Raw genomic sequence first — 115343 nt, 5'->3', positions numbered from 1 at the left:
CACCAAATGCCGAAAATGGAAAGCTTGTTTTAAAGGTGAACAGCGTGCATTTAGGAAGAATGCCGATTCCTATGTCCCTTGTATGGGATCGCTTAAATATTGACGAGTCTTCTGATGTCACAGTCGATAAAGACATGAACGAAATTACTTTACTCAATAACTTGCCAGATTCCATTTCGTTTGAACAAGCGGATACAACGGATGAATATATAAATTTATCTGCCTCTGTAACCATTGATTCATTACGAGATATTATAAATATAGCACCATACCTTATTCCTAAGGATATTCAAAGAAATTTATCTCAGAAACTAAACTTGTTTGGCCAATAATAAAAAGCTCACTTATTGTAGGAAAATAAGTGAGCTTTTTCTATCTTGCACCATTTGACCTATGAAAATTTGTTTTGTTTCACCGATACAAAATAGAGAAGCGGTAAACCTATATTCTAATAGAAAGCTTTCATACAATACACTCAAATTTTATAACGAACAGTTAATGAATAGATAAATAAAAAACGGTGGTGATGATAAGTGGTAAGAGTAAGTGGGTTAGCAAGCGGAATGGATATTGATCAAATCGTCAGTGATTTAATGAAGGCCGAACGACTGCCTATTGATAAAATGAAAAAACAAAAGCAAACGTTAGAGTGGCAGCGAGATGATTATCGCTCAATGAACTTGCTTCTATCAGACTTTAATAATCTTGCTTTTAATATGACCTTGCAGTCTTCTTATTCATCCAAAACGGTATCTTCAGCAGATGAAACGAAAGTAAAAGCAACTGCAACTTCCTCAGCAGTAAACGCGTCTTATACCCTTTCAAACGTGACAATGGCGACTGCTGCGCAAAATATTAGTAGTGGGAAAATTTCAGAGGGCACTATTGACCCTACTAAAAGTTTATGGGAGCAAAAAACCTTGCTTGGCAGTGCGTGGAGTGAAAAAGAGGTCAAGCAACCTGATATTACAATAAGTGCTGATACAAAGACTGCCAAGCTATCCGAAGGAGCCATTTTTGAGGGGAGCCTGCCTTCTTCTATTGAAGTGAAAAATGGAGAATCTTCTCAAGAGTTTAATATAAAAACTACAGGCGATCCTACTTTAATAGGAGAGAATGATGTATTCGTTAATATGAATACAGGAGAAATGACATTCGGTACCACGTTAGCAAACGGTAGCACTATTCAAGGATTTACGTATAAGCAAAATGTCCTTCAGTTTTCTATTACAACGTATGATAGCAATGGAAAAGCAACAGGAGATAATGAAGACGGCAGTATGTCATTTGAATTTGATGGTTCAGCGTCATTAAATACTGTTTTGACCCAACTCAGTAATTCAAAAGTAGGTATTTCAGCCTTTTACGACGAAGGAACAGATAAAGTTGTTTTTACTCGCAAAGACACAGGAGATTTATCAAAATCCGGTGGTGCAGGCGGTCAAAAGATGGTTTTTTCAGGAGCGTTTTTAACAAATTTCTTAAAATTAGATACCCAAGAGGAAACCGGCGGAACAGATGCAACATTTACGCTAAACGGTCTAGAAACAACTCGTAAATCCAATACGTTTACAACGGGAGGTGTGACTTATACCCTCCAAAATAATTTCACAGGAGATGTGCGCGTTAACGTAAGCAATGATACGCAAAAAGTATTTGATACAATTAAAGATTTTGTGACCAAATATAATGAGCTGATTGAGAAGATTAATGGAAAGGTTACGGAAGAAAGGGACCGGAACTATCAGCCTTTGACGGATCAAGAAAGAGAAAAGCTAACGGACAAACAAGCTGAGCAGTGGGATGATAAAGCAAAAAGCGGTTTGTTAAAAGGAGACACAATTTTATCAAGCGGGCTAAATCAAATGCGTTCTAACTGGTATGCCTCTGTATCAGGAGTGAGCGGAGCATTTTCACAGCTAACGGACATCGGTATTTCAACTAGCGCAAACTATAGTGATCGAGGCAAGCTAGTGATTGAAGGTGACGGGACTAAATTAAAAGAAGCAATTGAAAAAGACCCGCAGTCTGTTATGGATTTATTTATGAAAAGTGGAAGTACAACAAGTGAAAAAGGAATTGTACGACGTTTACGAGATACGATTACTCAAACCGTATCCAAAGTCGAACAGCGCGCTGGCCGTTCAACATGGACAAGCGAACAATTTTTGCTTGGGCGTAATTTAAAAAGCGTAAATAGCCAAATCACTAGTTTTGAAAGCAGGCTCACACAAATAGAGGACCGGTATTATCGCCAGTTTACAGCAATGGAGAAAGCTATTCAAAATGCAAATGCCCAAAGCGCGCAGTTATCGCAATATTTTAGTTAAGAAGGAGTGAACGTTTATGGCAGCAAATAATCCGTATCAGGCGTATCAGCAAGGAGCTGTTCAGACTGCCTCTCCAGGAGAGTTAACGCTTATGCTGTATAACGGGTGTTTAAAATTTATCAAGCTTGCACGAACAGGCATACAGGAAAAAAATATGGAGCTAAAAAATATGAATTTGTTAAAAGCACAAAATATTATTCAAGAATTAATGATTACCCTTGATACAAACGTGCAAGTTGCTAAGTCTATGATGACTATGTATGACTATATCAACCAGTGTTTAATTGAAGCTAACACAAAAAATGACATAGAGAGCTTGGATGAAGCCGAACAATATGTAACAGAATTCCGCGATACATGGAAGCAAGTTGTGCAGCTTCACCGCCAGCAAGTCCATGGAAGCGGCGGCCAAGCATAAATATGATAAACGAACTGTATCAGATAACTGATGAGATTTACCAGCTTACTCAAACATTTTCTGACAAAAATCGAGAAGAAGACATTCAGAAATTAGAGTATCTTCTATTAAAAAGACGTGACCTCATGGAGAAGCTGCCCCCAAAAAGTAGAGATCATGAATGGATGGGTAAGAAAATTGTCGAAATGAATAAGACGATTGATCAAAAGCTGATCTTCATTCGGCATCGAATCATGGAGGATCTCCGTTTGCTAAAAGCGAAAAAAAAGCATAATAACAGCTATGTAAACCCTTACGAAATGAAATCGTTTGATGGGATGTTTTACGATAAAAAAAATTAATTTTGCGTAAAAAATACAACCCTTCTTCTTATGAAGAAGGTCTATTTTTTTGGTTTTTTCATAAACTTTTCTCAGGTTCCAAAAATTTTCACTAAATTTTCAAAAAATTTTAATAGTTTAGGAAGGGATTGTGTCGGGTATTGTAGAATTGTAGAAGTATAGCAATGGATTAAAGGAGGAGTTCGAACATGATGTATAACATTCGCGGTGAAAACATTGAGGTGACTCCAGCAATTAGGGAATACGTAGAGAAAAAGCTTGGTAAGTTAGAGCGTTATTTCGACGAGACACCAACTGCTGACGTAAATGTAAACTTAAAAGTCTACAATAACGATCAAAAAATAGAAGTCACAATCCCAATGAATGATCTCGTATTGAGAGCTGAAGAGACCCACAGTGATTTATACGCAGCTGTCGATCTTGTCCTAGATAAATTAGAGCGTCAAATTCGTAAGCATAAAACAAAAGTGAATCGAAAAATGCGTGAAAAAGGTGCTGAGAAGTATCTATTTGCAGCATTAGAAAGCGAAGCGAACGTAGCTGTTGCAACTGAAGAAGATGAATTAGAGCTAGTTCGTACAAAACGATTTAATTTAAAACCAATGGATAGCGAAGAGGCTATTTTACAAATGAATATGTTAGGACATAGTTTTTTTGTATTTACAAACGCTGAGACAAACATTACAAATGTCGTGTACCGAAGAAAAGATGGACGATATGGATTGATTGAACCAAACTAAAGGTTAAAGTCTTTCTTAAATAAGAGCAGTAAAATAAAAGCAGCGTGCTTCCGCACGCTGCTTTTTTAGCTGTTTAAAAAAATAGTTCCATGACTACATAGCGCGTAGAAGATTTGGTGAATATACGCGTGGTTTCTTTCATTTTGAATGCCTGATAAAAAGATACTTTATTTTCTCTTGCGTTACACCAGACCCTTCGTATCCCAAGATTCTTGGCTTTGAACAAAACCTCTTTTAGCAAATGACTACCGTACCCTTTTCCCTGTTCTTCTTTGAGAGTAGCAAATTTCCGAAATTGAGCTTCATCACCTGTTATAAATAAGGAAACAACTGATTTTAACTCTCCTTTTTCAAACAGTCCATAGTGCATTCCTGATGGATCATCTTTCAGCTGAACATAGCTGAAATCTTTATCAGGCCACATGACGATATGTCGGACTTCCCAAGCTTGTTCTTTCGTAATCATTTGAACGTTCATTCTACATTCCCCTTTTTTATTGTAAGAGTGAGGCAGGGCAAATCACAATAGAAAATAACTCGTTAATAGAGTAGCACTAGTAAAGAGACAGACGAAAAAGGGTACAAGTTGCTACTTGTTTAGCTGCAATGTTACAATTTTACTCAGAATGTTTTATAATGAAAGATACAGATATGAATGAAAATAGTATAAAATGTACTGATTATAAATAGAGGAGCGTTTTAATATGCTTGGATTATTTAAAAAAGTGTTTGACGGCAATCAGCGCCAAATCGGCCGTTTAGAAAAAATGGCGGACCAAATTGATGCGTTAGGTCCTGAAATAGCGTCTTTAACGGACGATCAGCTTCGTGAAAAAACAGCTGAATTTCAACAGCGCTACCAAAATGGCGAATCGCTCGATAACCTATTAGATGAAGCTTTTGCGGTTGTACGTGAAGCAGCGAAACGTGTGTTAGGCATGTATCCGTACAAAGTTCAGCTAATGGGGGGTATTTCTCTGCATGAAGGGAATATCTCAGAAATGAAAACGGGTGAAGGTAAAACGTTGACAGCTACTATGCCTGTATACTTAAACGCCATTACAGGCAAAGGTGTACATGTAGTAACAGTCAATGAATACTTAGCGAGCCGTGATGCTAGTGAAATGGGTCGTTTATATGAATTCTTAGGCTTGAAAGTAGGGTTAAACTTAAAACCATTTGACGCGTGAAGAAAAACAAGAAGCATATGCAGCGGATATTACGTATAGTACAAATAATGAATTAGGATTTGACTATTTACGTGATAACATGGTGCTTTATAAAGAACAAATGGTTCAACGTCCGCTTCATTTTGCTGTAATCGATGAAGTTGACTCTATCTTAATCGATGAAGCACGTACGCCGCTTATTATATCCGGCAGCGCACAGAAATCAACTGCGCTTTATATTCAAGCTAATGCATTCGTTCGCACGCTTGATAAAGAAACCGATTTTACTTTTGATATCAAAACAAAAAGCGTTCAGCTAACCGAAGAAGGTATGTCAAAAGCCGAGCGCGCATTTGGCATTGAAAACTTATTTGATATTTCACACGTAGCACTAAACCATCACATCAACCAAGCGCTTAAAGCACATGTAACGATGCAAAACGATGTGGATTACGTAATTGATGAAGATCAAGTCGTAATCGTTGACCAATTTACTGGTCGTTTAATGAAAGGAAGACGTTTTAGTGACGGCTTGCATCAAGCTATCGAAGCTAAAGAGAACGTTGAGATTCAAAATGAAAGCATGACGTTAGCTACAATTACATTCCAAAACTACTTCCGTATGTATGAAAAATTATCAGGTATGACGGGTACAGCTAAAACGGAAGAAGAAGAATTCCGTAATATCTACAACATGCACGTTGTTGTTATTCCGACAAACAAGCCAATTTCACGTGATGATAAAGCGGATTTAATTTACAAGTCAATGGAAGGCAAGTTTAATGCGGTAGTGGAAGATATTGCCGAGCGCCACGCAAAAGGACAGCCTGTTCTTGTTGGTACAGTTGCGATCGAAACATCTGAAGTTTTATCAGCTTTATTAAAGAAAAAAGGCATTCGCCATCACGTTTTAAATGCAAAACAGCATGAGCGTGAAGCGGATATTATCGAGAATGCGGGTCACAAAGGTGCGGTAACAATCGCAACAAATATGGCCGGTCGTGGTACGGATATCAAACTAGGTGAAGGTGTCGTTGAAGCTGGAGGTCTTGCTGTAATTGGTACAGAGCGTCATGAATCACGCCGTATTGATAATCAGCTCCGCGGACGTGCTGGACGTCAAGGGGACCCAGGGGTATCTCAATTCTATCTATCCATGGAAGATGAATTAATGCGCCGATTTGGTTCTGATAATATGATGGCCATGATGGATCGTCTTGGCATGGATGATTCACAGCCAATTCAAAGTAAAATTGTAACAAGAGCTGTTGAATCCGCTCAAAAACGTGTTGAAGGTAATAACTTTGATGCGCGTAAACAATTGCTTCAATATGATGATGTTCTTCGTCAGCAGCGTGAAGTTATTTACAAACAGCGCTTTGAAGTGCTTGATTCAGACAACTTACGTGCAATTGTAGAACGTATGATTGAATCAACGCTACAGCGTGTGGTTGAGGTAAATACACCGCGTGAAGAATTAGAAGAAGAATGGAATTTACAAGCGATTATTGATTACGTAAATGCTAATGTTCTTGAGGAAGGTGAAGTCACAGAAGAAGATCTTCGCCGTAAAGAGCCTGAAGAAATGGTAGAACTGCTGGTAGATCATGCAAAAGCTCGTTATAATGAAAAAGAAGAGCAGCTCCCTGAAGAACAAATGCGTGAATTTGAAAAAGTAGTTGTTCTTAGAGCAGTTGATTCTAAATGGATGGATCATATCGATACGATGGATCAGCTTCGCCAAGGTATCCACCTTCGTGCGTACGGCCAAACAGATCCTCTTCGCGAATACCAAATGGAAGGTTTTGCGATGTTCGAAAATATGATTGCAACCATTGAAGAAGAAGTGACGAAGTATATCATGAAAGCAGAAATTAACAACAACCTTGAGCGTCAAGAAGTAGCACAAGGCCAGGCGGCTGTTCATCCAAAAGAAGGAGACGCGCCGGCTAAGAAGAAGCCAAAAGTAAATGCGATAGAAGTTGGCCGAAATGATCCTTGTATCTGCGGAAGTGGCAAAAAGTATAAAAACTGCTGCGGTAAAGAATCATAAAATAAGAGTCAATTAGTATAGAATGAACTAGTACAGGAAGGAAATGAGTCTTCTCATTTCCTTCCTGTGCGTCAAAAATAAAATAGAGGTGTTTAACTCATGGATTTAGTAGAAATTAAGCAAGAACTTGACAAAACAGCTAAGCGATTAGCGGACTTTAGGGGGTCTCTTTGACCTCGATACAAAACAAGCTCGTATCGATGAATTAGATGAGACTATGGCTGATCCAAATTTTTGGAATGACCAGCAGGCAGCTCAGACTGTTATTAATGAAGCCAATGGTTTAAAAGATGCAGTAAATCAATTTAACCACTTAGATGAAACATATGAAAATTTACAGATATCTCATGAACTTGTAAAAGAAGAATACGATGAAGATTTAGCAGAAGAACTAGTTAGTGAACTAAAAGAGCTTATTTCAGGCATGAACGACTTTGAATTACAGCTGCTTTTAAGCGAGCCGTATGATAAAAATAACGCCATTTTAGAATTGCACCCAGGTGCTGGTGGAACAGAATCACAGGATTGGGGTTCAATGTTACTACGTATGTATACGCGCTGGGCGGAGAAAAAAGGTTTCAAAGTAGAAACACTTGATTACTTACCTGGGGATGAAGCTGGTATTAAAAGTGTAACGCTTTTAATTAAAGGCCATAATGCGTACGGGTATTTAAAAGCTGAAAAAGGCGTTCATCGTCTCGTTCGTATTTCTCCGTTTGATTCATCAGGCCGTCGTCATACGTCATTCGTATCGTGCGACATAATGCCGGAATTTAACGATGAAATTTCAATTGATATTCGTACGGAAGATTTGAAGGTTGATACGTACCGTGCAAGCGGTGCCGGAGGTCAGCATATCAATACAACAGATTCAGCTGTTCGTATTACTCACCTCCCAACTAATGTAGTCGTATCTTGTCAGACGGAACGTTCACAAATTAAAAACCGTGAGCAAGCAATGAAGATGTTAAAATCTAAGTTGTATCAGTTAGAAATTGAGAAGCAGCAAGAACAGCTAGCTGAAATCCGCGGAGAACAAAAAGATATTGGATGGGGAAGTCAAATTCGTTCTTACGTATTCCATCCGTATTCGTTAGTAAAAGATCACCGCACAAATACGGAAGTCGGAAACACGCAAAGTGTAATGGATGGAGATCTAGATCCGTTTATTGATGCGTATTTACGTTCTCATATTTAATCAAAAGGCAGTATACCTCGGTATGCTGCCTTTTTTTAGTTGTTAGGACTTTGTAAAATTTGAATGAAGAAAAACGAGCGTAAAGAACTATTTGTAGATAGAAAATTAAGAAAATGCAGAAATTTAAAGGTTGCTGTCGTCTGTTCGCTTATTTTGTCAATGAAATAAAATGGTTTAAAATACCTATTTTATGGTAAATGCTTCTTTACAATCCTTTATACCTCTTTTACAAACAGCTTTTATAATTTGAGTTAAATCAAGAGGAAGGGGCATGTGCAGTGGCAAATAAATCGTTACACGAATTAATAGAGCAAGTAAAACAGAACAGTTTTTCTTCGAGTAAAGGGTTTGATAGAAGGCGTTTTTTACAAGGAGCTGGAAAAGTAGCAGGAGTATCACTTGGCTTAACAATTGCTCAGTCTATCGGTTTAAATGCAGTAGAAGTTTCAGCGGCAGCGCCTAAATTTTCAAGTTACCCGTTCACTTTAGGCGTCGCATCGGGAGATCCTTTAGCAGACAGTATTGTTCTTTGGACAAGATTAGCACCAGACCCATTGAATGGCGGGAGAATGCCTAATCAACCCGTTCCAGTAAAATGGGAGCTTGCCGAAGATGAAGACTTTCATCGAATTGTCAAACGAGGAACAGAAATAGCTAGACCTGAACTTGCTCACTCTGTTCACGTTGATGTAAAAGGATTAAAGCCAGGCCGTATTTATTATTATCGATTTAAAAGCGGTCATGAGTTAAGCCCGGTTGGAAAAACAAAAACACTTCCTTCAGCAAATGCAGAAATAGCCAGCATGACGTTTGCATTCGCTTCGTGTCAACAGTATGAACATGGTTACTTTACAGCTTATGAACACATGGTTAAAGAACAATTGGATTTTGTGGTTCATTTGGGCGATTACATCTATGAATATGGACCAAACGAGTATGTGGCTGCAAGCGGAAATGTTCGTACTCACAGCAGCGCAGAAATTCAAACGCTTCAAGACTATCGAAACAGGCATGCTCAGTACAGGTCAGATGCCAATTTGAAGTCTGCTCATGCTGCCTTTCCGTGGATTGTGACGTGGGATGATCATGAAGTAGAAAACAATTATGCAAATGTAATTCCTGAAAAAGGCCAATCAGTAGAAGCATTTATTCAACGCCGCGCGGCAGCTTATCAAGCTTATTACGAACATATGCCTTTGCGTCAAACATCCTTGCCTCACGGAACGGATATGAGATTGTATCGTGACTTTTCATATGGGAAACTAGCTTCCTTTCAAGTGTTGGATACGCGTCAATACAGAGACGATCAGGCAAACGGAGACGGAACAAAGCCGCAAACGCCAGAATCTCTTGATCCTAAACGTACGCTATTAGGGATTGAACAAGAAAAATGGCTTTTTACTAATCTTGAAAAATCAGCGTGTCACTGGAACGTACTAGCTCAACAAATTTTCTTTGCTCCCAGAAAATTTGGAACGGCGGCTAAGCCTACATACAGCATGGATGCATGGGATGGGTATACGGCGAATCGTCAGCGTGTTATTGATTTTATTGAAAAGAAAAAGTTGGACAACGTCATTGTACTAACTGGAGATGTGCACGCTAACTGGGCTTCTAATTTACACACGGATTTCTCCAATCTTAATTCAAAAATTATTGGTGCAGAGTTCGTGGGCACCTCCATCACTTCCGGAGGGAACGGGGCAGATAAACGAGCTGATACGGATAAAATTTTAAGTCAAAATCCACACCTCACATTCTTTAATGATTATAGAGGATATGTAAGGTGTACGGTAACTCCTGATATATGGCAAGCCGATTATCGCGTTGTGCCTTTTGTAACAGAACCTGGTGCGGAAATTTCAACTCGAGCTTCCTTTCAATATAAAAAAGATGGAAAAGGTATGACGGAAGTTGAAGTGAATAACGTGCCGCGCGGGCTAAAGATTTCTAAGGAAGTAGAGGAAGATCGTATGCGGGCACACGGGAAAGCACATGAAAAACAAGAGTTGAAAAAGAAAGAAAAAGTACGGCAGTAAACTGAGTAAGGGAAAGGAGGTCAAGTATGTTTTCTAATATTGGAATTCCTGGTTTAGTTATTATTTTGGTCATTGCGTTAATTATTTTTGGGCCGTCTAAGCTGCCGGAAGTTGGACGAGCGTTTGGGAGAACACTAACTGAATTTAAAGGAGCTGCAAAAGGGCTTGTATCAGATGATGAAAGTATCAAAGAAAAGCAGGCAGCAACCGTTTCTGAACAAAAAGAGAATGAATCGACATTGTAAGTAAAGAAATAGACGAGGAAACTCGTCTATTTCTACTTGTCGGAAAGGAGAGGAATATGATGGGGGAAATGAGTTTGATGGAGCACCTTGAAGAATTGCGAATTCGTATTATAAAAACACTTTGTGCGTTTGTAGTATTACTTATTTTTAGTTTTGTATTTGTACAAGACATTTATCAGTGGCTGGTGAAAGATTTGGAAGGCAAGCTTGCTGTACTTGGACCAAGTGAAATTGTATGGATTTATATGGTGATTGCATTTGTCTTTGCGCTTGCTTTTACGCTTCCGGTAGCTGCTTATCAAGTATTTCGGTTTGTTTCACCGGGGTTAAAAAAGGAAGAATACAAGGTTATGATTACCTTCATTCCATTCTTTTTTCTCTTGTTTGTAAGCGGATTGGGGTTCGGTTATTTTGTTCTGTTTCCAATGGTTTTAGCGTTTTTAACAGGCCTGTCGAATGATCAGTTTTCACTGATGTTTACGGCTGAGCATTATTTTCGTTTTATGCTTAATCTGTGTTTACCATTTGGTTTTTTATTTGAAATGCCTTTAGTTGTCTTATTTTTAACGCGTTTAGGGGTTCTAAATCCATTGAGGTTAGCTAAAGCAAGGAAGCTATCTTATTTTGCTTTAATTGTGATATCCGTACTTATTACTCCTCCTGATTTTATTTCGGATATTTTAGTCATTGTTCCGCTGCTTCTTTTATATGAACTCAGTGTGACAATTTCGCGCGTAGTATACAAAAAACGTTTAGGAAACGAATTAATTGCTTAATCGTATACATAAATGTGATGAGAGAATTCATGAAATTGAAACAAAGTCCTTGTAAACAGAGTGTTTTAAACATTCTGGAGTAGGTTATAATAGAGTGAAAACTCTACAGCAAGGGGGAGAAGGCTTGAAAAAAGTATTACTGACGTTAACAATCGGTCTAGCGCTTGTATTGTCCGCATGCGGAGGAGGAGGCAGCTCTAAAAATGAATCTGCTGGTGAATCTTCAGCGAGTGCAGAAGATATTGTGAAGAAAAACTGTACGGGCTGTCACGGAGTAGATTTAGGAGGAGCCAATGGACCAAGCCTGCAGCATGTAGGCAGCAAGCACTCGGAAGCTGAAATTGAAAACATTATTAATAATGGTCAAGGCGGTATGCCAAAAGGACTGATTAATGAAGAAGATGCAAAAAAAGTTGCTGCTTGGCTGGCAAAGAAAAAATAAGACGGATATCCGTCTTATTTTTGTGTTAAAGCTGCTTTAATTCTTCGTTTAAGACAATGGCTTGCTGTTGGGCTTTGACATCTTTAACAATGTCTCCAGGTGCATTTGCTTCTCCAATAATGTACCCGCTAAAGGAAGAACCGATAAAATCGACAATATATTGAAATTGCATAATAAGAGGAAGGGCCTTTACAGATGCGCCTGTGCCTCCGACTACTAATACATAAACGCGCTTATTTTTCATTTGTTCTTTAAAATTAATGGTTGAATCTCTAAGGCTTTCAGACCAACGATCCACAAAGTTCTTCATCAATCCGCTCATAGCGTACCAGTAGAGAGGTGTAACAAATAAAATAGTATCGTGTGCTGCCATTTTCTCCGCTATGTCATAATAATCATCTTGTTGATTAGTAAACCCATGTTCATCGTGACGCATATCAGTAATAGGGTGAATGGTATGCTGACGTAAGTAAACTTCTTCCGTATTGATATCTTTTAAGACTGCTTTAGCCAATTCTTCCGTATTTCCGTTTTCCCGTGAACTTCCATAAATAGTGATCATGTTATCTCTCCTCATCTTTTTCTTATTTATCATACCTTGTTTGTACAAAAGTAGACATGAATGTGCTCTGCCTAACGCTATTCATAAGAAGCAAATGAACAGTCAAAAACAACAAAATTAAAAATAAGGATAAATTCTCATCCCTTACTAAAAATATCCTACTTATGTCATATTTGAAATAAAAATGTAATATTTTTGGGGCTTATTTTCACGAAGAGTGATGTTATAATGAGAAAGCGCGTGAGAAGAGTCGAATTTTTGGTTTGAATTGTAGAGTTTTGTCGTATTTTGACAAGTTTTACATAGTATTAAAATAACACACTTGATTAGGTGATTACTTATGATTGAAATGCAAAATGTATATAAAACGTATCCGAACGGTGTAAAAGCAATCAATGGCATTAGCATCAAGATTAATCAAGGTGAGTTTGCTTATATCGTAGGACCAAGTGGAGCAGGAAAATCCACTTTTATTAAAATGATGTATCGTGAAGAAAAGCCTTCTTCAGGAAATATCATTGTAAACGGTGCAAATGTAGCAAAAATAAAAGATAGCAAAGTTCCTATCTTTAGACGTCATATTGGTGTAGTCTTTCAAGATTTCAAGCTGCTTCCAAAATTAACAGTCTATGAAAACATTGCTTTTGCACTAGAAGTAATTGAGCAAAGTCCCGAAGAAATTAAAAAGCGAGTGCTAGAAGTGCTAGAGCTTGTTAAGTTAAAGGGTAAAATGGATTCTTTCCCCGATGAACTATCTGGAGGAGAGCAGCAGCGTGTGTCTATTGCGCGTTCGATTGTGAATAGTCCTAAGGTTGTCATCGCCGACGAACCGACAGGAAATCTTGATCCGGAGACTTCTTGGGAAATTATGGATATATTTGAGGAGATTAATAAACGCGGTACGACTATTTTAATGGCAACGCATAACCGTGAAATTGTAAATACAATTAGAAAGCGTGTAATTGCGATTGAAAATGGGAATGTTGTGCGCGATGAAGTAAGAGGTGAATACGGATATGAAGGCTAGAACATTCGGTCGCCACTTACGTGAAGGATCTAAAAGTTTAGGAAGAAACGGCTGGATGACATTCGCATCTGCAAGTGCGGTTACCGTAACGCTCTTGCTTGTAGGCGTGTTTTTTATGTTGATGATGAATTTAAATCATATTGCTAAATTGATTGAAAATGATGTGGAAATTCGTGTTCACGTTGATGCTGCAGCGACAGCAGATGATCGCAAAGCAATGAAAGAAAAGCTAGATGCAATTAAGCAAGTTGATACGGTAACGTTTTCTTCTAAAGATAAAGAGTTAAAAGATTTAATTAATAGTATGGGTGATGAAGGACAAGCTTTTGAACCGTTTGAACAGCAAAACCCATTAAATGATGTATTTGTTGTTAAAACAAAAGAGCCGACTGATGTCGCAAAAGTAGCTAAACAAATTGAGAAATATCCGTATGCAGCAAAAGTTCAATACGGACAAGATCAAGTTGAAAAGTTATTTAAAGTGCTGAAAGTAGCTCGTAATATCGGAGCAGTACTGATTTTAGGGCTTCTATTTACAGCGATGTTCCTAATTTCAAATACGATTAAAATTACGATTGTAGCTCGCCGTGAAGAGATCGAAATTATGCGCTTAGTTGGAGCCACAAACTCCTTTATTCGCTGGCCGTTCTTTATTGAAGGTCTGTTTTTAGGAGTACTTGGTTCTATTGTGCCAATTGCTGTTATTATCGGCATGTACAGCGTTTTATATAATGAAGTTCAACCTAAATTTGATGGATTCTTTGAACTTTTACCTGCCTTTCCATTCGTGCTTCAAGTATCGCTATTGTTACTGGTAATCGGCGGTCTAATTGGAATGTGGGGAAGTACATTATCCATTCGTAAGTTTTTGCGAAAATAAGAATAGATTTTTAACATAATAGATTATAACAACCTCACATTTGATGTTTATCAGATGTGAGGTTGTTGTGTAATTAAAGATAAAAATAGAAAAAAGTGCTAATGGGGGTCTTGCTAATGCCCGTTTTTTATACGGGGAAATATGTGCAAATGGGGAGAAACAAATGACACGTAAGACATTAGTAACGACAGCAGCAGTTTTAGTTGGACTAAGTGCGGCTTGGATAGGTAATGAAAAAATTGCTTATGCAGAAAGTGCCAGCACTACTAAACTCAGTGATTTAGAGAAAAAAAGTAACGATGTGAACCAAAATATTAATGAAAATAAAGAGAAATTAAAAGAAGTTCAAGAAAAGCAAAAAAACGAAGAAGCTGAGCTTGCGCGTTTGGATTCAGAAGTCGGGCAAACAAATGCAGACATCCGAAGTCGTGAAGCTGAAGTAGAAAAAGCAAAGCAAGACATCGAAAAGCTGAAAAACGAAATTGGCGTTGTCAAAAAACGAATTGAAAAACGAAATGAGCTATTAAAAAAGCGTGCTCGTGCTTTACAAGAAAACGGCGGGTCTGTGGATTACATAGATGTACTGCTAGGCTCTGAAAGCTTCGGAGACTTTATTAGCAGGGTGAGTGCGGTTTCGACAATTGTAGGGGCTGACCGCGATTTGTTAATGCAGCATGAAGCCGATAAAAAAGCAAAAGAAGAGAAAGAAACAAAAGTACAAAACAAGCTAACGGAAGTAAATCAAGCGCTTGAAGAGCTTAAAAACCTTCGCTCGCAGCTGAAAAAGCAAGTCGATGAAAAGAATCAGCTCATGCAAACACTCAAAGATCAGGAAAAAGAATTTAATGAAGAAGCTGTTGGATTAGAAGAGCAAGCTTCTATTTTAGCTGATCAAAAAAATGCAGCGCAAGCTCAACAGGAAGAAGTTGAAGAAGCCGGATCAGGGGAAGAGGCCCCCCCTGTTACAAGCGGGTCGTTTATGAGGCCGGCAAAGGGCCCGGTAACGTCTCATTTTGGATATCGAGAAACGTTTGGAAGAGGACATTACGGTATTGATATTGGAAAGCGAGGAGAAAGTGTGCCAGTTGTAGCCGCAGCAAGCGGAAAGGTAATTAGAGCATACCATTCTTCTTCTTTTGGTAATGCCGTATTTATTCGTCACAATGTAGAAGGTCAGACGTGGGTTACAGTTTATGCTCATTTAGAGAGCTACAGCGTTTCGAATGGTCAATCTATCAATAAAGGTCAACAATTAGGTTATATAGGGAACACAGGGCGTTCGTTTGGTGCTCACTTGCATTTTGAATTGCATAAAGGCGATTGGAAAGGCAAAAGTTCCGCTGTAAACCCCGAAAGTTATATTAAATTTTAAGTTCCTAGCATACGTGGTACAAGCTCAACATATAGTTTAACAAAAAGGCATCGCACTTGATTTGTGTGGTGCCTTTTGCTACAAATAACACATGCATCCTTTTTATTACATAGTTTTGATTGTATCTATTATAATAAGAAGAGATGGCTTAAGGTTGAGGAGGATGAAAGAACTTGAATCGGAAAATCGTTGCACTATTAATGGCACTCTCCTTAGTTGTTGGAGCAGCAGGTACATATTTTGGCATTCAGTATGCAAATGCTGGAACGGTCAGTACCCCGCTTACAACTTCTTCAAATGATAGTAAAGTGGAAAAGGAAGAGCTAGACAAAATCAAGCAAGCTTATGAACTGATATCTTCAAAATATTACAAAGATGTAGATGACAAAAAATTATTAGATGGCGCAATCCAAGGAATGGTACAAACCTTAGGAGACCCTCACTCATCTTACATGGATAAGAAAACAGCACAGCAATTCACGCAGTCTCTTGACTCATCGTTTGAGGGAATTGGCGCTGAAGTAAGCATGGTAGATGGAAAGGTAACAATCGTAGCTCCGTTTAAACAATCTCCTGCGGAAAAAGCAGGATTAAAACCAAATGATCAGATTTTAAAGATCGATGGTAAAAGTATTGCGGGTCTTGAATTGAATGAAGCGGTATTAAAAATTCGCGGTAAAAAAGGCTCTACCGTGACATTGGATGTTCAACGACCAGGCGTGAAAGAAACGATGAAAGTAAAAGTTGTAAGAGATGAGATTCCAATTGAAACCGTCTATTCTTCTGTTAAAAATGTAAACAATAAAAAAATTGGCTACATGGAAATTACGTCATTCTCTGAGTCAACGGGAGACGAATTTACGAAACAGTTGAAAAAACTTGAAAATAAAAATATTGATGGCTTAGTTCTAGACGTTCGTGGAAATCCTGGTGGCTATTTAACGAGCGTTGAAAAAATGCTCGATAAATTAGTAACGAATAAAAAGCCATATATCCAAATTGAAGATCGTAACGGTGAACGTCAAAAAGTGGTTTCTTCAATGAAAAAGCAAAAGGATTATCCAATTGTGGCCTTGATTGATGGAGGAAGTGCATCTGCTTCTGAAATTCTTGCCGGGGCTTTAAAAGAAGCAGGAGGATACAAGCTAGTCGGTGAAAAATCCTATGGGAAAGGAACGGTTCAACAAGCTGTTCCAATGGAAGACGGCAGTAATTTAAAATTAACGTTCTATAAATGGCTAACGCCTGATGGAAACTGGATTAACGAAAAAGGTATAAAACCAACAGTAGAAGTCAAGCAGCCGGATTATTATTATGCAAATCCAATTCAAGTTGATAAAAAGCCATTAACACGTGATATGACAGGTGACCAAGTGAAAAATGCTCAAGTGATGCTAAAAGGTCTTGGGTTTGAACCTGGACGTACAGACGGATATTTTAGTAAAGAGACAGAAACAGCTGTAACAGCATTCCAAAAAGCCAATAAGCAAAAAGCCACAGGTGAAATTGATGAAGATACAGCAGCGCTTTTACAAACAAAACTATTAGAAAAAATCAAATCCAAAGATGAAGATCGTCAGCTTCAAACGGCTTTAAAGCTAGCTAGTCAATAAGAAGCAGAAAAAGTTCCGTGCTTTTCCAAAGCACGGAACTTTTTTTAGTAAAAACAACATTGTCGGTTAGTGATGCATTTTGATAAAATAAAGAAGCCTATGATACATAACAATCAATTGTAAATGTTGTAATACAAATGTGAAAAATACAGGTGGTGAAAAAATGGATTTTGCATTAGAGCTTTTAAAAGGTATCGGGCGTTTATTTTTGCACCCGCTAACTTATTTATTTCTGCTCGTCTCGTTTTTTGTAGGTCTTTCTCGCGTCAAGAGAGAGCGTCAGAATTTTCATGTTCGCGTGTTTGATTTTATTTTAGAAGCAAAATATTTATTTTTTCCAGGTATCATTATTGGGTTGATTTTATCCGTTGTTACCGTGTTGCTAGGTGTCTATGTATCTATAGGAACGATTGTACTTGTAGCTGTTTTAACTTTTATCATAAGCGGCCCGTGGACGTTTAAATGGCTTTCTCCTTCTTATACGGTAGGACTGGCTGTGCTTGCGACCTTGCTTATTCCTGCAGATGGTTTCGGTGAAGGATTTATTCAAACGTGGTCTGCGCAAGCTCATAACGCAGATTTACCTTCTCTTACTATTTTAATGTCGCTGCTTGTATTAGCAGAAGGATATTTAATTTGGAAATTTGGAGCAAAAGGTACGTCTCCAGCCATTGTGAAAAGTAAAAGAGGACAGGAAATTGGGGCTCATTACTCTCAAAAATTATGGGTTGTTCCGCTTTTTGTCTTAATTCCAGGCAGCGCCATTACGTCTGTGTTTCCATGGTGGCCTGTGTTGTCTATTGACGGAACATCATTTAGCCTGTTTTTTGTTCCTTTTGCTATTGGTTTTTATCAGCGAATTCAAAGTATGGTTCCGTTTAAATCTATTGAATTTACCGGTAAGCGCGTATTAGCATTAGGCGTGGGATTAACGATCATTACGATTGCTGCTATTTTTTATCCTCCTGCCGCTGTAGCTGTTGTTATTCTAGCGATCATAGGAAGAGAGTGGATTCGTTTGCAGCAGCGTCGAAGCGATGAAAAAGCGCCCGCACTATTTACTAAGCGTACACAAGGTTTGGTTGTATTAGGAATCATCCCTCATTCTCCGGCAGAGAAAATGGGTTTGAAAGTAGGAGAAGTGATTATTAAGGTAAATGGAATCGCTATATCTGAAGTCCATAAATTTTATGAAGCATTACAAGTTAATAACCGTGCTTTTTGTAAGCTAGAAGTTATTGACGAAAATGGAGAAGTTCGCTTTACTCAGCGAGCATTGTATGACAACGAACATCATGAACTAGGTATTTTGTTTGTACACAATTATACAAAACGTGATTCACAAGCTGGTTAAAAGACGGATAAAAAGGAGAAATGTTTGTGGAAGTCAAAACGATTGCCGCGATTTTTCTACCCGCCATATTGCTTGTTCTGTTTGCTAGAGTAACATATAACCTATATGTTGCCACAGCGCTGACGCTTTTGTTGATAGCTGTTTCTGTATATAAAGGGTACGCAGATTATCCGCTTATTATTTTAATAGATTTACTTTCAGCAGCCGTTGGTTTTATATATGCAAAAAGCATGCTAGCAGCTGGAAAATAAAGATTGTTGCTTTGATGATAAGTTAATCGCTTATTATTAAATTGTACACAAAAGCTCTCTACACAACGTGGAGAGCTTTTTTATGTGAAAAAATGAGTTAGAACTTATAACAATATTGTTTCGGTTCATTTAATGAACGAGTATAATCAAGTTAATTACACAAATATGTTTATATACAGAGTATTTTAAACAATTATGTATAAATTTATTTAAATAAGTGTACAGAAATGTGAGAAGGGTATAGAAAAATAACATTATTAATCTGAAAATTTAGTTTATTTTTTAATCTAAAAAATAAAAGGAGGTTTAGGATTGATGGAAGTATTAATGAGAACGATGTTTCAGTCGCTTGGCAAAAATCATTCAATGAACAAATTAGCTAAAAAGTATGGATTGAGGATGGGGGCAGCTCGTTTTGTTGCTGGAGACTCAACCGAATCAGCAATTCAAACATCCAAGGAGCTTAACAATAGTGGGAAAGTTGTTACACTCGATCATTTAGGAGAATTTGTTTTTACAGAAGAGGAAGCCAGGTTGTCTACTGCCATGTGCATTCAGACACTAGAAGCCATTGCAGAATCGGGCGTTCAATCAAATTTATCATTAAAGATGACTTCTTTAGGATTGGATATTAGCAAAGAGCTTTGTATGGAAAATATGCGCAGAATTCTACACACGGCCAGAATGAATGATATTTTTGTTCGAATTGATATGGAAGACTACTTGCACTGCCAAATCTCCCTTGATATATATAAAGAATTACGCAAAGAATTCGATAATGTTGGAATTGTGATTCAAGCGTATCTTTATCGTACAGAACAAGATATGAATGACTTACATCACTATCAAGCCAATTTGCGTCTGGTAAAAGGAGCTTATAAAGAATCACCAGAAGTATCATTTCCGGAAAAGAAAGACGTAGATGAAAACTATAGAAAAATCATTAAAATGCATATATTAAATGGGCACTATACAGCTGTAGCGAGTCACGATGAAGAAATGATTCAGTACACAAAACGATTAGTAAGAGAAAATGGTATTTCAAATGATCAATTTGAGTTCCAAATGCTTTATGGAATTTGCGTAGAGCTGCAGGATCGTCTGGTGAAAGAAGGATATAAAGTCAGGGTTTATGTTCCTTACGGTATTGATTGGTTTGGGTATTTCATGAGACGCCTAGCCGAGCGTCCCGCCAACGTATGGTTCGTGTTGAAAAACTTCTCCAAATAAGTTCAGTCTAAAAAAAATCAAAAAAATTCGACACGAAGCTAAAATGCTTGTGTCGAATTTTTTGATTAGTTTAATCCGTATTCTTTGATTTTGTTATAAAGGGTGCCGCGCGAAATGCCAAGCAGATCTGCTGCTGCACTTTTGTTTCCATAGGTTTTTTGAAGAGTCTCTTCTATTAGCCTAGCTTCTTGGAGAGAATCTTCTTCTTTTTGAACTTCTGTGAAAGAACTTGCATCCTTCAGATTGTCAGGAAGGTGCGTAAGGGTAATCAACGACTGATCACTTAGAAAAATCATTCGTTCAATCGTATTTCTCAGCTCGCGAATATTACCTGGCCAATCGTATTGCATAAAGGCTTCAAGAACTTCAGAGCTGATGAAAGGAGCCTTCTTTTTATACTTTTTACTAAATTCCTGTACAAATTGCTGAGTTAATGCTTCAATGTCTTCTTTATGGTCTCGAAGCGGCGGAATGATAATATTAATGACGGTCAGCAAATAGTAAAGATTTTCATGGAATTCACCGGCTTTTAGCAACTCTTCCAAAGGCGTCGTGGTAGAGGCTACAATTCGAGTTTGGACTTGAATTTCTTCCGTGCCTCCAACGTGATAAAAGGATCGTTCTTCCAAGTAACGGAGAAACTTAACTTGAATTTCAAGAGGCATTTTATCAATTTCTTCAATAAATAACGTCCCGTTATGAGCCTGCTCGAGTTTTCCTGCAATGGTCGTTGGATCTTCTGAAAAGACATCTTTTTGATGACCAAAGAGCTCAATTTCCAGAAGTCCGGATGGAATAGTGGCGCAATTTAAAGATAAAAAAGGTTCTTTATGTTTGGATCCCCCATAGTGGATGGCCTGAGCCAGCATTTCTTTTCCAGAACCAGCTTCTCCTGTTAATAGAATAGGCATATCTGTAGATGCCACTTTTTTGGCAATATCAACGGCTTGCTTAATTTCAGGACTGATACCCGCAAAAGAAGAAAATGGATTATCTTTCGGAATGAGAAGAGACACATCAATTTCTTCATTTAATCTTACAATATTGGTAATGTCATGTTCGGTTGCGACTCCACCTATGACTCGGTTATTTCTTATAATAGGAGATGCATTGATGAGCACGTGAGTTTGTTCATTAGGACGATGATACGTTCCGCGCACAGGACGCCCTTCATTTAGAATCGTATGTAGAATGATGGATTCATCTTTGAAATGCTCTCCGATTTTTCTACCAATAATATCATCTCTCTGAATCTTATACGTATGTTCCGCAGCAGTATTCCACAAGATTACATTTCCTTCATTATCGACCGCTGTCACTGCATCATTAATGGTTTCTGCCAATGTATCAAAATAGGAAGCTAATATCTCATTTTGGCTATGCAAATGTGTAATCCACTGTGAAGGTGTTACAAGTCCTATTATGGTTTCTTGGTTTTCTGCTTGAATGAGGACTGGTCTATTCCAGTTTGTGTTGGCTTGTAAATTGGCTAACGTAGAAGTAGAAGATGAAGGCCAATTTGTGTCCGCTATTACTTTTTTAATGGACGATGCCCCGTCATGACCTGTTAAAAGGTATCGTTCATCTTTTTGTATTACATAAAAGGTACTTGCTGTGACTACAACGAAATCATAGTTAGAAAGTTCCGATTTCACTTTAGCTAAAGAAGTTGATTCTTCAACTGTTATAAAGGAGTTATTTATAAGAACTTGATCAACGCTTGCCATACTAAACCCCTCTCAGTACATATTTTTTATACTGTATCATAATTTAGAAATTGGCGCAAAAGCCTATCCTTTTCAAACAATTAAGCAGCTTACTCTCTTTTAATGCTTTCATCCAAAGAGTTGTATTCCTTTCGATAAGGGTAGCATAAGAATTTAGTGGGTAATAAAGTAACAGGGTAAAAAATAAAAACAAACAAACACTATATAAGATTAATACTCATTAGTTTCATTTATGAGTATAAAGTGATAAAATACGAATATCAGTTCGTGTTTTTCGGTTTTTACATATCGTAATAAAAATAGATAAAACAAGAAAATAGAAACGGAGGCCTTCATTTGAAAGATCAGTTTGAATTAGTATCCCCATATCAACCGCAAGGTGATCAGCCAAAGGCAATTGAAAAGATTGTGAAAGGAATTAAAGAAGGTAAGCAGCATCAAGTTTTGTTAGGTGCTACAGGAACGGGAAAAACCTTCACCATGTCTAATGTTATTAAGGAAATAAATAAGCCGACACTAATTATGGCTCATAATAAAACGCTTGCTGGTCAATTGTACAGTGAGTTTAAAGAGTTTTTTCCTAATAATGCAGTCGAATACTTTGTCAGTTACTATGATTACTATCAGCCTGAAGCTTATGTACCTCAAACAGATACATTTATTGAAAAAGATGCAAGCATTAATGACGAGATTGATAAACTTCGTCACTCGGCAACTTCCGCTCTTTTTGAACGAAAAGACGTCATTATTATTGCCAGCGTGTCCTGTATTTATGGATTAGGGTCTCCGGAAGAATACAAAGAAATGGTCGTATCTCTTCGAGTAGGAATGGAAAAAGAACGCAATCAGCTGCTTCGTACGCTAGTGGATGTCCAGTACGAAAGAAACGATATTGACTTCAAGCGCGGAACGTTTCGCGTTCGCGGTGATGTTGTTGAGATTTTTCCTGTGTCTCGAGATGAACATTGTATTCGCGTGGAATTTTTCGGGGATGAAATTGACCGCATCCGAGAAGTCGACGCCTTAACAGGAGAAATTATTGGAGATCGTGAACACGTGGCTATCTTCCCGGCATCTCACTTCGTCACGAGGGAAGAAAAAATGCGTGTGGCCATTCAAAATATTGAAAAAGAACTAGAAGAACAGCTAGAAAAGTTAAAAGAAGCAGGAAAGCTTTTAGAAGCGCAGCGATTGGAGCAGCGCACGCGCTACGACCTAGAAATGATGAGAGAAATGGGGTTTTGTTCGGGAATCGAGAATTACTCTCGTCATTTAACGCTTCGTCCGGCTGGTTCTACACCTTATACACTGCTGGATTTCTTCCCGGAAGATTTCCTCCTTGTGGTGGATGAATCCCACGTTACGATTCCTCAAGTTAGAGGAATGTATAATGGAGACCAAGCGCGTAAACAAGTGTTGGTGGACCATGGTTTCCGCCTGCCGTCTGCATTAGATAACCGTCCGCTTAAATTTGATGAATTTGAACAGCATATTAAACAAATCGTCCATGTTTCAGCAACACCAGGTCCTTACGAACTTGAGAAGGCGCCTGAGGTGATTGAACAAATTATCCGTCCAACGGGATTACTAGATCCAAATATTGAAGTTCGACCAATTGAAGGGCAGATTGATGATTTAATTGGAGAAATTCATGACCGGATTAAGCGAAATGAACGAGTGCTTGTTACGACGTTAACAAAGAAAATGTCTGAGGATTTAACGAACTACTTAAAAGAAATTGGCATTAAAGTTCAATATCTTCACTCTGAAGTGAAGACGCTCGAGCGCATTGAAATCATCCGAGAGCTGCGTCTTGGAAAATATGATGTGCTTATAGGGATTAACTTACTCCGTGAAGGTTTAGATATTCCGGAAGTTTCGTTAGTAACCATATTAGACGCGGATAAAGAAGGATTCTTGCGTTCAGAACGATCGCTTATTCAAACCATTGGACGTGCCGCGCGAAATGCTAATGGACATGTCATTATGTATGCAGATCGCATCACAAACTCCATGGACATTGCAATCAATGAGACAAAGCGTCGTAGAAGTATTCAAGAAGCTTACAATGAAGAGCACGGCATTACGCCGACAACGATTCAAAAAGAAGTTCGAGGTTCAATTCGTGCAACAGTAGTGGCAGAAGATACAGAAACGTATGAAGAAGCACCGGCATTTGATAAGCTCAACAAAAAAGAAAAAGCAAAGCTCATAGAAGAAATGGAACAAGAAATGAAAGAAGCAGCCAAAGCGCTTAACTTTGAGCGCGCAGCTGAGCTTCGTGACTTGATTCTAGAATTAAAAGCGGAAGGGTGATCAAACATGGCGATGGAAAAAATCGTGGTAAAAGGTGCACGAGCTCACAACTTGAAAAATATCGATATTGAAATACCGCGGGACAAATTAGTGGTGTTAACAGGGTTATCAGGTTCTGGTAAATCTTCTTTAGCTTTCGATACAATCTATGCAGAAGGACAAAGACGTTATGTTGAATCGCTTTCGGCGTATGCAAGACAGTTTTTAGGTCAAATGGATAAGCCCGATGTAGATTCGATCGAAGGGTTGTCGCCTGCTATTTCAATCGATCAAAAAACAACGAGCCGAAACCCTCGTTCCACCGTCGGAACTGTGACCGAAATCTATGACTATTTGCGCCTTTTGTTTGCTCGTGTAGGAAAGCCTATTTGTCCTAATCATGGAATTGAAATCACGTCTCAAACGATTGAGCAAATGGTAGATAGAATTTTAGAGTACCCTGAACGGACAAAACTTCAAGTACTGGCCCCTGTGGTATCTGGCCGAAAAGGCACCCATGTAAAAGTATTAGAAGATATTAAAAAGGAAGGGTACGTTCGCATTCGAGTAGACGGAGAAATGCGTGAAATAACAGAAGAAATTGAACTGGAAAAAAACAAAAAGCACTCCATTGAAGTAGTGATTGATCGCGTTGTTGTAAAAGAAGGTGTAGCCGCTCGCTTGTCGGACTCTTTGGAATCAGCTCTTCGCCTTGGAGATGGGAAAGTAATTATTGATGTAATAGGTGAGGAAGAACTGCTTTTTAGCGAGCATCATGCTTGTCCAAAATGTGGCTTCTCAATTGGAGAACTTGAGCCCCGCATGTTTTCATTTAATAGTCCGTACGGGGCGTGTCCAACGTGTGACGGGTTAGGAACGAAATTGGAAGTGGATAAAGATTTAGTGATTCCTAACTATGACTTAACACTTCATCAGCACGCAATTGCACCTTGGGAGCCAACAAGTTCTCAATACTATCCGCAGCTGCTTGAAGCCGTATGTACACATTACGGCATTGATATGGATGTGCCGGTTCGAGATATTCCGGAACATTTATTTGATAAAGTATTATATGGCAGCGGTAAAGAAAAAATTTACTTTCGCTATGAAAATGACTTTGGCCAAGTAAGAGAAAATCATATCGAATTTGAAGGCGTGCTTCGGAACGTAGAGCGTCGCTATCATGAAACAAGTTCAGATTATATCCGAGAGCAAATGGAAAAATATATGGCTCAGCAGGCTTGTCCAAAATGTAAAGGAAATCGCTTGAAACGCGAAAGCTTAGCGGTGCTTATTGACGAAAAGCATATAGGAGATACAACGCGTTTTTCAGTAAAAGAAGCATATGACTTTTTTGAAAGTCTCAGTTTATCTGAAAAAGACATGAAGATTGCGGATATGATACTGCGTGAAATTCGTGAGCGTCTAAGCTTTCTCATTAACGTGGGACTTGATTACTTAACTTTGAACCGCTCTGCTGGAACTCTTTCAGGAGGAGAAGCGCAGCGCATTCGCTTGGCTACTCAAATCGGTTCTCGTTTGACCGGGGTTCTTTATATTTTAGATGAACCTTCTATCGGTCTTCATCAACGTGACAATGATCGCTTAATTCGCACAATGCAAGACATGCGCGATATTGGGAATACGTTGATTGTTGTAGAGCATGATGAAGATACGATGATGGCAGCTGATTATTTAATTGATATCGGACCAGGAGCCGGCGTACACGGGGGTGCCGTGGTTTCTCAAGGCACCCCTCAGGAAGTGATGGATGATGAAAATTCCTTAACGGGTCAATATCTATCAGGAGAGAAGTTTATTCCACTTCCAGCCGAAAGACGTTCGATAGATAAAGATCGGATGATTGAAATTATAGGAGCAAAAGAAAACAATTTAAAAAATGTAAAAGCAAGGCTTCCGTTAGGTGTATTCACGGCTGTTACAGGTGTATCTGGATCAGGTAAGAGTACGCTTGTAAATGATATTCTTCACAAGTCATTGGCGCAAAAGCTGCATAAAGCAAAAAGCAAAGCAGGAGAACATAAAGAAATCAAAGGCATTGAACATTTAGATAAAGTCATTGATATTGACCAGTCTCCAATAGGTCGTACGCCTCGTTCAAACCCTGCAACCTATACAGGTGTATTTGATGACATTCGAGATGTATTTGCACAAACAAACGAAGCAAAAGTGCGCGGATATAAAAAAGGCCGTTTTAGCTTTAACGTGAAAGGCGGCCGCTGTGAAGCTTGTCGAGGAGACGGTATTATTAAAATCGAAATGCATTTCCTGCCAGATGTATACGTCCCTTGCGAAGTCTGCCACGGCAAACGATATAATCGTGAAACTTTAGAAGTAAAATACAAAGATAAAAACATTTCAGATGTGTTGGATATGACGGTTGAAGACGCGCTTCACTTCTTTGAAAACATTCCAAAGATCAAGCGGAAGCTGCAGACCATTTACGATGTAGGACTTGGCTATATCACGCTTGGACAGCCGGCCACTACTTTATCCGGTGGAGAGGCACAGCGTGTAAAGTTAGCTTCAGAGCTTCACCGTCGCTCAACAGGAAGAACGCTGTACATTTTAGACGAACCGACTACCGGTCTTCATGTCGATGATATCGCACGGTTATTAAAAGTGCTCCAGCGTTTAGTTGAAAATGGAGATACAGTTCTAGTGATCGAACATAATTTAGACGTGATCAAAGCAGCTGATTATCTACTTGATTTAGGGCCTGAAGGTGGAGATAAAGGCGGACAAATCGTGGCTACGGGTACGCCGGAAGAAGTGGCAAAAGTAAAAGAATCCTATACGGGTCATTATTTGAAGCCAATTTTAGAACGTGACCGTAAGCGTATGGAGAAAAAAGTTGAAAAAGCAGAGGCATTAACTCGTTAAAAGACACCAGCACTGGTGTCTTTTTTATAAAGAATGAAACTTTTTAACTCATTAAACCGTAATACATGATATAAGGAGTTGATTATCATGGAAGGAAATCGCGTACTATCTTCCTTAAATTATTTCAGCGTTTTCTTTGCACCATTTTTATTACCTATTATTATTTATTTTGTTGTTCATAACATAGAAGTAAAGAAACATGCAAAAACTGCATTTTTGTCACATTTATTACCTATCGCTACAGCGATCTTGTTCTTATTCTTCTTGCTTCCTGCTCTTACTGGCTCTAGTGGAACGGTATTTATTCTTTTAATTGTAGCTTTAGTTGTTGTTTCTTTAGTTAATGTTGTTGTGTTTGTATGGAATATTGTAAAAGGGATACAAATATTAAGTAGATAAAAAATTAAATGACTAAAACGTAAAGAGGAGATGGAACGTATGAGTGAAAAGCGCAAACAAATTTTACAGATGGTAGAAGAAGGAAAGCTTAGCGTAGATGAGGCTTTAACTTTGCTAAATTCACTGGAAAAAGACTCAGCTAATGATTCTTCCTCTGCTACGCCTGATAAAGCTGAGCTTTCCCCTTATGTAGGAGGAAAACAGAAAAAAACGTACGCTTCTAAGTCATCTCAAAGCTCTTTAAAAGAAAAATTATTTACATTTGTAGATCAAACGGTAAAAAAGTAAAAGAAGGAGATTTAGATTTTAACTTTGGTCCTTCGATTGACGTTCAGCACATCTTTCAACAATCAGAAGCATATATTCAAGAGATTGACGTAGATTTAGCAAATGGAAGCGTCCAACTCCGACCATGGGGGAGTACAGAAGTAAGAATAGAGTGTGAAGCTGCTATCTACAAAGTAGAGAATTCGGATGAAGCGCGCCGCACTTTTTTGCAGCATACGGCATTTTCCATTGAAAATGGCAAACTGCGCTTTGCAATTCAGCAAAAGCAAATGAAGGTGAAAGCAATTATTTATATTCCAGAAATGGAATATGAACACGTTAAACTCCGTATGTTTAATGGTTCAATCGATGGGGAAAGACTAAGCGTACGAGACCTGAAAGCCAAAACAGCTAATGGCACCATCCGCTTTTACGATGTGAATAGCCATTCTCTTGAAATGGAGACGTCAAATGGGCATATGGAACTTTCTCGAATACTCGCTTCAAAATGTGAGCTTGAAACAATCAATGGAACGGTTAAATTTGATGGGGACACAAAGAAAATTGACGTTCAAACATTTAACGGAGATATTGATACGTATTTAAAAGGAGAGCGCATTGAAAAAGCATTTTTCAAAACGACTACGGGGAGCATTACGCTCTATACGCCGCCCCACCTCTCCGTTGATGGAGATTTGAAATCTAACTTTGGGAATTTTACATGTACCCTTCCTGAGATGGAAATAGTAGATGAGAAAAAAGAAACAGTGATGAAACAACTTCGTTTCAAAGCCAATGTCGCTTCGCCTAAAGGCTATAAATTGTTAGCGGAATCCAAAACGGGCTCAATTGTTATAAAATAGAAAACGCTTGTTTTAGTAAAAAAGCAAAGGAGATGATTAACGTGCGAAAGTTGTATCGTTCGCGAACAAATCGCAAGCTTGCGGGTGTTATCGGCGGTATTTCTCAGTATATCGGACTAGACGCTTCGCTACTGCGCGTATTGTTTATCATCAGTTTATTTTTTACAGTAGGTACCCCGGTCATTTTATATATGATTTTTGTGTTTTTAGTTCCAAATGAAGAAGGAGATTTCTAAAAATGTTATTGCGTGGAATCATTAGTATTTTAATCAATGCCCTCGTATTAATCGTAATCGCAGGTTATATTGACACCTTTCACTTGGAATCAGTCAGTGCAGCTATTATCGCAAGCTTGATTCTATCGATTTTGAATGTGTTTGTTAAGCCGATTTTAATTTTACTCACCCTGCCGGTGACATTTCTTACGCTTGGCCTATTCTTATTCGTCATTAATGCCATTACGCTGATGATTACACAAAGTGTTATGGGAGATTCTTTTAATATTGACGGGTTTGGTACAGCGCTTTTAGCCTCGGTAATCATGTCGCTTCTAAATGCGCTTATTCAACGAGTGATTGTTGAACCGCTTCAAAATAAAAGATAACTTTCTTGCAATATTTAATTTTCTAAAAAAGATGGTAAGGCGATGCAGCCTATGCCATCTTTTTTTCTTTTCTTTCCGTATTAATGATAAAATAAAGTGGCTAGTAGAACCAAACGCGACATAAAAGCGAGAGTTGGATATACTGTAGACATGAACAGGTATATGACTGTTCATAAAAGGAGGATGCACGGTGGTTAAAGTACGTACAAAAGACATCATTGAGAAATTTAAATTAGAGCTTATTAGCGGAGAAGAAGGAATCGACCGCCCGATTTCAACGAGTGATATTTCACGTCCAGGTATTGAAATGGCAGGTTATTTTACATATTACCCAGCAGAACGTATCCAGCTGTTAGGTAAAACAGAACTATCATTTTTTAAACAGTTAGATGATGAACAAAAAAAAGTTCGAATGGAAAAAATGTGTACAGATATCACGCCGGCTATCATTGTTTCCCGCGAAATGGATGTACCGAAAGAACTTATTGAAGCTTCAGAGCGTGAATCAGTTCCTGTGCTGCGTTCAAGCTTTAAAACAACGCGACTTTCCAGCCATTTAACGAATTTTCTTGAAAGCCGGCTAGCACCTACTACTGCCCTGCACGGCGTATTAGTTGATATATACGGAATTGGTGTATTAATCATGGGAAAAAGCGGCGTTGGTAAAAGTGAAACAGCTCTAGAGCTTGTTAAGAGGGGACATCGCCTAGTAGCTGATGACTGTGTGGAAATCCGTCAAGAAGATCAAGACACGCTTGTAGGAAATGCACCTGGCTTAATCGAGCATTTGCTTGAAATTCGAGGACTAGGGATCATCAATGTGATGACGCTATTCGGCGCAGGAGCTGTACGAAGCTATAAGCGAATTTCACTTGTTATTCAGTTAGAGACATGGGATCAGCAGAAACATTATGATCGCCTTGGTTTAGAGGAAGATAAAATGAAAATTATTGATACAGACGTTACAAAAATTACATTGCCAGTACGTCCGGGACGAAACTTAGCTGTTATTATTGAAGTGGCAGCAATGAACTTCCGCTTAAAGCGTATGGGTATTAACGCAGCAGAACAATTTTCTGCACGTCTAACAGATGTAATTGAAGAAGGAGACCGTGAAGATTTATAAGAAAGGGTGTTAACTTGTGGAAGCAACTATTCAGCCGTTAGATCGCGTTTTCCTTGAAATTGGCCCTCTAACGGTCTACTGGTACGGTGTAATTATCGGTGCAGGTGTTCTGTTAGGTCTTTATATTGCGACAAGAGAAAGTGTAAGAAGAGGCTTATCAAAAGATACATTTGTTGATCTTATTCTATTTGCTGTGCCAATAGCTATTATTTGTGCACGAATTTATTATGTATCCTTTGAATGGGGATACTATTCAAAGCATTTAAATGAAATACCTCAGATTTGGCAAGGTGGGATCGCCATTCATGGTGGCTTAATCGGAGGCGTATTAACTGCCATTGTGTATTCGAGAGTAAAAAAGATTTCATTCTGGAAGTTGGCTGATATTGCTGCGCCTAGTTTAATCCTTGGCCAAGCCATTGGGCGCTGGGGCAACTTTATGAATCAAGAGGCACATGGGGGGCCGGTTACCCGTGCTTTTTTAGAAGGGTTGCACCTTCCAAATTTTATTATTAACCAAATGTATATTAACGGTACATATTATCACCCTACATTTTTATACGAATCATTATGGGATTTTGCCGGATTTATCCTGTTGATGGTACTTCGCCGCACCAGTCTGCGAAAAGGAGAAATCTTCTTATCTTATTTAATCTGGTACTCAGTTGGACGCTTCTTTGTAGAAGGGCTTCGCACGGATAGCTTAATGCTGACGCATACACTCAGAATCGCTCAAGTTGTTTCACTTGCACTGATTGTCATAGCCATTATCTTAATTATTATCCGCCGCGTGACGGGAATGAGTAAACAGAAATACTTAGAGAATGAAGAAGCACAATCTAAGGCGTAAATGAAGAAAAGCTACAAGGTTTACAAAAACTTGATTTGACGCAAGGGAAGGAAATGAATAATGACGATTAATACGGTTTTGTTTGATTTAGACGGTACGTTAATTGATACAAATGAATTAATTATTGCCTCATTTACTCATACGCTTAATCACTATTATCCTGAACAATATACTCGTGAAGATATTTTACAGTTCATGGGTCCGCCTTTATACGACACGTTTGTAGAAATGGATAAAACGAAAGTAAACGAAATGATTGAGATGTATCGCACGCATAATCTAGCCAATCATGATTTGCTTGTTAAAGAATTTGAAGGTGTAATTGAAACAGTTAAATGGCTGCACGAGAAGAATTATAAATTAGGTATTGTCACAACAAAGCAAAGAAATACGGTTATGATGGGGCTTAAGTTAACAAAGTTAGATCAGTTCTTTGATACGATTGTCGCAATTGAAGACGTAACAAATGCAAAGCCGCATCCTGAGCCGGTAGAAAAAGCACTGAAGCTGCTTGATGCTAAACCTGAAGAAGCCCTGATGGTGGGAGATAACCATCACGACATCGTTTCTGGCCAAAGAGCTTATACGAAAACAGCTGGAGTTGCTTGGAGTGCAAAAGGAAGAGACCATATCGCTTCTTATAATCCTGATATTATTTTAGAAAATATGACGGATTTAATTGATATATTAAAAGGAGAACGTCAGTGAGAAAAACGACGCGCTATCCGGTTAAAGGGGCTAACTCCCTTTGGCATGTCTATAAGACCGTGCCTTTTTGGAAAGTAGTGCGCAACTTCCTTATCATTCAATGCGCTCGCTATACGCCGTTTCTTTCGATGAAAAACTGGCTGTATAAAGCGTGCTTAGGGATGAAAGTAGGACCTCAAACATCCTTTGCCCTTATGGTGATGCTCGATATTATGTTTCCTGAAAAAATACAAGTGGGACGCAATACGGTCATTGGATACAATACAACTATTCTCGCTCATGAATATCTGATAACGGAATATCGTCTTGGAGATGTCATCATTGGAGATGAAGTGATGATTGGAGCAAATAGCACCATCCTTCCAGGTGTAACAATCGGCAACGAAGCGGTTGTAGCGGCTGGAACGGTGGTTCATAAAGATGTAGCACCCGGTTTCTTTGTTGGAGGTAACCCTATGCGTGTCATCTATACAAAAGAAGAAATGGAAAAGCGCAGGGAAGCAGAACCTAAAGCCACAACTTAGCAAGAACTAAGCTGTGGCTTTTTTTGTAAATTTGAACAGCTGGCGGTTGACGGCTGACTTTATCGGGTGTAAACTATCAATAACTTTAATTTGTTATTTCGCTAATACATTAGTGTGATAAAGTAAAATCAACCTATCAATGGTTCCTTAATAGATAAAATCAAGCTTAAAGGACGTGTCGGAATGTCAAAGTTATTTATGTTTGAAAAACCCCTTGGAATGAGAGATACCCTGCCAGCTCTTTTTGAAAGAAAAAAACAAGTTCGCAGTCAGCTGGCAGATGAAATCAGCAGCTGGGGCTATCAATATATGGCAACGCCTACTGTGGAATACTACGAGACGGTAGGAAGCGCATCAGCTATTTTAGATCAACAATTGTTTAAACTTTTAGATAAAGAAGGGCATACACTTGTGTTGCGACCGGATGTAACAACGCCATTTGCACGTGTGGCCGCTTCAAAACTTTTAAATAATTCTCCTTTGCGCTTAGCTTATGAAGCAAATGTATTCCGAGCTCAGCAGCGTGAGGGTGGCCGCCCGGCGGAGTTTGAACAAATAGGCGTTGAGCTAATTGGAGACGCTACGATGAGCAGCGATGCTGAAGTCATTGCTCTCATGATCGGCGCGTTAAAAAGAGCCGGACTTAAATCATTTAAAGTGGCAATTGGCCACATCGGTTTCGTTAATTCGCTTTTTTTAGAAATTGTCGGAAATGAAGAACGTGCTAACGTGCTTCGCCGCTTTTTATATGAGAAAAATTACGTGGGCTATCGTAATCATGTAAAAGATTTGAATCTATCTTCTATTGATAAACAGCGTCTCCTTCAGCTGCTTAATCTGCGCGGAGATGAAAAGAAGATTGAAGAAGCGGTTGAACTAGTTGAAAACGAAGCCGGTAAAAAAGCAGCAGGTGATTTGAAAAAGCTATGGAATATGCTTGATGCGTACGGTGTAACGGATGAAATTAAAATTGATTTTAACTTAGTCAGTCATATGAGCTATTACACAGGTATTTTATTTGAGGTTTTTGCTGAAAATGTTGGTTTCCATATTGGTAATGGAGGACGTTATGACCAGCTTCTTGAAAAATTCGCATCTAAAACGCCAGCTACAGGATTTGGAATTCAGCTCGACCGCTTAATTGAAGCGCTGGGCGAAGAAGTATATGAGCCTTCAGCAATATACGGGATATTATATAGTCAAGAGCGTTTAGATGAGGCATTAGCTTTAGCTGCTGAACAGCGCAAGCAAGGATACCGGGTAGTGACTCAGGAAATTGCAGGCGTTGATGATGTTGATGTATTTACTGCACAGTTTGAAGAAGTCACGTTTCTAATTGGAAAACGAGGCAAGGGGGGACAATAATGAGTGAATTATTAACAATTGCAATGCCAAAAGGACGTATTTTTGAAGAAGCAGCTGAACTTTTGCGTCAAGCAGACTTTCAATTGCCGCCAGAATTTGACGATTCGCGCAAGCTTATTGTAGACATTCCTGAAGAGAACATGCGCTTTATTTTAGCGAAACCAATGGACGTTACTACTTATGTAGAATACGGAGTAGCGGATCTTGGTATTGCAGGTAAAGACGTAATGTTAGAAGAAGAACGAGATGTCTATGAGCTGTTGGATTTAAATATTAGTAAATGTCACCTGGCCGTTGCCGGTTTGCCTAATGCTAAAAAATCAGAAATTGCTCAAAAAGTGGCAACCAAATATCCAAATGTAGCATCCACTTATTTCAGGGAGCAAGGAGAGCAAGTAGAAATTATTAAATTGAATGGTTCGATTGAATTAGCGCCTTTAATCGGCCTTGCTGATCGGATCGTTGATATTGTATCAACGGGACAAACACTAAAAGAGAACGGACTTGTTGAATTGGAGCATATTGAAGATATTACATCGCGTTTGATTGTGAACCCTGTGAGCTATCGTTTAAAAGACGAACGAATTGATGATTTAGTGAATCGTTTAGCCCAAGTGGTTCAACCTGTATAAAAGAGGTGACATACATTGAAAATTACACGTGTAACAGAACAAGTGAGCTTAAAGCGTACAATTGATCAAGGGACGAGTGCTCAAAGAGAAATTGTCGTAAATATTTTAAAGCAGGTGCAAGAGCAAAAAGACGAAGCTTTAAAAGGTTATACAGCCCAATTTGACGGCGTTAAGCTTTCTTCTTTGCTTGTGACAGAAGAAGAAAAGAAGCGTGCTTATGAGCTGGTTGATTCAGATATGCTGTCAATTATTCGTGAAGCTGCTGACAACATTCGTGATTACCACGAAAGAATGATCGAGCAGTCTTGGATGACAACAAAAGAAGACGGCACCATTTTAGGGCAGAAAGTAACGCCTTTAGATGCAGTAGGTGTTTATGTACCGGGAGGCCTTGCAGCGTATCCTTCCTCCGTTTTAATGAATGTCATTCCTGCTCAAGTGGCAGGTGTAAAACGTATCGTGATGGTTTCACCTCCAGGAAAAGACGGTGCGCTTCCTGCTGGAGTAGTTGTAGCAGCGAGTGAGCTTGGGGTCGAAGAAATTTATAAAGTAGGGGGAGCTCAGGCAGTAGGAGCCCTTGCCTATGGAACAGAAACAATTCAACCTGTCGATAAAATTGTAGGGCCTGGTAATATCTTTGTAGCATTAGCAAAAAGAGAAGTATATGGCTTAGTAGACATTGACTCAATTGCTGGACCTAGTGAAATTGTCGTACTAGCAGACGATACGGCTAAGCCGAACGAAGTGGCAGCTGATTTATTGTCTCAAGCAGAACATGACAAATTAGCTTCAAGTATTTTAGTTACGCCTTCTATGAAGTTAGCCGAAGCTGTTAAAGAAGAAGTGGAAAGACAAGTAGAATCTTTACCACGTAAAGAAATTGCAAAACCTTCTATTGATAACCATGGCGCTATTTATGTGACCGGTTCATTAGAAGAAGCGCTTGAAGCTGTTAATCAATTAGCTCCCGAGCATTTAGAAATTATGACTGAAAGTCCGCTTGAACTTTTAGGTTCCATTCGTCATGCCGGTGCTATTTTTCTAGGAAGATATAGCTCAGAACCTGTTGGTGATTATTTCGCTGGACCAAACCATGTTCTTCCAACCAATGGGACAGCGAAATTCTCAAGTCCTTTATCAGTTGATTCATTTGTGAAGAAGTCTAGCATTATTTCATACAGCCAACAAGCCCTGCAGAAAAATGTCTCGAAAATCGCAGCGTTTGCTCGTTTAGAAGGGCTAGAAGCACATGCAAGGGCAGTTGAAGAACGCTTTAAAAAATAAGGTGGAGATTAAAAGAAAAGAGTAGAAATGTGCTTTTCTTTACTTATTACATGCACAGTTGAAAGGAGTTTCACAATGAGAGAGTCAAGTATTAAACGTACAACAAACGAAACGGATATTGCATTAGCGATTGGAATCGATGGAGAAGGAAAAGCGAACATTGATACAGGCGTTCCTTTTTTGAATCATATGCTCGATTTATTTACAAAACACGGACAGTTTAACCTCGATGTAAAAGCAGATGGAGACACCGAGATTGATGATCACCATACAACGGAAGATATCGGTATTTGCCTTGGTCAAACGTTCAAAGAAGCGCTCGGTGATAAAAAAGGAATTAAACGCTATGGAAATGCTTTTGTACCAATGGATGACGCGTTGGCTCAAGTCGTAGTAGATTTAAGCAATCGTCCTCATTTTGAATTTAAAGGTGACATTCCCGCGTCGCGCGTCGGTACATTTGATACAGAGCTTGTGTATGAATTTTTATGGAAATTTGCATTAGAATCTCGCATGAATGTACATGTAATCGTACACTACGGTAAAAATACACACCACATTATTGAAGCGGTATTTAAGGCATTAGCACGTGCTTTGGACGAAGCGACAACCATCGATCCGCGTGTCAAAGGTGTGCCTTCGACGAAAGGGATGTTGTAAATGATTGGGATTATTGACTATGGGATGGGAAACTTGTACAGCGTAAGTAAAGCTCTTGAACGATTAAACTATGACTATATTATCTCCGCAGATCCTGCAGAACTAAGAAAGGCAAAAGGGCTGATTCTTCCTGGAGTTGGAGCATTTAAAGATGCGATGGAACAGCTGAATCAAACAAAGCTGACGGACTTTATTAAAGAAGAAGTAGCAACAGGAATGCCTTTGCTTGGAATTTGTTTAGGTATGCAGCTTTTATTTGAAGAAAGCGATGAGAACGGCGTAACAAAAGGGTTGGAACTGTTAAAAGGGAGAGTAGAGCGTATTCCCGGCATTACTGCCGAAGGACAGACATATAAAGTGCCGCATATGGGCTGGAACTCTTTAGATTTTCATCAGCAGTCTCCTCTGCTTGATGGAATCAGTGAAGGTCACGTTTACTTTGTTCACTCTTATTACGTAAAAACAAATGACCAAGACGTGCTTTTAGCAACAAGTCCTTATGATGTTGAAGTTCCAGCGGTTGTTGGAAAAGAACACGTATTTGGCACTCAATTCCATCCTGAAAAAAGCAGTGCAATCGGAATGCAAATGCTGCAAAATTATGCAAACTTCGTAGAGAAAAGGAGCCCATCGTATGAGCAAATTTGAAATATATCCAGCCATTGATATGCGCGGAGGAAAGTGCGTCCGTTTACTTCAAGGAGATTACACAAAAGAAACGGTATACGGTGATTCTCCGGTAGATATGGCCACACAATTCGCAAGTGAAGGCGCTCAGTGGATTCATATGGTTGATTTGGACGGGGCAAAAGCGGCCAAGCGCGTGAATGATGAATTTGTGCTAGGCGTGAAAAAGAAATTAGGTGTACGTGTGCAAATTGGAGGAGGCATTCGCTCAGAAGCTGACGTTGCTTACTATTTAGAACACGGAATTGACCGCGTTATTTTAGGAAGTGCAGCTATTTCTAATCCTGAATTTGTGAAAAAAATGCTGAAGGAATATGGTGCGCGTATTGCTATTGGTATCGATGCACGTGATGGCTATGTGGCGACGGAAGGCTGGGTGGAAACATCTACAATCAAAGCAACAGAACTAGGAAAAGAATTGGCTAATGCTGGTGCGGAAACATTTATTTTCACGGATATCTCTACGGATGGTATGCTGTCTGGTCCTAATGTGGAAGGAATTGTTGAAATGGCTAAGGCTACTGGAAAAGGTGTTATTGCATCAGGGGGAGTTAGTAAACTTGCTGATTTAGATGCACTAAAGAAATATGAAGCTGACGGCGTTATTGGTGCGATTGTAGGGAAAGCACTTTATACAAATAAGTTTACAGTAGCTGAAGCACTTCAAGAGGTGAAAGCGTAATGATTACAAAACGAATCATTCCTTGTTTAGATGTAAAGGACGGCCGTGTGGTAAAAGGAGTTCAGTTTGTGGAACTTCGAGATGCAGGAGATCCTGTAGAGTTGGCGAAATTTTACGATGAGGAAGGCGCAGATGAATTAGTCTTTTTAGATATTTCTGCTTCTCATGAAGGACGCAAAACGATGGTACATGTTGTAGAAGAAGTAGCATCTCAGCTAGCGATTCCTTTTACGGTGGGCGGAGGAATTAATGCATTAGAAGATATGAAGAGAATGCTTCGTGCTGGTGCAGACAAAGTGTCATTAAATACAGCGGCCGTACTCAATCCAGCACTGATTACAGAAGGATCCGACTTTTTTGGAGCTCAGTGTATTGTGGTAGCCATCGATGCTAAGTACGATGAAAGCTTACAATCATGGCGAGTCTATACACACGGAGGCCGCAACGCAACGGACTGGGAAGTAATCGACTGGGCAAGAGAAGCAGTGAAGCGCGGTGCTGGTGAGATCTTGTTAACGAGTATGGATAAAGACGGCGAAAAGTCAGGGTTTGATTTAGCGTTAACCAAAGCAGTCAGTCAAGCGGTGAGCGTTCCCGTTATTGCTTCTGGCGGCGCAGGGAATGGTCAAGATTTTGTCGATGCGTTTGAAAAAGGAGCAGCTGACGCGGCTCTGGCGGCTTCGATCTTTCACTATAAAGAAACATCTGTAAAAGAAATTAAAAGCTATGCAAAACAACAAGGAGTGAGCATTCGATGACGATTGAAAACATTAAATTCAACAGTGATGGACTTGTGCCAGCTATTGTACAAGATGCTGTGAGCAAAGAAGTCTTAACATTGGCTTATATGAACGAAGAATCACTTCAAAAATCAATTGATACACGTGAAACTTGGTTTTACAGCCGTTCTCGACAAGAGTTGTGGCACAAGGGCGCAACCTCTGGTAATACACAAAAAATTGTGAGCATGGCATATGACTGTGATGCTGATTCTCTTGTTGTAAAAGTGGAGCCTCAAGGTCCCGCTTGTCATACGGGGGCTTACAGCTGTTTTAATGAAACAATTCTTGGCGAAAATAAACAAAACGATAATCGGTTTGCAATTATTAATGAGCTAGAAGAAGTAATCGCTAAGCGTGAAGCTGAAATGCCAGAAGGAGCTTATACGACGTACTTATTCGATAAAGGCGTAGATAAAATCCTCAAAAAAGTAGGAGAAGAAGCTGGTGAAGTGATTATTGCAGCAAAAAATCGTGACCATGATGAGCTGAAGTGGGAAGTTGCAGATTTACTGTACCACGTACTTGTTTTACTTCGTGAGCAAAAGCTGCCTTTAGACGATGTCCTATCAGTATTAAAGGAACGTCACACTAGCTAATAGCTACATAGTAAAAGGAGAGAAGGAGTTGTCTCATTTTAGATAAAAGAGGCAAAACCTTCTCTTATTTGCGTCAAGAAACGACTGCTTGCAGGCTCCTTTTTTGAATAGAGGTATTAAACTTCTTGGCAAATGTGATATACTACGAACGTCGAAATTATCAACTTATTTGGAGGGCTTAATGGAAAAACACTCAAAAGTAATTCAAAAAATGGCACAAGTAATTCCATTTTCGCAAACGGGTGACTTCTATTTCGAAAAAGCGCTGCAGGCGTTTGAAGAAGAGGAGTCAGATAAAGCGCTCAAGTATTTAACGCGTGCAAACAAAGAAAATGCCCGTAATCCACAGCTTCTTACAAACGTTGGAGTAGCTTTAACGGAGCGGGGAGATTATCAAGATGCCAACGAGCTTTTTCTCCATGTGATTCATCATATGGACGATACATTAGGAAGCTGTTACTACTATATAGCCAACAGCTATGCGCATCTTGGACTGTTTGAAGAATCAAAAAAATACGCGATGTATTACATTGAGCATTTTCCAAATGGTGACCTCTTTCGATCGGCTACAGATCTGTTAGATTTACTATCAATTGATGTGGATGAAGAAGATGAAGAGCCTAAAAATCAGCTAGGCGACATGCTGATTATAAAACAAGAACAAGCAAAAAGACTGCTTGAAGCAACGAATTTTGAAGAAGCAGTGGATTTGTTAACTGAAATAATTGATGAGTATCCAGAATTCTGGTCTGCATATAATAATTTAGCGTTAGCTTATTTTTATTTAAATAAAATTGATGAGGCAATGGATTTGCTGAATGAAGTATTGGAGAAAAACCCTGGAAATCTTCATGCGTTATGCAATCAGCTGATTTTCTATTATTATTGCCATAAGCATAAAGAAGTTGAGGAGCTTACAGACGGGCTTAGCCGCGTTTATCCGATGTCATTTGAACACCGCTATAAGCTTGGAGCAACATTTGCGTTGATTGGTCAATACAGACTATCATACAGATGGTTAAAAAAGCTTTATACACAAGGTTTTCAAGGAGACAACTCATTTCATTATTGGCTTTCATACGCCTCTTACTATACTGGACATGAAGCCTTCGCTAAAGAAATGTGGAAGCTGGCATTGGAAGACGTTCCTGATAAAGAAGGAGAGGAGCCTTGGCGCATCAGTCAAAAAGCTGCGAAGGTTTTTCAATCGAAAGTGGATGTTACAGCGAAAAAGAAGTGTGCAACAAACAATGTTCACGATCAGCTTTACAGCTTGTATATGGCAAAAAAGCTTCCTGAACAGCAGCGTCTGCTTCTTTTAGAAGAAATCAAGTCGTCCATACATATGAGTACACTTTTGGATGAAGTATATACGTATGTATGGCAGGATAAACAACATGTGATTTTTGAGGTGGCAGATGTTATTGAACTGGAGATGGAATCGCAGACTGAAAGTGATACCCAGGATCTTTTAAGCTTTTGGTTTTATGTATATGTACAGGTATATAAACAATCCTATGATTTTCAGCATGTGAACGTAAATGCATGGGCTGCAGCTGTCACATATATATGGGCGAAAGAAAAAAGCCAGGCTATTACTCAAGCCGATGCGGCAAAACAATATTCCATTTCCGCTGCAACAGTTAGAAAGTACAGTAAAATTGTGAATACGTTATTAAATTGAGCAAAAAAATAGACGATAATAGGAAGAACATATTAGGATAGTGGTAACGAAATAATTATCCATAAATTTGGAATCAACTACGAAGGAATTTCCTAAAAGGAGTGTAAAGCAATGACAGAAGAAAAAATTTATGATGTCATTATTATTGGAGCAGGTCCAGCAGGTATGACTGCTGCTGTATATACATCTCGTGCAGATTTATCAACACTAATGATTGAACGCGGAATTCCAGGCGGTCAAATGGCTAATACGGAAGATGTAGAAAACTATCCAGGTTATGATCATATCCTTGGTCCAGACCTTTCTAACAAAATGTTTGAGCATGCAAAAAAATTCGGTGCGGAATATGCGTACGGTGATATTAAAGAAATCATCGACGGAGAAGAATACAAGACAGTTCGTGCAGGCAGCAAAGAATATAAAACACGTTCAGTAATCGTTGCTACTGGTGCTGAATATAAAAAATTAGGCGCGCCAGGAGAAAAAGAACTAGGCGGCCGCGGCGTATCTTATTGTGCTGTATGTGACGGCGCATTTTTTAAAGGTAAAGAGCTAGTCGTTGTAGGCGGTGGAGACTCTGCGGTTGAAGAAGGCGTATATTTAACACGCTTCGCAACAAAAGTAACAATTATTCACCGACGCGATGAGCTTCGCGCGCAGAAAATCCTACAGCAGCGTGCATTCGACAACGAAAAAGTTGATTTTATTTGGAATACAACGGTCAAAGAAGTAAATGAAAAAGACGGTAAAGTAGGCAGCGTAACGTTAGTAGACACAAAAACAGGTGAAGAGCGCGAGTTCGGTGCGGACGGCGTATTCATTTATGTTGGAATGGTTCCACTAACAAAACCATTCGAAAGCCTAAACATCACGAATAAAGAAGGATATATTGAAACGAACGAGCAAATGGAAACAAAAGTACCAGGTGTGTTCGCAGCTGGAGACGTTCGTGAAAAAGCTCTTCGTCAAATTGTAACAGCTACAGGTGATGGCAGCATTGCTGCTCAAGCGGCTCAGCACTATGTAGAAGAGTTAAAAGAAAAGTTAAAAGCTATTCAGCAATAAGGCTGAAATCAATCTTTTACAAAACGTAATTCGGTTTTAACTGTTCTGTAACACCTGTGAAACATTGATGGGGTACTATATAGATAGTAATTGACCCCCTTTTATAAAATATATGTATGTCGGGCATAGGACGTGTTCCTATGCCTCTTTTTTGTGACTATAACAGATTGAATTTACGTATATAACAGCACTGTTTTATTTTCAGAAAATTTAGTAATAGTTAGTTCATCTCCGTTGTGAGAGAAGTTTGTTTCGTAGTATAATAAAAGAAAATGTCAGTATACATATGATGAGGTGGAAAACATGCAAAGGGTCACAAATTGTGTATTAATGAAAGACGATAAAGTATTGTTGCTTCAAAAGCCACGAAGAAACTGGTGGGTGGCCCCTGGTGGGAAAATGGAGCAAGGAGAATCTGTAAAAGACTCTGTTGTAAGAGAATTTCGTGAAGAAACAGGAATTTATTTGAAAAATCCCACTGTAAAAGGTATCTTTACTTTTACGATGAAAGAAAACGATCAAATTTCATCTGAGTGGATGATGTTTACTTTTTTTGCTACAGATTTTGATGGGACAAATGTGCTAGAATCAGAAGAAGGCAAACTCGGTTGGCATAATTTGAGTGAAGTAAGTGAATTGCCGATGGCACCGGGAGATCATCACATTATCGATTATGTAGCAAAAGGGTCGGGTGTTATTTATGGCAACTTTACGTATACAACGGATTTCGAGTTATTATCTTATCGAATTGATCCTTGTTAATGATAAATAGACATGTATGCATAGATTGAGGGGGATGGAAAATGAGTACTGGGTCTGTAAGCGATATTCAATTAGTGATTATTACTGGAATGTCAGGTGCAGGAAAAACAGTAGCAATTCAGAGTTTTGAAGATTTAGGGTTCTTTTGTGTAGATAATTTACCCCCTACATTGCTACCGAAATTTTTAGAACTCATGAAAGAGTCAGGGAATAAAATGAATAAAGTTGCTCTTGTTATGGATTTGCGAGGCAGAGAGTTTTTTGAAAGCCTATTTGAAGCATTGGATAACATGAGTGAAACAACGTGGGTCACGCCACAAATTTTATTTTTAGATGCAAAAGATTCTGTACTGGTGACGCGCTACAAAGAAACGAGACGTTCACATCCGCTAGCTCCTTCGGGGTTACCGTTAGAAGGAATTGGTATGGAACGGGAGCTGCTTGAGGAGTTAAAAGGAAGAGCTCAGCTTATTTACGAGACATCAGAGTTAAAGCCAAGAGAGCTTAGAGAAAAGATTTTAACTCAGTTTTCTTCCCACGCTTCACAAGTTTTTACTGTTAATGTGATGTCATTTGGTTTTAAATACGGGGTGCCTATTGACGCTGATTTAGTCTTTGATGTGCGCTTTTTGCCGAACCCTCACTACATTGACCATATGCGTCCTAAAACAGGGCTTGAAGAAGAGGTTTCTTCTTACGTATTAAAATGGACGGAAACTCAAAAGTTCATTGAAAAAGTAGTAGACCTACTTTCGTTTATGCTTCCACAGTACAAGCGAGAAGGTAAAAGCCAGCTAGTCATCGCTATAGGATGTACAGGCGGACAGCATCGCTCCGTCACATTAGCTGAATATTTAGGTCACCATTTCCAGAATGAATACAAAACTCATATTTCTCATCGTGACATTGAGAGGAGAAAGGAAAATCATAGATGAGCAGTGAACAGCTTCCAAAAGTTGTCGTCATTGGGGGAGGAACGGGTTTACCAGTGCTGTTAAGAGGGTTGAAGGAATACCCTCTTGATCTTACAGCCATCGTAACCGTAGCAGACGACGGGGGAAGTTCTGGCCGATTGCGCGATGAACTTGAAATCCCTGCTCCTGGTGATATTCGAAATGTGCTAGTTGCTTTATCTGATGTAGAGCCACTAGTTGAAGAGCTTTTTCAGCATCGATTTGATACAGGAAATGAGCTTACAGGCCATTCTCTTGGTAATTTGTTGCTTGCAGCTATGACGTCTATTACTGGCGATTTTGTGCATGCTATACGAGAAATGAGCAAAGTACTAAACGTCAGAGGGAAAGTGCTTCCGGCAGCTAATCAAAGCGTTGTGCTGCATGCGGAGATGCAAGATGGATCCATCGTAACAGGTGAATCTAAAATTCCAGAAGTTAATAAAAAAATTAATAAAGTGTTTTTATCGCCTGCCGATGTGAAACCGCTTGTCGAGACAATAAAAGCTATTCGACGCGCTGATTTAATTGTATTGGGGCCCGGAAGTCTTTATACAAGTATTTTGCCGAATTTACTGGTGCAAGATATTTGTAATGAGCTTTGTTCGACAAAAGCAAAGAAAGTATACGTGTGCAACGTGATGACACAGCCGGGTGAGACATTGGGTTTTAAGGCAAGTGATCATATTAAAGCGCTTTACAACCATATGCCATGTGCGTTTTTAGATGCGATTATCGTCAATAATGCACCTATTCCAGCACCCTTAAAAAAGAAATATCAAGTAGAGCAGGCTCAGCCTGTAGAATATGACCGTGAAGTATTGCTAAAATTAGGGTTAGAAGTGATTGAAGATCAAATTATTCAGTATGACGGCAGCGTAATTAGGCATGATACAAAAAAAGTAGCAAAGCTTGTGTATTCTATGCTGACATCGCTGCAAGGTAAAGCGAATACGGGTGTTTAACACTATTTCCGTATGTAGATTGGAGGTGAAGTTATGTCATTTGCATCAGAAACAAAAAAAGAGTTAACGAATTTAGAAGTCAAAGATTGCTGTGCAAAAGCAGAGCTCTCTGCATTAATTCGAATGAATGGTTCACTTTCTTTTTCGAATAAAAAATTCACAGTTGATGTTCAAACTGAAAACGCAGCGATTGCTCGACGCATTTATGTCTTGCTTAAGAAAAATTATGATGTGTCAGTAGAACTGCTTGTGCGTAAGAAAATGCGGCTGAAAAAAAACAATGTGTATATTGTTCGATTAGTAGAGAAAACGAGAATGCTTTTGGAAGACTTAAAAATTGTAGAAGAAGGATTCACATTTACACATCGTATTTCATCAGAGTTAGTACAAAAGAAATGCTGTAAGCGATCCTACTTAAGAGGCGCATTTTTAGCCGGCGGCTCTATTAATAACCCGGAGACATCATCTTACCATCTTGAAATTTTTTCATTGTATGAAGAGCACAATGAAGCTTTATGCAATTTAATGAACGAATTTCAACTGAATAGTAAAACATTAGAACGGAAAAAAGGCTATATTAACTATTTGAAAGAAGCTGAGAAAATTACGGAGTTTCTAAATATCATTGGAGCCCATAACGCTCTTTTACGGTTTGAGGATGTAAGAATCGTCCGAGATATGCGAAATTCCGTTAATCGCTTAGTTAATTGTGAAACAGCTAACTTAAATAAAACGATCGGAGCGGCCATTCGTCAAGTGGAAAACATCCGTTATATTGATGAAACAGCTGGATTAGATATCTTACCAGAAAAGCTAAGAGAAATTGCTCGTTTGCGTGTGGAATATCAAGACGTTACGTTAAAGGAGCTTGGCGAGATGGTATCTGGAGGTCAAATTAGCAAATCGGGCATTAACCATCGGTTGCGTAAAATTGACCAAATAGCAGACAAGCTTCGCGCCGGTCAGCCAGTCACATAAGGGGAATTGCAAGGGGGAGGATTTTATCATGGAAAAACAAGTAGAAGTAAAATTAAAAACGGGATTACAAGCTCGTGTTGCGGCACTATTCGTGCAAGAAGCAACTCGTTTTACATCTGATGTGTACTTGAAGAAAGATGAGAAAGTAGTCAACGCTAAAAGTATCATGGGGTTAATGAGCTTAGCGATTAATAACGGTTCTCTTATTACGCTCATTGTTGAAGGGGTAGATGAAAAAGAAGCAATGGATGCGTTAGTCGCTTACGTAGAGAACGATGCATAAAAAAGCCTTTCCCAAAGTGGGAAAGGCTTTTTTCTTATTTAGGATCGTTTTCTAATACTTTGTCAATTAGACCGTATTCTAAAGCGCGTTCAGCAGTCATGAAATTATCACGATCTGTATCACGTTGTAGCACTTCTAACGGTTGACCTGTACGCTCAGCTAAAATTGAATTTAGTTTTTCACGTAAGAATAGAATACGTTTTGCCGCAATTTCGATTTCAGTAGCTTGTCCTTGAGCACCACCAAGAGGTTGATGAATCATTACTTCGCTGTTTGGAAGAGCAAAACGTTTGCCCTTTTCACCAGCAGCCAGTAAGAAAGCACCCATTGATGCAGCCATACCGATACAAATTGTAGAAACTTTTGGCTTAATGAATTGCATCGTATCATAGATAGCCATTCCAGCTGTAATAGAGCCACCTGGGCTGTTGATATAAAGTGAGATATCTTTTTCTGGGTCTTCAGCAGCTAAGAATAGAAGCTGAGAAACGATTGAGTTAGCTACGTTATCGTCAATAGCACTACCTAAAATAATAATGCGGTCTTTTAATAAACGTGAATAAATGTCATAAGCACGTTCACCACGGTTTGTTTGTTCAATAACTGTAGGAATTAAGTTCATATTAAATTCCTCCTTAACAAGAATAATTTGTTATGTACCTATAATACACGTATGGTCAATAAAGGTCAAACAAAAGAACCTCTACTACACATATTCGCTTAAAAGACTATGTATTCCTCTTTGACATTATTAAAATTTTTCCCCCTTCTAAAAAAAATAAACGTAGTATTCTATTGAAAAGAGAAGTTTTCTCTCCTATAATGGAAGTTGTGACAAATATGCCCTCGTAGTGTAGTGGATAGCACAAGAGATTCCGGTTCTCTTAGGGTGGGTTCGAATCCTGTCGAGGGCGTCTTAAAACGTTGCGGATTATGCAACGTTTTTTATTTTGAGTAAAAAGACTCATCTTCTCAAAAAATAATATTTATTTTTCTCCTATAACCCTTTATACGCGTAAGGAAGCAAGAAATTAATTCCATTGTACCGGTTGCGGAATTTGTCAGAATACTATAAAACAGTATATAAGGAAAAGAAACACGGAGGAGGAATAAATATGAAATACATGAACAAACTTTTCATTGTCAGTGCATCGGTAGCACTATTGCTGTCTGCATGCGGGACGAACGACGATTCTGCTCAGCCGAAGTCTAATGATCAAGCAGAAAATGTTCAGCAGGATACAGCTTCTAAATCTGATCAAACATCAGGCGTTGCAAAAGAAGAGTCGAAAAAAGATGTGGATTCTTCTGAGGTCTCAGCCAAACCTTCAGGAAGTCAATCATCAACTAGCGAAACAGCGAAAGATGGAGAGTCAACGTCTTCTTCAAAAACAAAACTAACAAAAAGCCCACAACAGGATTATGCTGTTCAAGTAATGGACGGTTATAAACTAACGGGTGAAGAACCAGGAAAAGATGCGTTAGTATTAACTTCAGATGATTCTCAATTTATGCGTATTGAAATGCTTTCATCAGAAGCATCGCTGGACGACGCTGCTCAATCTGTTAAACAAACGGCAACAGCAGTTAATAAAAATGCAGCAGAGAAAAAGAATCTTGAAGAGAATGGGATCTTCAAAGATTCTGTTTGGTATGAAGCCACATCTGGCGATCATACGGTAAACGCCGTGTTAGTTAAAGGAAAGAAACCAATGAAGCTAACCATTTTTACGAAAAATGACGAAGAAAACTTAGACAAGTTTATGCAAATGGCACAGACTATTCAATAAGCAATTCTTCTATATATTATACAAATGCAGAAAATTCGACATGATGAAGAAAACGTCATGTCGGATTATTACTCGAATCATGTGGTTGGTGCGAATTATAATGAAAAGTTATAAAGGTGTATAGCTCTATTACTTTTTTGATGATTAGTAATTAAAAATAGGATGAACCGCTTCGTTAACAAAGGTTGACGGAGATTTTTTGATGAAAAAATTACATATAAAAAATAGTTACATGCTCTTTGAAAGCGTTTTTATAGTAAAATAGATGAAGGGGAGGGGAGAAATAATGGAAATTGGATTATTTCAGCAGCAGTCGTTAAAGCTGACGATGTCAAAAGAATTATCACAAGCTATTTCTCTTTTACAATATTCATCAATGGATATTGTAGCGTTTTTACATGAGCAGGCGCTTCAAAATCCGCTTATAGATTTTTCAGAGCTGCCCGTCTATACATCTCACAATCAAAAAAATCATGCAACTTCTGATTCAACAGATTATATGAGCAGTATACCAGCTCCTAAAGAAACGCTGTACGAACATTTAATGAATCAATCCGCATTATTAAAATTAGATGAATGTGAGCAGGCAGCCGTTGAGTTTGTTATTCATAGTCTGGATGATGCTGGCTATTTGCACGATGAGTTAATCATACTTGCTAACCAGCTTGGGCAAGGTCAAGAGCAGGTTGAAAAGGCTCTTCAACTTGTGCAGCAGATGGACCCGGCAGGAGTAGGGGCGAGAAGTTTACAAGAGTGCTTAATGCTTCAATTAAAAAGAAGTAATCAATGGACAGAAAAAATAGAGCAAATTTTGACATATCACTTTGAAGAATTTGCGTATAAAAAATGGATGAAAATCTCAAAGTTATGTCAAATCTCACTTGAAGCTCTTCAACAATTACATGAACAGATTAAGAAATTAAATCCTCGTCCTGGATCATTTTATATGAAGTCCAATGAACGATTCATTGTACCGGATTTTATTGTAAAAGTTGAAGATGGAAATGTCGTTGCTTATGCAAATGAGGATTTGGAACCTCGTCTTTCAGTGAATGAACAATACAAACTTCAGCTGAAAAATAGGCAGAACCAAGAAATGTTTTCTTATTTGCAAGAGAAATATCGTGAATTTCAATGGATTATGAAAAGTTTACACACACGCAAAGACACATTAAACGCGTTAATGAATACCTTACTCGTTGAACAAGAAGCATTTTTTAAGAAGGGTCCGTCGTATTTGAAGCCGTTAACAATGAAGGAAGTAGCAGAGCAAACGTCTGTGCATGAATCAACGATTAGCCGTGCTACTCGGCACAAATATATTCAAACGCCTTTTGGCACCTTTTCAATGAAATCTTTTTTCTCAACTAGTATTCAACTGGGCAACAATGAAGCGACTTCTACAACTCACGTAAAAGAACTGCTTAAAAAGCTAGTATCAGAAGAAAACAAACAGCGTCCGCTTTCAGATCAGCAGTTGGCTAACGTCTTGCAAAGCAATTATAACGTTACTATTTCAAGAAGAACGGTAGCCAAATATCGAGACCAATTAAATGTTTTACCATCCAGTCAACGAAAACTTTTTGTCACGCAGTAAAGGAGTGGGAATGTGGAAGTCGTACTGTATACCAAAAATGGCTGTCACTTATGCGATGATGCAAAGAAGCTGCTTGCAGAGATGCAGTCTGAGTTTCCCTTTCAGCTTATTGAACGAGATATTTACAAAAACGATGAGTGGCTGGAAAAGTATCATCTTGCGATTCCTGTAGTAGAAATGGACGGAGAAGAAGTGGAATATGGAAAAATAACAGGTATTCCACTAAGAAAACGCTTACTTTTAAAAATAGGCAACACATGAGTTGAATAAAGGATTCACTCCTGTTAGAATAGATTTTGTAGCAGGGTGAATTTTTTTTGCGCAAGGTGGGACATAATATGTCTATACGGGACAAAATATGTCCAGCGAGTTTATGCCTTAAGGGGATTTTAACATGCGTTCTTTAATAGAAGTACAACGAAAATTATTACCTGAACTTCTCTCAGTTATGCAAAAGCGCTATCAAATCTTGCAATACATACGTTTAATGCAGCCGATTGGTCGCAGAAACTTAGCTGTAAGCCTTGGGCTCACAGAGCGTGTGTTACGAAGCGAAGTAACATTCTTAAAAGAACAAGATTTGATTGACATTTACCCTAGTGGGATGACGCTTACAAACGAGGGAGAACTACTTCTAGCTGAATTAGAAGAAGTAATGAAGGAAGTTTCAGGACTTCGATTATTGGAAACAACATTAAAAGAGGCGTTTTCTTTATCAGAAGTTGTTGTTGTATCTGGAGATAGTGATCAGTCTCCTTGGGTTAAAAATGAAATGGGTCGAGCATCTGTTTCATGTATCAAGGAGCGCCTTGTTGGTGAAAAAAATACCGTTGCTGTTACAGGTGGTACAACGCTTGCCGCCGTTGCCGAAATGATGACACCTGATTCAAAACACCCTGATGTACTTTTTGTACCTGCTCGCGGAGGGCTAGGTGAAAATGTACAAAACCAAGCAAACACGATTTGTGCTAAGATGGCTGAAAAGTCCATGAGTCACTATCGCTTGCTTCATGTTCCAGATCAGCTTAGTGATGAAGCATACCGATCCATTATCGGCGAGCCATCTATTAAAGATATGCTTCATTTAATCAAGTCCGCTGGTATGGTTGTTCACGGAATAGGAGACGCTATGACAATGGCAGAACGCCGTAAAACACCACAAGCTGACTTAGAAAAAGTGAAAAATGGACATGCTGTAGGTGAGGCATTTGGATACTATTTTAATCATCAAGGCGAAGTTGTTCATAAAGTTAAAACAGTTGGCATACAACTCGATGATTTAAAGAACAATAAATGTGTTATTGCTGTTGCAGGAGGTTCATCAAAAGCAAAGGCAATTAAAGCGTTTATGCAACAAGCGCATGATTCGATTCTCATTACAGATGAAGGCGCCGCAAAAGAGTTAGTAAGGGATTTTAATTAATCCCTCATATAAAAAATACTTTTTACATTCAAGGAGGAAATACCCATGGCAGTAAAAATTGGTATTAACGGATTTGGTCGTATCGGCCGTAATGTATTCCGCGCAGCTTTAAAAAATGATAACGTTGAAGTAGTAGCAATCAATGATTTAACAGATGCTAACATGCTTGCTCACCTTCTAAAATATGATTCTGTACACGGAAAATTAGATGCAGAAGTAGTAGTAGATGGTAGCAACTTAGTAGTAAACGGTAAAACAATCGAAATTTCTGCTGAACGTGACCCAGCTCAATTATCTTGGGGCAAACAAGGCGTAGAAATCGTTGTTGAATCTACTGGATTCTTCACAAAACGCGCTGACGCTGCAAAACATTTAGAAGCAGGAGCTAAAAAAGTAATTATCTCTGCTCCAGCATCTGATGAAGACATCACAATCGTAATGGGTGTTAACGAAGACAAATACGATGCAGCTAACCACAACGTAATTTCAAATGCTTCTTGTACGACTAACTGCTTAGCGCCATTTGCTAAAGTGTTAAACGACAAGTTCGGTCTTAAACGCGGAATGATGACAACAGTTCACTCTTACACAAACGACCAACAAATCTTAGACTTACCACACAAAGATTACCGTCGTGCTCGTGCAGCTGCTGAAAACATCATCCCAACTTCAACTGGTGCTGCTAAAGCTGTATCTCTAGTATTACCTGAATTAAAAGGTAAATTAAACGGTGGAGCTATGCGTGTTCCAACTCCAAACGTTTCTTTAGTAGACTTAGTTGCTGAACTTGACAAAGAAGTAACTGTTGAAGATGTAAACAACGCTCTTAAAGAAGCTGCTGAAGGCGATCTTAAAGGCATCCTTGGTTACAGCGAAGAGCCACTAGTATCTGGTGACTACAACGGTAACATCAACTCTTCTACAATCGATGCATTATCTACAATGGTAATGGAAGGTAACATGGTTAAAGTTATCTCTTGGTACGATAACGAGAGCGGATATTCTAACCGTGTAGTAGACCTTGCTCAATACATCGCTGCTAAAGGACTATAAGAATAACTTAAAATTCGCTTCTATTTTATTCAATAAGACAGAAATCGACTAGACTTTCCTTTTTTATTGGATATCTGAAAATAGAACGACTATAATAAGACTTGCTAAGGAAGAGAGGGGCATACCCCCTCTTCCTTGATTTATGTATTGGCTTCTACATGAAAAAGCGTCATAAACAGCTAACTGGAGTTTCACTTTATATAGAAAGGCGCCAATATATAAAATGAAATGTACGGTGGTTTGTGGATTGATGATTACATAGAAGCCTACTTGCTTAGTACCATAAATACTTAAGGAGGCCTTTTAACGATGAACAAAAAAACGTTGAAAGACATCGATGTAAAAGGAAAGCGAGTATTTTGTCGCGTAGACTTTAACGTACCAATGAAAGACGGAAAAGTAACAGACGAAACTCGTATTCGTGCAGCTGTTCCTACTATTCAATATTTAGTAGAACAAGGTGCAAAAGTAATTTTAGCTAGCCATCTTGGACGTCCAAAAGGCGAAGTTGTTGAAGAATTACGTCTAAATGCTGTTGCAGAACGTTTACAAGCTCTTCTTGGTAAAGACGTTGCAAAAGCTGACGAAGCTTTTGGTGAAGAAGTAAAGAAAACAATCGACGGCATGAGCGAAGGCGATGTTTTAGTACTTGAAAACGTACGTTTTTACCCAGGCGAAGAGAAAAACGATCCTGAATTAGCAAAAGCGTTTGCTGAATTAGCAGATGTATACGTAAACGATGCATTCGGTGCAGCTCACCGTGCGCATGCTTCAACAGAAGGAATTGCTCAACACATTCCAGCAGTAGCAGGTTTCTTAATGGAAAAAGAGCTTGATGTGCTTTCAAAAGCATTGTCAAACCCAGAACGTCCATTTACTGCAATCGTTGGTGGAGCAAAAGTTAAAGACAAAATCGGTGTAATTGACCACTTACTTGATAAAGTAGATAACTTAATCATCGGTGGAGGACTTTCTTACACATTTATTAAGGCACTAGGCCATGAAGTAGGTAAATCACTTCTTGAAGAAGACAAGATTGAACTTGCAAAATCTTTCATGGAAAAAGCTAAGAAAAATGGAGTAAACTTCTACATGCCAGTGGACGTGGTAGTAGCAGATGACTTCTCAAATGATGCTAATATTCAAGTTGTATCAATTGAAGACATTCCAAGCGATTGGGAAGGCTTAGATGCAGGACCGAAAACGCGTGAAATCTATGCTGACGTAATCAAAAACTCTAAGTTAGTTATTTGGAACGGACCAATGGGTGTGTTTGAATTAGACGCATTTGCTAACGGAACAAAAGCAGTAGCGGAAGCTTTAGCAGAAGCAACTGACACATATTCAGTAATTGGCGGAGGAGACTCTGCAGCAGCTGTTGAAAAATTCAACCTAGCTGATAAAATGAGCCATATTTCTACAGGTGGCGGTGCGTCACTAGAGTTTATGGAAGGTAAAGAACTTCCAGGCGTAGTTGCACTAAACGATAAGTAAGTTTATGTTTCAGTAAGACGGAGGACCGACCTGACGACTGATAATATAAATAATTATCAAGCAGCGAAGAAGGATGACCAAGAGATAAAAGGGACCGAATCACTTTTAACAGCACCCTCTTGGACATCTAACGCGTGAAGGGAAAACCCACAATAAACAAAGGACGGTGTTACACATGCGTAAACCAATTATTGCAGGAAACTGGAAAATGAACAAAGTACTTTCTGAAGCAACTAGCTTTGTTGAAGAAGTAAAAGGAGCAGTACCATCTCCTGAAAGCGTAGATTCAGTAGTATGTGCACCTGCACTATTTTTAGATCGTTTAGTAGAAGCGACTAAAGGCACAGACTTAAAAATTGGTGCACAAAACATGCATTTCGAAGAAAACGGTGCGTTCACTGGAGAAGTGAGCCCTGTTGCATTAGCAGACCTAGGTGTGAACTACGTAATTTTAGGACACTCTGAACGTCGTGAAATGTTTGCTGAAACGGACGAAACAGTAAACCAAAAAACAATTGCTGCATTCAAACACGGTTTAACACCAATCGTTTGCTGCGGTGAAACAAACGAAGAGTATGAGCAAGACCAAACAAAAACAGTTGTAGCTAATCAAGTACAAAAAGCATTAGCTGGTCTAACTGATGAGCAAGTAAAACAAACGGTTATCGCCTATGAGCCAATCTGGGCCATCGGTACAGGTAAATCTTCAACTGCTGAAGGTGCAAACGAAGTTTGTGCATACATCCGTAGCGTTGTTGCAGAACAATTCTCTCAAGATGTTGCAGATGCTGTACGTATTCAATACGGCGGTAGCGTAAAGCCTGCTAATATTAAAGAATATATGTCTCAATCAGACATTGACGGAGCTTTAGTAGGTGGAGCAAGCTTAGAAGCAGATTCTTTCTTACAGCTTTTGGAGGCTGGTAAGTAATGAGTAAAAAGCCAGTAGCATTAATCATCTTAGATGGTTTTGCATTACGCGATGAAGATAAAGGTAATGCGGTAACACATGCAAAAAAACCAAACTTCGACCGTTTCTGGAACGAGTATCCTCATGCTACACTTCAGGCGTCTGGAGAAGCTGTAGGCTTACCAGAAGGCCAAATGGGTAACTCTGAAGTAGGTCACTTAAACATCGGCGCAGGCCGAATTGTGTACCAAAGCTTAACTCGTGTAAACGTAGCAATTCGTGAAGGCGAGTTTGAACAAAATGAAACGCTTGTAGCAGCTGTAAAGCACGCAAAAGAAAAGGGTACAAACCTTCATCTTTTCGGACTTTTATCTGATGGCGGTGTACACAGTCATATCGAACATCTTTATGCATTATTGCGTCTAGCTAAGAGTGAAGGCTTAGAAAAAGTCTACATTCATGGCTTCTTAGATGGTCGTGACGTAGCACCTCAATCTGCTGAAACGTATTTAAAAGAACTTAATGAAAAAATTGAAGAGTACGGCGTTGGTGAAATTGCAACACTTTCAGGACGTTACTACTCAATGGACCGCGACAAACGCTGGGAGCGCGTAGAGAAATCATACCGCGCAATGGTGTACGGTGAAGGTCCATCATATACAAGCGCTGAAGAGTGCGTAAAAGATTCATATGAAAATGGAATCTATGACGAATTCGTTTTACCTTCTGTTATTACAAAAGAAGACGGATCGCCAGTTGCGACAATTCAAGACGAAGATGCAGTCATTTTCTACAACTTCCGTCCTGATCGCGCAATTCAAATTTCAAATACGTTCGCAAACGAAGATTTCCGCTCATTTGATCGCGGTGAAAAACATCCGAAAAACTTACATTTTGTATGTTTAACTCACTTCAGCGAAACAGTTGACGGATATGTAGCCTTTAAGCCAATTAACTTAGATAATACGCTTGGTGAAGTATTATCTCAAAATAACTTAAAGCAGCTTCGTATTGCTGAAACGGAAAAATATCCTCACGTAACGTTCTTTATGAGCGGTGGACGTGAAGCAGAATTTCCTGGTGAAACACGTATCTTAATCGATTCACCAAAAGTAGCAACATATGACTTGAAACCTGAGATGAGTGCTTATGAAGTGACGGACGCGTTGCTTGCAGAAATCGAGGGCGATAAGCAGGACGCTATTTTATTAAACTTTGCAAACCCTGATATGGTAGGTCATTCAGGTATGTTAGAACCAACGGTAAAAGCGATTGAAACAGTAGATGAGTGCTTAGGCAAAATTGTAGATGCAATTTTAGCTAAAGGCGGTACAGCAATTATCACAGCAGACCATGGTAATGCTGATGAAGTGATTACACTTGAAGGTAATCCAATGACGGCTCATACAACGAATCCTGTTCCAGTAATTGTAACCAAACAAGGCTTAGAGCTTCGTGAAGACGGTATTCTAGGGGATCTAGCTCCTACAATGCTTACTCTTCTAGATGTAGCACAGCCAAAAGAAATGACAGGTAAAACATTAATTAAATAATTAATTATAAAGGAGAGTTTTAAAATGCCAACAATTCTTGACATTTATGCACGCGAAGTATTAGATTCTCGCGGTAACCCAACAGTTGAAGTAGAAGTATATACTGAATCAGGCGCTTTCGGACGCGCAATCGTACCAAGTGGTGCTTCTACTGGTGAACACGAAGCAGTAGAATTACGCGATGGTGACAAATCTCGCTACCTAGGTAAAGGTGTATTAAAAGCAGTAGAAAACGTAAACGAAATTATCGCTCCTGAATTAGTAGGTATGGACGCAACTGATCAAATCGGTATCGACCGCCTTATGATTGAGCTAGATGGTACGGAAAACAAAGGTAAATTAGGTGCTAACGCTATTCTTGGTGTATCTATGGCAGTAGCTCACGCAGCAGCTGACTTCGTAGGTCTTCCATTATATCGTTACCTTGGTGGATTCAACGCGAAGCAATTACCAACTCCAATGATGAACATCATCAACGGTGGTTCTCATGCTGATAACAACGTTGACTTCCAAGAGTTCATGATTTTACCTGTAGGAGCTCCTACATTCAAAGAAGCAATCCGTATGGGTGCTGAAGTATTCCACGCGTTAAAATCTGTTTTATCTGCAAAAGGCTTAAACACAGCTGTAGGTGACGAAGGTGGATTCGCTCCAAACCTTGGTTCTAACCGTGAAGCATTAGAAGTAATTGTTGAAGCAATCGAAAAAGCTGGCTACAAAGCTGGTCAAGACATCCAATTAGGTATGGACGTTGCTTCTTCTGAATTCTTCAACAAAGAAACTGGTAAATATGACTTAGCAGGCGAAGGCCGTACAGGCGTAACTTCTGCTGAAATGGTAGATTTCTACGAGCAGTTAGTTAACGAGTTCCCAATCGTTTCAATCGAAGACGGTTTAGACGAAAATGACTGGGATGGTCACAAGCTATTAACTGAGCGCATTGGCGGCAAAGTACAGCTTGTTGGTGACGATTTATTTGTAACAAACACGAAAAAACTTTCTCAAGGTATCGAACAAGGCGTAGGTAACTCTATCCTTATCAAAGTTAACCAAATCGGTACATTAACTGAAACGTTCGAAGCTATTGAAATGGCTAAACGTGCTGGTTACACAGCAGTAGTTTCTCACCGTTCTGGTGAAACTGAAGATGCAACAATCGCTGATATCGCTGTTGCAACAAATGCTGGCCAAATCAAAACTGGTTCTATGAGCCGTACAGACCGTATTGCGAAATATAACCAATTACTACGCATCGAAGACGAGCTAGGTGTTCTAGCTGTATACGATGGCGCTAAATCTTTCTACAACTTAAAAAAATAAGTTGAAATCATAAAAAACGGATGACGATTGTCATCCGTTTTTTTATGTTAAAATCCGGTGTATTTCGCTGTCATTACTTGTATGAGGGGGGTTTTTGTGATAAATTAACCTTAGCGTAGTGCGCGTACTTTATCCCCGGTAATGCCAATCAGAAGGGATGAAGAAACCCCGCTGATTGACTATTACTTGGTGTAGGAGGTGTGTCTTAGTGCATACATTGCTGATTACTTTACTAGTGATTGTTTCAATTGCATTGATTGTTGTGGTCGTTTTACAATCAAGCAAAACTACTGGATTATCTGGAGCTATTTCCGGTGGAGCTGAAACGTTATTTGGAAAACAAAAAGCACGTGGAATTGACTTAGTTTTACACCGTTTGACAGTAGTGTTATCTATCTTATTCTTTGCGTTAACACTTGCTGTATCTTATTTCAAACTTTAATATGTTACTGGATAGACTGCCACCTAATGCATACGTACTTGGTGTATACCAACTTATGTATGCATTAGGTGGCTTTTTTAATGGGCGTGTTGAATACTTTAATTTCATTTTTAAGTAATGATATAATATAGCTTTAGAAAAAAGTACTAAATATAGTATAAAAGCGTAAAAGCTGACGGTCACATCTCTTTTTATGTGATGACCGTCACATAAATACATGTTTTTTTCTATTATGACTGCAGATATTATAACTAAAAGGAGTTAAATGATATATGAAAATTGCACAACCAAAGCCATTTACATTTGAAGGCGGCGAAAAAGCTGTTTTATTACTTCACGGTTTTACCGGAAATTCTGCTGATGTTCGTATGTTAGGTCGTTTTTTAGAGAAAAAAGGATACACATGCCACGCACCTCACTATAAAGGACACGGTGTAGCGCCTGAAGAGCTTGTTCATACTGGTCCAGAAGATTGGTGGAAAGATGTCATGGAAGGCTATGAGTTTTTGAAAAGCAAAGGCCATGAAAGTATTGCCGCTGTAGGTCTTTCACTAGGTGGCGTATTTTCACTGAAATTAGGTTACACTGTACCTATAAAGGGTATTGTGCCTATGTGCGCGCCTATGTATATAAAGAGTGAAGAAGTCATGTATGAAGGTGTTTTAGCGTATGCACGCGAATATAAAAAGCGTGAAGGTAAATCGTCTGAACAGATTGAACAAGAAATGGAAGAGTTCAAACAAACACCAATGAACACATTAAAGTCTTTACAGGAATTAATCGCTGAAGTGCGAAATTCAGTTGATATGATTTATGCACCGACATTTGTTGTACAAGGTCGTCATGATCATATGATTAATACAGACAGCGCCAATATTATTTATAATAGCGTCGAGTCTCCTATAAAAGATATAAAATGGTACGAAGAATCTGGTCATACCATTACCTTTGATAAAGAGCGTGATCAGCTTCACGAGGATGTATATGCATTTTTGGAATCACTTGATTGGTAATAGAGATAATACGAATAAAGAAAAAGGAGGGACATGATGTGAAAGAAGAAAATCAGCCCTATATGAATGAAATATTGGATTTTATGAAAAGGGATAATTATAAACCTTTGACTGTCCAAGAGCTTGCAAAAGAATTTAATACTGAGGATGCAGAGTCATTCAAAGAGTTTGTTAAGGCACTTGTTATTATGGAAGAGAAGGGTTTAATTATCCGAGCAAGAAATGACCGCTACGGGCTGCCGGAACAAATGAATTTTGTCAAAGGGAAAGTAAGCGGACATGCAAAAGGGTTTGCGTTTGTAGTTCCTGAAGAAAAAGATGCGGGTGATGTATTTATTCCGCCTACTGAAACAAACAATGCTATGCACGGAGATATTGTGCTTGCAAGAGTGTTATCAGAATCATCAGGTGCTCGTCGTGAAGGAACCATTGTAAAAATCTTAGAACGAGGTACCCAGCAAATTGTAGGTACGTATACGCAAAGCAAAAATTTTGGCTTTGTGATTGCGGATGACAAAAAAATTGCAGGTGATATTTTTATTCCCAAAGCAGCAAGAAACGGTGCCGTTGAAGGCCATAAAGTAGTAGTAGAGCTGACAACCTATCCGGAAGGCCGCATGAATGCAGAAGGAAAAGTTGTTCAAATTCTTGGACATAAAAACGATCCGGGGATCGATATCATTTCTGTTATCCATAAGCACGGTCTTCCTCAAGAATTTCCTGCTGACGCTTTAACGCAAGCAATTGATACACCTGAGACAATTGATGAAAAAGATATCGGTAACCGCCGCGATCTTCGTGATCAAGTTATTGTAACCATTGACGGAGCAGATGCAAAAGATTTGGATGACGCTGTAACGGTTACAGAGCTTGAAAACGGAAACTACAAATTAGGCGTTCATATTGCAGATGTAAGTCACTACGTTAAAGAAGGTTCTCCGATTGATGTAGAAGCAGCAGAGCGCGGAACAAGCGTCTATTTAGTAGACCGAGTTATTCCGATGATTCCTCACCGTTTATCTAACGGAATCTGTTCATTAAATCCAAAAGTTAACCGTTTTACGCTTTCTTGTGAGATGGAAATTAATCCACAAGGTGAAGTAGTCAAACATGAGATTTTTGAAAGTGTCATCAAAACGACAGAACGAATGACGTATTCAGACGTGAACAAAATCTTAGTGGATAAAGATGAAGAAGTATTAGAACGCTACGAGCCAATCGTTCCGATGTTTGAGCGTATGGAAAAGCTGGCGGCTATTCTTCGTAAAAAGAGAATGGATCGCGGTGCCATTGATTTTGATTTCAAAGAAGCAAAAGTATTGGTAGACGATGATGGCCATCCGCACGATGTTATTTTGCGTGAACGCTCAGTTGCTGAAAAGCTAATCGAAGAATTTATGCTGGCGGCGAATGAAACAGTAGCAGAACATTTTCACTGGATGAACGTACCGTTTATTTATCGTATTCATGAAGATCCAGATGCAGAGAAGCTTACTCGTTTCTTAGAGTTTATTACAAACTTTGGTTATACAGTGAAAGGGACAGGCAACGATATTCATCCGCGTGCGCTGCAAGATATTTTAGAAGAAGTAAAGGGTACGCCTGAAGAGATGGTTATTTCAACTGTTATGCTTCGTTCGATGAAACAAGCGAAATATGAAGCAGAAAGTTTAGGCCACTTTGGTTTATCAGCTGAGTTCTATACGCATTTTACGTCTCCAATCCGTCGTTATCCGGATTTAATCGTTCATCGTCTCATTCGTACGTATTTAATTGAAGGAAAAACAAATCAGCAAACGCAAGAAAAATGGCGCGAGCTTCTGCCTGATATTGCTGAGCATTCTTCTAATATGGAACGTCGTTCAGTTGACGCTGAGCGAGAAACGGACGATATGAAAAAAGCTGAGTTTATGGCTGATAAAGTTGGGGAAGTATTTAATGGTATTATTAGCTCTGTTACAAACTTTGGAATGTTCGTGGAGCTAGAAAATACGATTGAAGGGTTAGTTCATGTTAGTGACTTAACGGATGACTATTATCGTTACGACGAACATCACTATGCGATGATTGGAGAAAGAACGGGCAACGTCTTCCGAATTGGAGACGAAATTGAAGTGAAAGTTGCCGATGTGAATAAAGACGAGCGTTCAGTGGACTTTGTTATTGTGGGAATGAAAGAAGGCCGCAAACGCTTATCTAAAGATCGTCCTAAAGTGATTAAAGCAAAACAAAAGTCACGCAAAGATGATAAAGGAAAAGGTCGAGAGGGCAGTCGAAGCAAAAATGAAGAGTGGTCTACTCAAAAACCAAAGAAGAAAAAGAAAAAAAGATTCTTCGAAGGCGCTCCAAACGTTAAGCGCAAAAAGAAAAAGCGCAAATAATCGACAGCAGTGAAGCAGAAGGGTAGCCCTTCTGCTTCAAAACAGCTCTATTAAACGTTTTAGTTGTTGTTTAGATTTCCATACAGTAAAATGATACATAATATCATACATATACGTAAGTACGGCTGAAGGGAAGGAACGTTTTATGCCAAAAGGTGAAGGGAAATTAATTGCACAAAACAAAAAAGCCCGCCACGACTTTTTTATTGAAGAAACATATGAGACGGGTATTGTTCTACAAGGAACGGAAATCAAATCAATTCGTAATGGCCGTGTGAATTTAAAGGACTCTTTTGCTCGTGTGCAAAATGGAGAAGTATTTTTACACAATATGCACGTTAGTCCTTACGAACAAGGCAATCGATACAATCATGAGCCACTTCGTACACGAAAGCTATTACTGCATAAACGCGAAATCAGCAAGCTAATTGGCTATTCAAAAGAAACAGGTTATTCACTAGTTCCTTTAAAAGTGTATTTGAAAAACGGATACGCAAAGGTTTTACTAGGGCTTGGTAAGGGTAAAAAGAAATATGATAAGCGTGAAGACTTAAAGCGCAAAGAAGCCAAGCGCGATATCGAACGAGCATTTCGTGATCGCCAAAAGATGTGATATTACAAAATCTTACAATTGCAAAATGCTCATTTTGTGATATAATAAATATTGTTATCAGTTAGATTTCATTTTGCACACTGAAGTCGCTATCTGATGTAAGGATTTTTCTTACACATTCCGACTCCCTTTTATATGGGGACGTTACGGATTCGACAGGGGTAGTTCGAGCTTAGGTTGCGAGTCGAGGAGATGGCCTCGTTAAAACATCAACGCCAATAATAACTGGCAAATCTAACAATAACTTCGCTTTAGCTGCATAATAGTAGCTTAGCGGTTCCTCCCTCCATCGCCCATGTGGTAGGGTAAGGGACTCACTTTAAGTGGGCTACGCCGGAGTTCGCCGTCTGAGGACGAAGGAAGAGAATAATCAGACTAGCGACTGGGACGCCTGTTGGTAGGCAGAACAGCTCGCGAATTATCAATATGCCAACTACACTCGTAGACGCTTAAGTGGCGATATTTCTGGACGTGGGTTCGACTCCCACCGTCTCCACCAAATACATATTTTTGGTGGCTTACCTTACTTATACCAGGAGCTAATCAAATGTATGATCTGCATTTGATTAGCTCCTTTTTAATTTATGATGGATGTAAAATTGAAAAAGCGGTACAAAAGTAAAAGGATGCCTCTTACACAAAGAGGCATCCTTTTACTTTTGTTTAAGCTGAACAAAAAGCAGCATAAGAAAGGAAAGAAAGACGATCGAGATAACCCATAGCCAAGCGAGATTCATGTTTCCAGAGTCAATCGCGACGTAGATAGCGGTAGGAACAGTTTGAGTTTCACCTGGAATATTGCCAGCAAACATCAAAGTGGCTCCAAATTCTCCGAGTGCTCTTGCCAGACTTAACACACCTCCTGTTACAATAGCTTTAGAAGCTAAAGGAATGGAAATAAAGAAAAAGACTTTCCATTCGCTTGCACCATCTACTCGAGCCGCATCTTCAATTTCATGATCAACGCCTTGGAAGCCCGTTTTGGCAGATTGATACATAAGGGGGAATGCAACGACAACGGATGCAATAACAGCTGCCCACCACGTAAAAATAACGGGTTGTTGAAAGACCCATTCAATTGCTCGGCCGAGCAGGCTGTGTTTTCCGAATATGACAATCAATAAAAATCCAACAACGGACGGAGGTAGGACCAACGGTAGCATCAACACCGTTTCAACTATCACTTTTCCTTTAAAATGTTTCCTGGATAACAGTTTTCCTATAACAGTGCCTAGAATAATTACGACAAATCCCGCTACTAATGCAATTTTGAGCGATAGCTGAAGAGGAGATAAAAACTCTTGAATCATAGCAATCTCAATTCGCAGTGAAACCGTAATTTTTTAACGTGTTAAGAGCCGTCTTACTTTGTAAAAATTGATAAAAATCCTTTGCTTCTTGTGGATGTTTCGAATCCTTAATAACGCCTACAGGATATACAATTGGTTTGTGAGTGCTATGATCTGCAGTGGCTACAATCTTCACTTTTTTTGAAATCAACGCATCGGTTTTATAAACAACTCCAGCTTCAACGTTTCCTGTCTCCACATAGGAAAGCACCTGGCGTACGTCTTTTGCATAGACGGTTTTAGGCTCAATGTTTTTCCACAGATTCATGTGTTCAAAAGTCTCTTTTGCATACTGTCCAGCAGGAACGGATTCCGGTATGCCAAGTGCAATTTTTTGAACAGCAGGCTTTGATAGATCTTCAAAATTTTTGATAGCAGCCGAATTATTCTTTGGGACGATAAGCACAAGGTCGTTGCCAACCAAGTCAGTTCCATTTTCTTTAGAAATAGCTCCTGACTTTACCAGTGCATCAAACTTATCTTCCGCTGCTGAAAAAAACAAATCAGCCGGTGCGCCGTTTTCGATTTGCTGTTGCAGCGAGCCTGAAGCTCCAAAATTAAATTTTAAGTCGATATTCGAATGCTTTGTTTCATATTGCTTTTGAATATCAGTAAGCGCATCTTTTAAGCTGGCCGCAGCGGATATCGTTAAGCTGACGTTTTGGTGCTGAGCCGCTGATTGACTCGTATTTGTTCCGTTCGAACAAGCAGCAGTAAACATAATTAAAAATAATAGTGCGAATAAGGGTTTAAAGTATTGTTGCATCGTGTCACCTCAATTAGTTGTAGTAAAGCAATTTAGTATAACTATATCACGTTCACTTAGAAATGGACTTCCTAAAAAGAAAACAGCGACTTGAAAGGGGAAAAAACTTTCAAGTCGCTGCCTTATTTACTCTTCCAACGCTTTGCCCATTCCTTTTAAAAAGTGAAGTCCAAATCCAATTGCACGATTAACATCTGGATCGTTTAGCGCTTTTATAAGAGCTAATGCACTTACTTTTTTTCCTGTTTTTACATACTCATTTGCTTCGTTCATACCAACTGTTGCACTGTTCACAAGTTTAGCGGTTACCTCTGGGTCTGCCTTCATCAAACCGCTGCTTGCACCCATAAGGGTATTAATTAAATTGGTTACCGGTTCTCTAGAAATTTGATGAAGCGCAATTTTTGAGATTTTTTCTTTTGCTTGAATCATTGAATCAGCAGCTTCAAGAACACCCATGTCGTTAAGTTCTCCGACAATACCGAGAATACGATTCAGCGCTTCTTCATTATCTGCCAGAAGAGAAGTCAAGTCTTCTAATTTTTGCTGTTTTTTTTCTTCCTCGCTTAGAAGAGGCTTTTTAATTTCTGTAATAGGTTGTGCCATCTTTTCTCCTCCTATTTACTTGTTAAATGGACGTAGCCAGGACGGTTCCATTTACGCTGAACCTCGACCCCATTTTGAGGATGACGTTTTTTGTTGCGCGGATTTGTAGACGGTAAAGGCGTTTCTCCACCTTTGCTTAATACTTCCATCCGTACTTTTGTTTGTTTGTAAGCCGGCGTATTTGTTCGTTGGTCGACTGCAGGTCCCGTCAAGAAGTTAATAGCCGAATCTTTATGAACGGAGTGCATCGGAAGATACAGCTCATTTGCTTTTACCCGCTCTGTAATTAATGCCTGTACTTTTACTGCTCCAAACGGTGAGATTAATCTGACAAGCGAACCTTCTTCAATTTCACGCTCCTTGGCAAGCTGAGGTGAAATTTCTACAAATACTTCCGGTACTTTTGATTGAATACCGCTCGATTTATTGGTCATATTCCCTTCATGAAAATGTTCTAACATTCGTCCGTTATTAATGTGCAAATCATATTCCTCTGGAAATTCAGCAGGAAGCACCCAATCTGATAAAGCAAAGCGCGCTTTTTTATCTGGGAAATTAAACCCATCGACGTAAAGTAAAGGCGTGCTTTCCCCCTCTAAGCTCCCCCATAAGAAGCTATTCCAGCCTTCAAGGTTTTCATAGCTGGCTTGGCTGAATAGAGGTGATAGACTAGCTATTTCTGAAAAGATGTCACCCGGGTGTGTATACGTCCAATTTGCACCTAAGCGATTTGCAATCTCTTGAACAATCCACCAATCCGGCTTTGAATCACCAAGCGTTGGCAATGCTTGATACAATCTTTGTACACGTCGCTCCGTATTGGTAAACGTTCCGTCTTTTTCAAGAGAAGGAACAGCAGGGAATACAACATCAGCATATTGAGCCGTTCTTGAAAGGAAAATATCTTGGACGACAAAAAAGTCTAGATTTGATAATATTTCATGTACGTGATTAGCATTCGAATCGACAAGAGCCATATCTTCTCCTACAAGGTACATGGCTTTCATTTTTCCTTCATCAATTGAATGAAGCATTTGGATATTATCAAGACCCGGCTTGTCTTTAATTTTTACGCCGTATGCTTTTTCAAATTTTTCTCGAGCGACTGAGTCCGTGACGTGCTGATAGCCTGGCAGCCAAGCAGGAAGAGTTCCCATATCGCATGCTCCTTGCACGTTATTGTGGCCTCGGAGCGGATAAGCGCCTGCACCAGGGCGTCGATAGTTTCCAGTAGCAAGCAACAGGTTTGAGATAGCCGCTGATGTATCAGAGCCTCCTGTATTTTGCGTCACGCCCATGCCCCACAGCACACAGGTTCCATCGGCGTCTCGAATCATTTCAGCTATTTGAATGAGTGTTGCTGCTGGAATACTCGTAATTTGTTCAGCATATTCAAGCGTGTACTTTTCAAGCAAAGAGTTAAAGTCTTCAAAATAGTTGACGTTTTCTTGGATAAATTTTTCGTTGTGCCATCCTTGATCAATCATGTATTTTGTTACAGCCATTAGCCATACTTGGTCCGTACCTTGTTTTGGACTGATAAAAATGTCAGAGCGTTCAGCCATTTCGTTTTTACGCAAATCTGCGACGATTAGTTTTTGGTTATGAAGCTTATGCGCTCGTTTGATGCGAGTTGCTAATACAGGGTGACCTTCAGCAGGGTTAGCTCCAACGATGATAACCAGTCCAGCTTTTGCGATGTCTTTTATCGTGCCGGCATCGCCTCCCATTCCGACTGTTCGAAATAATCCATCGGTTGCAGGAGACTGACAGTAGCGAGAGCAGTTGTCTACGTCATTTGTTTCAAACATTTGGCGAGCCAGCTTTTGAATAACATAGTTTTCTTCGTTTGTAATTTTAGAAGAAGAGATAAAACCAACTGACCCATGTCCATACTGCTGATTGATAGAGCTTAACCTGCTTGCTACTAAATCGAGCGCTTCTTCCCATGACGACTCTACAAATGCGCCATTTTTTCGGATTAAAGGCTTAGTAATACGTTTTTCAGAGTTTACAAAATCCCAGCCGAATTTTCCTTTCACACAGGTTGAAATAGCATTTGCGGGAGCATCTGAGCTAGGCTGAACTTTAAGGATTTCGCGGCCTTTTGTCCACACTTCAAACGAACATCCAACTCCACAAAATGTACAGACGGTTTTTGTTTTTTTCGTCCGAGTTTCGCGCATAGCTGCTTCCACTTCTGAAACAGCAAATATTCCGCTGTACCCCGGTTCCACTTCTTTAACTAGATCAATCATTGGATTCAAAACGCCTTTTGGAAGTCCAGTCATGAATCCAGCTTCTCCGAGCATAGATTTTTCCATTAAGGCATTACAAGGGCATACGGTTACACATTGACCGCAGCTCACACAAGAAGATTCATTGATTGCTACACCATCATCCCAGAGAACGCGGGGACGTTTCGCTTCCCAGTCGATAGAGAGCGTTTCATTAACTTGAAGATTTTGACAAACCTCTACACATTGTCCACAAGCAATGCATTGGTTAGGGTCATAACGGTAGAACGGATGAGACATATCGACTTCATCCTCTGAGGCCTTTGGCGTATAGGGGTATTTTTGATATTCAATCTCCATCATTTCGGTTGTGTTATGTAATTTACAGTTTCCGTTGTTATTATCGCAAACGGTGCAGTATAGCAAATGATTCTCTAATAAACGATCCATTGCTTCCGTTTGTGCCGCTTTTGCGGGTGCTGATTGTAATTCAATCTTCATGCCGTTTTCAGCTTTGGTAGAACAAGAACGGATTAACTCGCCATTCATTTCAACAATACACGTGTCACAAGTTTGAATAGGGTCGACTTCAGGCACATAACAAATCTGAGGATGCTCAATGCTTTGCTGGTTAATAATTTCAAGTATGGTAGAACCTGAAGCTGCCTTGTATTCGTTGCCATTTATATGAACAGTGATGGTTTCACGACTCATTTGTTTTCCTCCTTTATATAAAACAAAAAACCACCATGAATACACACGCCTAATTAAATAAGGGAAGTGCAATCATGGTGGAATAGTTTACTAGCAGGTCTTACTAATATGCCAATCCGGCCCATTTATATCGTTAAGAAAAAGTGATAGAGTAATAACAATTCATTATTATTATTATTATTCCATCTCGGTTATTTATAATTATATCGCTACGTTTTTAAATGCACAACTTTTTTAAATACTGAACTCTCTTCAAAAATTTTGCTGCAAAGATTTTAGGCTTTTATTTTTCGAAGTGTTGATTTATGATAAAAAAACTGTAGGAATAAAATGCACAATTTAATTTTAATCGGTGGGAGAGCGTTGATTATGTCAAAAACTATTCATGAATTTAATGATATTATTCGGAAGCTTCGAAAAGATTTATTTGGAAAAGGGCCGGAAAGAATACATACGGTTTTTGTTGAAAATATGGCTGTCTCAACACTGTATGGAAATTTAACTCCGACAGAAACATTTATTGCAAGCACTTCTGAAGGATGTGACATGGTTCATCTAGCTCGAACAAAAATGATCCAAGATGTATATGCATCGAATCCGCCGGAAGGGCTAGAAGAATTGGTAGGAGCAAAGCTGATTAATTTATTTTCAGATATGAAAATAAAAGAAAATATAGCGGTTTCCGTATTCGTTTTTGATAAAAACATTATTTAAAAAAGGAGACATCACATGAATTCAACCGTTAAGAAGCGTACAGTTCTTAAATTTAAAAATGGTGAAATGGAAAGCGTGGAAGATAAAATTGTAACGGAGTTTCCTGTGACTGTGAAAATTAACGAAGAAGAGTTTGTCACGATGGTATGTAGCCCTCAATACATTGAAGATATGGTAATTGGCTATTTAGCATCTGAAGGGGTTATTCGAGAATACAAAGACATTAAAAACATATGGGTTCAAGAAAAAGAAGGGTATGTTCATGTTACAATAGATAAATTAAACCCTTATTTTCAAAACCTTCAAAATAAACGATATATCACGTCTTGCTGCGGGGCGAGCAGACAAGGGTTTGTCTTTATAAATGATGCGCTGACTGCTAAAAAAATGAATGATATATTGGTCGAACTTTCAATTAAGGATTGTTTTCAATTGATGAATAAGCTGCAGCAATCTGCTGCTACGTTTCAAGAAACGGGTGGCGTTCATAACGCTGCCATTTGTGATAAGAATGGTTTCATGCTTAGCAGAATGGACATTGGTAGGCATAATGCTTTAGATAAACTATACGGGTATTGCTTAAAAAACCATATTTCAATTAGGGATAAAGTAGTCGTTTTCAGCGGCCGAATTTCTTCAGAAATTTTGTTGAAAGTAGCGAAAATCGGGTGTGAAATCGTTCTTTCAAAATCCGCTCCGACTGAACTTGCTTTAAATCTAGCAGAAGAATTGAGAATTACAACGGTAGGATTTATTCGAAATGATTCGTTGAATATTTATACATGTCCGGAAAGAATTTTAAGAGAAAGTTAATCTGCTGTGGAGAAGCTGACAGCTAGAGAGAGGAGAGATGAGGCAGATGTCATACGACGCTATAGTTGATACGTTAAAGCGTCCTTTGCGAGACTTGCGTTTGTCCGTAACAGACCGCTGTAACTTTCGCTGTCGATATTGTATGCCTGAAGAGATTTTTGGGGCAGACTATCCATTTTTACCTGCCGAAAACATTCTTTCGTTTGATGAATTAGAGAGACTCACTAGATTATTCGCATCGCTAGGAGTAAAAAAAGTGCGTATAACTGGAGGAGAGCCACTGCTAAGAAAAGGCTTGCCAGATCTAATCAATCGTCTGAAGCAAATTGAGGGGATAGATGATATTGCCATCACAACAAACGGCTCACTGTTAAAGAAGCATGCAGAAGCCTTATCAAAAGCGGGGTTATCAAGAGTAACCGTCAGCCTAGACTCGCTTGATGAAGTGAGATTTCAAGAGTTGAATGGAAACCGAGGAAGCGTAAAGCGAGTATTAGAAGGAATAGAGGCAGCAGCTCTTGTGGGAATTTCAGTCAAAATAAACATGGTTGTCCAAAAAGGCAAGAACGAGCAGGATATCCTTCCGATGGCTCAATATTTTAAAGGCAAAAAACATATGCTGCGCTTTATTGAATACATGGATGTGGGAAATTCAAACGGATGGAAAATGGATGAGGTTATAACAAAGAAACAAATTCTTGATATAGTTGGACAAGAAATGCCTCTTGAAGAAATTCCGCCTCATTATAAGGGAGAAGTAGCCACCAGGTATCGGTACGTCGGAACAGAAGAGGAAATTGGTATCATTTCATCTGTCACAGATTCATTCTGTTCCACTTGTTCACGCGCAAGAGTATCGGCTGAAGGAAAGCTCTATACCTGTTTGTTTGCGTCAAAAGGGTACGACCTCCGGAAACTGATACGATCAGAAGCATCTGATCATACTGTTTGTGACACCATTTCTGATATCTGGAATCATCGGAAAGATCGTTATTCAGATGAGCGAGCTAACGGAAGACAAGTCCAAGGTGCTGAGAAAGTGGAAATGTCTCATATTGGTGGATAATTCAAAAAAGCTTTATAAATGCCAATCACTGCGGTGATTCACATTTATAAAAGTGGGATCTTCTGCTGAAAAAGGCACGCGAAGGACGTTTGCTTGGTTTAACAATTGTGTAAGCCTTCTTTCACCTTGTGTAACGAGTTGTTCAATAAGAGGAAGCGTTCTACGGTGATAGAGTGCTAGAAGCGGGTGAATGTGATCAGGCTGAACAGGAAGAACAATGTCAGGTGAGTCCGTTTGAGTCAGTGTGATCATGTGATGAACAAACTCAGCATTAATAAAAGGAATATCACAAGAAAGAATAAAGAACCATTCAGCGCAGCAATCGATGGCAGTTAAAGCATGATGAATTGCATACAAAGGTCCTTGATACGGGCATTTTTCAACTGCAAATGCAACATCTTTTCTTTGAAAATAAGGGAGTAAATCTTGGTTGGTAGACACAAGTATAGGTGTGACGTGATTTTCTTTTAATGCATCTATACTATATTCGTAAAATGATTTCTTGTTATAGGTTTCAAACATTTTTGGTTGACCATAGCGAGAAGATTTTCCTCCTGCTAATACAATGCCGGCAATGGACATTTATTAAATACCTCCATCAAAATATATTTGTATATTTATGCACGTAAGCGTCCGTAAAGCAGCTTAGCTTTATGTGTATAATAGCATGTTTTTAAAGAAATATCTTTGACGAAGGAATAGATAGTGAAGTCAGAGATTGAATGAGAAAGGGAGAGAAAAGAGTGACAGAACGTTATTCACGTCAGAAGCTTTTCCAGCCCGTTGGAAACAAAGGGCAGCAGCAAATTAGAAGTAAGCATGTTTTAGTTGTAGGTGCAGGGGCTCTAGGCAGCGCCAGCGCAGAAGCTCTCGTGCGTGCTGGAATTGGAAAATTGACGCTGGTAGATCGCGATTATGTAGAATGGAGTAATCTACAGCGTCAGCAGCTTTATACAGAACAAGATGCGCAAAACAAACTACCTAAAGCTGTAGCAGCAAAAAATCGTTTGCGTCAAATAAACACAGAAGTGAAGATCGAAGCGCTGGTGATGGATGCTCAGCCTGCTAATTTAGAAAGTATCGTCCAAACAGCTGATGTGATCATTGATGCAACAGACAATTTCGATATTCGCTTTATTTTAAATGATTTGTCACATAAGCATGAGGTGCCTTGGATATATGGCTCATGTGTCGGCAGCTATGGCACCACTTATACGATTATCCCAAATGTAACGCCTTGCCTGCACTGTATACTAAAAAAGATCCCTGTGGGAGGAGAAACGTGTGAGACAGCAGGAATTATCAGTCCAGCTGTTCAAATCGTGGCAGCCTATCAAATAACCGAAGCATTAAAAATTTTAGTCGGAGATGTTGAAGCTTTGCGACAGACATTCCTAACTTTTGACGTCTGGAATAATCAGCACGCTGAATTTAAGACGGGTAAAATGAAAAGTCATGAATGTTCTTCTTGCGGATCGACCCGAACATATCCGTACTTAGCATATGAAAATCAGCTTAAAACAGAAGTTCTGTGCGGCAGAGAAACGGTTCAAATCAGACCCTCGCAGCGTCATTCGTACAACTTCGATGAATTGGAAAAACGATTAAAAAACCAAGGGAAAGTAGACCGCAATCCATATCTTCTGTCATGTCAGCTTCCAGAGCAGCGCTTTGTTATTTTTCAAGATGGCCGTGTGTTTATTCATGGAACGAATGATATTCAATTTGCGAGAAGCTTATATTATCGTTTATTAGGTTGAGTAAAGGAGTGAAAAAAATGAGAGAAAAGCGAACTCCTATCCCTGTCGGAGAATGCGTTGGGCGAGTGATGCAGTATGTCAAAAGCGGAAAGCAAGAAATTATTGCGCTTGAAGAAGCTCACGGCAGATTTTTAGCAGAAGATTTAATGGCAGATCATGATATTCCTGCTTTTAATCGTTCTCCATACGATGGTTTTGCCATTCGGTCACAAGATACAAAGAAAGCATCATCACTTCATCCAATAGAACTGGATGTTCGAGGAGAAATAGGAGCGGGTTCTGTTTTTGAACATACAGTCAACGCGATGCAGGCTGTGCGTATTATGACAGGAGCTCCTATTCCAAAAGGCTGCGATGCGGTGGCAATGCTTGAAGTAACAAAAGAATATACAAAAGACAACCAGCCGATCGTTCAAATCAAGCGTTCGTTTAACAGCGGAGATAACATTTCTTTTCAAGGGGAAGAAACAACAAAAGGGACCGTGTTAGCTTCAAAAGGAACGTATATCACTCCAGGAGTAGCTGCTCTTTTAGCCACGTTTGGCTATAGTAACGTAGCTGTCTTCAAAAAGCCTGTAGTTGGATTACTTGCAACGGGAAGTGAACTAGTGGAAGTACGTGATCCTGTTCAGCGAGGAAAAATTCGTAATAGCAATGCTCATATGCTTCGTGCGCAAATTGAAAAAGCCGGAGGAGAAGTAAACTATTTTGGTATTATGCCCGATGATTTAAGTCAGTGCTACAGCGCGGTAAAAGCTGCGCTATCAGAAGTGGACATGCTGATTACAACGGGCGGTGTTTCAGTAGGAGACTATGATTATCTACCAGAGGTGTATAAGCAATTAAAAGCGGAAGTTCTTTTTAACAAAATAGCGATGAGACCAGGAAGTGTAACAACGGTTGCTCGTATGGAAGAGAAGCTTCTATTTGGCCTATCGGGAAATCCTACAGCGTGCTATGTCGGTTTTGAACTTCTGGCTCGTCCGGTAATTAGTACATATGCGGGTAAAAAAACCCCTCATCTTCGGAAAGAAAAAGCTTTATTAGGAAAAGACTTCTTAAAGCCAAATCCTTTTATGCGCTTTGTATCTGGCAGGCTTTCATACAGAAAAGGACAGCTGATTGCTTCTCCATTAAGCTTTACAAAATCTAGTGCTGTTTCTTCCTTAGCTCATGCGGATACGTTAATTATATTTCCCGGAGGGACGAGAGGGTACAAAGAAGGAATGCTGGTTGACGTCTTATTGCTAGATGACGTGCGGGGAAGTGAATGGCCTTGGTAGCACGTTGCACTGTTTTACAAGTAGTTGGATTTCAAAACAGCGGAAAAACTACTTTAGTGGAAAAGCTAATTAAAAAAGCGAAACAATTCGATCTACGTGTAGGTTCTATTAAGCACCATGGACACGGCGGACTTCCAGATAGCAGCAGTGAGCTAAAAGACAGTCATCGCCACCAGCAAGCAGGTGCCGATGTGGCGGGTGTAGAAGGAGGTGGAATCCTTCAGCTTACGGCAAACAGTAAAGACTGGAGCTTAAAAAAGCTGATTGATTTTTATCAATTTTTCTCGCCAGATGTCATTTTTGTTGAAGGATATAAAAAAGAATCCTATCCAAAAGCAGTCTTGATTCGAAGTGAAGAAGATCTTTTTCTGCTTTCCTCTCTAACCAATATTATATGCGTGATTAGTCACGTTCCGCTTAAAAAAGAAGTGCAGCAAGCATATCCAATGTTTCACTTACAAGAAGACGAGCTTTATCTTAATTTTTTATTGAAAGAAGTGGGGGAAATAAGATGAACCATCACTTATTTGAAGTAGTAAATCAGCCAATTGCCGTAGATGAAATAATTAAAAAAGTTTCTAGAAGAGACGCGGGAGCTATTACGACATTTATTGGAACAGTAAGAGAATTTACAAAAGGCAAGAAGACGCTCTCTCTTGAATATCAAGCTTATGTGCCAATGGCAGTGAAAATGCTTAGCCAAATTGGTGACGAAATTCAGGAAAAGTGGCCCGATGCTTTGACAGCTATTACTCATCGAATCGGAAAGCTTGATATAACAGAAGTTGCAGTAGTTATTGCTGTTTCTTCTCCGCACCGCAAAACAGCTTATGAAGCAAACGAGTATGCTATTGAACGTATTAAGCAAATTGTGCCGATTTGGAAAAAGGAATTTTGGGAAGACGGAACAAAATGGATTGGAGATCAGTTAGAAACGAAAGAATATCCTGAAGGAAAGCCATTAAAGGAGATGTAAAAATGATTAACGTCTTATTTTTCGCTGCTATACGTGAAGAGGCTGGAGTGGAACAAGTAACAGTTGATAAGCAAGATATAACAGTGAAGGAATTAAAGGAATATGTGCAAAAAACATATAAGCTATCCTCTCTGAATCAAACGATGACAGCAGTCAACGAAGAGTTTGTAACAGATGAAGAAACCATTGGAGCGGGAGATACCGTTGCATTTATTCCGCCCGTTAGTGGAGGGTAAAAAAGGTGCTGAATACACAGCACCTTTTTTTATTATCTAAATTGAGCTACTTTTTCGATTGGTAAACGTACAGACGGGTAACCGCTATTTGCTGCTTTGCCGATTGAAAGCAACATAACCGGTGCATAGCGCTCTTTGTCTAAACCGAATGCTTCAGCAATTTGGTCTTTTTCATAACCGCCGATAGCATTTGTATCGTAACCGTGAGCACGTGCAGCTAGCATTAACTGCATAGATACTAAACCGCCGTCAATTAATACTGTTTCTTTATTTAATTCTTCAGAAGCAGCTGCGTAGTGCGCTTTGATTTTAGGAATTTGCATGTCTCTAATTTCTTGTGGCATATAGCCTAGTTCAACAGCTTTATCGTAAATTTCATCTAAATTTTCTTCACTTTTTAAATCGCCGAATATCGCAATAACAGCTGCTGATGTTTCTACTTGTGATTGATTAAATTTAGCAAGCGGAGCTAATGTTGCTTTTCCTTCAGGGCTATCAATTACTAGAAAGCGCCAAGGCTGTGCATTAACAGAAGATGGAGCTAGCGTCGCTTCTGTTAAAATTTCTTTCATTTCTTCACGGCTGATTTTGACAGATGGATCGTAATAACGAATAGATCTGCGCCCTGTAATAATATCTTGGAAATCATTGTTTAGTGTTTTTGTTTGTGTCATGATGAACTCTCCTTTATGTTAAAAATGTTATGACCGTTCAATGGCCGAAATGTTTACTTTTAAACGCTCAAGCATTTTTGAAAGCAGCAGCTGTTCTTCTTCGCTGAAATCTTTAAATGCTTCATCAATAAAGCGAGCTTTTTCGTTTCGAAATGCACCGATTTTTTCATGTCCGCTTTTCGTAAGCTTTACAAATGTTACGCGGTTGTCATCAGGATTTTTACGGCGTGATACAACATCTCTTTCTTCGAGCTGCTTTAAATGCCTTGTAATTGCAGCATTGTCAATGTTTACTTGCTGTTGAAGCGCCTTTTGACTCATTTCACCTGTTTCATAAAGCTGATGTAAAATATCAAGACGTGATTGGCTAACACCGGTACAATGCTCAAACTTTTGATTAATTTGTTTATTAACTTCTTGCAGAGCATACAGAACATTTGCTTTTTCAGAACATGAATGTGACAAGAAAGTCGCTCCCTTTTTTCTATAATATTTATTGATGAATATTAATTGATACATCAATGTTTGATACATCAACTAATATAAAATAAATAAAAGTGAAAGTCAAGAAAGTGAACGCTCTTTTTTTACAAATAATAAAGAGAGATTGAGACATAACGAAATCAATTCAATGTAAAGACGAACATATGGGATAAATGAGCCCGTATGGACCGCTTGTGGCACATCAGTTGATTTCCGTGCAAGGCTCCGCTTTCTGCGAGCGGCCGGTGAGCCTCCTCGTTGCTTGCGCTCCAATCAACTGCTGGAAGGAACGAAACAGATAAAATCTACGTTCACCGTAACAAAAAAAACGAACCACTAATCAAACAGTTTGATTAGTGGTTCGTTTTTCACTTCAGCTAAACTATTTTTTTCTCAGCTTTTTAAGCTGAATGATTTTTTTTACTGATTTGTTCATGCGTATAAGGAGACAGAAAGGGAATACGCTTGATAATCACATCGTGAATCCAGAATAATCGCTGGATAAGAGGAGCTGTTTTATCTGAAAGATAGATAACAAAGCAGCTGATAGCTCCCGCAATTACCATGCCTCCAAGTACATCTGCTGGATAGTGGACACCTACGTAAATGCGTGAAAGGCCCGAGATGACAGCCCATATAAAAATGACGCTTCTCCATTTGTTTTTTCGTAACCACATGATCCAAGCAGCAGAAAAGACTAAAATCGAATGATCACTGACAAAAGATGAATTAGCCGGATGCGGAATCAGCTTATGAACATGATGAGTCACAAACGGACGCGGGTGGTAATACACCAGGTGAATGACTTCATTGATACATAGAGAAAGTACAATTGTAAACAACATGTATAAAGCCGTATAACGGTGATAAATTGTTCTTTCTGTTTTTCCGCTAAACCAAAGCAAAAGCAAACAAGCCATTATAAAATAAGGAACGCTATTCGTAATCATAACCATTACAGAATCCATTGCGCTGGATTTACCAGCAAATGAGTTAATCCATTGAAATACTTCGTAATTAAGGTTCATTTGTTTTCTCCTTATGCAGTACTTTTCACTCTTAGTTTAGATTGACACTCTAAAAAAACAATGAATTTCACATTAAAAATCAATTAAAATCCGAAATTCAAGGGGATTTAATGATATAAAAAAAGAGAGGAAGAAACTGCTTTTAGAACAGGAGATGAAACAGTTGAAAAAAGTTTTATTTTTACCTCTTCTAAAAATGCCTTCTGGCCATCATCAAGTGGCAGAGGCGTTAATGGATATATTGGAAAGAAGAACAACAAATATTTGTTATAAAAAAATAGATTTATTAAGTTATACAAACGAACTATTAGAAAAAGTGGTCACAGGCACGTATTTGAAATGGATTCGTTATGCTCCAGAAACGTATAATATGGCATACAAACATCTCTTTTATGAACCGCCTGTTCATTCATTCAAATGGTATCATCACGTATTCGCAAAAAAAATGGAGCACTTAGTTAAAGAAGAAAATCCGGATTTAATTATATGCACACATGGATTTCCTTCTTATTTGCTCAGCCAATTAAAAGCAAAAGGCAAGTGCAATGTTCCTATTATAAATGTCTACACGGATTTCTTTATTAATAATTTATGGGGAAAAGAAGAGATTGACTTTCACTTTCTTCCTAGTGAAGAAGTAAAAAGAGGGCTTCGTGCTCAAAGTGAAATTCCACTTCAAAATATGATGGTTACAGGGATACCGATACATGAAGAAATAACAAGAACAAGAACTGTTAAGCATCATGGTAACGGAAATATTTTAATTGCTGGAGGCAGCAGCGGCTTAGGCAATATTATGGATTTCTACAATGATTTAAAAGACGCGCACCATTTTCATTACTTTGTCTTATGCGGCAAAAATCAAAAGTTATATGAAGAAATCAAAGGGTGGGAACTACAGCACGTTACACCAATTCCGTACATTTCATCACGTACAGAAATGAATGAACTGTATGAACGAGTGGATGCTATTGTAACAAAGCCAGGTGGTATCACGGTTAGTGAAGCTCTTCGTAAGAGTTTACCAATTTTTGTTCACTCCGCTTTACCAGGTCAAGAAGAAGTGAATTTACGCTATTTAACAGAACGAAACTTAGTTCAAGAACTAAAGGCGGATCAATCCTTAGAAAACCAGTTGCAGACAGTGCTGCAGGATGCTGATAAAATGAGCACATTATATAACGCGATTGCTGCTTACCATAAAGAAATCGAAGCACAAACGCCTGAAGAACTTTTAGCAGTAGTCAATTGGATTCTAGGTGAAAAGCAAACGATTGGTCTTCATGCGTAAAACATTCATGTTTACAAACAATAAGGATAAGCTAAAGAACAAGTATGTTGAAAAAGTAGGGTTTAGATAAAAAAACAAACATCTTTTGAAAAAGGTGTTGTTTTTTTATCTAAAGAAGCTATTCTTTCACTTAAGACACGTGGTGAGAGGTGCATAATATGAAAGAGAAAATTTTAATTGTGGAAGATGAAGCGCAAATTGCGAAAGTGTTAAAGATTGAATTGGAATTTGAAGATTATGAAGTAGATATTGAGTACGACGGGAAAGCGGGGTTAGAGACGGCAATATCCTCTCAATATGACCTCATTTTACTCGACGTGATGCTTCCAAGTCTGAGCGGTATTGAGGTGTTAAGAAGACTTCGGAAAGCGGAAGTATTTACCCCAGTTATTTTATTAACTGCCCGAAATACGACGCTAGATAAGGTAATGGGATTAGACCAAGGGGCTAATGATTATGTGACAAAACCGTTTGAAATTGAAGAGCTGTTAGCGCGAGTTCGCTCTTGTATTCGCTATCGTTCGCTCGTAGAAGCATCAGGAACGAAAGAAGCTGAAGCAGAGCTCTTAACGATCAGTGATTTGACCATTAATCTTGAAACACGGGAAGTCCTAAGAAACAATGAATCCATTACGTTGACACCGAAAGAGTATGATTTAGTCGTGTATTTGCTTACCAATAAAAATAAAATTGTCACAAGAGAAGGAATTCTCACAAACGTTTGGGGCTATGAATATGAAGGAGAAACCAACGTAATTGATGTGTATATTCGCCACTTAAGAAAAAAAGTAGATGAAGGTTTTTCTACTTCTCTCATTCATACGGTGCGGGGCGTAGGATATATGATGAAAGAGGAGAAACATGAAGATCACGACGAAGATTAATTTGCTGACAACAGCATGGCTAGTGGTTATTTTATTAATCATGAACATCGTTGTTTTTTTCTCCTTTACTAAATCTACGGTGAATATGGAACAGGACATTTTATTCGAAAAAGCACGCGAGATTATTCAAAAAGGTCAGCAAGATCATTCCGTGGAGCTCTCGCCGGAGTTACTAAAATTTTATTTGACCAACCATTCATTTATCCGAACAGTCTCAGAAAATTCTACCGTCATTAACCAGGTATCAAATGATCCTCATCTGGTGAAAATTAAGCCCGAGTTTTCAAAGAAAAAAAAGGTGAAGCTTCGCAAAATTAGAGAAAAGCAAGTATTGGTTATTCGCATGCCTGTCAAAGTCAATAATCAAGTCGTTGAAACGCTTGAGATTGGTGAGCTCCTGACTGGTTTTGAAACCCGTAAAGATATTTTGCTATCAATTTTGATTTTTTGTTCGCTTGTGTCCATTTTACTGTCTCTTTTAGGAGGAAGATGGTTATCACGCGTCATTATGCATCCTATTAAAAATATGGTCACAACGATGAAAGAGATCGAAGAGAGCGGTGTTCCTAAAAAAGTCCTCATTCAAACGGAAACGAGAGATGAACTGCAGGGTATGACCGTTACTTTTAATCATATGATTGACCGCTTGCGAGAAAATATTGAAAAGCAAAACCAGTTTGTTTCCGACGCTTCTCACGAATTAAAAACCCCTCTAACCGTTATTCGCAGTTATTCTAATTTATTAAGAAGAAGAGGGATTAAAAATGAAGAAATTACGCTCGATGCGATCGACACCATCTATGCAGAAGCAACCAAAATGCAAAAAATGATTGAAACGCTGCTTGATCTGGCAAGTGTGGAAAAAGAACAAACGCTTGATATGAAGCAAACAGATCTTGTTCTTATTTTTGAACAAATCGTTAAGCAGCTGCAGCAGGTATACAAAAGAGAATTAGTTCTTCACTATGATCAAACGCCCATTATGATTGAAGTGGATGAACTAAAAATGAAGCAAGTGTTGATTATTTTGCTTGATAATGCAATTAAATACAGTACGGATAAAATCGAAGTGACCGTTGAAAAAAAGCAGGAAGATGTCATTATCAAAGTAAAAGACTATGGAATCGGCATTCCAAAAGAAGATCTTGCACATATTTTTGAACGCTTCTATCGAGTTGATAAAGCTAGAAGCAGAGCCACGGGAGGAACGGGGCTTGGACTATCGATTGCGCAAACTATTGTTCGTCAGCATAAAGGCGAGATTTTTATTAAAAGCGAAGAAGAACAAGGGACGGAAGTTGTGATTCATCTTCCCGTTTCATCTATAAACTGAAAAAGCCGCCATTAGGCGGCTTTTGTGTGATTATGATGCTGATTTTTCTCAGACTAAAGTATGAAAGTATTTCATTATAAAGTCGTTCGAAACGCAAGGACAAAGCGAATAAAATAAGAGTATCAACAATCAGTGGAGGTTTTAGTATGAGTTATACTCTTTTTATAAAAGCAAATGACAGATCGGCAAGTGAAGCGGTCAGCGTAAAATTATATGATGCGTTTTTAGAAAGCTATCAACAATCGCACCAAGGTGAAGAAATAATAGAGCTGAATTTGTTCAAAGAAGAACTTCCTTATTTAGGTGCTGACATGATAAACGGTCAGTTTAAATTAGCAAGAGGGCTAGAAGTGACGGCAGCGGAAAACAAAGCAGCAGAAATTGCTAATCGTTACCTAGAACAATTTGTGAAAGCTGATAAAATTGTCATTGCCTTTCCGCTTTGGAATTTTACCGTGCCGGCCGTGCTTCATACGTACTTTGATTATTTAAATCAAGCAGGCAAAACGTTTAAGTATACGCCAGAAGGCCCTGTGGGATTACTAGGCGATAAAAAAGTGATGTTATTAAACGCGCGAGGCGGAGTGTATTCAGAAGGTCCAGCAGCTGCGGTCGAAATGGCCGTTAAATATGTCAGCAGCGTACTTCAATTTTTCGGGGTCACGGATGTGAACTCTATTATTATTGAAGGACACAATCAGTTTCCAGAGCGTGCTCAAGAAATTATTGAAAGTGGCTTAAAGCAAGCAGCACAAGCAGCTAAAACATTTTAAATAATAGTAGTAAAAGAAGACGAGACAGAAGTATTTTAGGTGAAGGTATATCCGAACGATGAATCGTTCGGATTTTTTGCTGTATATCTTAAAAATTAATAGGTAAAATGAATAAATAAGATAAAAGATATTCGCTTTATCTATAGGAGGAGCAGAGATGGATGTTCGTCAGCTTAATTATTTTTTAGAAGTCGCTAAATTAAGGAGCTTTACTAAAGCATCTCAAAGTCTTCATATTTCACAGCCGACCTTGAGCAAAATGGTGAAAAACTTAGAAGAAGAATTGGAAGTAGAATTAATTGATCGATCCGCAAGACAGATTGATTTAACGGATGCCGGGGAAGTTGTGTATGCGCAAGGACAAAAAGTTATGGCATCAATTGATGAGCTATCGACTTATTTATATGATGTGATGAATTTGAAAAAAGGGATGATTAAAATTGGAATTCCTCCATTGATTGGAGTACTGTTCTTTCCAAAGATTATTAAAGGGTTTCAGCAGCTCTATCCAGATATCACAATTAAACTTATTGAATACGGAGCCAATCGTGTTCAAAAAGCAGTAGAAAAAGGAGAGTCAGACTTAGGTGTAGCGGTGCTTCCGGTAAATGAACATCTTTTTGATATTAATCCTTTTATCTCTGAAAAGATGCTTTTATATGTTCACCATTCTCATCCTTTGGCCTCTAAAACTCATGTGGAAATTAATGAACTAGCTCAAGAGAAATTTATTTTATTTAATGAAGATTTTACGCTTCGCGACCGGCTTATTCAGGCGTGTCAACAAGCCGGGTTTGAACCTAACGTAGCTTACGAGAGCTCTCAATGGGATTTTATTGGTGAGATGATTGCGGAAAACTTAGGTGTATCTATCTTTCCACAGTCCATTGCAGCAAAAGTGGATTCTGCTATCGTAAAAGCAGTTCCTATTACTAATCCTTCAATTTCATGGGATTTAGGATTGATTTTTAAAAAAGATAAATATATTTCATATGCCTCTAAACAATTCCTCCACTACATGAATGAACAGCATTCTGTTTTATATAGATAAAATGCATATGTTGTATTGAATATATGTATTTTACGAAAGAAAGAATGTGCGTTAAAGTAGATAGTGTAGAAAACATACAAGAAAACAAACATTGATTCCGCGCGGTGTCAGTAAAAAACACGGAGGCTGATTTTACATGGCACAAGATAGTTATCAAAAAGGTTTAGATAAATTAATGGAATATACGTTAACGAGTAACGATGATATTTCGACTCATTTAAAAATTACGGAAGACTTAAAAGACCTAGCTCCTGACGTTGGGAAATATATTATTGAATTTGCCTATGGAGACATTTATTCACGACCAGGTTTAACGAATAAGCAGCGAGCATTAGTTACCATTTCGTCATTGGTTACTCAGGGTACAGAGCCTCAGCTTGAGCTGCATTTAAACACAGGTTTAACAGCTGGACTAGAGCCGAATGAAATTGTGGAAAGCATCATTCAATTAATTCCATATACAGGTTTCCCTCGCGTGTTAAATGCTTTAAGCGTAGTCAAGAAAGTATTCGCTCAGCGCGACGTGGAAGTAGAGACAGGCGAAAAAGAACTAGTAGAAAATAAATAATAAGCACAAAAAAGACGCTCTAAAAGAGCGTCTTTGTTTATGCGAGCTGCTTTTGTTTGGTTTCTTTTCCTAGAAAAACAACCGAACCAACACCGATTAAAATAGCTGCACAAAAGATTGAGAACGTAATGGTTAAAGACGCACCTTGGGTTGACATATACCCAACTAACAGCGGTCCTAAAATTCCTCCAATTCGTCCAAAAGAAGCTGCCATTCCAGCTCCTGTGCCTCGAATAGATGTCGGATATTGCTCAGGTGTATACGCGTATAAAGCTCCCCAAGCCCCTAAGTTGAAGAAAGACAACAGCATACCTGCTGTTAGCAGCAGCCAAAGTGACTCCGCATTTCCGAAGATATATGCGCTGGCAGCCGTACCTAACAAGTATGTGACCAATACGAATTTTCGGCCCATGCGTTCAATAAACCAAGCAGCCGTATAATAGCCAGGCAGTTGAGCTAATGTCATAATCAATACGTATTCAAAGCTTTTGATTAAGCTAAATCCTTTAATGACCATGACGCTAGGTAGCCATAAAAACATGCCGTAATATGAAAATACAACGCAAAACCACAGAACCCACAGCATAATGGTAGATTGACGATAAGGCTTAGACCACACGCTTCTTACATTGTCTGCAATCGACGATTTCTTTTCCTTTGTCGCTTCCACAAACTTGGGAGAATCGGGCAGTTTAATGCGCAAATAAATGGCATAAAACGCTGGAATAGCCGTTAGGATAAGCGCTAGCTGCCACCCGTAAGCTGGGATTACAAAATAAGAAATAAGCGCTGCCAGTAGCCAGCCGAACGCCCAAAAACTTTCTAACAAGACGACCACTTTACCGCGCTTTTCCGGCGCCACGGTCTCAGACACAAGTGTAGAAGCAACAGGCAGCTCTCCTCCTAAACCCATTCCAATTAAAAATCGAAATACTAAAAAAGCAGCAAGGGTAGTAGTAAGAGCGGAAAGGCCGCTTGCCACTGAAAAAAGAACAAGAGTCACAATAAAAACGGTTTTTCGCCCAATTCGATCAGCCAGCAACCCGAACACCAGAGCTCCGACGGCCATTCCGATCGAGTTAACGCTGCCTATCCAACTCATTTCAGTAGGGGAAAGCCCCCATTCAGCGTGAAGAGCTGCAATGATAAAAGACAAAATGCCAACATCCATTGCATCGAAGAGCCATCCGAGTCCTGCGATGCCAAGCAGCTGACGTTCTGATAATTGTTTTGTTTTCATGTCTTCCTCCTAGAAGCAAAGAATTTTGCTTTAAGTTTACACCTGTCTTGACATAATGTCACGTCTATTTTAAAGAAAAAGTTCAAACGGAAAAGCTCTATACCTTATGGTATAGAGTTAATTTTATTCTCACATTTTATCGTAAAGCATTTTTCCAGGCCATGTATATGCCATATGACCGCCGTCTACCGTAATGCAATCACCCGTTACATATGAGCTGTCATCAGATGCTAAAAATAATACAGCGCCAGCTACTTCTTCGGGTTTGCCTAAACGGCCCATCGGATCGACCCATTCATATGCTTTTCTGAATTTTTTTCCTTCTTCAGCGCCTGATAAATCATCAAGAAGAGGTGTTTCGATTGTCCCAGGAGCAATTGAGTTAACGCGAATACCTTCACGAGCGTAGTCAATTGCCATAGTTCTTGTTAAGTTGGTAATAGCGCCTTTTGCCGCATTATAGCCAGAACGGTCTAAGTCTGCTGCCAGTCCGGATACGGATGAATTATTGATAATCGATCCGCCATTTTCTAACATCAGCGGAATAACGTATTTGCTTACAAGAAATGTTCCGCGTAAATCTACCGACATTAAGCGATCCCAGAGTTCTACTGGATATTCGTGAAGCTTGCCGCCTTCTGTGTCTGTCCCCGCATTATTAAAAAGAATGTCCACTTTTCCAAATTTCTTTTCAATTTGCGCTGTGAACTCTTTTACTTTTTCTTCTTCAGCTACATCGATATAGTAGGCGTATGCTTCACCGCCAGCGTCTTTAATTTCTTGTGCTACTTTTTTTACACCGTCTAAATTAATATCGGCACAAATAACAACCGCTCCTTCTTTCGCAAAGCGCTCAGCAGTTGCTTTTCCTATGCCAGAGCTTGACCCTGTAATAACAGCAATTTTTGATTCTAAACGTCCCAATTGTATCCCTCCGAAAAAATAAATATATAAGTATGTATGTTCATGTACCCATCTATTATTTTGATAAAACGTTGCTAGTTTATACGTATATGAATAGAAATAAAGAGAGGCAGCAAAACAAATCCATTGTATAATGAACAGCAGTATGTCAGAAAAAATGAGGTGTTTGCATGAAAGCAATCATAAAAAGCTTTATTAATGGACTCTTAACGATTGTCCCTATTATCCTTGTTATTTATATTTTGGTAAGAGTGTTTAATTTTTTAGACAGCATTTTAGGAAACGTATTGAAGCCCTATATGAAGCAGGATTATATACCTGGTATTGGAATCTTAGCAACGCTTGTCTTAATTACGTTCTTAGGGTGGTTATCCACCCGTTTTTTCGCTGGGAAAATCATTAACTTAATTGATCGATTGTTAGAAAAAATACCGCTTGTTAAAACGCTATATAGTGTCATTAAAGATACATTTCAATCTTTTCTTAGAGAGAAAAAGTCTTTTTCAAAAGTAGCTTTAGTGTCAATGCCCGGCACGTCAATGAAAGTCATTGGATTTGTGACCTCTGAAGAAGTAGAAGAGGTGATTCACTCGTTAAAAGACCACGTCGCTGTCTATGTTCCACAAACTTTTCAAGTGGCTGGTTTTACTTTTTTGATTCCAAAAGAAGAAATTGAATGGTTAGATATTAAGCCGGAAGAAGCAATGAAGTTCGTGTTATCTGGGGGAGTATCTAGTTCAAAAGCAGAAAAATAACAGAAGGCTTATTGAAGCCTTCTGTTATTTTTGTTGGAGTAAGGCTGTTAAAAGATTAAGCGGTTCTTCCAACGGTTTAAGTTCCGTTAAATTTCCAAGCATGCCTTTTACAATAGCAGCGGTAGGCTGCTCTTTTTTTAGCTCCGTTTGTAAAATGTAAAAGCTGTCTGCGTGTTCATCAGAAATATGATTGCTGGTGTCTAGCAAATGTTGAATTTCCTCAAGAGCTTGTTTTACCTGCTCATTTTTACTGAGAAAAGTCGTTCGTTCTTTTCCGTATATATCTTCACCAAAAGAAGCGGGAATAAGGGGACGAGGTTTTCTAACTAATAAATCTTCTACTAATACATCAACTCGGTCCATTATGTACTGCGCTACTTCTTTAAAGGTAAGCTCGTATTGATTGAAGATAATAATTTCTAAAAAGGAATGATGAATACCTTCAATCATTTTCGTTAAATCCGAGATATAAGGAGTTACGTCTTCTCCGTATACGCTAATGAGGCTTTTGCGATGAAAGTAAAACGTTTCTCGCTGCATTTTATGAACAAAAGTCTCCACTTCTTTGTTAAATGGAATAGATTTTTCACGGATTTGCATGATAATAAAATCTCTGTGCTCCGTAATAAATTCATAAAAATAGATGAGCTGATTCATATAGCGGATGCGGGCATCGTTTACTTCCTCGTCGAGAGCATAAACAGAGCTAAAGAGCTTTTCATAGTAAAAGTTTAGAATTGATAATAAAAGTGCATCCTTAGATTTGAAGTGCAGGTAAAACGCGCCTTTAGAAATATTGCATTCATCTACAATTTCTTGTACAGAGGTAGCATTAAACCCTTTCTTTGCAAAAAGCTTAATGGAAGCTTCAATTATTCTTTTTTCTTTTTCTTTCACGTATTCTACCTCCTTTATTGAACAATTTGGCCATTCATTTCGTTAGATAATAGTATCATACACTAAAAAAGATAAAGGTATATATCAAAGTTAAGACCGGGATTCAGTTCCTTTAAAAAACGATTTATCGTAAATATGTCTTTATTATGAACATGTTAGGAGAGAGCCTGCTTAGGGTTGACACTGACCGGTTAGTCATTTATATTTTAAGTTGTTGTGACCGATCAGTCAATTTTATTAGTATACATATATTTTAAGGAGGATATGCATTGGGGAAGTTTATTAAATTTTCATTGAAAAATAAATTTGCAGTATGGCTGTTAACGCTCTTTGTCATTATTGCAGGGCTGTATTCAGGGTTTAATATGAAGCTAGAGACCATTCCTGATATTTCAACGCCTGTTGTAACAGTCAGTGCAACTTATCCGGGAGCCACTCCGGAACAAGTGGCAGATAAGGTGAGTAAGCCGATTGAACAAAAGCTTCAGGGACTGAGCGGCGTTGATACAGTTAGCTCATCTTCTTATGAAAATATGGCTACCATTCAAGTTGAATATAGTTTTAGTAAAGATATGGAAAAGGCAGAAGACGAAGTTAGGCGAGCTCTTTCAAACGTAGATCTGCCAGATGATGTAGAGGAACCAAATGTTTCAAGACAAAGCATCAGTGATTTTCCGATTATTTCATTAAGTGTTTCAGATGATAAAAAATCATTAGAAGACTTAACGAAGTATGTAAAAAATACCGTTGTTCCACAAGTTGAAAAAGTGCAAGGGATTTCTTCGGTCAGCGTGTCAGGAGAACAAGTTGAAGAAGCAGAACTTGTATTCAAACAAGACAAGCTCAAGCAGCTAGGACTTGATGAAGATACGGTGAAAAAGCTTATTCAAGCATCCGATGCAAAAGTGCCGGCTGGCACGTATACGATGGATGGATCTCAAAAATCTGTTGTGGTAGACGGAAAGATGACAACAGAAAAAGATTTAGAAAACTTAGAGATTCCAGCTGTGCCTAGTCAAGGAGCTGCTCAAGGTCAGCAACAAGGAATGAGCCAGCAGCAGACACAAGGCGCCGTGCAGCAGGCGCCGTCCGCAGCTTCGATTCCAACTGTGAAATTAAAAGAAATTGCGGATGTTAAAGTGACGGGGAAAGCAGAATCCATTTCTCGCACGAACGGAAAACCTTCAATTGCTGTACAAGTTGTCAAAGCGAAGGATGCGAACACAGTAAATGTTGTAAATGATATTAAAGAAAAAATGAATAGCCTAGAAAAGAAAAATAAAGACCTTCACGTTGACAATATTTTTGATCAAGGTAAACCAATTGAAGATTCTGTTCATACGATGCTAAATAAAGCTATTATCGGTGCGGTCTTTGCGGTTATTATTATTCTTTTATTTTTACGTGATATTCGTTCAACGATTATTGCCGTTATTTCAATTCCGCTTTCGCTATTAATCGCCATTTTAGCGCTCAAATCAATGGATATCTCTTTAAATATTATGACGCTTGGAGCGATGACTGTAGCCATCGGAAGGGTTGTAGATGATTCCATTGTCGTTATTGAAAATATTTACCGCCGCATGGCTTATCAGGAAGAAAAGCTTAAAGGAAAAGATTTAATTGTCGCGGCGACGAAAGAAATGTTTGTTCCAATTTTCTCTTCTACAATCGTAACCGTGGCCGTATTCTTACCGTTAGGTCTCGTAGAAGGACCGGTAGGAGAGCTATTCTTACCGTTTGCGTTAACGGTTGTTTTTGCACTGTTAGCATCACTGCTAGTAGCGGTAACACTCGTGCCAATGCTTGCTCATTCGTTATTTAAAACAAATGTAAAAGTCAAAGAAGAAAAGCCAAGCAAACTAGCGCACGGATATAAGCGAATTTTGAACTGGACGCTAAACCATAAGCTTATTTCCTTTGGGTTAGCCGTACTACTGTTAGTAGGAAGTTTATTTTTAGTTCCTTCTATTGGGGTTAGCTTTTTATCATCCGATCAAGAAAAAACGCTGACGCTTACGTATACACCGAAAGCCGGACAGTCTCAAAGCGACGTAGAAAAAGCAGCGAATCGTGCAGAAGCGTACTTGATGAAGCGAGATGGTGTCAAAACGGTTCAGTATTCGTTCGGTGAAGGCAACTCTTTTAATCCGGGAAGCAAAAATAACGTTTTAACATTCGTGCAATATGACGAGGATACACAAAACTTTGATAAAGAGCAGGACAAAGTATTAAAAGCTCTTAACAAACAAGCGAATCAAGGTGAATGGGGCTCAATGAATACGGCGTCTAGCGGCAGCAATAATTCATTAAACGTCCTTATTTACGGAGATAGCTTAGACGAAATCAAACCTTATGCTGATAAAGTTCAGCATGTTTTAGAAAAGCATAAAGAACTGAAAAATGTCGATTCTACGCTTTCAGATACGTTTGATGAATATACGCTAGTACCGAACCAAAAGAAAGCCGCTGAACTCGGCTTGTCTGCTAGTCAAATCGGCATGCAAATTTCGAACCTTGGACAGCGTGAAGTATTAACAACTATCCAAAAAGACGGAAACGAAATTAACGTGTACCTTCCAAAAGAAAAAGAGGATTTCTCTACTTTTGCCGAACTTTCAAGCACAAAAGTAACCTCTCAAACTGGACAGGAAGTCACATTAAATGAAGTTGTCGACATTAAAAAAGGGAAAACGTCGAATACGGTAACGCGCCGTGATAATAAAATTTATGCAGAGGTAAGTGCCGATATTAAGAGTGACGATGTAGGCGGTGTTTCTTCTAACGTCCAAAAAGAAGTGAAGAAAATTGATTTGCCAAGTGATATGGACATTAACTTTGGCGGAGCATCAGAGCAAATTAATGACTCATTTAGTCAATTAGGAATTGCTATGCTCGCCGCCATCGGTATTGTGTACTTCGTACTAGTACTGACATTTGGTGGAGGTTTAGCGCCATTTGCTATCTTATTCTCACTTCCATTTACACTTATTGGTGCGCTAGTGGCGCTTTTAATCTCTGGGGAAACGATCAGTATTTCTTCGATGATTGGAGCTCTTATGCTAATTGGAATCGTGGTAACAAATGCGATTGTTCTGATTGACCGCGTGATTCATAAAGAGCAAGAGGGTCTTTCAACGCGTGAAGCTTTACTAGAAGCTGGAATGACACGTCTTCGCCCAATCTTAATGACGGCTATTGCAACGATTGGTGCACTGCTTCCATTAGCTTTTGGATTTGAAGGTGGAGGCCTTATTTCAAAAGGGCTAGGGGTTACCGTGATTGGAGGACTAACAAGTTCTACGCTGCTTACGCTCATTATCGTTCCAATTGTCTATGAGTTTTTTATGAAGTTTAAGCGCAAAAAAGTAAAAGAGTAGAAGCAAAACAAATTTCCGCTTTTGAGGTGAATAGCGATGAAGTCAATTGATAAACTAATGAAACAGCTGATCCAACAAGGAATTAAAGCAAAGAAAGTGACGATTGATAAATCAAAGCGCCAGCAGTGGATGTCCATGTCATTGCCTAAAACGGCATGGCAGCATTCAAAATAAAAAAGAGCTGACTTAGAGTCAGCTCTTTTTTTATTAACGATCTGTATCTTCAAATGATCCTTCTTGATAGGCGTCGCTTACTTGCTCATGTGTTTCTGCTAGACCTTGCGAGAGTGCATCTTGTCGGTTATAATCTTCTGTTTCGAACTGGCGGTCAGCCATTTCATTTGTATCTGGCTGCTTTTTAGGCTGTTTTTTTGAATTCATTTTCACCACTCCTATTTAATAAAGTGAGACCACGTTTAGTGTGCGATGAAAGGAAATACATTATACATGAAAGAAAGAGCTTCGATTCGTCGAAGCTCTTTCTTTCATATTATTGTTGTTTTTTATCTAAGAAGATTTTTTCAATATCATCAAGGACGATATTAGCTGCTAAAACACCGCCTGCTGTATTCCAAGTAGCATCATCTACTTTATGAACATGATTTTCTTGAGCCACTTTTAGCTTTTTAAAGAGAGGATCGTTTATCCATTCTTTTTCAAGCTTTGTTGCTTCACCGTCTCCTGTTTCATAAGAGAAGTAGAATAGCTGATCACCGTCCATTGCCGGAATGCGTTCTTTTGTTGCATTCATTTCCGCAAAATCATCCTTGTCTTGAGATTCAGGGCGAGCAAAGCCAAGCTGATCTAAAATAACGCCTGAGAACGAATCTTTATGATAGATACGAACGTCTCCGGCTGTAAAGCGTACAACTGAGATTTTTTGTTTTAACTGATCACCAAGGCGTTTCTTTAAATCCGCTACGCGGTTGTCGTAGTCCGCTAATACTTCCTTGCCTTTTTCTTCTTTATTTACCGCTTTTGCATATAGCTTAAAGTTTGATTTCCAGTCTCCGCGCAGCTCGTCAGAAAATACAGTCGGAGCAATTTGACTTAGCTGATCGTAAACTTTTTCTTGGCGCATCTTATTTCCGATAATCAAGTCAGGCTTTAAAGCAGCAATTGCTTCTAAGCTCGGCTCGCTTTCTGTACCTACACTTTTAACGCCTTTCATTTGACCTTTAATATGGTCATACCACGGATTTCCTAACCATGATTGAACAGCACCAACAGGCTTTACACCCATTGCAAGAAGAGCTTCAGTACCTTCGTTTGTTAAAACGACCACTCGTTTAGGTGTTCCTTTAATGTCTGTTTTATCCATTGCGTGTTTTACTGTATAAGTTTCGCCAGAACCCTCAGTTTTTTCTTTTTTATCACCGTCAGCGCTGTTTGAATTACCGCAGGCTGCCAGCACAAGCAGTGTCATAATGGTAAGAATGGATAACAAATATGACAACTTGTTTTTACGATATGTATTCACGTCTTTTCCCCCTTGTGAGTGATAATGATTTTCATTAACAATTAAGATAATATTCTAACTTTTAAGCGGTGTCAATTAAAAAATGAAAATGATTCTCAAAATCATTGACACTTTTTTCAATGTTTCCTAAACTAAAGGTTAGATATATATAGGAATCATCTTAGAGGAGAGCAATGAAAATGATGCTACGCAGTGTTCAAATGAAAGTAATGGGGCTCATCATTGGAATCATGCTGCTTTTAATCTGTATTGGATTAAGTATCGTACTGGGATACACAGATACAAGTATCAAAACAGCATTTGAAGCTTTTCAAGCGTTTAACGGTTCGAATGAGCACATAGTTATTCAAAATATTCGATTGCCGCGCGCTATAATCGGTGCTGTGGTAGGTATTTGTTTAGGAATTGCAGGAGCAATGATGCAGGCGTTAACGAAAAACCCACTTGCTTCACCGGATATTATTGGTGTGAACGCTGGGGCCAGCTTTTTTATTGTTGTTGCAGTGATGATTTTTTCGGTCAATTCACTTCAAGCTTTTACATGGATTGCATTTGTAGGAGCGGCATTAACCGTAGTGGTTGTCTATTTTCTTGGGTCCATCGGAAAAGAAGGATTAACGCCTATTAAACTGACGCTCGCAGGAGCGGCTATTGCAGCCTTTTTCTCTTCTTTAACACAAGGACTGCTGGCTGTGGATGAATCTTCGCTTGATCAAGTCCTTTTTTGGCTGGCTGGGTCTGTGCAAGGACGCAAGGTGGAAATGCTGTATGGCATACTGCCTTATGTAGTGCCAGCAATTATTGTTACTTTTTTTATCGCTTCAAAAATTAATATTTTAACGATTGGTGAAGATGTAGCTAAAGGATTAGGTCAAAGAACGGCTCTTGTCAAAATTATAAGCGGGATCATTATTGCGATCTTAGCCGGGGGAGCCGTTGCAGTAGCCGGTCCGATTAGCTTTGTAGGAATCATTGTTCCTCACGTTGTAAGAGCAATTGTAGGACAAGATTATCGCTGGGTATTTCCCTATAGTGCGGTTGTCGGCGGGATTTTAATTTTATTAGCTGATGTTGGCGCAAGGTACGTCATTATGCCTCAAGAAATCCCTGTTGGAGTCATGACTGCTGTTATTGGTACACCTTTCTTTATCTATATGGCAAGGAAAGGGGCGAAGGCGTCATGAAAACATACTTATCTCTTCGTTTAAAGAGAATTTCATTTTTAGTTAATATAAAAGCTGCTCTAATCATTATCGGATTTTCAGCTGTCCTTGTTGCACTCTTTTTGGTAAGTGCAGGTACGGGTGACTTATTTATCAATCCTTTTCGTGTGATTAAAATTTTAGCGGGGCATGGATTGGAGTTTGAACGGTTAGTTGTTACCTCCTTTAGACTTCCGCGCATTATCGTTGCCATTTGTGCCGGTATTTGTTTAGCCATTGCCGGTGCTATCTTGCAGGGGCTTGTGAGAAATCCGCTTGCTTCACCAGATTTAATCGGATTAACAGGAGGAGCGTCAGTCGGTGTGGTGTTATTTTTGGCACTATTTAGTGATAAAAGCAACTCGTTAACCGTAAGTATTAATTGGATGCCTGTTAGCGCATTTTTAGGTGCGGTGGCAGTGGCGCTTTTACTTTATGTGTTTGCCTGGAAAAATGGCGTCTCTCCTATTACACTAGTATTAATAGGAATTGGATTAACAGCGCTAACGAAAGCTATGACCACGCTGTTTATGATTATGGGTCCTATCTATCGCGCCAGTCAGGCAAATATTTGGATTACGGGAACGGTGTATGGCTCAAACTGGGCCAGTGTTTCCGTACTAGTTCCTGTTACAATAGGGCTGGTTATAATCACGATTTTAATGATTCGAAATTTAAATGTTCAAGAATTAGGTGAAGAAATTGCGACTAACGTTGGAAGTCGCGTTCAAAAAAATCGATTGGCACTATTGCTAATGAGCACAGCTTTAACAGGAAGCGCCGTTGCATTTGCAGGCGGAATTAGCTTTGTAGGATTACTTGCTCCACATATTGCCCGAAAGCTTGTAGGTTCATCATTCGGAGCTTTAATACCGCTATCGGCACTAATCGGAGCGATTTTAATCACAGCAGCAGATTTAATTGGCCGAACATTCTTCTTACCAATCGAAGTGCCAGCAGGTGTATTTACAGCTGCAATTGGTGCACCGTACTTCATTTATTTACTATATAAACAAAGAAACGTATAGCATTCTTTGTAGAAGGAGCGATTCGCATGCATTCATTAGAAACAAAATCGCTAACATTATCATATGGAGAAGCGATGATTATAGATGAGCTTGACGTTACCATCCCAAAGGGTGAGATTACGGTTTTTATCGGCAGTAATGGATGCGGAAAATCTACGCTGCTGCGTTCACTAGCAAGATTATTAAAGCCACATGCCGGCTCTATTTTACTAGAAGGCTCTAAAATTTCTTCTCTTCCTACAAAGGAAATTGCAAAGCAGCTAGCAATCCTTCCGCAAGGTCCTGTTGCACCTGAAGGGCTGACAGTGCTGCAGCTTGTTAAGCAAGGGCGCTATCCGTATCAAAATTGGTTCCGTCAGTGGTCTCAAGAAGATGAAGAGAAAGTACAAAACGCGCTTGAAGCCACAGGTTTAGCAGACTTGGCTGACCGTCAAGTTGATTCGCTTTCCGGAGGACAGCGTCAGCGCGCATGGATTGCCATGACATTAGCGCAAGATACGGATATTATTTTACTTGATGAACCGACAACGTATTTAGATATGACGCATCAAATTGAGATCTTGGACTTGTTGTTTGAACTGAATGAAAAAGAAAATCGTACCATCGTAATGGTGCTGCATGATTTAAACCTAGCCTGCCGCTATGCTCATCATATTGTGGCGCTTCAAGATAAAAAAATCTATGCACAAGGAAGACCAGAAGAAGTCATTAACTGCGATTTAGTGCAGCGAGTTTTTAATATGAACTGTGAAGTGACGGTGGATCCGTTATTTGGAACACCTCTTTGTATTCCTCATGGGCGCGGACGATGTATTGTGAATAAGCTGCGAGTTGAAACACAGCATGCTCAGTAGGAATGAGCAAAGCGAGTTAGCAGAAAAATTCCGCTGTACGTTTAAAGATAACTCGCTGTACAGGTTGTCTCCCTCCAGCTGCATGGATGGAAGTGCGCTGAGGGTGCAGCTGCTATGGATTCAACAGACGATGGAGGCTGCTAACTTGAGAGCAGCGGCTTCCATGCTAGCGAAGCGATATAGCTTTGTTGCGGTGGCGGCTTTGTATTCATTTATTGTGTTTCAAAAAAAGATAAACGCATCGATTAAAAATATTTCGTTGCATACAGAAGACGCTGAAACGATGTGGCTTCCAAAAGTATTTATCTCAGAAATTGAGACAATAGAAGTAACAGAGGACAATCGGAAAATTCTTCTTGATGAACTTCTTGATGAATTGTTTGCTCATCAAATTGAGCCGATATGGTCAGCACTGCGTAAAGTAACAAAAATTTCAAAGCTGACGCTGTGGGAAAACGTAGCTGTTTATATCCACTGGCTTTATGATTTGCTTTTAGCAAAGGAAGAAATAGACAATGTGGAAGTGAAAAAAGATTTACGATACGTGTTGGAAGAAGCTGAGGGTCATCACTTTGGTTCATATCATCATAATCCGCTTGCTCGGTACAGTTCACTTCCTCAATATGTAGAGAAGCAAAAGCAGGAGATAAGAGTTCGGCAAACGTGCTGTCTGTCTTACCAGACAGGAGATAAAGAGACTTATTGTCGAACGTGTCCGGTTATTTGTAAACCAAAGAAAGGAGTGATTGTGCATGAATAAAACCTTTCAAGAGCAATTCGACGGTTTGATTGAAAAGTATACGGAACTAATGGTTGGTAAAAGTGACGAGCAGCTGCAGGAAAAAGTGAAAATGTGGGCACTTTACAACCATATCTCAAAATCTATGCCGCCTTTAACAAAGCATTGGAATCAATTATATCCAGAAGCAAAAGCGGAGATGGTCGAGATTGTGAAGGAAATAAAAGAGCTGAATGAAGCGCATCGAGCGTCACAGCGAAAACCAGAATAAAAAACATTCATCACGAAGCTGATGGATGTTTTTTTATCAAAAAAGCCCCAGGTCGCTTTTTGATCTAGTGTGCATATGTTAATTAAGGGTGCCTATCTATCTGATTGATAAAATGGTAAAATTAATGATAATTGGATAAAATTTGTGAGGTGTATGACAAGTGAAGGCGGGGGGTTGCTTTGGAACAAACGATAAGAAACTTTTTTTTATTGTTATCAAAAAGCAAAAAGTTAACAAAGCTGGCTAAGCGCTATGGCTTACGTTTTGGAGCAGCACGTTTTGTTGCAGGGGAAACCATCGACGAAGCGGTTAGTGTGATAAAAAGGCTAAATGAAAAGGGGTTAAAAGTAACGATTGATTATCTGGGAGAATTTGTGGAAAGTGAAGCTGAAGTCGATCATGCAGCGGCTCAATGCATAAAGGCCATCCACCTTATACACAAAGAAAGATTAGATTCAGAAATTTCTTTAAAATTAACGTCTATGGGACTGGATATTTCAGAAGATTTAGCGCTTCATCATATGCGGCGTATTCTTGAAGAAGCGGAAAAACATAGCGTATTTGTGACGATTGATATGGAAGACTATAAGCGATGCAGCAAGACGATTAAGCTATTTAAACAATTAAAAAATGAGTATGAACACGTAGGGACGGTGCTTCAAGCATACTTATATCGTACAGAAAGTGACGTCCGTGAATTAGATGCTTATGCTCCTAAATTAAGGTTAGTGAAAGGTGCGTACAAAGAAGCAGCAGACGTGGCGTTTCCTGATAAAGAAGACGTGGACGAAAACTTTCAAAACATCATTGGACTTCACTTATTAAACGGCCACTACACAGCAGTTGCTACTCACGATGAACGAATCATTCAGTATACAAAAGAGTTTGTTAAAAAGCATGGAATTTCAATGAATCAGTTTGAATTTCAGATGCTATACGGCATTCGATCAGAAAGGCAAGTTCAGCTCGTAGCAGAACAATATAAAATGAGAGTGTACGTTCCTTATGGAACGGACTGGTATGGGTATTTTATGAGGCGCCTTGCAGAAAGACCTGCAAACGTCGCATTTGTCTTAAAAGGAATCGTAAAAAAATAATAATGAAATGGTCGTGATGACAAAGTAAGAAATAATCAAAAATCGAACATGATTCGATTACTCATGTTCGATTTTGAGGTTAATGTCCTTGAGTATTATGCTTTGTGTACTGTTGGTTTTGAGATGTCTTTTTGCCGCGACCGTGCGGTTCATTAACCGGTCCAGCATTTCCTTTAACGCTTGCTGCGCTTACGCCTGCTGACGATGGATCCTTCTTTAATTTGCTCACAAAATCACCTCCTGTGTATTAAGATAACCAAACACATTAAAAATAGTTAGAGATAATATTGTGAATATATTGCGAAAATTTAAAAAATGTTTTATAGTAAAAACAGAGATTAACTGTGACTCTCTTTTTTTACACATAAAATGAATGACCATTCATTCAATATATTAAAGGGGATGTGGGGATAATTATGAACATAAAAAAAGCCGCCGTTTTAGGTTCAGGAGTTATGGGCTCTGGAATTGCAGCTCATTTAGCAAATGTAGGAATTCCAACGCTTTTGCTAGACGTGGTTCCAACTTCATTAACAGCAGACGAGGAAAAAAAACAGCTAACGCTTGAAGATAGGCAAGTGAGAAATCGGTTGAGTACAACTGCTCTAGCTAAATTAACGAAGCAAAAACCGGCGCCTTTAACGTCTAAGTCGTCACTATCGTTAATTACGCCAGGGAATTTTGAAGATCATTTGCAGCAGTTAAGTGAGTGCGATTGGATTATTGAAGTAGTAGTCGAACGTCTTGATATTAAACAACAGCTGTTTGAAAGAATTGACAGTGTGCGAAAAAAAGGCAGTATCGTAAGTTCAAATACTTCGGGAATATCCATCCATGAAATGGCCAAAGGACGCTCAGAAGATTTTAAAGCGCATTTCTTAGGAACGCACTTTTTTAATCCACCGCGTTATTTAAAGTTATTGGAAATCATTCCAACTCATGACACAAAATCAGAAATTGTTGAATATATGAAAACGTTTGGTGAAGATGTATTAGGTAAAGGAGTAGTTATTGCAAAAGATACGCCTAACTTTATCGCCAACCGTATTGGTACGTACGGTTTACTTGTGACCGTTCAAGAAATGTTAAAAGGTAATTACAGCGTGGGAGAAGTTGACTCTGTGACGGGTCCCTTAATTGGAAGACCAAAAAGTGCAACGTTTCGAACGTTAGACGTAGTGGGACTAGACACATTTATTCATGTGGCCAACAATGTGTTTGACAAAGTGGAAGGCAAAGAAAAAGAAGTATTCGATGTGCCTTTATTTATGAAACAAATGCAGGAAAATGGCTGGCTAGGAAGCAAGTCAGGGCAAGGCTTCTTTTTAAAGAAAGGCAAGGAAATTCTAGAACTTGATCCTAGTACACTTCAATACGTCGAGAGAAAGAAGTTAAAAACAGTTTCTACGGAATTAAGCAAGCAGGCAAAAGGGCTGCAAAACAAAATGAAAGCGCTTATATACTCCGATGATCGTGCTGGGCAGCTTCTTTGGAACATCATCAGTCCCGTTCTTGTGTATGCAGCTCAGTTAAAAGATGAAATTGCCGGCGATATCGTGGCCATTGATCAAGCTATGAAGTGGGGGTTTGGCTGGAAACTGGGTCCGTTTGAGACGTGGGATGCAATTGGTTTAGAAAAATCAATGGAGAAAATGGAGCAGGAGGGCTTAGCAATTCCGCAGTGGGTAAAACAAATGCAGGAAAACGGATTTACAAGCTTTTATAAAGAAATGGAAGGTCAAACGCTTTACTACGAAGATGATGAGTATAAAGCGGTAAAAGAAAATAAAAAGGTGATTCACCTGTCGTCTTTACGCTCTCAAAATAATGTCATTTTAGAAAACAGCGGAGCGAGTTTAATTGATTTAGGAGATGATGTGGCGTGCCTGCAGTTCACTTCTCCTAACAATGCAATTGGGCTAGATATTATCAGTTTATTAAATCAGTCTCTCGAAGAAGTGAATAAGAACTATAAAGGGCTGGTCATAGGAAATCAAGGGAAAAATTTCTGCGTTGGCGCTAACTTAGCTATGATTTTAATGGAAGCACAAGATGACAATTATTTTGAAATTGAATTTGTTATTAAACAATTTCAACAGGCAATGATGAAGGTGAAATACAACGAGAAGCCGGTTGTTGCAGCTCCGTTTGCAATGGCTCTTGGAGGCGGAGCAGAAATTTGCTTGCCGTCAGCTAAAATTCAAGCTTCTGCTGAAACTTACATGGGCCTTGTAGAAGTAGGAGTCGGACTCATTCCTGGTGGAGGAGGTAACAAGGAGCTTTATATCAAACAGTTAAGTGGTTTACCTAACGGTGTAACGCTCGACCTTCAGCAAATTGCGAATAAAACATTTGAAACAATTGCTACTGCAAAAGTATCCACTTCTGCTGCAGAAGCTAAACAGCTAAATTTCTTAAATCGCCACGATGGCATCAGCGTAAACGGAGATCACTTACTGAATGACGCGAAGAACTCAGTCCTTGCTTTACATGACACGGGCTATAAACCGCCTGTAAAAGCTAAGGTTCCTGTCGTTGGAGAAACAGGATATGCAACGTTGCTGCTAGGAGCTCAATCCATGAAGTATTCAGGATATATATCAGAACATGATTATAAAATTGCTAGTAAGTTAGCATTTGTGTTAGCCGGAGGACGTGTAGCGTTTGGTTCCGAAGTTGATGAAGAGTATTTGCTGGACTTAGAGAGAGAAGCATTTTTAAGCCTTGTTGGAGAAGCGAAGTCTCAAGAACGTATGCAGCACATGTTAGTTAAAGGAAAACCACTGCGCAATTAAGGGGGAGAAAAAATGAGAGAAGCAGTTATTGTAGCAGGTGCTAGGACACCGGTCGGAAAAGCAAAAAAAGGTTCATTGGCAAGTGTTAGACCTGATGATTTGGGTGCCATTGCGGTTAAAGAAACTCTTCGCCGAGCAGGCGGATACGAAGGACCAATTGATGATTTAATTATTGGTTGTGCGATGCCTGAAGCAGAACAAGGTTTGAATATGGCTCGAAATATTGGCGCTCTTGCAGGTTTGCCTTATACGGTGCCAGCAATAACGATTAATCGCTATTGTTCATCAGGTTTGCAAAGTATTGCCTACGGTGCAGAGCGAATTATGCTAGGGCAAGCCAAAGCAGTGTTAGCTGGAGGAGCAGAATCAATGAGTTTTGTTCCGATGTTTGGAAACGTAGCGCGTCCGAATGCTCAGCTGGTTGAAAATGCGCCGGAGTATTATATGGGCATGGGACATACAGCAGAACAAGTGGCGATGAAATACGGCATTTCACGTGAAGACCAGGATGCATTTGCTGTACGCAGCCATCAAAAAGCAGCAAAAGCGCTTCAAGAAGGGAAGTTTAACGACGAAATTGTTCCCGTGGAAGTGACGCTTCGAAAAATCGATGAAAACAATAAGCTCCGTGAACAAAAGCTGATGTTCTCTCAAGATGAAGGAGTTCGTCCTGGCACAACTGCGGACGTATTAGGGAAACTTCGTCCAGCCTTTTCAATTAAAGGATCCGTAACAGCTGGAAACTCTTCGCAGACAAGTGACGGAGCTGCATCCGTTTTTCTAATGGATAAAGAACAAGCTGAAGCAGAAGGCTTAAAGCCTTTGCTTAAGTTTCGCTCATTTGCAGTTGGAGGAGTTCCGCCTGAAGTAATGGGGATTGGCCCGGTAGCTGCCATCCCTAAAGCTCTTAAACTAGCAGGGCTGGAGCTTTCTGATATCGGGTTGTTTGAATTGAATGAAGCATTTGCTTCTCAAGCACTCGGCGTTATTCGTGAATTAAATATTAATGAAGATAAAGTAAATGTAAACGGAGGCGCTATTGCCTTAGGTCATCCATTAGGCTGTACGGGAGCTAAGCTTACTCTTAGCTTAATGCACGAAATGCAGCGTCGGAATGAGCAGTTTGGAATTGTCACCATGTGTATTGGCGGAGGAATGGGAGCTGCTGGTGTATTTGAGTTGTTAGCATAATCATTTCAAAGGGGGATATAAACATGTCAAATAAAACAAAACAAATGATTAAAGGTGGAAGCTTTTTAATTGAAGAAGGCGATGCAAGCCGCGTCTACACGCCGGAGGATTATACATCTGAACAAAAGATGATTGCCAAGACGACAGATGAATTTGTAGAAAATGAAGTCCTTCCACAAGTGGAATATTTAGAAAAGCATGAGTTTGACCGCTCTGTAAAGTTATTAAAACAAGCTGGTGAATTAGGTTTACTTGGTGCAGATGTACCGGAAGAATACGGTGGACTCGGTTTAGATAAGATTACCTCGGCTTTAATTGCTGAAAAAATGTCTCGAGCAGGCGGATTTTCCATCACTCATGGTGCTCACGTAGGAATTGGGTCATTGCCAATCGTCTTATTTGGAACAGAAAAGCAAAAACAAACATATTTACCTGCTTTAGCAGTTGGGGGAAAAATAGCAGCATATGCGTTAACTGAACCTGGGTCTGGTTCCGATGCTCTCGGCGCTCGAACAACGGCTCGCCTTAACGCAGAAGGCACACACTATGTGTTAAATGGAGAAAAGCAGTGGATTACGAATGCTGGATTTGCTGATGTGTTCGTGGTGTATGCGAAAATCGACGGCGATAAATTTTCTGCTTTTATCGTGGAGCGCGAATTCCCAGGCGTTTCGGTTGGACCGGAAGAGAAGAAAATGGGAATCAAAAGTTCATCAACAAGAACATTAATTCTTGAAGATGCGCTTGTTCCAAAAGAAAATGTGCTAGGTGAAATTGGAAAAGGTCATGTGATTGCGTTTAACATTTTGAATATTGGGCGCTATAAGCTTGGAGTTGGAGCAGTTGGAGCAGGAAAACGTGCATTAGAAATTACGTCTCAATATGTTAATCAGCGTCAGCAGTTTAAAACGCCAATTGCTAAATTCTCATTAACACAAGAAAAGTTAGCCACAATGGGTTCTAAATTGTATGCAACTGAAAGCTCCGTATATCGTACGGTAGGACTTTTTGAAGACCATATGGGCCAGCTTTCAGAAGAACAACAAAAAGACGGAAAACAAATTGCTGCTTCCATTGCTGAATATGCTATCGAATGTTCATTAAATAAAGTGTTTGCCACGGAAGCTCTTGACTACATTGTAGATGAAGGCGTGCAGCTTCACGGAGGCTACGGTTTTATGAGTGAGTATGAAATTGAGCGTCTGTATCGCGATTCTCGCATTAACCGTATTTTTGAAGGAACAAATGAGATTAACCGTCTTTTAGTACCAGGCACATATTTACGCAAAGCGCTAAAAGGAGAGCTTCCACTGCTTCAAAAAGCACAAACGCTTCAAGAAGAATTGATGATGCTTATGCCGCAGGAAGTAGGAAATGAGCCGTTAGATCAAGAAAAAATGCTTGTGCAAAACGGGAAGAAAATTGCGCTCTTGCTTTTGGGATTAGCTGCACAAAAGTATGGCAAAGAATTAGAGAAAGAACAAGAAATTCTCGTTAATATTTCCGATATGATCAGTAACGTATATGCAATGGAATCTACTGTTTTACGTACTGAAAAAGCCATTTCCAAAACAGGAGCAGATCAGAATAGCTTAAAATTAAAGTATACTCAAGTATTTTGCCAAGAAGCATTTAATCGAATCGAAGCAGATGCAAAAGAAACGTTAATTGGCGTTGAACAAGGTGATACGCTTAGAGTTATGCTTTCGTCTCTTCGCAAGTTAACGCGCTATACACCAATCAATGTGATTAGCGTAAAGCGTGAGATTGCGAAAACGCTTCTAGAAGTAGAGAAGTTCACAGTTTAAGGAAAAAGGAGCTCGTTTTGCGAGCTCCTTTTTGTTTAAGAAGCCTCTATCTAGGTAAATGATAAAGGATGTGTTAAAATACGAAAAAAGCTTAAAATAAAGGGTGGTTGACGAAATGTCATTATTTTTTTATTCATATCCAAAGTGTGGGACGTGCCGAAAAGCAAAGAAGTGGCTGGATGATAACGGAGTAGCGTATGAAGAAATTCATATTGTAGAAAACCCGCCAACAAAAGAGCAGCTGCAGTCTTATTATGAGAACAGCGGCTTAGAATTAAAAAAATTCTTTAATACAAGCGGTAAAAAATATCGCGAATTAGGGCTTAAAGATAAAGTAAGCAGTGCAAGTGAAGATGAACTTCTGTCTATTCTTGCGTCAGATGGCATGTTAATTAAGCGTCCGCTGCTAACAGATGGACAAAAAGTAACGCTTGGTTTCAAAGAAGAGCAGTTTGAAGACGTGTGGAAGTGAGTTTTCAAATAGAAAATTTTTACCTTTTACGTTACACTGTTAATAGGAAGTTATTTTAGGTTGTAGAAAGTGTTCTCCACGTTGAAGGCGCTTTTTATATAAACAAATTACGATACATATTTTGGAGGGATTAAGATGAGTACACCAAAAGATTTGCGTTATTCTGAAGAGCATGAATGGGTAAAAACAGAAGGAGACGTTGTCCGCGTAGGTATTACACATTTCGCTCAAGCTGAGCTTGGAGACATCGTATTCGTTGAACTGCCAGAAGTAGGAGCAACAGTAGAGGCTGACGAGCCGTTTGGCAGCGTTGAATCAGTAAAAACAGTTTCTGAGCTCTATGCACCAATTAGCGGTGAAGTTGTAGCAGTAAACGACAACTTAAGCGATAGCCCTGAACTGGTTAATGATTCTCCATACGAAGAAGCATGGATGATTACAATCAAACCATCTGATTCTTCTCAAGTAGACAAGCTAATGACAGCAGAGCAATACGAAGAAATGACAAACGAAGGATAATATTCCTCCATAAATTGTCTTTATGAAAAATTTTTGACTGGACACTCTATTAGTAAACAAACTAAAGGAGTGTCTTTTTATGTTTGAAAAACAAAAAATGGACGTTACAGATCGCGTTACAGCTAAATTTCATGACGGCGGTATGAAATTATATGTTGATAAGCAGCCAATTGGTGAAGTTAGTTACGGAACAAGCGGCAATGAATACCGCTTTGAAGAAGGATATTCGCAAGAAAATAATAAGTTCTACCAATATACGGACGTACAAAAAAAAGGTGAAACGCAAAAATATACAGACTGCGACGAAGAAGCAGGATGGTGCTAAACAGTGGCAACTGCCGCTGTTTTTCTTGTTTTATGGAAACAATATGGCCTGAGCTGCCTTTAAAAACAGTTCTTTCTTGCAAATTTCTTTTAAAAAACAGGTGAACTGTGATACATTAACGAATATTGTATAGCATAAAGAAATGATGTTACTATACAACTGACGATTATGGGTGATGAAAATGGGGCTAATTGGAATTGAAAAAGTAATTATTGTCGAAGGAAAATCAGATAAAAAACGTATTCAAGATATCATTCGAGAACCAATTGAGATTATTTGTACAAACGGTACGATTAGTTTATCAAAGCTGGATGAAATTATTGACTGTACGTTTAATAAAGAGGTATACATACTCGTTGACTCTGATGATTCAGGGAATAAGCTAAGAAAACAATTTAAACGAGAGCTTCCGGAAGCAGAGCATCTATATATTGATAAAATGTACCGAGAAGTTGCTGCCGCCCCTAGACATCACATAGCAACAGTATTACTGAGTGCCAATATCGATGTTAATGCAGAATTTTTAACATAAAAGGAATGAGCAACATGCAAGAATGGAGCGAAAAACAGCTTGATGATCAGTTGAAAGAAGGAGAAAGAGCGTTTATCTTTTTCCATACGCCTTTTTGCGGAACATGTCAGCTGGCAAAAAAAATGTTAACCGTGGCAGAAGCGATGCTGCCGGATGTAACCATCGGAATGAGCAATTTAAATTATATGCCTTCAAAGGCAGAATTATTTTCAATTGAAAGCGTACCTTGTTTGATCGAAGTGAAAAATGGTGAAATGGTAAAAAAACTCTACGCTTTTCATTCCATCGAGCACATACTCGAGGAGCTTCGATAATCAAACGTTTGTTTAAAATGAAAAAATGGAAAGAGAGCGAACCGTTGGGGTTGTTGAGTTCTTGGGATATTATCCCAAGAACAAAATCTGTTGACAGCCTATCTGACACATGCTAAAATCACACTCATGAATGTTCATAAATGAATGAATATTTCCCAAAAACAAAATAATTGTTGCGAACTCTTATCAAGAGAGGTGGAGGGACTGAGCCCTGTGAAACCCGGCAACCGTCAGACTAACTGAAATGGTGCCAATTCCTGCAAAGCTATGCGCTTTGAAAGATGAGAGAAAGGATTAAATATCGAGCCTTTCTGTCATGCGCAGAGAGGCTTTTTTAATGGGGAAAATTGTTTTACGGCTTTTTCATCCTATAGGGCAACCTAACATAATTAAGTTTTTATTAAAGAAGGTGAAGAAATATGATTACATTAACAGACGTTACAAAAATTTATCAGGCTAAAAGCGGTCAAGTAACAGCTGTTGATAATGTGAATCTAACCGTTAACCAAGGTGAAATTTACGGAATTATTGGTTATAGCGGAGCGGGGAAAAGTTCTTTGATTCGCTTGCTAAACGGATTAGAAACACCAACGACAGGAACGGTCGAAGTAGCAGGTAATGATATTGGAAAAATTAAAGGCGGAAAACTCAGAAAAGCTAGACAAGAAATTAGTATGGTATTTCAACACTTTAATATTTTATGGTCGCGTACGGTGAGAGAAAATATTGCTTTTCCGTTAGAAATAGCAGGGATTTCAAAAGAAAAAAGAATGAAACGAGTAGACGAACTCATTAAGCTAGTTGGACTTGAAGGTCGTGAAAATGCTTATCCATCTCAGCTTAGCGGTGGACAAAAGCAGCGTGTTGGTATTGCTCGAGCGCTAGCGAATAATCCAAAAGTATTGCTTTGTGATGAAGCCACATCAGCGCTTGATCCTCAAACGACAGATTCTATTTTAGATCTGTTAGTAGATATTAATGAGAAGCTAGGGTTAACCATTGTATTAATTACTCATGAAATGCACGTCATTCGTAAAATTTGTCATCGAGTAGCTGTTATGGAAAATGGGGCAGTAGTAGAAGAAGGACAAGTGCTAGAAGTATTCAGAAAACCTAAGCAGCCGATTACAAAACGATTTGTTCAACAGATTTCTGAACCAGAGGAAACGTTTGAAACGATTGAACAAGTGAAAGAGCTGTATCCAAGCGGGCAAATTATTCAGCTGACGTTTGTTGGCGGAAAAGCAGAGCAACCGCTCATTACAACGATTTTAAAACAGTTTGATGTAACGATTAATATTTTACAAGGAAAGATTTCTCATACGCAAACAGGTTCATACGGAACGTTGTTCGTTCATTTAGACGGAGAATTAACAGAAGTTGAAAAAGTCATTGCATACATTCATGAGCAGCAGGTAGAAGTGGAGGTAATGACAAATGCTTGAGAAACTATTTCCAAACGTTATTTTAGATGATTTTATTCAAGCGACAAATGAAACACTATATATGACGGCTATTTCAGTTGTAGCCACATTTGTTCTAGGTATTTTATTGGGCTTGCTTTTATTTTTAACGTCCAAAGGACAGCTTTGGCAAAACAAACCTTTATATGCCATTGTGTCAGCGGTTGTAAATATCTTTCGTTCCATTCCATTCATTATTTTAATTGTTTTACTGATTCCATTTACCAAAGCATTGGTAGGAAGTATTCTAGGTGCTAATGCAGCGTTACCTGCTTTAATTGTTGGAGCAGCACCATTTTATGCGCGTCTTGTAGAAATTGGTTTGCGCGAAATTGATAAAGGTGTGATTGAAGCTGCTAAATCAATGGGAGCAACAACAAGCACCATTATTTTTAAAGTGCTGTTACCTGAATCGCTGCCAGCTTTAATTTCCGGTTTGACGGTAACAACGATTGCATTAGTCGGCTATACGGCAATGGCGGGTGTGATTGGAGCCGGAGGTCTTGGAAACCTTGCATATTTAGAAGGATTCCAGCGCAGTCATAATGACGTAACGCTAGCCGCTACAATCTTAATTTTGATTATTGTATTTATTATCCAACTTATTGGAGATGCGATTACTGCAAAAATTGATAAAAGATAAAGGGAGGATTATTTATTATGAAAAAATGGCTTTCGGCTTTAGCATTAACATCTGCACTAGTAGTAGGATTAGCTGCGTGTGGATCTAACAATGGATCAGAAGATGAAAAGAAAATTGTCGTGGGTGCATCTAATACGCCTCATGCTGAAATTTTAGAACAAGCAAAACCGATTTTAGAAAAACAAGGAATTGACTTAGAAATTAAAAAATTCCAAGATTATATCTTACCGAACACAGCTCTTGCAAACAATGAAATTGATGCAAACTACTTCCAGCACGTTCCTTATATGAATTCAGTGTTAAAAGATCACAAGGGTGAAAAAGGGTATGATTTCGTAAGTGCCGGTGCCATTCACATTGAACCAATTGGTATCTACTCTAAAAAATACAAAAGCTTAAAAGATCTTCCGAAAAACGGTACAGTTATTATGCGTGATGCGGTAGCAGAGCAAGGACGTATTTTATCGATTTTTGAAAAAGCTGGCGTGATTAAATTAAAGCCAGGCGTAAAGAAAATAGATGCACAAATTAAAGATATTGTAGAAAACCCTAAAAATTTAAAATTTAAAGCCGATGTTGAAGGCGGATTGTTACCTCAAATGTACAAAAATAATGAAGGTGACGCTGTTGTTATCAATGCTAACTATGCTATCGATGCTGGTTTAGATCCAGTAAAAGATCCAATCGCAGTTGAAAGCAAAGAAGATAACCCTTATGCAAACATCATTACGGTTCACAAAGGTGACGAAAATAAAGATACAGTGAAAGCTTTAGTAAAAGTTCTTCACTCTAAAGAAATTCAAGATTACATTAAAGAAAAATACAAAGGCGGAGTATTGCCGGTAAATAAATAATAGAAGAAAAGCGCTTGCCCACTCTGGGCAAGTGCTTTTTTTTGTATGCGGCAAAACGAATAACTCTTATTTTTCTCACGCATACTAACCGTGAAAACTTTACTGATGATGGGAGCTGACGTTATGCAGCAAGAAGCACGTCATTCAACTGAGCAAGCACTTCATGATTATAAAATGGGTGTTGGGAAATTTAGTGAAAAATTGCCGGAAGTAACAAAAACGTTTAATGCGTTTACTGAAGCATGTTTTGGAGAAGGTTCTCTTTCTAAAAAAGAAAAGCAGTTAATCGCGTTAGGGATCAGCGTAGTAGCTCAAGACGAGTACTGTATGATTTATCATACGAAAGGCTGCATTGATCAAGGTGCAACTGAGCAAGAAATTTTAGAAGCATGCGGAGTATCAGCAGCATTTGGCGGAGGCGCAGCGATGAGTCAGTCCGTTACGCTTGTCCAAGAGTGTGTTTCAGAACTGACTAGCCACACGCACTAAGTAAATAAAGCGGGTAAAAAGCTTGTCTTAGAAGGCTCTATAGAGTCTTTTAAGGCAACTTTTTTATGAGTGGATTTAGTCTTAAAAAACGTACATAATGGTTTAAAACCTTTTGGGTCAAAAGGTTGCTATAAGTTTTCATTTGTTATAAGATTGTAATGAGAATAAAATGAGAATAATTAAAAAGATATAGGTATATCGTTTTTTACTATATACGTCTATAACTGGAGGTTTTAATATGGCAGGGTCAACTTTAACAATTAAAGATCTTCATGTTGCAATTGAAGGTAAAGAAATTTTAAAAGGTGTTAATTTAGAAGTTAAGGGCGGCGAAATCCATGCAATCATGGGACCAAACGGTACTGGTAAATCAACATTATCTTCAGCAATCATGGGACATCCTAAATACGAGGTTACACAAGGAAGCATCACGCTAGACGGCGAAGATGTACTTGAGATGGAAGTAGATGAGCGCGCTCGTGCAGGTCTATTCCTAGCGATGCAATATCCAAGTGAAATCAGCGGTGTAACAAATGCAGACTTCCTACGTTCAGCAATTAATGCTCGTCGTGAAGAAGGCGAAGAAATTTCACTAATGAAATTCATCCGTCAATTAGACAAAAACATGGATTTCTTAGAAATGGATCAAGACATGGCACAGCGTTACCTAAATGAAGGTTTCTCTGGCGGTGAGAAGAAGCGTAACGAAATTCTTCAATTAATGATGCTTCAACCAGGAATTGCAATTTTAGATGAAATCGACTCTGGTTTAGATATCGATGCGTTAAAGGTTGTATCAAAAGGTATTAATGAACTGCGCGGCAGCGAGTTCGGTTGCTTAATGATTACTCACTATCAACGTTTATTAAACTACATTACACCAGATAAAGTTCACGTTATGATGCAAGGTCGCGTTGTAAAATCAGGCGGACCAGAATTAGCACAGCGTCTAGAGGCAGAAGGTTATGACTGGATCAAACAAGAATTAGGTATTGAAGACGAAACTGTAGAGCAAGAAGCTTAAGAGTTAGGAGGATCTCTATGACTATTGATACGAAATTACCATTTGATCAAGAGTACATCAGCAGCTTTTCAAAAGAAGCTAATGAACCAAGTTGGCTGCTAGATCTTCGCTTACAAGCTCTTGCGAAAGCAGAAGATCTTGCACTTCCAAAGCCAGATAAAACAAACATTTCGAAATGGAATTTTACTGCTTTTGACAAGCACACTTCACAGGCAAGCACAATCTCATCTGTAGATGAGCTTCCAGAAGTGGTTAAAGCATTGATTGATACAGAAGCTGTTAAAAATCTATATGTTCAGCGTGACCAAACAGCTGCATACTCAACGTTAACAGAAGAGCTAAAATCTCAGGGTGTTATCTTCACAGATATTCAAACAGCTGCTAAAGAGCATAGCGCCCTTGTTGAGAAGTACTTCATGAAAGACGGAGTTAAAGTAGATGAGCACCGTTTAACTGCATTAAACGCAGCGTTATTAAACGGCGGTGTATTTGTATACGTTCCTAAAAATGTAGAAGTAGAAGAGCCGCTTCAAGCTGTATTTGTCCGCGAAGATGAAGAAGCAGCTTTATTCAACCATGTGATTGTTGTAGCTGAAGACAACAGCTCAGTAACATATGTAGAAAACTACATTGCTACTGCTGAAGAGTCAAACGGTGTTGTCAATATCGTGACGGAGGTATTCGCTAACAGCAATGCAAAAGTAACGTTTGGAGCTGTTGACTACTTAGCTAAAGGCACAACTACTTATGTGAACCGCCGCGGTGTAGCGGGCAAAGATGGTCGCATTGAGTGGGCTTTAGGCTTAATGAGTGAAGGAAATACAGTTTCAGAAAATACAACGTATCTAATGGGCGACGGTTCATATGGAGATACAAAAACGGTAACAGTTGGACGTGGAGAGCAGTCTCAAAACTTAACAACAAGTATCGTACACTTCGGAAAACATTCTGAAGGCTACATTTTAAAACATGGCGTTATGAAAGAAAGCGCGTCTTCAATCTTTAACGGTATCGGTAAAATTGAACACGGTGCATCTAAATCAAACGCTGAGCAGGAATCTCGTGTGTTAATGTTAAGTGAAAAAGCACGTGGAGACGCAAACCCAATTCTTCTAATTGATGAAGATGATGTAACAGCAGGACACGCTGCATCTGTGGGACGCGTAGATCCAATTCAGCTTTACTACTTAATGAGCCGCGGTATTCCACAAACAGAAGCAGAACGTTTAGTTATTCACGGGTTCTTAGCACCAGTTGTAAACGAGTTGCCAATCGAAACGGTTAAAAAACAATTAACGGATTTAATTGAAAGGAAAGTTCGATAATGAATATCTCTGATATTCGTAAACAATTTCCTATTTTAGACCAAGAGGTAAATGGCAGCCCACTCGTTTATTTAGACAGTGCAGCAACTTCACAAAAGCCGCTTGCTGTAATTGAAGCGATTGAGAAGTATTACAAAGAATATAACTCAAACGTACACCGAGGTGTTCACACGCTTGGTACAAGAGCAACAGACGGATACGAAGGAGCTCGTGAAAAGGTTCGTAAGTTTATTAATGCAAAATCAACGGAAGAGATTATCTTTACGCGCGGTACAACGACAGCTCTTAATACAGTAGCTGCAAGCTATGGCCGTGCGAATCTTAAACCTGGTGATGAAATTGTGATTACTTATATGGAACATCACAGTAACATCATTCCTTGGCAGCAAGTTGCCAAGGAAACAGGTGCAACGTTAAAATATATTTCATTAACAGAAGATCATGCACTTTCACTAGAAGAGGTAAAAAGCACGATTACATCTAACACAAAAATTGTATCGATTATGCAAGTATCTAACGTATTGGGCACAATTAACCCAGTAAAAGAAATTGCAGAAATTGCACATGCTAACGGTGCAGTAATGGTTGTGGATGGTGCGCAAAGTACGCCTCACATGAAGGTGGATGTACAAGATTTAGACTGTGATTTCTTTGCTTTCTCTGGACATAAAATGGGCGGACCGACTGGAATCGGCGCTCTTTATGGAAAGAAAGAGCTTCTTGAAAAAATGGAACCAATCGAGTTTGGCGGCGAAATGATTGACTTCGTAAACCTATACGAATCAACGTGGAAAGAGCTTCCTTGGAAATTTGAAGGAGGTACGCCAATCATTGCAGGTGCCATTGGTTTAGGTGCAGCGATTGATTTCTTAGAAGAAGTTGGTTTAGATAACATTCAAGCACATGAGCACAAGCTAGCGCAATATGCACTGGATCGCTTATCGCAAGTAGACGGAATTACGATTTACGGACCGAAAGAGCGAGCGGGTGTTGTGACGTTTAACATTGAAGATGTACATCCGCACGACGTTGCGACAGTAGTAGACGCTGATGGAATTGCGATTCGTGCAGGTCATCACTGTGCGCAGCCGCTGATGAAATATTTAAACGTATCTTCTACTGCACGTGCAAGCTTCTATCTGTATAACACGGAAGAAGAAGTAGATAAATTGGTGTCATCATTAATAAAAACGAAGGAGTATTTTACAAATGGCTTTTAATAATTTAGATACTCTCTATCGTCAAGTAATTATGGACCATTATAAAAACCCGCGTAATCGTGGAACATTGAATGAAGATACTGTGAACATTCATATGAATAACCCGACGTGCGGAGACCGCATTGAACTTTCTTTAAAAGTAGAGGACGGCAAAGTGGTGGATGCAAAGTTCGAAGGTGAAGGATGTTCAATTTCAATGTCATCAGCTTCAATGATGACACAAGCAATTAAAGGTCAAGAAGTAGACAAAGCGTTTAAAATGGCCCATATCTTCTCTGACATGATGCAAGGTAAAGAGTATGATGATAGTATAGATTTAGGAGATATTGAAGCACTTCAAGGTGTAGCAAAATTTCCTGCGCGTATTAAATGTGCAACACTAGCGTGGAAAGCGATGGAAAAAGGTCTTAACGAACAAAAATAAGACCTTCATTCATTCCCAATCCTATCAAGTAGGGGGTAATAAAAGATGGCTAAAAAAATGCCAGAAATCGGCGATTATAAATATGGATTTTCCGATAAAGACGTATCAATTTTCCGCTCTAAACGCGGTTTAACAAAAGAAATCGTAGAAGAAATTTCTCGTATGAAAGAGGAACCACAATGGATGCTTGACTTCCGTTTGAAATCTCTAGAGCACTTCTACAACATGCCAATGCCACAGTGGGGCGGAGACATGGCAAGCTTAGACTTTGATGAAATTACGTACTACGTAAAACCATCTGAGAAGTCTGAACGTTCTTGGGATGAAGTTCCTGAAGAAATTAAACAAACGTTTGATAAACTTGGTATTCCTGAAGCAGAGCAAAAGTATCTTGCGGGTGTATCAGCTCAGTACGAATCTGAAGTTGTTTATCACAATATGAAAGAAGATCTTGAAGCGCAAGGTATCGTATTTAAAGATACAGATACGGCACTAAAAGAAAACGAAGATATTTTCCGTGAGCATTTTGGAAAAGTTATCCCGCCAACGGATAACAAATTCTCTGCTCTTAACTCAGCGGTTTGGTCTGGTGGATCATTCATTTACGTACCAAAAGGCGTAAAAGTAGATACACCATTACAAGCTTATTTCCGTATTAACTCTGAAAATATGGGACAGTTTGAGCGTACGTTAATTATTGCTGATGAAGGCTCACACGTCCACTATGTAGAGGGCTGTACAGCACCTGTTTATACAACAAACTCTCTTCACAGTGCCGTTGTAGAAATCATCATTAAAAAAGACGCGTATTGCCGCTATACAACAATTCAAAACTGGGCGAACAACGTATACAACCTTGTAACAAAACGCGCGGTTTGTGAAGCAAACGCAACAATGGAATGGATCGATGGAAACATCGGTTCTAAGTTAACAATGAAATATCCAGCTGTTATTTTAAAAGGTGAAGGTGCACGTGGTATGACATTATCTATTGCCCTTGCTGGTAAAGGACAGCACCAAGATGCTGGTGCAAAAATGATTCACTTAGCACCGAACACATCTTCAACGATCGTATCAAAATCAATTTCAAAACAAGGCGGTAAAGTAACATACCGCGGTATCGTACACTTCGGCCGTAAAGCAGAAGGTGCACGTGCGAACATTGAGTGTGATACGCTGATTATGGATAATCAATCAACTTCTGATACAATTCCGTACAATGAGATTTTAAATGATAACATCTCACTTGAACACGAAGCGAAAGTATCAAAAGTGTCTGAAGAACAATTATTCTATCTAATGAGCCGCGGTATTTCTGAAGAAGAAGCGACAGAAATGATTGTAATGGGCTTTATTGAGCCATTTACAAAAGAGCTTCCAATGGAATATGCAGTAGAAATGAACCGTCTAATCAAATTTGAAATGGAAGGTTCAATCGGTTAATAATAGATAAAAACTCGTTTGCTGTTTATGCAAACGAGTTTTTTTGTATCGTTTGTATTAAAATAAAGAAAAGCGATGCTAAGAAAATAGAGGAGGAATGGCATGATTTATATTGGAGTCACAGGCTGGGGAGATCATGATTCATTATATGAAGCGGGTGTTTCATCAAGAGACAAGCTTGCCGTATACGCAGGCCATTTTCCAATTGTTGAAGTCGATTCATCTTTTTATGCAATTCAACCTAAATCAAATGTAGAAAAGTGGGTGAATGATACACCGAAATCTTTTCGTTTTGTGGTAAAAGCCTATCAAGGCACACAGGGGATATGAGAGAAGGAAATCCGTTTGACAGCAAGGAAGAAATGTTTCATGCATTTTTAGAATCAGTGAAGCCGTACGTAAGTTCAAATAAGCTGGCCATGATTTTATTTCAAATGCCACCGTGGTTTGACTGTACAAAAGAAAACGTAGCATATTTGAGATATAGCCGTGAGAAGTTTGGAGATTTGCCAGTAGCCCTTGAGTTTCGAAATCAGTCTTGGTTTAAGCCGTTTTTCTACGATAAAACGCTAACGTTTATGGAACAAGAGAAGTGGATTCACGGTATTTGTGATGAACCGCAGGCAGGAGAAGGATCTATTCCCATTGTGATTCATGCTACAGATAAACAGAAAACACTCATACGTTTTCATGGACGAAACGTACACGGTTGGAACAAACCCCCAGAAGGCAATTGGCGAGCGGTAAGGTTTTTGTATCGCTACAATGAAAAAGAGCTTCTAGAGTGGAAAGAACGTCTTGAAAAGCTGCAAAAACAAACGAAGGACATTTACCTGTTATTTAATAATAACTCCGGCGGAGATGCTGTACATAATGCCAAACAGCTCATGAGTTTATTAAATATTGAATATGAGAATTTAGCTCCTAAACAATTAGATTTTTTTAATGAATTTTAGCACTGAGTTCTATAAAAGTTTATATAAATAAGGAAGAAGGAATACAAACGTCAAATAGGTAGAAAAGTATATGTAAAACCTCACTTTTTTCTTTCAAAATCATAAATTGATTAAGAAAGGAGTGAGTTACTATGATTACCCTAGCGCCTATCGTAATTGAAGGTCATACGTTTAATGCAGTTACCGTATTGCTGCCAAAAACAACTCTGTTAACAATTTCATCAGATAAAGGGTACATTATGTGCGGAGCACTAGACGTAGGTCTATTAAATGACAAATTAGCTGATCGTCAAATAATAGCTGGAAGAGCTGTAGGTGTACGTACAATTGAGCAGCTTCTTGAAGCGCCGCTTGAATCTGTAACGCTTGAAGCTGAAAAAAGAGGGATTTTTAAAGGAACAATTGGCAAAGATGCTTTATTGAAAATGCTTTAATATAGTCGAGAATTTAAGATAAAACTTTTTAAAAGAAGCGTGAACCTCCTTATACATGCATACATATAGCTTGTAAGGAGGGATTTTTTTTGGTTAAACTTCGTCGGAAATTAACAAGAAAAGGCCCGCTTCCTTTTCGTTACGTTCTGTTGCTCACCTTTCTTTTTTTTATGCTTTCCACAGGGGTAGGATTATGGCTAATTAATAGAGGGATTGAACCGACGTTAATGAAATATGCTGAAGCACAAACAAAAGAGATTGCAACTTTAGTTATTAATAAAGCGGTGAATAAACAGGTACTTGATCAACTGGACGTAGATGTCATTAAAGTGGAATCTACACCTAACGGTCAAGTAGCCAAAATTGACACAGCGCTTGTAAATCGGGTTAGAGCTCAAACTACGTCATTTGTCCAGGCTAACTTAAAAGAAGCAGAGAAAGGGAATTTAGATGCACTTGAACTTCCAACAGATATTCGTATTGAAAAAAGTGAAAAGCTGCGGAATCAAGGAATTGTATACCAAGTTCCGCTTGGGCAAGCGACTAATAATGCGCTGCTTGGAAATCTAGGTCCGCTTATTCCGGTTAAATTTCATGCTATTGGTGACGTTCAAACAGACGTAGTGCGAAAAATCGAAGAGTATGGAATAAATAATGCGTTTCTTGAAGTGTCTATCAAAGTAAAAGTAAACATGCAAATCATTATCCCATTTGCAACTAAAAAAACAACCGTTACGGCTACGATCCCGGTCGGAGGCACCGTTATTCCTGGAAATGTTCCTGACTATTTTAACGGTGGAAACTCGTCTTCTCCGGCGATTGAACTTCCGAAGAAAAATTAACAATATTATATTAACGTGATAAAGTATTATTAAAAAAGCAGGTGCGGAAGTTCAAAAAGACTTTCATACTTGCTTTTATTCATTGGGTAATTTGTCTGAATTTTCTATAAAAAATATTTTGACATACTATCTTCTCCCTTCTATAATTTGAGGTAGGAAGTTATAGAGAGAATAATCTAAAAATTATAAAAATTCTCGCTGATCTACGATAAAAAGAGGGTAGGGAGAGAACAAGAGGGGGAATTACAGTGGAAAATAGGCCGCAGTGGGGATCAAGAGCAGGGTTTATTTTAGCAGCAGCAGGTTCAGCAATTGGACTAGGGAATATATGGAGGTTTCCAGCTACTGCATATGAAAATGGAGGAGGAGCATTTTTTCTTCCCTATTTATTTGCTTTGTTGACGGCAGGAATTCCTATTTTAATCATGGAGTTTGCTATAGGTCATAAATATAAAGGTTCTTCTCCTTTATCATTAGCGAGACTAAGTCCAAAGGCTGAGTGGCTAGGCTGGTGGCAAGTAGCT

117 protein-coding genes, 1 tRNA gene, 1 other RNA gene, 2 pseudogenes and 1 riboswitch (2 of these 122 only partly in view) are annotated in these 115343 nt (G+C 39.0%); of the genes and pseudogenes, 103 read left to right on the top strand and 18 right to left on the bottom strand.

The genetic code is table 11. The features are described from left to right. The 5 genes from N178_RS07975 to hpf all read left to right on the top strand — a co-directional run. Nucleotides 1-332: the 3' portion of a hypothetical protein gene (locus N178_RS07975; RefSeq protein WP_045291682.1), read on the top strand. The gene continues 349 nt to the left of window position 1, outside the view; 332 of the gene's 681 nt are visible here — the last part of the coding sequence; the start codon falls outside the window, past its left edge; it ends in the stop codon at nucleotides 330-332. 201 nt (nucleotides 333-533) lie between these two features. Further along, entirely contained in the window at nucleotides 534-2330 is a 1797-nt protein-coding gene (gene fliD / locus N178_RS07970; protein ID WP_045291681.1) for a flagellar filament capping protein FliD, read from the top strand. 16 nt (nucleotides 2331-2346) lie between these two features. Beyond that, nucleotides 2347-2748, top strand: coding sequence for a flagellar export chaperone FliS (fliS, locus tag N178_RS07965; RefSeq protein ID WP_045291680.1), 402 nt, complete (start codon nucleotides 2347-2349; stop codon nucleotides 2746-2748). 2 nt (nucleotides 2749-2750) lie between these two features. Continuing rightward, on the top strand, nucleotides 2751-3089 hold the full coding sequence (gene fliT, locus N178_RS07960; protein ID WP_045291679.1) for a flagellar protein FliT: 339 nt from the start codon (nucleotides 2751-2753) through the stop codon (nucleotides 3087-3089). Nucleotides 3090-3277: 188 nt separating this feature from the next. Then, nucleotides 3278-3829: a ribosome hibernation-promoting factor, HPF/YfiA family gene (gene hpf, locus N178_RS07955; protein ID WP_013059750.1), complete on the top strand. Its 552-nt coding sequence runs from the start codon at nucleotides 3278-3280 to the stop codon at nucleotides 3827-3829. A 73-nt stretch (nucleotides 3830-3902) separates the two neighbouring features. Here the strand turns inward: hpf and N178_RS07950 are convergent, their stop codons facing one another. After that, complete coding sequence (locus N178_RS07950; protein WP_045291678.1) at nucleotides 3903-4307, bottom strand: GNAT family N-acetyltransferase; 405 nt, start codon at nucleotides 4305-4307, stop codon at nucleotides 3903-3905. 226 nt (nucleotides 4308-4533) lie between these two features. On the opposite strand from N178_RS07950, the pseudogene secA reads away from it, so the two are divergent. The 6 genes and pseudogenes from secA to cccB all read left to right on the top strand — a co-directional run bounded on the left by secA (nucleotide 4534) and on the right by cccB (nucleotide 11751). Further along, nucleotides 4534-7051 (top strand): annotated as a pseudogene (gene secA / locus N178_RS07945) (preprotein translocase subunit SecA). Between the two features lie 99 nt (nucleotides 7052-7150). Continuing rightward, nucleotides 7151-8249, top strand: a protein-coding gene (gene prfB, locus N178_RS07940) for a peptide chain release factor 2 (protein ID WP_114896991.1) whose coding sequence is annotated in 2 segments (ribosomal slippage) — nucleotides 7151-7213 and nucleotides 7215-8249 — 1098 coding nt in all. Because the reading frame shifts where the segments join, the coding sequence is not laid out codon by codon here. A 305-nt stretch (nucleotides 8250-8554) separates the two neighbouring features. Further along, a complete protein-coding gene (locus tag N178_RS07935) occupies nucleotides 8555-10288 on the top strand; it encodes an alkaline phosphatase D family protein (protein WP_375156301.1) in 1734 nt (577 codons plus the stop codon). A 26-nt stretch (nucleotides 10289-10314) separates the two neighbouring features. After that, nucleotides 10315-10533: a twin-arginine translocase TatA/TatE family subunit gene (locus N178_RS07930; RefSeq protein ID WP_045291676.1), complete on the top strand. Its 219-nt coding sequence runs from the start codon at nucleotides 10315-10317 to the stop codon at nucleotides 10531-10533. A gap of 59 nt (nucleotides 10534-10592) precedes the next feature. Further along, nucleotides 10593-11309 carry a twin-arginine translocase subunit TatC gene (tatC, locus tag N178_RS07925; protein WP_045291675.1) on the top strand — a complete coding sequence of 239 codons (717 nt, stop codon included), beginning with the start codon at nucleotides 10593-10595 and terminating at the stop codon, nucleotides 11307-11309. 124 nt (nucleotides 11310-11433) lie between these two features. After that, a complete protein-coding gene (cccB, locus tag N178_RS07920) occupies nucleotides 11434-11751 on the top strand; it encodes a cytochrome c551 (RefSeq protein WP_045291674.1) in 318 nt (105 codons plus the stop codon). A gap of 25 nt (nucleotides 11752-11776) precedes the next feature. Here the strand turns inward: cccB and N178_RS07915 are convergent, their stop codons facing one another. Beyond that, nucleotides 11777-12313, bottom strand: a complete 537-nt coding sequence (locus tag N178_RS07915; protein WP_045291673.1) for a flavodoxin family protein — start codon at nucleotides 12311-12313, stop codon at nucleotides 11777-11779. Between the two features lie 340 nt (nucleotides 12314-12653). Here N178_RS07915 and ftsE point away from each other — a divergent pair, with 340 nt between their 5' ends. The 7 genes from ftsE (at nucleotide 12654) to N178_RS07880 (ending at nucleotide 20040) form a co-directional block, all read left to right on the top strand. Continuing rightward, a complete protein-coding gene (gene ftsE / locus N178_RS07910; RefSeq protein WP_014457812.1) occupies nucleotides 12654-13340 on the top strand; it encodes a cell division ATP-binding protein FtsE in 687 nt (228 codons plus the stop codon). Then, nucleotides 13330-14220: a permease-like cell division protein FtsX gene (gene ftsX, locus N178_RS07905; protein WP_045291672.1), complete on the top strand. Its 891-nt coding sequence runs from the start codon at nucleotides 13330-13332 to the stop codon at nucleotides 14218-14220. The genes ftsE and ftsX overlap by 11 nt, the downstream gene beginning before the upstream one ends. 163 nt (nucleotides 14221-14383) lie before the next feature. Next, the gene (locus tag N178_RS07900) at nucleotides 14384-15592 is read left to right on the top strand and encodes a murein hydrolase activator EnvC family protein (RefSeq protein ID WP_045291671.1); all 1209 of its coding nucleotides are present in this window, start codon (nucleotides 14384-14386) and stop codon (nucleotides 15590-15592) included. Nucleotides 15593-15765: 173 nt separating this feature from the next. Then, a complete protein-coding gene (locus N178_RS07895) occupies nucleotides 15766-17205 on the top strand; it encodes a S41 family peptidase (RefSeq protein WP_013059738.1) in 1440 nt (479 codons plus the stop codon). Nucleotides 17206-17368: 163 nt separating this feature from the next. After that, nucleotides 17369-18559 carry a PDZ domain-containing protein gene (locus tag N178_RS07890; protein WP_045291670.1) on the top strand — a complete coding sequence of 397 codons (1191 nt, stop codon included), beginning with the start codon at nucleotides 17369-17371 and terminating at the stop codon, nucleotides 18557-18559. Nucleotides 18560-18585: 26 nt separating this feature from the next. Next, on the top strand, nucleotides 18586-18810 hold the full coding sequence (locus N178_RS07885) for a DUF2198 family protein (RefSeq protein WP_052942381.1): 225 nt from the start codon (nucleotides 18586-18588) through the stop codon (nucleotides 18808-18810). A gap of 315 nt (nucleotides 18811-19125) precedes the next feature. After that, entirely contained in the window at nucleotides 19126-20040 is a 915-nt protein-coding gene (locus N178_RS07880) for a proline dehydrogenase family protein (protein WP_045291668.1), read from the top strand. A gap of 65 nt (nucleotides 20041-20105) precedes the next feature. Here N178_RS07880 and N178_RS07875 read toward each other — a convergent pair whose 3' ends face one another. After that, nucleotides 20106-21767, bottom strand: a complete 1662-nt coding sequence (locus N178_RS07875) for a sigma-54 interaction domain-containing protein (protein ID WP_045291667.1) — start codon at nucleotides 21765-21767, stop codon at nucleotides 20106-20108. Between the two features lie 336 nt (nucleotides 21768-22103). Here N178_RS07875 and uvrB point away from each other — a divergent pair, with 336 nt between their 5' ends. The 26 genes from uvrB (at nucleotide 22104) to N178_RS07750 (ending at nucleotide 45685) form a co-directional block, all read left to right on the top strand. Then, the gene (gene uvrB / locus N178_RS07870; RefSeq protein ID WP_045291666.1) at nucleotides 22104-24083 is read left to right on the top strand and encodes an excinuclease ABC subunit UvrB; all 1980 of its coding nucleotides are present in this window, start codon (nucleotides 22104-22106) and stop codon (nucleotides 24081-24083) included. A 6-nt stretch (nucleotides 24084-24089) separates the two neighbouring features. Then, entirely contained in the window at nucleotides 24090-26966 is a 2877-nt protein-coding gene (gene uvrA, locus N178_RS07865) for an excinuclease ABC subunit UvrA (protein ID WP_045291665.1), read from the top strand. Nucleotides 26967-27053: 87 nt separating this feature from the next. Next, complete coding sequence (locus tag N178_RS07860) at nucleotides 27054-27365, top strand: hypothetical protein (protein ID WP_014457822.1); 312 nt, start codon at nucleotides 27054-27056, stop codon at nucleotides 27363-27365. Between the two features lie 39 nt (nucleotides 27366-27404). Continuing rightward, nucleotides 27405-27653 carry an SHOCT-like domain-containing protein gene (locus tag N178_RS27485; protein ID WP_237758420.1) on the top strand — a complete coding sequence of 83 codons (249 nt, stop codon included), beginning with the start codon at nucleotides 27405-27407 and terminating at the stop codon, nucleotides 27651-27653. Continuing rightward, nucleotides 27593-28495, top strand: coding sequence for a DUF4097 family beta strand repeat-containing protein (locus N178_RS07855; protein WP_337588877.1), 903 nt, complete (start codon nucleotides 27593-27595; stop codon nucleotides 28493-28495). The genes N178_RS27485 and N178_RS07855 overlap by 61 nt, the downstream gene beginning before the upstream one ends. Before the next feature lie 41 nt (nucleotides 28496-28536). Next, nucleotides 28537-28731 (top strand): PspC domain-containing protein, encoded by a 195-nt coding sequence (locus N178_RS07850; RefSeq protein ID WP_029714382.1) that lies wholly within the window; start codon nucleotides 28537-28539, stop codon nucleotides 28729-28731. Between the two features lie 2 nt (nucleotides 28732-28733). Continuing rightward, a complete protein-coding gene (locus tag N178_RS07845; RefSeq protein WP_045291664.1) occupies nucleotides 28734-29099 on the top strand; it encodes a phage holin family protein in 366 nt (121 codons plus the stop codon). A 190-nt stretch (nucleotides 29100-29289) separates the two neighbouring features. Further along, nucleotides 29290-30225 (top strand): HPr(Ser) kinase/phosphatase, encoded by a 936-nt coding sequence (hprK, locus tag N178_RS07840; RefSeq protein ID WP_013059726.1) that lies wholly within the window; start codon nucleotides 29290-29292, stop codon nucleotides 30223-30225. A gap of 16 nt (nucleotides 30226-30241) precedes the next feature. Beyond that, complete coding sequence (gene lgt / locus N178_RS07835; protein ID WP_045291663.1) at nucleotides 30242-31075, top strand: prolipoprotein diacylglyceryl transferase; 834 nt, start codon at nucleotides 30242-30244, stop codon at nucleotides 31073-31075. A 60-nt stretch (nucleotides 31076-31135) separates the two neighbouring features. Continuing rightward, a complete protein-coding gene (ppaX, locus tag N178_RS07830) occupies nucleotides 31136-31783 on the top strand; it encodes a pyrophosphatase PpaX (RefSeq protein WP_045291662.1) in 648 nt (215 codons plus the stop codon). Beyond that, nucleotides 31780-32307: an acyltransferase gene (locus N178_RS07825; RefSeq protein ID WP_013059723.1), complete on the top strand. Its 528-nt coding sequence runs from the start codon at nucleotides 31780-31782 to the stop codon at nucleotides 32305-32307. The genes ppaX and N178_RS07825 overlap by 4 nt, the downstream gene beginning before the upstream one ends. Nucleotides 32308-32490: 183 nt before the next feature. After that, the gene (locus tag N178_RS07820) at nucleotides 32491-33672 is read left to right on the top strand and encodes an ATP phosphoribosyltransferase regulatory subunit (RefSeq protein ID WP_045291661.1); all 1182 of its coding nucleotides are present in this window, start codon (nucleotides 32491-32493) and stop codon (nucleotides 33670-33672) included. Next, nucleotides 33672-34304, top strand: coding sequence for an ATP phosphoribosyltransferase (gene hisG, locus N178_RS07815; RefSeq protein WP_013059721.1), 633 nt, complete (start codon nucleotides 33672-33674; stop codon nucleotides 34302-34304). Before N178_RS07820 ends, hisG begins: the two co-directional genes overlap by 1 nt. A gap of 15 nt (nucleotides 34305-34319) precedes the next feature. Further along, on the top strand, nucleotides 34320-35588 hold the full coding sequence (gene hisD, locus N178_RS07810; protein WP_045291660.1) for a histidinol dehydrogenase: 1269 nt from the start codon (nucleotides 34320-34322) through the stop codon (nucleotides 35586-35588). A 75-nt stretch (nucleotides 35589-35663) separates the two neighbouring features. Next, complete coding sequence (gene hisB, locus N178_RS07805) at nucleotides 35664-36248, top strand: imidazoleglycerol-phosphate dehydratase HisB (RefSeq protein ID WP_013059719.1); 585 nt, start codon at nucleotides 35664-35666, stop codon at nucleotides 36246-36248. Then, nucleotides 36249-36896, top strand: coding sequence for an imidazole glycerol phosphate synthase subunit HisH (gene hisH, locus N178_RS07800; RefSeq protein ID WP_045291659.1), 648 nt, complete (start codon nucleotides 36249-36251; stop codon nucleotides 36894-36896). Further along, on the top strand, nucleotides 36883-37617 hold the full coding sequence (gene hisA, locus N178_RS07795; RefSeq protein WP_045291658.1) for a 1-(5-phosphoribosyl)-5-[(5-phosphoribosylamino)methylideneamino]imidazole-4-carboxamide isomerase: 735 nt from the start codon (nucleotides 36883-36885) through the stop codon (nucleotides 37615-37617). The genes hisH and hisA overlap by 14 nt, the downstream gene beginning before the upstream one ends. Continuing rightward, entirely contained in the window at nucleotides 37617-38375 is a 759-nt protein-coding gene (hisF, locus tag N178_RS07790) for an imidazole glycerol phosphate synthase subunit HisF (protein WP_045291657.1), read from the top strand. The genes hisA and hisF overlap by 1 nt, the downstream gene beginning before the upstream one ends. Further along, nucleotides 38372-38995: a bifunctional phosphoribosyl-AMP cyclohydrolase/phosphoribosyl-ATP diphosphatase HisIE gene (gene hisIE / locus N178_RS07785; protein ID WP_045291656.1), complete on the top strand. Its 624-nt coding sequence runs from the start codon at nucleotides 38372-38374 to the stop codon at nucleotides 38993-38995. The genes hisF and hisIE overlap by 4 nt, the downstream gene beginning before the upstream one ends. A gap of 181 nt (nucleotides 38996-39176) precedes the next feature. Then, complete coding sequence (locus tag N178_RS07780) at nucleotides 39177-40679, top strand: tetratricopeptide repeat protein (protein ID WP_045291655.1); 1503 nt, start codon at nucleotides 39177-39179, stop codon at nucleotides 40677-40679. 111 nt (nucleotides 40680-40790) lie between these two features. Continuing rightward, complete coding sequence (trxB, locus tag N178_RS07775) at nucleotides 40791-41744, top strand: thioredoxin-disulfide reductase (RefSeq protein WP_013059713.1); 954 nt, start codon at nucleotides 40791-40793, stop codon at nucleotides 41742-41744. 303 nt (nucleotides 41745-42047) lie between these two features. Next, nucleotides 42048-42506: an 8-oxo-dGTP diphosphatase gene (locus tag N178_RS07770; protein WP_013059712.1), complete on the top strand. Its 459-nt coding sequence runs from the start codon at nucleotides 42048-42050 to the stop codon at nucleotides 42504-42506. 41 nt (nucleotides 42507-42547) lie between these two features. Next, on the top strand, nucleotides 42548-43441 hold the full coding sequence (rapZ, locus tag N178_RS07765) for an RNase adapter RapZ (protein WP_013059711.1): 894 nt from the start codon (nucleotides 42548-42550) through the stop codon (nucleotides 43439-43441). After that, a complete protein-coding gene (locus tag N178_RS07760; protein ID WP_013085391.1) occupies nucleotides 43438-44424 on the top strand; it encodes a gluconeogenesis factor YvcK family protein in 987 nt (328 codons plus the stop codon). The genes rapZ and N178_RS07760 overlap by 4 nt, the downstream gene beginning before the upstream one ends. A gap of 33 nt (nucleotides 44425-44457) precedes the next feature. Continuing rightward, nucleotides 44458-45402, top strand: coding sequence for a DNA-binding protein WhiA (whiA, locus tag N178_RS07755; RefSeq protein WP_045291654.1), 945 nt, complete (start codon nucleotides 44458-44460; stop codon nucleotides 45400-45402). A gap of 28 nt (nucleotides 45403-45430) precedes the next feature. Beyond that, the gene (locus tag N178_RS07750) at nucleotides 45431-45685 is read left to right on the top strand and encodes an HPr family phosphocarrier protein (protein ID WP_013059708.1); all 255 of its coding nucleotides are present in this window, start codon (nucleotides 45431-45433) and stop codon (nucleotides 45683-45685) included. Nucleotides 45686-45719: 34 nt separating this feature from the next. On the opposite strand, the gene clpP is transcribed toward N178_RS07750, so the two are convergent. Then, entirely contained in the window at nucleotides 45720-46307 is a 588-nt protein-coding gene (gene clpP / locus N178_RS07745; RefSeq protein ID WP_013059707.1) for an ATP-dependent Clp endopeptidase proteolytic subunit ClpP, read from the bottom strand. A gap of 220 nt (nucleotides 46308-46527) precedes the next feature. Between clpP and N178_RS07740 the strand changes: the two genes are divergently transcribed. From N178_RS07740 to ssrA, 15 genes are all read left to right on the top strand, one after another. Further along, nucleotides 46528-46599, top strand: a tRNA-Arg gene (locus N178_RS07740). A 201-nt stretch (nucleotides 46600-46800) separates the two neighbouring features. Next, nucleotides 46801-47475, top strand: coding sequence for a hypothetical protein (locus tag N178_RS07735; RefSeq protein ID WP_045291653.1), 675 nt, complete (start codon nucleotides 46801-46803; stop codon nucleotides 47473-47475). Between the two features lie 286 nt (nucleotides 47476-47761). Beyond that, nucleotides 47762-49072, top strand: a complete 1311-nt coding sequence (gene rpoN, locus N178_RS07730; protein WP_045291652.1) for an RNA polymerase factor sigma-54 — start codon at nucleotides 47762-47764, stop codon at nucleotides 49070-49072. A 12-nt stretch (nucleotides 49073-49084) separates the two neighbouring features. After that, on the top strand, nucleotides 49085-49333 hold the full coding sequence (locus N178_RS07725) for a glutaredoxin family protein (RefSeq protein WP_045291651.1): 249 nt from the start codon (nucleotides 49085-49087) through the stop codon (nucleotides 49331-49333). 133 nt (nucleotides 49334-49466) lie between these two features. After that, entirely contained in the window at nucleotides 49467-50495 is a 1029-nt protein-coding gene (locus N178_RS07720) for a sugar-binding transcriptional regulator (RefSeq protein WP_014457838.1), read from the top strand. A 45-nt stretch (nucleotides 50496-50540) separates the two neighbouring features. Further along, on the top strand, nucleotides 50541-51548 hold the full coding sequence (gene gap, locus N178_RS07715) for a type I glyceraldehyde-3-phosphate dehydrogenase (RefSeq protein WP_013059702.1): 1008 nt from the start codon (nucleotides 50541-50543) through the stop codon (nucleotides 51546-51548). A 309-nt stretch (nucleotides 51549-51857) separates the two neighbouring features. Further along, a complete protein-coding gene (locus tag N178_RS07710) occupies nucleotides 51858-53042 on the top strand; it encodes a phosphoglycerate kinase (protein WP_014457840.1) in 1185 nt (394 codons plus the stop codon). Nucleotides 53043-53217: 175 nt separating this feature from the next. After that, a complete protein-coding gene (tpiA, locus tag N178_RS07705; RefSeq protein ID WP_013085385.1) occupies nucleotides 53218-53973 on the top strand; it encodes a triose-phosphate isomerase in 756 nt (251 codons plus the stop codon). Next, a complete protein-coding gene (gpmI, locus tag N178_RS07700) occupies nucleotides 53973-55505 on the top strand; it encodes a 2,3-bisphosphoglycerate-independent phosphoglycerate mutase (RefSeq protein ID WP_028412054.1) in 1533 nt (510 codons plus the stop codon). The genes tpiA and gpmI overlap by 1 nt, the downstream gene beginning before the upstream one ends. Nucleotides 55506-55529: 24 nt before the next feature. After that, entirely contained in the window at nucleotides 55530-56825 is a 1296-nt protein-coding gene (gene eno, locus N178_RS07695) for a phosphopyruvate hydratase (RefSeq protein ID WP_028412055.1), read from the top strand. A gap of 208 nt (nucleotides 56826-57033) precedes the next feature. Beyond that, nucleotides 57034-57267 (top strand): preprotein translocase subunit SecG, encoded by a 234-nt coding sequence (secG, locus tag N178_RS07690; protein WP_014457843.1) that lies wholly within the window; start codon nucleotides 57034-57036, stop codon nucleotides 57265-57267. 272 nt (nucleotides 57268-57539) lie between these two features. Continuing rightward, the gene (locus tag N178_RS07685) at nucleotides 57540-58280 is read left to right on the top strand and encodes an alpha/beta hydrolase (protein ID WP_045291650.1); all 741 of its coding nucleotides are present in this window, start codon (nucleotides 57540-57542) and stop codon (nucleotides 58278-58280) included. 38 nt (nucleotides 58281-58318) lie between these two features. Beyond that, entirely contained in the window at nucleotides 58319-60661 is a 2343-nt protein-coding gene (gene rnr / locus N178_RS07680; protein WP_045291649.1) for a ribonuclease R, read from the top strand. A 145-nt stretch (nucleotides 60662-60806) separates the two neighbouring features. Next, the gene (gene smpB / locus N178_RS07675; protein WP_013059694.1) at nucleotides 60807-61274 is read left to right on the top strand and encodes an SsrA-binding protein SmpB; all 468 of its coding nucleotides are present in this window, start codon (nucleotides 60807-60809) and stop codon (nucleotides 61272-61274) included. 137 nt (nucleotides 61275-61411) lie between these two features. Further along, nucleotides 61412-61773, top strand: a transfer-messenger RNA (tmRNA) gene (gene ssrA / locus N178_RS25805). Nucleotides 61774-61927: 154 nt separating this feature from the next. On the opposite strand, the gene modB is transcribed toward ssrA, so the two are convergent. The 4 genes from modB to fdhF all read right to left on the bottom strand — a co-directional run bounded on the left by modB (nucleotide 61928) and on the right by fdhF (nucleotide 66946). Beyond that, entirely contained in the window at nucleotides 61928-62584 is a 657-nt protein-coding gene (modB, locus tag N178_RS07670; protein ID WP_045291648.1) for a molybdate ABC transporter permease subunit, read from the bottom strand. Between the two features lie 7 nt (nucleotides 62585-62591). Continuing rightward, complete coding sequence (gene modA, locus N178_RS07665) at nucleotides 62592-63389, bottom strand: molybdate ABC transporter substrate-binding protein (RefSeq protein ID WP_045291647.1); 798 nt, start codon at nucleotides 63387-63389, stop codon at nucleotides 62592-62594. 126 nt (nucleotides 63390-63515) lie between these two features. After that, complete coding sequence (locus N178_RS07660) at nucleotides 63516-63995, bottom strand: helical membrane plugin domain-containing protein (RefSeq protein ID WP_045291646.1); 480 nt, start codon at nucleotides 63993-63995, stop codon at nucleotides 63516-63518. Nucleotides 63996-64006: 11 nt separating this feature from the next. Beyond that, nucleotides 64007-66946: a formate dehydrogenase subunit alpha gene (gene fdhF, locus N178_RS07655; RefSeq protein ID WP_045291645.1), complete on the bottom strand. Its 2940-nt coding sequence runs from the start codon at nucleotides 66944-66946 to the stop codon at nucleotides 64007-64009. Nucleotides 66947-67315: 369 nt separating this feature from the next. Here fdhF and N178_RS07650 point away from each other — a divergent pair, with 369 nt between their 5' ends. From N178_RS07650 to moaA, 3 genes are all read left to right on the top strand, one after another. After that, nucleotides 67316-67660 carry a Na-translocating system protein MpsC family protein gene (locus N178_RS07650; protein ID WP_045291644.1) on the top strand — a complete coding sequence of 115 codons (345 nt, stop codon included), beginning with the start codon at nucleotides 67316-67318 and terminating at the stop codon, nucleotides 67658-67660. Between the two features lie 66 nt (nucleotides 67661-67726). After that, nucleotides 67727-68473 (top strand): formate dehydrogenase accessory sulfurtransferase FdhD, encoded by a 747-nt coding sequence (fdhD, locus tag N178_RS07645; protein WP_375156300.1) that lies wholly within the window; start codon nucleotides 67727-67729, stop codon nucleotides 68471-68473. 46 nt (nucleotides 68474-68519) lie between these two features. After that, the gene (gene moaA / locus N178_RS07640; RefSeq protein WP_045291641.1) at nucleotides 68520-69539 is read left to right on the top strand and encodes a GTP 3',8-cyclase MoaA; all 1020 of its coding nucleotides are present in this window, start codon (nucleotides 68520-68522) and stop codon (nucleotides 69537-69539) included. A gap of 12 nt (nucleotides 69540-69551) precedes the next feature. Here the strand turns inward: moaA and mobA are convergent, their stop codons facing one another. Then, complete coding sequence (mobA, locus tag N178_RS07635; protein ID WP_045291640.1) at nucleotides 69552-70121, bottom strand: molybdenum cofactor guanylyltransferase; 570 nt, start codon at nucleotides 70119-70121, stop codon at nucleotides 69552-69554. Nucleotides 70122-70282: 161 nt separating this feature from the next. Between mobA and N178_RS07630 the strand changes: the two genes are divergently transcribed. From N178_RS07630 to moaD, 5 genes are read left to right on the top strand one after another with little or no spacing between them, the layout of a single operon-like run. Continuing rightward, complete coding sequence (locus N178_RS07630) at nucleotides 70283-71299, top strand: molybdopterin-synthase adenylyltransferase MoeB (protein WP_045291638.1); 1017 nt, start codon at nucleotides 70283-70285, stop codon at nucleotides 71297-71299. 17 nt (nucleotides 71300-71316) lie between these two features. Further along, nucleotides 71317-72582 (top strand): molybdopterin molybdotransferase MoeA, encoded by a 1266-nt coding sequence (locus N178_RS07625; RefSeq protein ID WP_045291637.1) that lies wholly within the window; start codon nucleotides 71317-71319, stop codon nucleotides 72580-72582. Then, a complete protein-coding gene (gene mobB, locus N178_RS07620; protein WP_045291635.1) occupies nucleotides 72570-73097 on the top strand; it encodes a molybdopterin-guanine dinucleotide biosynthesis protein B in 528 nt (175 codons plus the stop codon). The genes N178_RS07625 and mobB overlap by 13 nt, the downstream gene beginning before the upstream one ends. Next, on the top strand, nucleotides 73094-73558 hold the full coding sequence (locus N178_RS07615; RefSeq protein ID WP_045291633.1) for a molybdenum cofactor biosynthesis protein MoaE: 465 nt from the start codon (nucleotides 73094-73096) through the stop codon (nucleotides 73556-73558). Before mobB ends, N178_RS07615 begins: the two co-directional genes overlap by 4 nt. A 2-nt stretch (nucleotides 73559-73560) precedes the next feature. Beyond that, nucleotides 73561-73794 carry a molybdopterin converting factor subunit 1 gene (gene moaD, locus N178_RS07610; protein WP_045291632.1) on the top strand — a complete coding sequence of 78 codons (234 nt, stop codon included), beginning with the start codon at nucleotides 73561-73563 and terminating at the stop codon, nucleotides 73792-73794. A 32-nt stretch (nucleotides 73795-73826) separates the two neighbouring features. On the opposite strand, the gene N178_RS07605 is transcribed toward moaD, so the two are convergent. The 3 genes from N178_RS07605 to N178_RS07595 form a co-directional block, all read right to left on the bottom strand. After that, a complete protein-coding gene (locus N178_RS07605) occupies nucleotides 73827-74468 on the bottom strand; it encodes a nitroreductase family protein (RefSeq protein WP_013059680.1) in 642 nt (213 codons plus the stop codon). Between the two features lie 27 nt (nucleotides 74469-74495). Continuing rightward, entirely contained in the window at nucleotides 74496-74933 is a 438-nt protein-coding gene (locus N178_RS07600) for a MarR family winged helix-turn-helix transcriptional regulator (protein ID WP_013085370.1), read from the bottom strand. Between the two features lie 419 nt (nucleotides 74934-75352). Next, nucleotides 75353-75979 (bottom strand): undecaprenyl-diphosphatase, encoded by a 627-nt coding sequence (locus tag N178_RS07595; protein WP_045291631.1) that lies wholly within the window; start codon nucleotides 75977-75979, stop codon nucleotides 75353-75355. A 163-nt stretch (nucleotides 75980-76142) separates the two neighbouring features. On the opposite strand from N178_RS07595, the gene N178_RS07590 reads away from it, so the two are divergent. The 6 genes from N178_RS07590 to N178_RS07565 all read left to right on the top strand — a co-directional run bounded on the left by N178_RS07590 (nucleotide 76143) and on the right by N178_RS07565 (nucleotide 81879). Continuing rightward, nucleotides 76143-77270 (top strand): MGDG synthase family glycosyltransferase, encoded by a 1128-nt coding sequence (locus tag N178_RS07590; RefSeq protein WP_045291630.1) that lies wholly within the window; start codon nucleotides 76143-76145, stop codon nucleotides 77268-77270. 158 nt (nucleotides 77271-77428) lie between these two features. Continuing rightward, complete coding sequence (locus N178_RS07585; protein ID WP_045291629.1) at nucleotides 77429-78154, top strand: response regulator transcription factor; 726 nt, start codon at nucleotides 77429-77431, stop codon at nucleotides 78152-78154. Continuing rightward, nucleotides 78132-79487 (top strand): sensor histidine kinase, encoded by a 1356-nt coding sequence (locus N178_RS07580; RefSeq protein ID WP_045291627.1) that lies wholly within the window; start codon nucleotides 78132-78134, stop codon nucleotides 79485-79487. Before N178_RS07585 ends, N178_RS07580 begins: the two co-directional genes overlap by 23 nt. 146 nt (nucleotides 79488-79633) lie before the next feature. After that, a complete protein-coding gene (locus tag N178_RS07575; RefSeq protein WP_045291626.1) occupies nucleotides 79634-80260 on the top strand; it encodes an FMN-dependent NADH-azoreductase in 627 nt (208 codons plus the stop codon). Nucleotides 80261-80417: 157 nt separating this feature from the next. Next, nucleotides 80418-81311, top strand: coding sequence for a LysR family transcriptional regulator (locus N178_RS07570; RefSeq protein ID WP_045291625.1), 894 nt, complete (start codon nucleotides 80418-80420; stop codon nucleotides 81309-81311). 136 nt (nucleotides 81312-81447) lie between these two features. Next, nucleotides 81448-81879 carry a carboxymuconolactone decarboxylase family protein gene (locus N178_RS07565; RefSeq protein ID WP_045291623.1) on the top strand — a complete coding sequence of 144 codons (432 nt, stop codon included), beginning with the start codon at nucleotides 81448-81450 and terminating at the stop codon, nucleotides 81877-81879. Nucleotides 81880-81916: 37 nt separating this feature from the next. Here the strand turns inward: N178_RS07565 and N178_RS07560 are convergent, their stop codons facing one another. After that, nucleotides 81917-83119, bottom strand: a complete 1203-nt coding sequence (locus N178_RS07560; protein ID WP_045291622.1) for an MFS transporter — start codon at nucleotides 83117-83119, stop codon at nucleotides 81917-81919. Nucleotides 83120-83248: 129 nt separating this feature from the next. Then, nucleotides 83249-84043: an SDR family oxidoreductase gene (locus tag N178_RS07555; RefSeq protein WP_045291621.1), complete on the bottom strand. Its 795-nt coding sequence runs from the start codon at nucleotides 84041-84043 to the stop codon at nucleotides 83249-83251. A gap of 170 nt (nucleotides 84044-84213) precedes the next feature. Between N178_RS07555 and N178_RS07550 the strand changes: the two genes are divergently transcribed. Beyond that, nucleotides 84214-84798: a DUF502 domain-containing protein gene (locus tag N178_RS07550; RefSeq protein WP_045291619.1), complete on the top strand. Its 585-nt coding sequence runs from the start codon at nucleotides 84214-84216 to the stop codon at nucleotides 84796-84798. A 24-nt stretch (nucleotides 84799-84822) separates the two neighbouring features. Here the strand turns inward: N178_RS07550 and N178_RS07545 are convergent, their stop codons facing one another. Continuing rightward, nucleotides 84823-85695 (bottom strand): TetR/AcrR family transcriptional regulator, encoded by an 873-nt coding sequence (locus N178_RS07545; protein WP_045291618.1) that lies wholly within the window; start codon nucleotides 85693-85695, stop codon nucleotides 84823-84825. Between the two features lie 269 nt (nucleotides 85696-85964). On the opposite strand from N178_RS07545, the gene N178_RS07540 reads away from it, so the two are divergent. Next, complete coding sequence (locus tag N178_RS07540) at nucleotides 85965-89075, top strand: efflux RND transporter permease subunit (protein ID WP_045291617.1); 3111 nt, start codon at nucleotides 85965-85967, stop codon at nucleotides 89073-89075. A 36-nt stretch (nucleotides 89076-89111) separates the two neighbouring features. After that, complete coding sequence (locus tag N178_RS26960) at nucleotides 89112-89249, top strand: hypothetical protein (protein ID WP_014457868.1); 138 nt, start codon at nucleotides 89112-89114, stop codon at nucleotides 89247-89249. 33 nt (nucleotides 89250-89282) lie between these two features. On the opposite strand, the gene N178_RS25800 is transcribed toward N178_RS26960, so the two are convergent. Both N178_RS25800 and N178_RS07535 read right to left on the bottom strand, forming a co-directional pair. Continuing rightward, complete coding sequence (locus tag N178_RS25800; RefSeq protein ID WP_013085357.1) at nucleotides 89283-89456, bottom strand: YozQ family protein; 174 nt, start codon at nucleotides 89454-89456, stop codon at nucleotides 89283-89285. A 109-nt stretch (nucleotides 89457-89565) separates the two neighbouring features. Next, nucleotides 89566-90555, bottom strand: a complete 990-nt coding sequence (locus N178_RS07535; RefSeq protein WP_080890158.1) for an ABC transporter substrate-binding protein — start codon at nucleotides 90553-90555, stop codon at nucleotides 89566-89568. Between the two features lie 179 nt (nucleotides 90556-90734). Here N178_RS07535 and N178_RS07530 point away from each other — a divergent pair, with 179 nt between their 5' ends. The 6 genes from N178_RS07530 to N178_RS07505 all read left to right on the top strand — a co-directional run bounded on the left by N178_RS07530 (nucleotide 90735) and on the right by N178_RS07505 (nucleotide 95746). Continuing rightward, nucleotides 90735-91739: a FecCD family ABC transporter permease gene (locus N178_RS07530; protein ID WP_045291616.1), complete on the top strand. Its 1005-nt coding sequence runs from the start codon at nucleotides 90735-90737 to the stop codon at nucleotides 91737-91739. Then, nucleotides 91736-92785: a FecCD family ABC transporter permease gene (locus N178_RS07525; protein ID WP_045291614.1), complete on the top strand. Its 1050-nt coding sequence runs from the start codon at nucleotides 91736-91738 to the stop codon at nucleotides 92783-92785. The genes N178_RS07530 and N178_RS07525 overlap by 4 nt, the downstream gene beginning before the upstream one ends. A 26-nt stretch (nucleotides 92786-92811) precedes the next feature. Further along, entirely contained in the window at nucleotides 92812-93639 is an 828-nt protein-coding gene (locus N178_RS07520; RefSeq protein ID WP_013059664.1) for an ABC transporter ATP-binding protein, read from the top strand. Further along, on the top strand, nucleotides 93629-94399 hold the full coding sequence (locus N178_RS07515; protein ID WP_045291612.1) for an IucA/IucC family C-terminal-domain containing protein: 771 nt from the start codon (nucleotides 93629-93631) through the stop codon (nucleotides 94397-94399). Before N178_RS07520 ends, N178_RS07515 begins: the two co-directional genes overlap by 11 nt. Beyond that, a complete protein-coding gene (locus tag N178_RS07510; RefSeq protein ID WP_045291611.1) occupies nucleotides 94392-94649 on the top strand; it encodes a YusU family protein in 258 nt (85 codons plus the stop codon). Before N178_RS07515 ends, N178_RS07510 begins: the two co-directional genes overlap by 8 nt. Nucleotides 94650-94828: 179 nt before the next feature. Then, nucleotides 94829-95746, top strand: coding sequence for a proline dehydrogenase family protein (locus N178_RS07505; RefSeq protein ID WP_045291610.1), 918 nt, complete (start codon nucleotides 94829-94831; stop codon nucleotides 95744-95746). A 79-nt stretch (nucleotides 95747-95825) separates the two neighbouring features. Here N178_RS07505 and N178_RS25795 read toward each other — a convergent pair whose 3' ends face one another. Beyond that, on the bottom strand, nucleotides 95826-95975 hold the full coding sequence (locus N178_RS25795; RefSeq protein WP_013059660.1) for a YuzL family protein: 150 nt from the start codon (nucleotides 95973-95975) through the stop codon (nucleotides 95826-95828). 184 nt (nucleotides 95976-96159) lie between these two features. Here N178_RS25795 and N178_RS07500 point away from each other — a divergent pair, with 184 nt between their 5' ends. The 21 genes and pseudogenes from N178_RS07500 to N178_RS07400 all read left to right on the top strand — a co-directional run. After that, a complete protein-coding gene (locus tag N178_RS07500; RefSeq protein ID WP_193377150.1) occupies nucleotides 96160-98541 on the top strand; it encodes a 3-hydroxyacyl-CoA dehydrogenase/enoyl-CoA hydratase family protein in 2382 nt (793 codons plus the stop codon). Nucleotides 98542-98553: 12 nt separating this feature from the next. Then, nucleotides 98554-99732, top strand: a complete 1179-nt coding sequence (locus tag N178_RS07495) for an acetyl-CoA C-acetyltransferase (protein ID WP_045291609.1) — start codon at nucleotides 98554-98556, stop codon at nucleotides 99730-99732. Between the two features lie 23 nt (nucleotides 99733-99755). After that, a complete protein-coding gene (locus N178_RS07490; protein ID WP_045291607.1) occupies nucleotides 99756-101540 on the top strand; it encodes an acyl-CoA dehydrogenase family protein in 1785 nt (594 codons plus the stop codon). 115 nt (nucleotides 101541-101655) lie between these two features. Beyond that, on the top strand, nucleotides 101656-102012 hold the full coding sequence (locus N178_RS07485) for an arsenate reductase family protein (protein WP_045291606.1): 357 nt from the start codon (nucleotides 101656-101658) through the stop codon (nucleotides 102010-102012). 135 nt (nucleotides 102013-102147) lie between these two features. Then, complete coding sequence (gene gcvH, locus N178_RS07480; protein WP_034648479.1) at nucleotides 102148-102531, top strand: glycine cleavage system protein GcvH; 384 nt, start codon at nucleotides 102148-102150, stop codon at nucleotides 102529-102531. A gap of 79 nt (nucleotides 102532-102610) precedes the next feature. After that, the gene (locus N178_RS07475; protein WP_045291605.1) at nucleotides 102611-102856 is read left to right on the top strand and encodes a YusG family protein; all 246 of its coding nucleotides are present in this window, start codon (nucleotides 102611-102613) and stop codon (nucleotides 102854-102856) included. Between the two features lie 181 nt (nucleotides 102857-103037). Then, the gene (locus N178_RS07470; protein ID WP_045291604.1) at nucleotides 103038-103388 is read left to right on the top strand and encodes a toprim domain-containing protein; all 351 of its coding nucleotides are present in this window, start codon (nucleotides 103038-103040) and stop codon (nucleotides 103386-103388) included. A 14-nt stretch (nucleotides 103389-103402) separates the two neighbouring features. After that, entirely contained in the window at nucleotides 103403-103702 is a 300-nt protein-coding gene (locus tag N178_RS07465) for a thioredoxin family protein (RefSeq protein ID WP_045291602.1), read from the top strand. A gap of 180 nt (nucleotides 103703-103882) precedes the next feature. Then, nucleotides 103883-103990: riboswitch (SAM riboswitch) on the top strand. 131 nt (nucleotides 103991-104121) lie between these two features. Beyond that, nucleotides 104122-105147 carry a methionine ABC transporter ATP-binding protein gene (locus tag N178_RS07460; protein ID WP_016765830.1) on the top strand — a complete coding sequence of 342 codons (1026 nt, stop codon included), beginning with the start codon at nucleotides 104122-104124 and terminating at the stop codon, nucleotides 105145-105147. Then, complete coding sequence (locus tag N178_RS07455) at nucleotides 105140-105808, top strand: methionine ABC transporter permease (RefSeq protein ID WP_016765829.1); 669 nt, start codon at nucleotides 105140-105142, stop codon at nucleotides 105806-105808. Before N178_RS07460 ends, N178_RS07455 begins: the two co-directional genes overlap by 8 nt. 17 nt (nucleotides 105809-105825) lie before the next feature. Continuing rightward, on the top strand, nucleotides 105826-106662 hold the full coding sequence (locus N178_RS07450; protein WP_045291601.1) for a MetQ/NlpA family ABC transporter substrate-binding protein: 837 nt from the start codon (nucleotides 105826-105828) through the stop codon (nucleotides 106660-106662). 123 nt (nucleotides 106663-106785) lie between these two features. Beyond that, entirely contained in the window at nucleotides 106786-107151 is a 366-nt protein-coding gene (locus tag N178_RS07445) for a carboxymuconolactone decarboxylase family protein (protein WP_016765828.1), read from the top strand. Between the two features lie 238 nt (nucleotides 107152-107389). After that, on the top strand, nucleotides 107390-108175 hold the full coding sequence (gene sufC / locus N178_RS07440; protein WP_013059647.1) for a Fe-S cluster assembly ATPase SufC: 786 nt from the start codon (nucleotides 107390-107392) through the stop codon (nucleotides 108173-108175). Nucleotides 108176-108192: 17 nt separating this feature from the next. Continuing rightward, a complete protein-coding gene (sufD, locus tag N178_RS07435) occupies nucleotides 108193-109500 on the top strand; it encodes a Fe-S cluster assembly protein SufD (RefSeq protein ID WP_045291600.1) in 1308 nt (435 codons plus the stop codon). After that, nucleotides 109500-110720: a cysteine desulfurase gene (locus tag N178_RS07430; protein ID WP_013059645.1), complete on the top strand. Its 1221-nt coding sequence runs from the start codon at nucleotides 109500-109502 to the stop codon at nucleotides 110718-110720. Before sufD ends, N178_RS07430 begins: the two co-directional genes overlap by 1 nt. After that, a complete protein-coding gene (gene sufU, locus N178_RS07425) occupies nucleotides 110710-111144 on the top strand; it encodes a Fe-S cluster assembly sulfur transfer protein SufU (RefSeq protein ID WP_013085338.1) in 435 nt (144 codons plus the stop codon). The genes N178_RS07430 and sufU overlap by 11 nt, the downstream gene beginning before the upstream one ends. 45 nt (nucleotides 111145-111189) lie before the next feature. Then, nucleotides 111190-112587, top strand: coding sequence for a Fe-S cluster assembly protein SufB (gene sufB / locus N178_RS07420; protein WP_013059643.1), 1398 nt, complete (start codon nucleotides 111190-111192; stop codon nucleotides 112585-112587). A gap of 102 nt (nucleotides 112588-112689) precedes the next feature. Next, nucleotides 112690-113543, top strand: a pseudogene (locus N178_RS07415) (DUF72 domain-containing protein). A 131-nt stretch (nucleotides 113544-113674) separates the two neighbouring features. Continuing rightward, complete coding sequence (locus N178_RS07410) at nucleotides 113675-113977, top strand: YunC family protein (protein ID WP_013059641.1); 303 nt, start codon at nucleotides 113675-113677, stop codon at nucleotides 113975-113977. An 89-nt stretch (nucleotides 113978-114066) separates the two neighbouring features. Then, complete coding sequence (yunB, locus tag N178_RS07405) at nucleotides 114067-114819, top strand: sporulation protein YunB (protein WP_013085335.1); 753 nt, start codon at nucleotides 114067-114069, stop codon at nucleotides 114817-114819. A gap of 248 nt (nucleotides 114820-115067) precedes the next feature. Next, on the top strand, nucleotides 115068-115343 hold the start of the coding sequence (locus N178_RS07400; protein ID WP_045291599.1) for a sodium-dependent transporter. Its footprint extends 1239 nt past the window's final position; 276 of the gene's 1515 nt are visible here — the first part of the coding sequence; it begins with the start codon at nucleotides 115068-115070; its stop codon lies off the right edge, out of view.

Source organism: Priestia aryabhattai B8W22 (assembly GCF_000956595.1).
Classification (GTDB): domain Bacteria; phylum Bacillota; class Bacilli; order Bacillales; family Bacillaceae_H; genus Priestia; species Priestia aryabhattai.
The sequence above is the reverse complement of the archived record's forward strand: the minus strand, read 5'-3'. Positions and strand labels throughout refer to the sequence as shown.

Coding starts and splice junctions, on each gene's coding strand:
- fliS (WP_045291680.1), top strand. CDS start 2,347: ATGGCAGCAAATAATCCGTATCAGGCGTATCAGCAAGGAGCTGTTCAG.
- fliT (WP_045291679.1), top strand. CDS start 2,751: ATGATAAACGAACTGTATCAGATAACTGATGAGATTTACCAGCTTACT.
- hpf (WP_013059750.1), top strand. CDS start 3,278: ATGATGTATAACATTCGCGGTGAAAACATTGAGGTGACTCCAGCAATT.
- N178_RS07950 (WP_045291678.1), bottom strand. CDS start 4,307: ATGAACGTTCAAATGATTACGAAAGAACAAGCTTGGGAAGTCCGACAT.
- N178_RS07930 (WP_045291676.1), top strand. CDS start 10,315: ATGTTTTCTAATATTGGAATTCCTGGTTTAGTTATTATTTTGGTCATT.
- tatC (WP_045291675.1), top strand. CDS start 10,593: ATGGGGGAAATGAGTTTGATGGAGCACCTTGAAGAATTGCGAATTCGT.
- N178_RS07915 (WP_045291673.1), bottom strand. CDS start 12,313: ATGATCACTATTTATGGAAGTTCACGGGAAAACGGAAATACGGAAGAA.
- ftsE (WP_014457812.1), top strand. CDS start 12,654: ATGATTGAAATGCAAAATGTATATAAAACGTATCCGAACGGTGTAAAA.
- ftsX (WP_045291672.1), top strand. CDS start 13,330: ATGAAGGCTAGAACATTCGGTCGCCACTTACGTGAAGGATCTAAAAGT.
- N178_RS07900 (WP_045291671.1), top strand. CDS start 14,384: ATGACACGTAAGACATTAGTAACGACAGCAGCAGTTTTAGTTGGACTA.
- N178_RS07890 (WP_045291670.1), top strand. CDS start 17,369: ATGGATTTTGCATTAGAGCTTTTAAAAGGTATCGGGCGTTTATTTTTG.
- N178_RS07880 (WP_045291668.1), top strand. CDS start 19,126: ATGGAAGTATTAATGAGAACGATGTTTCAGTCGCTTGGCAAAAATCAT.
- N178_RS07875 (WP_045291667.1), bottom strand. CDS start 21,767: ATGGCAAGCGTTGATCAAGTTCTTATAAATAACTCCTTTATAACAGTT.
- uvrA (WP_045291665.1), top strand. CDS start 24,090: ATGGCGATGGAAAAAATCGTGGTAAAAGGTGCACGAGCTCACAACTTG.
- N178_RS07860 (WP_014457822.1), top strand. CDS start 27,054: ATGGAAGGAAATCGCGTACTATCTTCCTTAAATTATTTCAGCGTTTTC.
- N178_RS27485 (WP_237758420.1), top strand. CDS start 27,405: ATGAGTGAAAAGCGCAAACAAATTTTACAGATGGTAGAAGAAGGAAAG.
- N178_RS07845 (WP_045291664.1), top strand. CDS start 28,734: ATGTTATTGCGTGGAATCATTAGTATTTTAATCAATGCCCTCGTATTA.
- ppaX (WP_045291662.1), top strand. CDS start 31,136: ATGACGATTAATACGGTTTTGTTTGATTTAGACGGTACGTTAATTGAT.
- N178_RS07820 (WP_045291661.1), top strand. CDS start 32,491: ATGTCAAAGTTATTTATGTTTGAAAAACCCCTTGGAATGAGAGATACC.
- hisG (WP_013059721.1), top strand. CDS start 33,672: ATGAGTGAATTATTAACAATTGCAATGCCAAAAGGACGTATTTTTGAA.
- hisB (WP_013059719.1), top strand. CDS start 35,664: ATGAGAGAGTCAAGTATTAAACGTACAACAAACGAAACGGATATTGCA.
- hisH (WP_045291659.1), top strand. CDS start 36,249: ATGATTGGGATTATTGACTATGGGATGGGAAACTTGTACAGCGTAAGT.
- hisA (WP_045291658.1), top strand. CDS start 36,883: ATGAGCAAATTTGAAATATATCCAGCCATTGATATGCGCGGAGGAAAG.
- hisF (WP_045291657.1), top strand. CDS start 37,617: ATGATTACAAAACGAATCATTCCTTGTTTAGATGTAAAGGACGGCCGT.
- hisIE (WP_045291656.1), top strand. CDS start 38,372: ATGACGATTGAAAACATTAAATTCAACAGTGATGGACTTGTGCCAGCT.
- N178_RS07780 (WP_045291655.1), top strand. CDS start 39,177: ATGGAAAAACACTCAAAAGTAATTCAAAAAATGGCACAAGTAATTCCA.
- trxB (WP_013059713.1), top strand. CDS start 40,791: ATGACAGAAGAAAAAATTTATGATGTCATTATTATTGGAGCAGGTCCA.
- N178_RS07770 (WP_013059712.1), top strand. CDS start 42,048: ATGCAAAGGGTCACAAATTGTGTATTAATGAAAGACGATAAAGTATTG.
- rapZ (WP_013059711.1), top strand. CDS start 42,548: ATGAGTACTGGGTCTGTAAGCGATATTCAATTAGTGATTATTACTGGA.
- N178_RS07760 (WP_013085391.1), top strand. CDS start 43,438: ATGAGCAGTGAACAGCTTCCAAAAGTTGTCGTCATTGGGGGAGGAACG.
- whiA (WP_045291654.1), top strand. CDS start 44,458: ATGTCATTTGCATCAGAAACAAAAAAAGAGTTAACGAATTTAGAAGTC.
- N178_RS07750 (WP_013059708.1), top strand. CDS start 45,431: ATGGAAAAACAAGTAGAAGTAAAATTAAAAACGGGATTACAAGCTCGT.
- clpP (WP_013059707.1), bottom strand. CDS start 46,307: ATGAACTTAATTCCTACAGTTATTGAACAAACAAACCGTGGTGAACGT.
- N178_RS07735 (WP_045291653.1), top strand. CDS start 46,801: ATGAAATACATGAACAAACTTTTCATTGTCAGTGCATCGGTAGCACTA.
- rpoN (WP_045291652.1), top strand. CDS start 47,762: ATGGAAATTGGATTATTTCAGCAGCAGTCGTTAAAGCTGACGATGTCA.
- N178_RS07720 (WP_014457838.1), top strand. CDS start 49,467: ATGCGTTCTTTAATAGAAGTACAACGAAAATTATTACCTGAACTTCTC.
- gap (WP_013059702.1), top strand. CDS start 50,541: ATGGCAGTAAAAATTGGTATTAACGGATTTGGTCGTATCGGCCGTAAT.
- N178_RS07710 (WP_014457840.1), top strand. CDS start 51,858: ATGAACAAAAAAACGTTGAAAGACATCGATGTAAAAGGAAAGCGAGTA.
- tpiA (WP_013085385.1), top strand. CDS start 53,218: ATGCGTAAACCAATTATTGCAGGAAACTGGAAAATGAACAAAGTACTT.
- gpmI (WP_028412054.1), top strand. CDS start 53,973: ATGAGTAAAAAGCCAGTAGCATTAATCATCTTAGATGGTTTTGCATTA.
- eno (WP_028412055.1), top strand. CDS start 55,530: ATGCCAACAATTCTTGACATTTATGCACGCGAAGTATTAGATTCTCGC.
- N178_RS07685 (WP_045291650.1), top strand. CDS start 57,540: ATGAAAATTGCACAACCAAAGCCATTTACATTTGAAGGCGGCGAAAAA.
- smpB (WP_013059694.1), top strand. CDS start 60,807: ATGCCAAAAGGTGAAGGGAAATTAATTGCACAAAACAAAAAAGCCCGC.
- modB (WP_045291648.1), bottom strand. CDS start 62,584: ATGATTCAAGAGTTTTTATCTCCTCTTCAGCTATCGCTCAAAATTGCA.
- modA (WP_045291647.1), bottom strand. CDS start 63,389: ATGCAACAATACTTTAAACCCTTATTCGCACTATTATTTTTAATTATG.
- N178_RS07660 (WP_045291646.1), bottom strand. CDS start 63,995: ATGGCACAACCTATTACAGAAATTAAAAAGCCTCTTCTAAGCGAGGAA.
- fdhF (WP_045291645.1), bottom strand. CDS start 66,946: ATGAGTCGTGAAACCATCACTGTTCATATAAATGGCAACGAATACAAG.
- N178_RS07650 (WP_045291644.1), top strand. CDS start 67,316: ATGTCAAAAACTATTCATGAATTTAATGATATTATTCGGAAGCTTCGA.
- fdhD (WP_375156300.1), top strand. CDS start 67,727: ATGGAAAGCGTGGAAGATAAAATTGTAACGGAGTTTCCTGTGACTGTG.
- moaA (WP_045291641.1), top strand. CDS start 68,520: ATGTCATACGACGCTATAGTTGATACGTTAAAGCGTCCTTTGCGAGAC.
- mobA (WP_045291640.1), bottom strand. CDS start 70,121: ATGTCCATTGCCGGCATTGTATTAGCAGGAGGAAAATCTTCTCGCTAT.
- N178_RS07625 (WP_045291637.1), top strand. CDS start 71,317: ATGAGAGAAAAGCGAACTCCTATCCCTGTCGGAGAATGCGTTGGGCGA.
- mobB (WP_045291635.1), top strand. CDS start 72,570: ATGGCCTTGGTAGCACGTTGCACTGTTTTACAAGTAGTTGGATTTCAA.
- N178_RS07615 (WP_045291633.1), top strand. CDS start 73,094: ATGAACCATCACTTATTTGAAGTAGTAAATCAGCCAATTGCCGTAGAT.
- moaD (WP_045291632.1), top strand. CDS start 73,561: ATGATTAACGTCTTATTTTTCGCTGCTATACGTGAAGAGGCTGGAGTG.
- N178_RS07605 (WP_013059680.1), bottom strand. CDS start 74,468: ATGACACAAACAAAAACACTAAACAATGATTTCCAAGATATTATTACA.
- N178_RS07595 (WP_045291631.1), bottom strand. CDS start 75,979: ATGAACCTTAATTACGAAGTATTTCAATGGATTAACTCATTTGCTGGT.
- N178_RS07585 (WP_045291629.1), top strand. CDS start 77,429: ATGAAAGAGAAAATTTTAATTGTGGAAGATGAAGCGCAAATTGCGAAA.
- N178_RS07580 (WP_045291627.1), top strand. CDS start 78,132: ATGAAGATCACGACGAAGATTAATTTGCTGACAACAGCATGGCTAGTG.
- N178_RS07575 (WP_045291626.1), top strand. CDS start 79,634: ATGAGTTATACTCTTTTTATAAAAGCAAATGACAGATCGGCAAGTGAA.
- N178_RS07570 (WP_045291625.1), top strand. CDS start 80,418: ATGGATGTTCGTCAGCTTAATTATTTTTTAGAAGTCGCTAAATTAAGG.
- N178_RS07565 (WP_045291623.1), top strand. CDS start 81,448: ATGGCACAAGATAGTTATCAAAAAGGTTTAGATAAATTAATGGAATAT.
- N178_RS07560 (WP_045291622.1), bottom strand. CDS start 83,119: ATGAAAACAAAACAATTATCAGAACGTCAGCTGCTTGGCATCGCAGGA.
- N178_RS07550 (WP_045291619.1), top strand. CDS start 84,214: ATGAAAGCAATCATAAAAAGCTTTATTAATGGACTCTTAACGATTGTC.
- N178_RS26960 (WP_014457868.1), top strand. CDS start 89,112: ATGAAGTCAATTGATAAACTAATGAAACAGCTGATCCAACAAGGAATT.
- N178_RS25800 (WP_013085357.1), bottom strand. CDS start 89,456: ATGAATTCAAAAAAACAGCCTAAAAAGCAGCCAGATACAAATGAAATG.
- N178_RS07530 (WP_045291616.1), top strand. CDS start 90,735: ATGATGCTACGCAGTGTTCAAATGAAAGTAATGGGGCTCATCATTGGA.
- N178_RS07525 (WP_045291614.1), top strand. CDS start 91,736: ATGAAAACATACTTATCTCTTCGTTTAAAGAGAATTTCATTTTTAGTT.
- N178_RS07520 (WP_013059664.1), top strand. CDS start 92,812: ATGCATTCATTAGAAACAAAATCGCTAACATTATCATATGGAGAAGCG.
- N178_RS07515 (WP_045291612.1), top strand. CDS start 93,629: ATGCTCAGTAGGAATGAGCAAAGCGAGTTAGCAGAAAAATTCCGCTGT.
- N178_RS07510 (WP_045291611.1), top strand. CDS start 94,392: ATGAATAAAACCTTTCAAGAGCAATTCGACGGTTTGATTGAAAAGTAT.
- N178_RS07495 (WP_045291609.1), top strand. CDS start 98,554: ATGAGAGAAGCAGTTATTGTAGCAGGTGCTAGGACACCGGTCGGAAAA.
- N178_RS07490 (WP_045291607.1), top strand. CDS start 99,756: ATGTCAAATAAAACAAAACAAATGATTAAAGGTGGAAGCTTTTTAATT.
- N178_RS07485 (WP_045291606.1), top strand. CDS start 101,656: ATGTCATTATTTTTTTATTCATATCCAAAGTGTGGGACGTGCCGAAAA.
- gcvH (WP_034648479.1), top strand. CDS start 102,148: ATGAGTACACCAAAAGATTTGCGTTATTCTGAAGAGCATGAATGGGTA.
- N178_RS07475 (WP_045291605.1), top strand. CDS start 102,611: ATGTTTGAAAAACAAAAAATGGACGTTACAGATCGCGTTACAGCTAAA.
- N178_RS07470 (WP_045291604.1), top strand. CDS start 103,038: ATGGGGCTAATTGGAATTGAAAAAGTAATTATTGTCGAAGGAAAATCA.
- N178_RS07465 (WP_045291602.1), top strand. CDS start 103,403: ATGCAAGAATGGAGCGAAAAACAGCTTGATGATCAGTTGAAAGAAGGA.
- N178_RS07460 (WP_016765830.1), top strand. CDS start 104,122: ATGATTACATTAACAGACGTTACAAAAATTTATCAGGCTAAAAGCGGT.
- N178_RS07455 (WP_016765829.1), top strand. CDS start 105,140: ATGCTTGAGAAACTATTTCCAAACGTTATTTTAGATGATTTTATTCAA.
- N178_RS07450 (WP_045291601.1), top strand. CDS start 105,826: ATGAAAAAATGGCTTTCGGCTTTAGCATTAACATCTGCACTAGTAGTA.
- N178_RS07445 (WP_016765828.1), top strand. CDS start 106,786: ATGCAGCAAGAAGCACGTCATTCAACTGAGCAAGCACTTCATGATTAT.
- sufC (WP_013059647.1), top strand. CDS start 107,390: ATGGCAGGGTCAACTTTAACAATTAAAGATCTTCATGTTGCAATTGAA.
- sufD (WP_045291600.1), top strand. CDS start 108,193: ATGACTATTGATACGAAATTACCATTTGATCAAGAGTACATCAGCAGC.
- N178_RS07430 (WP_013059645.1), top strand. CDS start 109,500: ATGAATATCTCTGATATTCGTAAACAATTTCCTATTTTAGACCAAGAG.
- sufU (WP_013085338.1), top strand. CDS start 110,710: ATGGCTTTTAATAATTTAGATACTCTCTATCGTCAAGTAATTATGGAC.
- sufB (WP_013059643.1), top strand. CDS start 111,190: ATGGCTAAAAAAATGCCAGAAATCGGCGATTATAAATATGGATTTTCC.
- N178_RS07410 (WP_013059641.1), top strand. CDS start 113,675: ATGATTACCCTAGCGCCTATCGTAATTGAAGGTCATACGTTTAATGCA.